106 protein-coding genes, 1 tRNA gene and 9 pseudogenes (1 of these 116 cut by a window edge) are annotated in these 112,076 nt (G+C 60.4%); 57 read left to right on the top strand and 59 right to left on the bottom strand.

Annotation, left to right across the window (positions count from 1 at the left end):
* Together BN32_RS15330 and BN32_RS15325 are read left to right on the top strand one after the other, a co-directional pair.
* On the top strand, positions 1–920 hold the 3' portion of the coding sequence (locus tag BN32_RS15330) for an alpha,alpha-trehalose-phosphate synthase (UDP-forming) (RefSeq protein ID WP_040426578.1). It extends 577 nt beyond the left edge of the window; only the last 920 of its 1,497 coding nucleotides appear in the window; the start codon falls outside the window, past its left edge; its stop codon occupies positions 918–920.
* Positions 921–1,009: 89 nt separating this feature from the next.
* Positions 1,010–1,099, top strand: a tRNA-Ser gene (locus tag BN32_RS15325).
* Here the strand turns inward: BN32_RS15325 and BN32_RS28230 are convergent.
* The 6 genes and pseudogenes from BN32_RS28230 to traA all read right to left on the bottom strand — a co-directional run.
* Positions 1,070–2,689, bottom strand: a pseudogene (locus BN32_RS28230) (recombinase family protein); the annotation flags it as partial. The gene BN32_RS15325 and the pseudogene BN32_RS28230 overlap by 30 nt on opposite strands.
* A 55-nt stretch (positions 2,690–2,744) precedes the next feature.
* Complete coding sequence (locus BN32_RS15310) at positions 2,745–3,053, bottom strand: HigA family addiction module antitoxin (RefSeq protein WP_006023186.1); 309 nt, start codon at positions 3,051–3,053, stop codon at positions 2,745–2,747.
* 13 nt (positions 3,054–3,066) lie between these two features.
* On the bottom strand, positions 3,067–3,363 hold the full coding sequence (locus BN32_RS15305) for a type II toxin-antitoxin system RelE/ParE family toxin (protein ID WP_006023185.1): 297 nt from the start codon (positions 3,361–3,363) through the stop codon (positions 3,067–3,069).
* 61 nt (positions 3,364–3,424) lie between these two features.
* On the bottom strand, positions 3,425–3,670 hold the full coding sequence (locus tag BN32_RS15300; RefSeq protein WP_006023184.1) for a hypothetical protein: 246 nt from the start codon (positions 3,668–3,670) through the stop codon (positions 3,425–3,427).
* Positions 3,663–3,878, bottom strand: a complete 216-nt coding sequence (locus BN32_RS15295) for a helix-turn-helix transcriptional regulator (protein WP_006023183.1) — start codon at positions 3,876–3,878, stop codon at positions 3,663–3,665. The genes BN32_RS15300 and BN32_RS15295 overlap by 8 nt, the downstream gene beginning before the upstream one ends.
* Positions 3,879–4,007: 129 nt before the next feature.
* Positions 4,008–6,938, bottom strand: a complete 2,931-nt coding sequence (traA, locus tag BN32_RS15290; RefSeq protein WP_006023182.1) for a Ti-type conjugative transfer relaxase TraA — start codon at positions 6,936–6,938, stop codon at positions 4,008–4,010.
* Between the two features lie 171 nt (positions 6,939–7,109).
* Between traA and BN32_RS15285 the strand changes: the two genes are divergently transcribed.
* Together BN32_RS15285 and BN32_RS15280 are read left to right on the top strand one after the other, a co-directional pair.
* On the top strand, positions 7,110–7,436 hold the full coding sequence (locus BN32_RS15285; protein ID WP_024920243.1) for a conjugal transfer protein TraD: 327 nt from the start codon (positions 7,110–7,112) through the stop codon (positions 7,434–7,436).
* Between the two features lies 1 nt (position 7,437).
* Positions 7,438–7,704, top strand: coding sequence for a conjugal transfer protein TraD (locus BN32_RS15280; RefSeq protein ID WP_011995933.1), 267 nt, complete (start codon positions 7,438–7,440; stop codon positions 7,702–7,704).
* A gap of 597 nt (positions 7,705–8,301) precedes the next feature.
* Here the strand turns inward: BN32_RS15280 and BN32_RS15275 are convergent.
* A pseudogene (locus BN32_RS15275) lies at positions 8,302–8,565 on the bottom strand (IS3 family transposase); the annotation flags it as partial.
* A 70-nt stretch (positions 8,566–8,635) separates the two neighbouring features.
* Between BN32_RS15275 and BN32_RS15270 the strand changes: the two are divergent.
* Complete coding sequence (locus BN32_RS15270; protein ID WP_006023179.1) at positions 8,636–9,688, top strand: IS110 family RNA-guided transposase; 1,053 nt, start codon at positions 8,636–8,638, stop codon at positions 9,686–9,688.
* Between the two features lie 343 nt (positions 9,689–10,031).
* On the opposite strand, the pseudogene BN32_RS27760 reads toward BN32_RS15270, so the two are convergent.
* The 6 genes and pseudogenes from BN32_RS27760 to BN32_RS15240 all read right to left on the bottom strand — a co-directional run.
* A pseudogene (locus BN32_RS27760) lies at positions 10,032–10,232 on the bottom strand (cytochrome ubiquinol oxidase subunit I); the annotation flags it as partial.
* On the bottom strand, positions 10,216–11,157 hold the full coding sequence (locus tag BN32_RS15260; RefSeq protein ID WP_006023177.1) for a LysR family transcriptional regulator: 942 nt from the start codon (positions 11,155–11,157) through the stop codon (positions 10,216–10,218). The gene BN32_RS15260 and the pseudogene BN32_RS27760, both read right to left, overlap by 17 nt.
* A gap of 10 nt (positions 11,158–11,167) precedes the next feature.
* Positions 11,168–12,250 (bottom strand): YeiH family protein, encoded by a 1,083-nt coding sequence (locus BN32_RS15255; protein ID WP_006023176.1) that lies wholly within the window; start codon positions 12,248–12,250, stop codon positions 11,168–11,170.
* Positions 12,251–12,351: 101 nt separating this feature from the next.
* On the bottom strand, positions 12,352–13,152 hold the full coding sequence (locus tag BN32_RS15250; protein WP_006023175.1) for an anti-sigma factor family protein: 801 nt from the start codon (positions 13,150–13,152) through the stop codon (positions 12,352–12,354).
* Positions 13,149–13,655, bottom strand: coding sequence for an RNA polymerase sigma factor (locus BN32_RS15245; protein WP_006023174.1), 507 nt, complete (start codon positions 13,653–13,655; stop codon positions 13,149–13,151). The genes BN32_RS15250 and BN32_RS15245 overlap by 4 nt, the downstream gene beginning before the upstream one ends.
* Positions 13,656–13,730: 75 nt before the next feature.
* Positions 13,731–14,156, bottom strand: a complete 426-nt coding sequence (locus tag BN32_RS15240) for a nuclear transport factor 2 family protein (RefSeq protein ID WP_006023173.1) — start codon at positions 14,154–14,156, stop codon at positions 13,731–13,733.
* 174 nt (positions 14,157–14,330) lie between these two features.
* Between BN32_RS15240 and copM the strand changes: the two genes are divergently transcribed.
* The 4 genes from copM (at position 14,331) to BN32_RS15220 (ending at position 17,814) form a co-directional block, all read left to right on the top strand.
* Positions 14,331–14,714 (top strand): CopM family metallochaperone, encoded by a 384-nt coding sequence (copM, locus tag BN32_RS15235; protein ID WP_006023172.1) that lies wholly within the window; start codon positions 14,331–14,333, stop codon positions 14,712–14,714.
* A gap of 44 nt (positions 14,715–14,758) precedes the next feature.
* On the top strand, positions 14,759–16,195 hold the full coding sequence (locus BN32_RS15230; RefSeq protein WP_006023171.1) for a YVTN family beta-propeller repeat protein: 1,437 nt from the start codon (positions 14,759–14,761) through the stop codon (positions 16,193–16,195).
* A gap of 135 nt (positions 16,196–16,330) precedes the next feature.
* Positions 16,331–16,798 (top strand): hypothetical protein, encoded by a 468-nt coding sequence (locus BN32_RS15225; protein WP_006023170.1) that lies wholly within the window; start codon positions 16,331–16,333, stop codon positions 16,796–16,798.
* A 32-nt stretch (positions 16,799–16,830) separates the two neighbouring features.
* Positions 16,831–17,814 (top strand): malate dehydrogenase, encoded by a 984-nt coding sequence (locus BN32_RS15220; RefSeq protein WP_006023169.1) that lies wholly within the window; start codon positions 16,831–16,833, stop codon positions 17,812–17,814.
* 96 nt (positions 17,815–17,910) lie between these two features.
* Here the strand turns inward: BN32_RS15220 and BN32_RS15215 are convergent, their stop codons facing one another.
* The 6 genes from BN32_RS15215 to BN32_RS15190 form a co-directional block, all read right to left on the bottom strand.
* Positions 17,911–18,294, bottom strand: coding sequence for a c-type cytochrome (locus BN32_RS15215; RefSeq protein WP_006023168.1), 384 nt, complete (start codon positions 18,292–18,294; stop codon positions 17,911–17,913).
* Between the two features lie 65 nt (positions 18,295–18,359).
* On the bottom strand, positions 18,360–18,674 hold the full coding sequence (gene sorB, locus BN32_RS15210) for a SorB family sulfite dehydrogenase c-type cytochrome subunit (RefSeq protein ID WP_006023167.1): 315 nt from the start codon (positions 18,672–18,674) through the stop codon (positions 18,360–18,362).
* A 10-nt stretch (positions 18,675–18,684) separates the two neighbouring features.
* Positions 18,685–19,902, bottom strand: coding sequence for a SorA family sulfite dehydrogenase catalytic subunit (gene sorA, locus BN32_RS15205; protein WP_006023166.1), 1,218 nt, complete (start codon positions 19,900–19,902; stop codon positions 18,685–18,687).
* Positions 19,903–19,988: 86 nt separating this feature from the next.
* Positions 19,989–20,132, bottom strand: coding sequence for a hypothetical protein (locus BN32_RS27755; RefSeq protein ID WP_244438184.1), 144 nt, complete (start codon positions 20,130–20,132; stop codon positions 19,989–19,991).
* A gap of 658 nt (positions 20,133–20,790) precedes the next feature.
* Complete coding sequence (locus BN32_RS15195; RefSeq protein WP_011995928.1) at positions 20,791–21,309, bottom strand: RNA polymerase sigma factor; 519 nt, start codon at positions 21,307–21,309, stop codon at positions 20,791–20,793.
* 193 nt (positions 21,310–21,502) lie between these two features.
* Complete coding sequence (locus BN32_RS15190) at positions 21,503–21,721, bottom strand: hypothetical protein (protein WP_006023163.1); 219 nt, start codon at positions 21,719–21,721, stop codon at positions 21,503–21,505.
* On the opposite strand from BN32_RS15190, the pseudogene BN32_RS15185 reads away from it, so the two are divergent.
* A pseudogene (locus tag BN32_RS15185) lies at positions 21,615–22,605 on the top strand (IS701 family transposase); the annotation flags it as partial. The gene BN32_RS15190 and the pseudogene BN32_RS15185 sit on opposite strands and share 107 nt — an antisense overlap.
* A gap of 258 nt (positions 22,606–22,863) precedes the next feature.
* On the opposite strand, the pseudogene BN32_RS26265 reads toward BN32_RS15185, so the two are convergent.
* Positions 22,864–23,666, bottom strand: a pseudogene (locus tag BN32_RS26265) (IS5 family transposase).
* A gap of 221 nt (positions 23,667–23,887) precedes the next feature.
* Entirely contained in the window at positions 23,888–24,439 is a 552-nt protein-coding gene (locus tag BN32_RS26855; RefSeq protein ID WP_156946985.1) for a hypothetical protein, read from the bottom strand.
* Positions 24,440–25,254: 815 nt separating this feature from the next.
* Here BN32_RS26855 and BN32_RS15165 point away from each other — a divergent pair.
* The 5 genes from BN32_RS15165 (at position 25,255) to BN32_RS26845 (ending at position 28,331) form a co-directional block, all read left to right on the top strand.
* Complete coding sequence (locus tag BN32_RS15165; RefSeq protein WP_019199484.1) at positions 25,255–25,944, top strand: hypothetical protein; 690 nt, start codon at positions 25,255–25,257, stop codon at positions 25,942–25,944.
* A 165-nt stretch (positions 25,945–26,109) separates the two neighbouring features.
* Complete coding sequence (locus tag BN32_RS15160; RefSeq protein ID WP_019199485.1) at positions 26,110–26,694, top strand: TIR domain-containing protein; 585 nt, start codon at positions 26,110–26,112, stop codon at positions 26,692–26,694.
* Positions 26,695–26,726: 32 nt separating this feature from the next.
* Positions 26,727–27,173 (top strand): TIR domain-containing protein, encoded by a 447-nt coding sequence (locus tag BN32_RS15155; RefSeq protein ID WP_019199486.1) that lies wholly within the window; start codon positions 26,727–26,729, stop codon positions 27,171–27,173.
* Between the two features lie 19 nt (positions 27,174–27,192).
* Entirely contained in the window at positions 27,193–27,792 is a 600-nt protein-coding gene (locus tag BN32_RS26850; protein WP_040426576.1) for an SIR2 family protein, read from the top strand.
* A 32-nt stretch (positions 27,793–27,824) separates the two neighbouring features.
* Complete coding sequence (locus BN32_RS26845; RefSeq protein ID WP_040426575.1) at positions 27,825–28,331, top strand: hypothetical protein; 507 nt, start codon at positions 27,825–27,827, stop codon at positions 28,329–28,331.
* Positions 28,332–28,447: 116 nt separating this feature from the next.
* Here the strand turns inward: BN32_RS26845 and BN32_RS26255 are convergent, their stop codons facing one another.
* Positions 28,448–28,690: a helix-turn-helix domain-containing protein gene (locus tag BN32_RS26255; protein WP_040426574.1), complete on the bottom strand. Its 243-nt coding sequence runs from the start codon at positions 28,688–28,690 to the stop codon at positions 28,448–28,450.
* A 202-nt stretch (positions 28,691–28,892) separates the two neighbouring features.
* Here BN32_RS26255 and BN32_RS15135 point away from each other — a divergent pair, with 202 nt between their 5' ends.
* From BN32_RS15135 to BN32_RS26250, 3 genes are all read left to right on the top strand, one after another.
* The gene (locus BN32_RS15135; RefSeq protein ID WP_019199487.1) at positions 28,893–29,384 is read left to right on the top strand and encodes a PH domain-containing protein; all 492 of its coding nucleotides are present in this window, start codon (positions 28,893–28,895) and stop codon (positions 29,382–29,384) included.
* Between the two features lie 201 nt (positions 29,385–29,585).
* On the top strand, positions 29,586–30,290 hold the full coding sequence (locus BN32_RS26840; protein ID WP_156946984.1) for a hypothetical protein: 705 nt from the start codon (positions 29,586–29,588) through the stop codon (positions 30,288–30,290).
* Positions 30,291–30,441: 151 nt separating this feature from the next.
* The gene (locus BN32_RS26250; RefSeq protein WP_162161317.1) at positions 30,442–31,494 is read left to right on the top strand and encodes an agmatine deiminase family protein; all 1,053 of its coding nucleotides are present in this window, start codon (positions 30,442–30,444) and stop codon (positions 31,492–31,494) included.
* Between the two features lie 16 nt (positions 31,495–31,510).
* Here the strand turns inward: BN32_RS26250 and BN32_RS25630 are convergent, their stop codons facing one another.
* Positions 31,511–31,918, bottom strand: coding sequence for a tyrosine-type recombinase/integrase (locus BN32_RS25630; RefSeq protein ID WP_179944847.1), 408 nt, complete (start codon positions 31,916–31,918; stop codon positions 31,511–31,513).
* Between BN32_RS25630 and BN32_RS15120 the strand changes: the two genes are divergently transcribed.
* Entirely contained in the window at positions 31,917–33,002 is a 1,086-nt protein-coding gene (locus BN32_RS15120; RefSeq protein ID WP_040425825.1) for an IS5 family transposase, read from the top strand. The genes BN32_RS25630 and BN32_RS15120 overlap by 2 nt on opposite strands.
* Positions 33,003–33,035: 33 nt before the next feature.
* On the opposite strand, the gene BN32_RS15115 is transcribed toward BN32_RS15120, so the two are convergent.
* Positions 33,036–33,962, bottom strand: coding sequence for a tyrosine-type recombinase/integrase (locus BN32_RS15115; RefSeq protein ID WP_244438199.1), 927 nt, complete (start codon positions 33,960–33,962; stop codon positions 33,036–33,038).
* Positions 33,963–34,337: 375 nt separating this feature from the next.
* Here BN32_RS15115 and BN32_RS15110 point away from each other — a divergent pair, with 375 nt between their 5' ends.
* Positions 34,338–34,973, top strand: coding sequence for a class I SAM-dependent methyltransferase (locus tag BN32_RS15110; protein ID WP_040426573.1), 636 nt, complete (start codon positions 34,338–34,340; stop codon positions 34,971–34,973).
* A gap of 299 nt (positions 34,974–35,272) precedes the next feature.
* Here the strand turns inward: BN32_RS15110 and BN32_RS15105 are convergent, their stop codons facing one another.
* Positions 35,273–36,295, bottom strand: a complete 1,023-nt coding sequence (locus tag BN32_RS15105) for a YheT family hydrolase (RefSeq protein ID WP_019199492.1) — start codon at positions 36,293–36,295, stop codon at positions 35,273–35,275.
* A gap of 567 nt (positions 36,296–36,862) precedes the next feature.
* On the opposite strand from BN32_RS15105, the gene BN32_RS15100 reads away from it, so the two are divergent.
* Positions 36,863–37,591, top strand: coding sequence for an outer membrane protein (locus BN32_RS15100; protein ID WP_019199493.1), 729 nt, complete (start codon positions 36,863–36,865; stop codon positions 37,589–37,591).
* Between the two features lie 111 nt (positions 37,592–37,702).
* Here the strand turns inward: BN32_RS15100 and BN32_RS15095 are convergent, their stop codons facing one another.
* Positions 37,703–38,833 carry a zinc-binding dehydrogenase gene (locus tag BN32_RS15095; RefSeq protein ID WP_019199494.1) on the bottom strand — a complete coding sequence of 377 codons (1,131 nt, stop codon included), beginning with the start codon at positions 38,831–38,833 and terminating at the stop codon, positions 37,703–37,705.
* 159 nt (positions 38,834–38,992) lie between these two features.
* Entirely contained in the window at positions 38,993–39,892 is a 900-nt protein-coding gene (locus BN32_RS15090) for a LysR family transcriptional regulator (RefSeq protein WP_019199495.1), read from the bottom strand.
* A 97-nt stretch (positions 39,893–39,989) separates the two neighbouring features.
* Here BN32_RS15090 and BN32_RS15085 point away from each other — a divergent pair, with 97 nt between their 5' ends.
* The 4 genes from BN32_RS15085 (at position 39,990) to BN32_RS15070 (ending at position 44,749) form a co-directional block, all read left to right on the top strand.
* Complete coding sequence (locus BN32_RS15085; protein WP_019199496.1) at positions 39,990–40,964, top strand: NAD(P)H-dependent flavin oxidoreductase; 975 nt, start codon at positions 39,990–39,992, stop codon at positions 40,962–40,964.
* Between the two features lie 61 nt (positions 40,965–41,025).
* Positions 41,026–42,216, top strand: coding sequence for an ABC transporter substrate-binding protein (locus BN32_RS15080; protein ID WP_019199497.1), 1,191 nt, complete (start codon positions 41,026–41,028; stop codon positions 42,214–42,216).
* Positions 42,217–42,285: 69 nt separating this feature from the next.
* Complete coding sequence (locus BN32_RS15075; protein WP_019199498.1) at positions 42,286–43,806, top strand: acyl-CoA synthetase; 1,521 nt, start codon at positions 42,286–42,288, stop codon at positions 43,804–43,806.
* Positions 43,807–43,972: 166 nt separating this feature from the next.
* Positions 43,973–44,749: a sulfite exporter TauE/SafE family protein gene (locus tag BN32_RS15070; RefSeq protein WP_019199499.1), complete on the top strand. Its 777-nt coding sequence runs from the start codon at positions 43,973–43,975 to the stop codon at positions 44,747–44,749.
* Between the two features lie 21 nt (positions 44,750–44,770).
* Here BN32_RS15070 and BN32_RS15065 read toward each other — a convergent pair whose 3' ends face one another.
* Positions 44,771–46,876, bottom strand: coding sequence for a molybdopterin-containing oxidoreductase family protein (locus BN32_RS15065; RefSeq protein ID WP_040426572.1), 2,106 nt, complete (start codon positions 46,874–46,876; stop codon positions 44,771–44,773).
* Positions 46,877–47,081: 205 nt separating this feature from the next.
* On the opposite strand from BN32_RS15065, the gene BN32_RS15060 reads away from it, so the two are divergent.
* A complete protein-coding gene (locus BN32_RS15060) occupies positions 47,082–49,412 on the top strand; it encodes a xanthine dehydrogenase family protein molybdopterin-binding subunit (protein ID WP_019199501.1) in 2,331 nt (776 codons plus the stop codon).
* A gap of 6 nt (positions 49,413–49,418) precedes the next feature.
* Here the strand turns inward: BN32_RS15060 and BN32_RS15055 are convergent, their stop codons facing one another.
* Entirely contained in the window at positions 49,419–50,294 is an 876-nt protein-coding gene (locus BN32_RS15055) for an SDR family oxidoreductase (protein ID WP_019199502.1), read from the bottom strand.
* A 78-nt stretch (positions 50,295–50,372) separates the two neighbouring features.
* On the opposite strand from BN32_RS15055, the gene BN32_RS15050 reads away from it, so the two are divergent.
* Entirely contained in the window at positions 50,373–50,642 is a 270-nt protein-coding gene (locus tag BN32_RS15050) for a DUF7662 domain-containing protein (protein ID WP_019199503.1), read from the top strand.
* A 2-nt stretch (positions 50,643–50,644) separates the two neighbouring features.
* On the opposite strand, the gene BN32_RS15045 is transcribed toward BN32_RS15050, so the two are convergent.
* Both BN32_RS15045 and BN32_RS15040 read right to left on the bottom strand, forming a co-directional pair.
* Positions 50,645–51,346: a molybdate ABC transporter substrate-binding protein gene (locus BN32_RS15045; RefSeq protein WP_019199504.1), complete on the bottom strand. Its 702-nt coding sequence runs from the start codon at positions 51,344–51,346 to the stop codon at positions 50,645–50,647.
* A gap of 5 nt (positions 51,347–51,351) precedes the next feature.
* Entirely contained in the window at positions 51,352–52,314 is a 963-nt protein-coding gene (locus BN32_RS15040; protein WP_051488535.1) for a tripartite tricarboxylate transporter substrate binding protein, read from the bottom strand.
* Between the two features lie 207 nt (positions 52,315–52,521).
* Here BN32_RS15040 and BN32_RS15035 point away from each other — a divergent pair, with 207 nt between their 5' ends.
* A complete protein-coding gene (locus BN32_RS15035) occupies positions 52,522–53,721 on the top strand; it encodes an ABC transporter substrate-binding protein (protein WP_019199506.1) in 1,200 nt (399 codons plus the stop codon).
* 145 nt (positions 53,722–53,866) lie between these two features.
* Complete coding sequence (locus tag BN32_RS15030; protein WP_019199507.1) at positions 53,867–54,286, top strand: DUF1496 domain-containing protein; 420 nt, start codon at positions 53,867–53,869, stop codon at positions 54,284–54,286.
* A gap of 55 nt (positions 54,287–54,341) precedes the next feature.
* Here the strand turns inward: BN32_RS15030 and BN32_RS15025 are convergent, their stop codons facing one another.
* A complete protein-coding gene (locus BN32_RS15025; RefSeq protein ID WP_040426571.1) occupies positions 54,342–55,787 on the bottom strand; it encodes a caspase family protein in 1,446 nt (481 codons plus the stop codon).
* Between the two features lie 165 nt (positions 55,788–55,952).
* Between BN32_RS15025 and BN32_RS15020 the strand changes: the two are divergent.
* The 3 genes and pseudogenes from BN32_RS15020 to BN32_RS15010 all read left to right on the top strand — a co-directional run.
* Positions 55,953–56,669: pseudogene (locus BN32_RS15020) on the top strand (enolase C-terminal domain-like protein); the annotation flags it as partial.
* Positions 56,670–56,738: 69 nt separating this feature from the next.
* Complete coding sequence (locus BN32_RS15015; protein ID WP_019199509.1) at positions 56,739–57,899, top strand: IS110 family RNA-guided transposase; 1,161 nt, start codon at positions 56,739–56,741, stop codon at positions 57,897–57,899.
* 286 nt (positions 57,900–58,185) lie between these two features.
* Positions 58,186–58,644 (top strand): annotated as a pseudogene (locus tag BN32_RS15010) (enolase C-terminal domain-like protein); the annotation flags it as partial.
* Positions 58,645–58,859: 215 nt separating this feature from the next.
* On the opposite strand, the pseudogene BN32_RS26245 reads toward BN32_RS15010, so the two are convergent.
* Positions 58,860–59,003: pseudogene (locus BN32_RS26245) on the bottom strand (polyhydroxyalkanoate depolymerase); the annotation flags it as partial.
* A gap of 365 nt (positions 59,004–59,368) precedes the next feature.
* Between BN32_RS26245 and BN32_RS27750 the strand changes: the two are divergent.
* From BN32_RS27750 to BN32_RS14995, 3 genes are all read left to right on the top strand, one after another.
* Complete coding sequence (locus tag BN32_RS27750) at positions 59,369–59,524, top strand: cupin domain-containing protein (protein WP_019199512.1); 156 nt, start codon at positions 59,369–59,371, stop codon at positions 59,522–59,524.
* Positions 59,525–59,702: 178 nt separating this feature from the next.
* Positions 59,703–59,867, top strand: a complete 165-nt coding sequence (locus tag BN32_RS15000) for a hypothetical protein (RefSeq protein WP_244438183.1) — start codon at positions 59,703–59,705, stop codon at positions 59,865–59,867.
* 229 nt (positions 59,868–60,096) lie between these two features.
* Positions 60,097–61,359, top strand: coding sequence for an MFS transporter (locus BN32_RS14995; protein WP_019199514.1), 1,263 nt, complete (start codon positions 60,097–60,099; stop codon positions 61,357–61,359).
* On the opposite strand, the gene BN32_RS14990 is transcribed toward BN32_RS14995, so the two are convergent.
* Together BN32_RS14990 and BN32_RS14985 are read right to left on the bottom strand one after the other, a co-directional pair.
* Positions 61,360–61,863, bottom strand: coding sequence for a VOC family protein (locus BN32_RS14990; protein WP_040426759.1), 504 nt, complete (start codon positions 61,861–61,863; stop codon positions 61,360–61,362).
* A 73-nt stretch (positions 61,864–61,936) separates the two neighbouring features.
* On the bottom strand, positions 61,937–62,485 hold the full coding sequence (locus BN32_RS14985) for a carboxymuconolactone decarboxylase family protein (RefSeq protein ID WP_019199516.1): 549 nt from the start codon (positions 62,483–62,485) through the stop codon (positions 61,937–61,939).
* Between the two features lie 198 nt (positions 62,486–62,683).
* On the opposite strand from BN32_RS14985, the gene BN32_RS14980 reads away from it, so the two are divergent.
* Positions 62,684–63,868 carry an acyl-CoA dehydrogenase family protein gene (locus tag BN32_RS14980; protein WP_019199517.1) on the top strand — a complete coding sequence of 395 codons (1,185 nt, stop codon included), beginning with the start codon at positions 62,684–62,686 and terminating at the stop codon, positions 63,866–63,868.
* A 54-nt stretch (positions 63,869–63,922) separates the two neighbouring features.
* On the top strand, positions 63,923–65,062 hold the full coding sequence (locus BN32_RS14975; RefSeq protein ID WP_040426570.1) for an acyl-CoA dehydrogenase family protein: 1,140 nt from the start codon (positions 63,923–63,925) through the stop codon (positions 65,060–65,062).
* An 83-nt stretch (positions 65,063–65,145) separates the two neighbouring features.
* On the opposite strand, the gene BN32_RS14970 is transcribed toward BN32_RS14975, so the two are convergent.
* The 6 genes from BN32_RS14970 to BN32_RS14950 form a co-directional block, all read right to left on the bottom strand.
* Positions 65,146–66,195, bottom strand: coding sequence for an amino acid ABC transporter substrate-binding protein (locus BN32_RS14970; protein ID WP_019199519.1), 1,050 nt, complete (start codon positions 66,193–66,195; stop codon positions 65,146–65,148).
* 57 nt (positions 66,196–66,252) lie between these two features.
* Positions 66,253–66,846 carry a L,D-transpeptidase gene (locus tag BN32_RS14965; RefSeq protein ID WP_051488518.1) on the bottom strand — a complete coding sequence of 198 codons (594 nt, stop codon included), beginning with the start codon at positions 66,844–66,846 and terminating at the stop codon, positions 66,253–66,255.
* A 134-nt stretch (positions 66,847–66,980) separates the two neighbouring features.
* Positions 66,981–67,112 carry a hypothetical protein gene (locus BN32_RS26835; protein WP_019199521.1) on the bottom strand — a complete coding sequence of 44 codons (132 nt, stop codon included), beginning with the start codon at positions 67,110–67,112 and terminating at the stop codon, positions 66,981–66,983.
* A 7-nt stretch (positions 67,113–67,119) separates the two neighbouring features.
* Complete coding sequence (cydB, locus tag BN32_RS14960) at positions 67,120–68,133, bottom strand: cytochrome d ubiquinol oxidase subunit II (protein WP_019199522.1); 1,014 nt, start codon at positions 68,131–68,133, stop codon at positions 67,120–67,122.
* A gap of 5 nt (positions 68,134–68,138) precedes the next feature.
* Entirely contained in the window at positions 68,139–69,542 is a 1,404-nt protein-coding gene (locus tag BN32_RS14955) for a cytochrome ubiquinol oxidase subunit I (protein ID WP_019199523.1), read from the bottom strand.
* A 162-nt stretch (positions 69,543–69,704) separates the two neighbouring features.
* Positions 69,705–72,500: a [protein-PII] uridylyltransferase gene (locus BN32_RS14950; RefSeq protein WP_040426756.1), complete on the bottom strand. Its 2,796-nt coding sequence runs from the start codon at positions 72,498–72,500 to the stop codon at positions 69,705–69,707.
* A 267-nt stretch (positions 72,501–72,767) separates the two neighbouring features.
* Here BN32_RS14950 and BN32_RS14945 point away from each other — a divergent pair, with 267 nt between their 5' ends.
* From BN32_RS14945 to BN32_RS14930, 4 genes are all read left to right on the top strand, one after another.
* A complete protein-coding gene (locus BN32_RS14945) occupies positions 72,768–73,742 on the top strand; it encodes an aliphatic sulfonate ABC transporter substrate-binding protein (protein ID WP_040426754.1) in 975 nt (324 codons plus the stop codon).
* 101 nt (positions 73,743–73,843) lie between these two features.
* A complete protein-coding gene (locus BN32_RS14940; protein ID WP_019199526.1) occupies positions 73,844–74,695 on the top strand; it encodes an ABC transporter permease in 852 nt (283 codons plus the stop codon).
* Entirely contained in the window at positions 74,695–75,477 is a 783-nt protein-coding gene (locus BN32_RS14935) for an ABC transporter ATP-binding protein (protein WP_019199527.1), read from the top strand. Before BN32_RS14940 ends, BN32_RS14935 begins: the two co-directional genes overlap by 1 nt.
* A gap of 55 nt (positions 75,478–75,532) precedes the next feature.
* Positions 75,533–76,045: an OsmC family protein gene (locus BN32_RS14930; protein ID WP_019199528.1), complete on the top strand. Its 513-nt coding sequence runs from the start codon at positions 75,533–75,535 to the stop codon at positions 76,043–76,045.
* Positions 76,046–76,050: 5 nt separating this feature from the next.
* Here the strand turns inward: BN32_RS14930 and mutS are convergent.
* Positions 76,051–78,784: pseudogene (gene mutS / locus BN32_RS14925) on the bottom strand (DNA mismatch repair protein MutS).
* 207 nt (positions 78,785–78,991) lie between these two features.
* Here mutS and pcaF point away from each other — a divergent pair.
* Positions 78,992–80,200, top strand: coding sequence for a 3-oxoadipyl-CoA thiolase (gene pcaF / locus BN32_RS14915; protein ID WP_019199531.1), 1,209 nt, complete (start codon positions 78,992–78,994; stop codon positions 80,198–80,200).
* Between the two features lie 183 nt (positions 80,201–80,383).
* On the opposite strand, the gene BN32_RS14910 is transcribed toward pcaF, so the two are convergent.
* Positions 80,384–81,490 carry a patatin-like phospholipase family protein gene (locus tag BN32_RS14910; RefSeq protein WP_019199533.1) on the bottom strand — a complete coding sequence of 369 codons (1,107 nt, stop codon included), beginning with the start codon at positions 81,488–81,490 and terminating at the stop codon, positions 80,384–80,386.
* Between the two features lie 189 nt (positions 81,491–81,679).
* Here BN32_RS14910 and BN32_RS14905 point away from each other — a divergent pair, with 189 nt between their 5' ends.
* From BN32_RS14905 to ispG, 3 genes are read left to right on the top strand one after another with little or no spacing between them, the layout of a single operon-like run.
* Positions 81,680–82,171: a Fur family transcriptional regulator gene (locus tag BN32_RS14905; protein ID WP_019199535.1), complete on the top strand. Its 492-nt coding sequence runs from the start codon at positions 81,680–81,682 to the stop codon at positions 82,169–82,171.
* Positions 82,172–82,211: 40 nt separating this feature from the next.
* Positions 82,212–83,162 (top strand): DMT family transporter, encoded by a 951-nt coding sequence (locus BN32_RS14900; protein ID WP_019199536.1) that lies wholly within the window; start codon positions 82,212–82,214, stop codon positions 83,160–83,162.
* A gap of 21 nt (positions 83,163–83,183) precedes the next feature.
* Positions 83,184–84,473, top strand: a complete 1,290-nt coding sequence (gene ispG, locus BN32_RS14895) for a flavodoxin-dependent (E)-4-hydroxy-3-methylbut-2-enyl-diphosphate synthase (protein WP_019199537.1) — start codon at positions 83,184–83,186, stop codon at positions 84,471–84,473.
* A 21-nt stretch (positions 84,474–84,494) separates the two neighbouring features.
* Here ispG and BN32_RS14890 read toward each other — a convergent pair whose 3' ends face one another.
* From BN32_RS14890 to BN32_RS14880, 3 genes are read right to left on the bottom strand one after another with little or no spacing between them, the layout of a single operon-like run.
* Positions 84,495–86,099, bottom strand: coding sequence for a Na+/H+ antiporter (locus BN32_RS14890; RefSeq protein WP_019199538.1), 1,605 nt, complete (start codon positions 86,097–86,099; stop codon positions 84,495–84,497).
* A 7-nt stretch (positions 86,100–86,106) separates the two neighbouring features.
* Positions 86,107–86,784, bottom strand: coding sequence for a DUF1345 domain-containing protein (locus BN32_RS14885; RefSeq protein ID WP_019199539.1), 678 nt, complete (start codon positions 86,782–86,784; stop codon positions 86,107–86,109).
* Between the two features lie 12 nt (positions 86,785–86,796).
* Entirely contained in the window at positions 86,797–87,723 is a 927-nt protein-coding gene (locus BN32_RS14880; protein ID WP_019199540.1) for a polyprenyl synthetase family protein, read from the bottom strand.
* Between the two features lie 161 nt (positions 87,724–87,884).
* Here BN32_RS14880 and mtgA point away from each other — a divergent pair, with 161 nt between their 5' ends.
* The 4 genes from mtgA to BN32_RS14855 all read left to right on the top strand — a co-directional run bounded on the left by mtgA (position 87,885) and on the right by BN32_RS14855 (position 92,038).
* Positions 87,885–88,559, top strand: a complete 675-nt coding sequence (gene mtgA, locus BN32_RS14875) for a monofunctional biosynthetic peptidoglycan transglycosylase (protein ID WP_040426569.1) — start codon at positions 87,885–87,887, stop codon at positions 88,557–88,559.
* A gap of 140 nt (positions 88,560–88,699) precedes the next feature.
* Positions 88,700–88,882: a 50S ribosomal protein L32 gene (gene rpmF / locus BN32_RS14870; protein WP_002713690.1), complete on the top strand. Its 183-nt coding sequence runs from the start codon at positions 88,700–88,702 to the stop codon at positions 88,880–88,882.
* Positions 88,883–89,025: 143 nt separating this feature from the next.
* Positions 89,026–89,712: a hypothetical protein gene (locus tag BN32_RS14865; RefSeq protein ID WP_019199542.1), complete on the top strand. Its 687-nt coding sequence runs from the start codon at positions 89,026–89,028 to the stop codon at positions 89,710–89,712.
* 607 nt (positions 89,713–90,319) lie between these two features.
* Entirely contained in the window at positions 90,320–92,038 is a 1,719-nt protein-coding gene (locus tag BN32_RS14855) for a bifunctional diguanylate cyclase/phosphodiesterase (protein WP_019199544.1), read from the top strand.
* Positions 92,039–92,107: 69 nt separating this feature from the next.
* Here BN32_RS14855 and phaR read toward each other — a convergent pair whose 3' ends face one another.
* The gene (gene phaR / locus BN32_RS14850) at positions 92,108–92,707 is read right to left on the bottom strand and encodes a polyhydroxyalkanoate synthesis repressor PhaR (protein WP_019199545.1); all 600 of its coding nucleotides are present in this window, start codon (positions 92,705–92,707) and stop codon (positions 92,108–92,110) included.
* A gap of 279 nt (positions 92,708–92,986) precedes the next feature.
* On the opposite strand from phaR, the gene BN32_RS14845 reads away from it, so the two are divergent.
* The 3 genes from BN32_RS14845 (at position 92,987) to yddG (ending at position 95,969) form a co-directional block, all read left to right on the top strand.
* Positions 92,987–94,162: an acetyl-CoA C-acetyltransferase gene (locus BN32_RS14845; protein ID WP_019199546.1), complete on the top strand. Its 1,176-nt coding sequence runs from the start codon at positions 92,987–92,989 to the stop codon at positions 94,160–94,162.
* 132 nt (positions 94,163–94,294) lie between these two features.
* Entirely contained in the window at positions 94,295–95,020 is a 726-nt protein-coding gene (phbB, locus tag BN32_RS14840; RefSeq protein WP_019199547.1) for an acetoacetyl-CoA reductase, read from the top strand.
* Positions 95,021–95,093: 73 nt separating this feature from the next.
* On the top strand, positions 95,094–95,969 hold the full coding sequence (gene yddG / locus BN32_RS14835; protein ID WP_019199548.1) for an aromatic amino acid exporter YddG: 876 nt from the start codon (positions 95,094–95,096) through the stop codon (positions 95,967–95,969).
* Here the strand turns inward: yddG and BN32_RS14830 are convergent.
* Both BN32_RS14830 and gloB read right to left on the bottom strand, forming a co-directional pair.
* Entirely contained in the window at positions 95,966–96,406 is a 441-nt protein-coding gene (locus tag BN32_RS14830; RefSeq protein WP_019199549.1) for a cupin domain-containing protein, read from the bottom strand. The two genes, yddG and BN32_RS14830, sit on opposite strands and share 4 nt — an antisense overlap.
* A complete protein-coding gene (gene gloB / locus BN32_RS14825) occupies positions 96,403–97,170 on the bottom strand; it encodes a hydroxyacylglutathione hydrolase (RefSeq protein WP_040426567.1) in 768 nt (255 codons plus the stop codon). Before gloB ends, BN32_RS14830 begins: the two co-directional genes overlap by 4 nt.
* A 287-nt stretch (positions 97,171–97,457) precedes the next feature.
* On the opposite strand from gloB, the gene BN32_RS14820 reads away from it, so the two are divergent.
* Positions 97,458–98,213: a methyltransferase domain-containing protein gene (locus BN32_RS14820; RefSeq protein WP_019199551.1), complete on the top strand. Its 756-nt coding sequence runs from the start codon at positions 97,458–97,460 to the stop codon at positions 98,211–98,213.
* Between the two features lie 100 nt (positions 98,214–98,313).
* Here BN32_RS14820 and BN32_RS14815 read toward each other — a convergent pair whose 3' ends face one another.
* The 5 genes from BN32_RS14815 to BN32_RS14795 all read right to left on the bottom strand — a co-directional run bounded on the left by BN32_RS14815 (position 98,314) and on the right by BN32_RS14795 (position 105,338).
* Complete coding sequence (locus BN32_RS14815) at positions 98,314–99,054, bottom strand: DUF4167 domain-containing protein (RefSeq protein WP_019199552.1); 741 nt, start codon at positions 99,052–99,054, stop codon at positions 98,314–98,316.
* A gap of 448 nt (positions 99,055–99,502) precedes the next feature.
* Positions 99,503–100,393, bottom strand: coding sequence for a peptide chain release factor N(5)-glutamine methyltransferase (gene prmC, locus BN32_RS14810; RefSeq protein ID WP_040426566.1), 891 nt, complete (start codon positions 100,391–100,393; stop codon positions 99,503–99,505).
* Positions 100,390–101,475 carry a peptide chain release factor 1 gene (gene prfA, locus BN32_RS14805; RefSeq protein ID WP_040426565.1) on the bottom strand — a complete coding sequence of 362 codons (1,086 nt, stop codon included), beginning with the start codon at positions 101,473–101,475 and terminating at the stop codon, positions 100,390–100,392. Before prfA ends, prmC begins: the two co-directional genes overlap by 4 nt.
* A gap of 59 nt (positions 101,476–101,534) precedes the next feature.
* On the bottom strand, positions 101,535–103,802 hold the full coding sequence (ptsP, locus tag BN32_RS14800; RefSeq protein WP_019199555.1) for a phosphoenolpyruvate--protein phosphotransferase: 2,268 nt from the start codon (positions 103,800–103,802) through the stop codon (positions 101,535–101,537).
* Positions 103,803–104,084: 282 nt separating this feature from the next.
* The gene (locus BN32_RS14795; protein ID WP_019199556.1) at positions 104,085–105,338 is read right to left on the bottom strand and encodes an aspartate kinase; all 1,254 of its coding nucleotides are present in this window, start codon (positions 105,336–105,338) and stop codon (positions 104,085–104,087) included.
* Positions 105,339–105,463: 125 nt separating this feature from the next.
* Here BN32_RS14795 and BN32_RS14790 point away from each other — a divergent pair, with 125 nt between their 5' ends.
* The 3 genes from BN32_RS14790 to BN32_RS14780 all read left to right on the top strand — a co-directional run bounded on the left by BN32_RS14790 (position 105,464) and on the right by BN32_RS14780 (position 107,720).
* Complete coding sequence (locus tag BN32_RS14790; RefSeq protein ID WP_019199557.1) at positions 105,464–105,919, top strand: PH domain-containing protein; 456 nt, start codon at positions 105,464–105,466, stop codon at positions 105,917–105,919.
* Positions 105,920–105,967: 48 nt separating this feature from the next.
* Complete coding sequence (ubiG, locus tag BN32_RS14785; RefSeq protein WP_019199558.1) at positions 105,968–106,717, top strand: bifunctional 2-polyprenyl-6-hydroxyphenol methylase/3-demethylubiquinol 3-O-methyltransferase UbiG; 750 nt, start codon at positions 105,968–105,970, stop codon at positions 106,715–106,717.
* 103 nt (positions 106,718–106,820) lie between these two features.
* A complete protein-coding gene (locus BN32_RS14780) occupies positions 106,821–107,720 on the top strand; it encodes a DMT family transporter (protein WP_019199559.1) in 900 nt (299 codons plus the stop codon).
* Position 107,721: 1 nt separating this feature from the next.
* Here the strand turns inward: BN32_RS14780 and BN32_RS14775 are convergent, their stop codons facing one another.
* Genes BN32_RS14775 through BN32_RS14755 form a run of 5 tightly spaced genes read right to left on the bottom strand, consistent with a single transcriptional unit; the run spans position 107,722 to position 110,671 of the window.
* Entirely contained in the window at positions 107,722–108,171 is a 450-nt protein-coding gene (locus BN32_RS14775; protein WP_019199560.1) for an EamA family transporter, read from the bottom strand.
* A 19-nt stretch (positions 108,172–108,190) separates the two neighbouring features.
* Entirely contained in the window at positions 108,191–108,658 is a 468-nt protein-coding gene (locus BN32_RS14770; protein ID WP_019199561.1) for a DUF1178 family protein, read from the bottom strand.
* A complete protein-coding gene (locus BN32_RS14765) occupies positions 108,655–109,545 on the bottom strand; it encodes a carbon-nitrogen hydrolase family protein (protein ID WP_019199562.1) in 891 nt (296 codons plus the stop codon). The genes BN32_RS14770 and BN32_RS14765 overlap by 4 nt, the downstream gene beginning before the upstream one ends.
* The gene (gene grxC, locus BN32_RS14760; protein WP_019199563.1) at positions 109,542–109,817 is read right to left on the bottom strand and encodes a glutaredoxin 3; all 276 of its coding nucleotides are present in this window, start codon (positions 109,815–109,817) and stop codon (positions 109,542–109,544) included. The genes BN32_RS14765 and grxC overlap by 4 nt, the downstream gene beginning before the upstream one ends.
* A 32-nt stretch (positions 109,818–109,849) precedes the next feature.
* Positions 109,850–110,671: a ComF family protein gene (locus BN32_RS14755; RefSeq protein ID WP_019199564.1), complete on the bottom strand. Its 822-nt coding sequence runs from the start codon at positions 110,669–110,671 to the stop codon at positions 109,850–109,852.
* 264 nt (positions 110,672–110,935) lie between these two features.
* Here BN32_RS14755 and BN32_RS14750 point away from each other — a divergent pair, with 264 nt between their 5' ends.
* Positions 110,936–111,796: a methyltransferase domain-containing protein gene (locus BN32_RS14750; protein ID WP_019199565.1), complete on the top strand. Its 861-nt coding sequence runs from the start codon at positions 110,936–110,938 to the stop codon at positions 111,794–111,796.
* Positions 111,797–112,076: the final 280 nt, after the last annotated feature.

The raw sequence follows: 112,076 nt of genomic DNA, 5'->3' as shown, positions 1-112,076 counted from the left end.
GCGAGAATTTCACGACCTATTTGCGTGCGGAACTCGGTCTTGAGGTCCAGGGCGGCATCGTCTCTTCGCGCTTTGGCACCTCGCGCATCGGGGCATTTCCTATCGGCATCGATGTCGAGGGGTTCGCGGCGCAGGCCCAGCGCGCGGCATCGCACCCGGATGTGTCGCGGCTACGCAAGAGTTTACATGGCGAACGGCTCGCGATTGGCGTCGACCGGGTGGATTATTCCAAGGGGCTGGTCAATCGTATTAGCGCTTTCGACAGGCTATTTGAAATCCAGCCGTCATTAAAGCGCTCGGTGTCGTTGTTGCAGATTGCGACGCCGTCGCGCGGGGGTATCGAGGCCTATAGCAACCTGCAGGATGAATTGTCGAAGCAGGTGACAGAGGTCAACGGCCGTCATGGCGAAGTGGATTGGACGCCGATCCGCTATCTCAGCAAGGGGTTTAGCCAGACCGTACTCGCTGGCTTCTATCGCGCTGCGCAAGTTGGCGTGGTGACGCCGCTGCATGACGGGATGAACCTTGTCGCCAAGGAGTATGTCGCTGCGCAAAATCCCATTGATCCTGGCGTTCTCGTGCTGTCAAAATTCGCCGGTGCGGCAAACGAACTCGACACCGCACTGCTGGTCAATCCGCACGATATAGACGGCATGGCGCGCACCATTGCCGCCGCGTTGTCGATGCCAGCGACCGAGCGCCGGATGCGGTGGGAGGCGATGATGGCCAAGCTGCGGGCGGGCACGATCCATAACTGGTTTGCCGAATTCATTGAGACATTGGAGACCGCGCATATGGCGATGGGACCGAGCCTGTTGCCATCGGTTGTTCGGCCGTTGCGTGTAGCCGGTGGATCGTCCCTGGGCAATGGAGGCATGCGCGATTTGTCACGTTTTGTGCCCCGTCCCGTGGCCAATTAACGCCAGAACTTCAAATATTTACGGAATATTTTCAGTCAGCGCCCGCGCTCTCTTGCAAATCGGCGCGCACCCCTTCATGACAGGCGCGTGGAGAGGTGGCCGAGTGGTTGAAGGCGCACGCCTGGAAAGTGTGTATACGGGAAACCGTATCGCGGGTTCGAATCCCGCTCTCTCCGCCACTTCAGTCCCTGAATGGGCACTGAGTTTACGCTACCGTTCGCCACAAGCGCCTGAAGCAGCCGAGACTTCGATCCCATGATGCGGACCTCGCCATCGGCGACCTCGACGCGCTGGGCGAGCGCGCGGAGATGGTCGCGGCGGTAGCCGCCGCCTTCAAGCCGGATGCGCTGGCGCGCGGCGCGGGCAAACTTGCTGAGCATCTGCGGCGTGACCGCCTTGCTCCCTGAGTTCTGGAGCATGGCCTGGGCGCGCTCGGCATCGGCCTTCGCCTGATCGCGGATGGCCTTGAGGCCGTCGATGCGGTCCTTGAGCGCCGGGTCGTCCAGGTCGGCGACGCCCGCCTCGATAGCGTCGTAGAGCCGCTTGAGGCGCGCTTCGGACTCTGCCGCTCGCTTGTTCAGTTCGGCAATGTGCTCGCGCTGACGCTCGCTGCGCTCCTGCCTCCGGTCGAGCACGGCGGCGAGGATCGTTTCCAGCCGCTCGGGCTGGAGCAGACGGTCTTCGAGATGGCTGGCGACCAGATCGTCCAGCTTGTCCATCGGCACCGCCATGCCCTCGCAAGCGGTCGGCCCCTGCCGGGCTTTCATGGAGCAGGCGTAATACCGATAGCGCCCGCCCTTGCCGGTGCGGATGGTCATGGCCCCACCGCACTTGGCGCAGTGGATCAGGCCGGTAAGAAGGGTTGGGCCGCTGATGACGGCGGATGGCGTCACTGCGGGATGGCGGGCCTTGAGCAGCGCCTGCACCGCGTCAAAGGTCTCTCGGTCGATGATTGGCGGCACCGGCACGACGACGATCTCGCTGATGGGTTTCAATTCCTTGCTCTTGGACCGTTTGTTGAACTCGTGCTCGCCCATGTAGGTGCGGCGGGTCAGGATGCGGTGGACTTGGCCGATGCCCCAGCGCCCGCCGTCGCGGGTGAAGATGCGGTTGCGGTTCAGATGGCTGACGATGTTCTTCACGCCCATCTGGCCGTGGTCGCCATCGCCGTGGAGCGCAAGCCGGTAGATAAGCCGCACCGTCTCCGCGTGGAGCGGGTCGATCTCCAGCTTCTTCTTGGTCTTCGCGCCGCGCTGCTCGGCCGCGACGACGCGGTAGCCGATGGGCGGCAGCGAACCGTTCCAGAAACCTTGCCGTGCATTCTCCTTCAAGGCGCGGATGACGTGCTTGGCGTTTTCCTTCGACTGATATTCGTCGAACAGCGCCATGATCTGCCGCATCATGACGTGCATCGGATCGTCGCCCATCTCCTGCGTGATCGAGACGAGCTTCACCCCGTTCTTCGCCAGCTTCCTGACATAGAACTCCAGCTCGAAATGGTCGCGGAAGAAACGGCTGAACGAGTGCACCACGACCACATCGAAGGGCGCGGGCTTCGACGTGCCCGCCTCGATCATACGCTGGAACTCGGGGCGACGGTCGTTGGTCGCCGATGCGCCCGGCTCCACATAGGTTTCGACGAGCTGATAGCCGCGCGAGGCGCAATAGGCTTCGCCCTGGCGCTTCTGATCGGGGATGGAGACATCATGCTCGGCCTGCCGCGCCGTCGAGACGCGCAGATAGAGAGCGGCGCGCTGCGGTACGGTCATGGGCAATGCCTCCTTCTCAACTGTTGTTCCGGCCCGAGCGGTGAGGTCGCATGACTCAGGCCGCGCTCTGCAACGGGCGTGCGCGCTTGATCCGCTCGCGCTCCTTCGGCGTGTTCATCACCTCCCAAAGATCGCTGCGCCGCTGCACGTTGAGCCAGAAGTCGGGGCTGTTGCCGAACACACGGGCCAGGATCAGGGCCGTCGCCGCCGTCACGTTTCTGCGGTTGCCGCACAGTTCGTTGACATGCTTGCGCTGAACGCCCATCGCCTCGGCGAGCGCACCCTGCGTCAACCCCATCGGCTGCATGAACTCTTCGGTGAGGATTTCGCCGACAGTCGCCGGCTTGCGCTTGGTGGTCAGCATCTTTGCCTCGCTTTCATCGGTAGCTGTGATCGTCCAGATAAATTCCGTCCGCCTCGCCGCGCACGCCATCCCAGCGGAAGATCAACCGCCATTGCTGGTTGACGCGGATCGAATGCAACCCCGCCAGATTGCCGCGCAGCTTCTCGAAGTGATTGCTGGGCGGTACGCGCAAGTCCTGATCGGTCACGGCGTCGTCGATCATCTGGAGCTTTCTGAACAACCGGGCTTCGAGATCGGCCGGGATGTTGCGGGAGCGGACATCATCCACAAAGAAGGCCCGCAACCAGTCATCCCGAAAGCCTACGATCACAGGCTCACTCCAACGATGGGAGTATGTACCACACTATAACTCATTCCGCAATAGGGGATGTTCAAGCGTCCGGCCCAAACAGTTCGTCGAACAAATCGCCGAACCATCGCTCGAAGACCTCGATCTCGGCTTCCGTCACCGGAACGGGATCGGGCCAATCGTCGGTGACGGTCCATGTGGAGAGGTCGTGTTTGGGCGGCCTGCCGGGGAACGGCCACGGATAGCCTAACAGCGCTTCAAGCTGCTCCGATGCTGTCGGCGGCTTGGCGCCTCTGCGATGCGGCGCGGTGTCTGCCCGATCAGTCATTGAAGTCAGACCCGCTTCGCGGTCGCCACGCCACGGGATCGGCGACCCAGCGGTCGATGTCGGATTCCCTCCAGCCGGCGCCGTTGATGCTGATCTTAATCCGGGGCGGGAACGTGCCCTCGGCGATCTTGCGGTAGATGGTGGACCGGGACAGGCCGGTGCGGGCGAGAATGGTTTTCATGCGGACGATACGGTCTGGTGCGGGCATGGCTTCGCTGCCTCCTGCCGGGTTTTACTGACGATTGCAGAGACCAGACAGACCAAGGATTTCTTGTTGTGCAAGAGTGATTTAGGCGTCGTAGGGCTGTGGGGTATAGGCGGCGGAAAATAGGCGGTGTTAGAGTCCGATGCCCCGGCCTATGCCGAGGTCGATGCCGTGGCTGAAGGCGAGTTCCCGACCAAGGCTGCGGCCCGAGTCGATCCCGATGCCGAGGTCTCTCTTGCGGCCTTCGAGGATGGATTCAAGCTGCGGATCGCGTTCGAGACTCTTTGCCATGTCGCCCATCGCCGACCGCGTGGCCTTGTAGCCGGACATGTCGCCCGCTTGGTACTGGTGCTGGCTGGCGCGGTCGAGGCTCCGCCAACGCTCCACGAAGCGGTCGGCGCGGCGCTGCGGATCGGTGCGCAGCTCGGTCTCGAGCTGTAGGGCGCGGATCGCGCGGGCGGTGCGTCCCGTGGCCGCTTCCGAGGCAAGTTCCGGGCTCTTCTTGTAGGCGGCCTCGGCATCGTGCGAGCCATGGGGCCGCACCTCCTCGAAGACCTTGCGGGCTTCTTGCAATTCCTTCACCTGCTCCGGGCTGGCATTGCCGCCCCGCTCCTGCACCTCGAAGATCGCATCCACGGCGCGGGCATGGCGGATGAGCGCCTTGGTCCGGGCGCGGCGCAAAGCCTTCTCCGGGTCTGCCGCATTCTCCCTTTCCAGCGCCGCCCGTTCCGGCTCCTGCCCGCCATCGGCAGGCAGGCGCAGGCCATCGAACATGCCGCGCACCTTCTTGGGAACCTGCTTGACGATCTCGACCACCCGCTCCACGCGCCCGCGGAAGGTGATGCCGCGCCGCTCGGCGTAGCTCTGTGCCGGCTCGTAATCTGACGCCATGTCCTTGGCGCGGTCGCGCGACAGGGTGCGGACAAGCCTATTCTCGTCAGCGAAGTCATCGCGGCCATAGTGCAGGTCCATGCTGTCGCGATGGCGCGACAGGGCGACATAGCTGCCGTGAGCATCCAGGCCCGGTGTCGCCAGAACATGCGTGCGGTCCACGGTCATGCCCTGCGCCTTGTGGATGGTCGCGGCATAGCCGTGGTCGATGCGGTCGTAATCCTTGAGGTCGAAGCCAACGGAACGGCCATCATCGGTGAGCACGGTTATGCTCTGCGTGCTGACCTGTTCGATGGTGCCGAGCGTGCCGTTCTTGACGCCAAGGCCGCGCTCGTTCTGAAGGAACATGACGCGATCTCCGCTGGCGAAGCCGCGCTCACCGCGTTCGACCACCAAGCGCACGTCATCGCCGAGATCGCCGGCTTCCCGCATCCGTTCGCGCGCGGCCTCGTTGAGGGCGCGAACCTCGTCGTTGGTGTGGGTGAGTATGATGCGGCTGCGGTCAGGCGACGCCTGCCGGTCGCGATCCCAGCGGTCGATCAGATCATCGCGCGCCCGTTCGCGTGACGCGGCCTCATGCAACATGCCGTGACTGTCATAGGCATGGATCGCATCGCCGGTTCGGCCGGTCGCCAGATCGCGCGTGGCGTCGCGCTGCCAGTCCTCCCGCTGGCGGCGCACCTCGCCGATCTCCGCCCCGCCGTGGCGCTCGAAGATCGAGCGGAACGCCGCGCCGGCCTCGATGGATTGCAACTGCTGGGGATCGCCGACCAGCACCACCTTGGCGCCAGCCTCGGCGGCATGGGACAGCACGCGCTCCAACTGGCGCGTGCCGACCATGCCCGCCTCGTCGATGACAAGCACATCGCGGGAAGTGAGCACGTCGCGGCCCTGTCCCCAACCATGTTCCAAGCTGGCGATGGTGCGTGATGCGATGCCCGATCCGCTTTCCAGATTCTCGGCGGCGATGCCGGACAGCGCCACGCCCCGGACTTCATAGCCAGCCGCTTCCCAGGCTTCGCGCGCCACGCCCAGCATCGCGCTCTTCCCCGTCCCGGCATAACCGACCACAACGCCCAGATCGCGCCCGTCCGTGATATGCGCCAGCGCCTCGGCCTGCTCTCCCGAAAGGACAAGGCCGCGCGCTTCCGCACGCGCCAGCGCCGTTTCGCGGTCTCTGTCGCCGACCTCATGGCGCTCCTTCTCCGCCATGACTTCGGCGGCGCGGTGCAGGCGCTGTTCGGTCTCGATCATGTCGCGGGTGGTGAAGCGGTCCTCGCCCCGTTCGTCCCTGCCAAGTTCGACCAGATCGGGAGCGCCACGCATCGCGCCCATGACCTCGTTGAACTGGTCGATCCCGTCACTGTGCCGGTGCGCGAACATCGCCATGTCGCGCCGCGTGAAGGTGGATTGCTGGTGCGTGATGGCGTCCAGCGCGATGGAAGGATCGGCGATGATGCGGGCGCCGTTGTTGTGCGCGATCTCGCGGTGCATTTCCGCGCGGTCGGCGGCCTCGATCCCTTCGCCTTCGATCCGTTGCGCGGGCGCGCCGATCTGGCTTTGCGGCTCCAGCGCGATGCCCTGCGCCTCAAGGCTGCGATGGTCGATGCGCGCGTCGATGTCGAGTTCGGCCAGCCGCTCGTTGGCCAGTTCGGCCCAGCGTTCGCGCCAACGCTCGACCATCTCGGTGCGGTTCCACTCCCGCACCTTCGGGCCGAAGCCGTCCTCGTCCACGGATCGCATGTTCAGCATGACATGGGCGTGAGGCTTGGCCGTCCCATCCTCGGCCATGTCCCAATGCACATTGAGGTCGGCGATCATGCCCTGATCGACAAATTCGGACTGCACGAAGTCGCGGGCCAGTTCGATGCCCTGTGCTTGCGTCATCTCGCGTGGCAAGGCGAACTCCACCTCGCGGGCAAGCTGGGCGTCCTTCCTGACCTCGAACGCCTCGACATCGTTCCAAAGCCGCTCGCGGTCGCGCCATTGTTCGGGCGCATCTTCCGGCAGCATGACCTCGGAATGGATGACGCCGCGCTTGTTGGAGAAGTCATGGCTTCGCTCAAGCCGGTCGTCGCGCAACCGCGAGGCCGAGCGGTAGGCGGCGGAGGCCACCGCGCTGGAGCCGGACTTGCGGCCGATGACCTTGACGTGAAGATGAAAGATCGCCATTGCGATCCGAACATCACCACGGCGAAGCGCACGTCGGAACGACGTATAAGCGCGCCCTCGAAACTAATTTCTCGGGACTGCTCGCGCCGTTCCAGCCCGTCCCGGCAACCTTACAGCATTCTGGCAGGCCCTCAACTATCATCGCTCCATCAACAGCTTATGGAGGACATGATGCGCAAGCCACGGGACTTCGACGCGGAACTGAAGTCGCTTGAAGACAAGGCGCGAGACCTGAAAGCCCGCAAGGTGCAGCAGCTTGGCGAACTGGTCATCTCGACCGGCGCCGACGCCCTCAGCGCCGACGAACTGGCGGGCGCGCTGATCGTGCTGGCCGAAACCAAAGACGCCGGAAAGAGGGAGGCATGGGCCAAGCGTGGCGCCGCGTTCTTTCAGGGCCGGTCGCGGCGAGCTGCATCAGCGTCTGACCGCGACGCGGGCAGCGCTCAACCGCAACCGGGCCGCGCGCAACCGGCATCTGGCGGCGCGGGCGCGGCATGACATGCGCGCCTGGCAGGTGGAGCGCCGAAAGCGCACGCGACATCTGATCGAACTCGGCGGCCTCGTCGTCAAGGCCGGGATCGTCGACCTGACAGGCAACGACCGCGCCATGATCTACGGCGCGCTGCTCTGGATGGCCGACAAGCTGCAAAGCGATCATGGCGAACAGGCCCGCATGCTCTGGGCCGAAAAGGGGAAAGAAGCGTTCGCAGCGCAACGGAAAGAAGAGACGCCCACCGTCGCGCAAGGGCACCATGGTCGGGCATGACCGATGGGGGGCATCAGCGCCGAACACACATCAGTCACTGTTCTCAAACCGAGATTTGGACCGAAAATTCAAATCGTAGACTGACGACGATGAGGGTGATGTTTTCAAGTCTTGTGGCGATGTGATGGACGACACAATAGCCTTTCCTTAAATCCTCTTGAGCGCTGGCGCCTTGCGTTCAAGCCAGCGCGCTTCGGCGACGCTCGGCTCGAGCGCAAGGGCTTTGCGGTATGCGACCAGCGCCGCGTCAGTTCGGCCAGTGCGGGCGAAAAGATCGGCCCGTACCGCGTGATAGGGAAGAAAGTTTTCAAGAGATTGTGACGCGAGCGATTCGACTTCGCACAGTGCGGCAGCGGCGCTTACGATCTCGGCCGGTCGACCGCTCGGTTCAGCCGCACGATCAGGTCGTCGCGCAGTTCCAGAAGCTGATCGTAGCGACAGAACGGCTGCCCAGGGCGGCGGTTCCTTCAGACCCCGCCGCGAGCACCAGGTGCGCTACAACTGGGCCGGCAAAATGCGCGAAACCGATGGGCCAAGCGTCCTCGCCTTGATCAGCGCGGCGTCCGCTTCCGCGATTAAGTCGCGGCGCCAAAGCCCACGATAGAGCCGTCTGAGCTTCTTGAGGTTCATCGAGATACCCTGGCGCTGGAGCATCACATGGATGCGCCTGTAGCCGAAGCGGCGGCGTTCCGACGCCATCATCTTCATCGCTTCCCGCAGACTGGCGTCGTCAGAGCGAACGGACCTGTAGCGCACGCTCGAGCGGTCCACCGCAAGGACTTCACACGCCCGCCGCTGGCTCACACCGTGCTCCGTGCAGGCATGCGCCACGGCCTCCCGCTTCGCGGCGGGCGTCAGCATTAATGGGATGGTCCGCCCCGTCTCCCCGCCTCATTCTGATGAGGCAGAGTCCGATAGAAGGGAGCAGCAAATGGCCATCCGCAACAAGCCACACGATGCCGCTGTGTTCGGCATCGATCTGGGCAAGAACCTCTTTCACGACTGCGGCCTCGACGCCGCCGGCACACCAGTCCAGCGAGCAACCTTCCGGCGCGAGACGCTCGTGCAATTTTTCGAGCGCGCAGCTCCAACCGTCGTCGGGATGGAGGCGTGCCCCGGTTCGCAATGGCTGGCGCGTAAGCTCCAGGCGATTGGGCACACGGTTCGCATCGTGCCGGCGAAGTTCGTGAAGCCCTACATCAAGAGCAACAAGAACGATCAGATCGATGCCGAGGCTATCGCTGAGGCGGTTTCGCGTCCGACGATGCGCTTCGTCGAGGTGAAATCACCCGAGCAGGTCGACCTCCAGGCCCTCCACCGGGTCCGTGACCGTCTTGTCGCGCAACGGACCCGCGTGATCTGCCAGATGCGGGCCTTCTGCCTCGAGTACGGGATCGCGATGCATCAGGGTGCTGGCCGGTTCAAGTCTGACTTTCCCGCCGTGCTGGCGGACGAGAGCAACGACCTGACGCCAGCGATGCGGCGTCTGCTGGCAAGCCTGTTCGAGGATGTCAGGGGGCTCGAAGCCCGCATCGCCGAGGTGACGCGTGAGATAGAGGACGTCGCGGCCACGGACGACACCGCAAGGCGCCTGATGACAATCCCGGGCATCGGCCCTCTTGCGGCCACAGGGCTTCTCGCGGCGGCCGGCAAGGGAACGCAGTTCCGCAAAGGGCGCCACATGGCCGCCTGGCTCGGGCTTGTACCTCGTGAGTACTCCACCGGCGGGAAAACGACGATGCTGGGGATCAGCAAGCGGGGCAGCTCGTATCTGCGTCGCCTCTTCGTTCATGGTGCGAGATCATGCCTGCTTCATCTCGACCGCACCCGGGACCGCCTCGGCGGCTGGCTCGACGGGTTGCAGAAGCGAATGCACAACAACAAGGCCGTCGTGGCGCTTGCCGCCAAGATGGCCCGAGTCGCCTGGGTGGTGATCACCAAGCCGGGCACAATCTACGAGCGGCGGGCGCCGGCCTCGGCCTGACGACCGTCCTCGACCAATTGCGAGGTTCGGGAAATTGATGACGAGACAGTTGATCGGCGCACCGTAAGCCCTGGGCAAAAAAACGGGCCTCCAGCCCGAAGCCAGTTATTCGGGAACGGCGTGCGCATCTCATCATGGCCTGGCCGCAACAGCGGCCCACTCGCGAGAGGCCGGATACATTTATGCAAACTGTTCGACATCGGCTTAAAGGCTCTTGCAAGGATGGGGCGGGTCATACATTTTTTGCGGCAACATCCTTCAGGATCGCGTTGTCGAGCATCGCCTCGCCCAACAGCTTCTTCAGCTTGACGTTCTCATCTTCCAGCGCCCGAAGCTTGCGGGCGCCGAACACGACCGCAAAGATCTTGATCCAGTAACGATAGAGATTGGCATATACTCCCCGTCCGGTCGTCAGCCACAAGGCTTCCAGGACCATCAGATAGCTCGCCAGGCCGATCGAAAAGGCAGGGAAGATGAAATGGAACGACACCGGAAACGCGAATTGCGCGCGAGCGAGAATTACCGGATCAAGATAGCTGGTCATTTCGCCCTCTTGACGGAACTGGCACATGACGTTGCGTCAAAGATGGCTTGGGCGCGATCAAATCCAGGAAGGCGCGCTGGGCGCGCGTCATGGAGAATTCCTTGTGGCGCAAGGCAAAGAAGCGCCGTTTGGGCAAATCGAGCTTCACCTGCACGAGGCTTCCTGCCTTCAGTGCGTTGCTGACCACCAGGCCGGACACGACGGTGACGCCAGCGCCGGCCTCGACGGCGGAGCGGACGGCTTCATTGGAGGGCAGTTCGAGAGATATCGCGAGGTCTCGTGGTGCTAGTCCGAATTGTGACAAGGTGGTTTCGAAGATGGCGCGCGTGCCGGAGCCATGCTCGCGCAGAACCCAGGGGCCGACACCGAGCTCGGCCGGCTGTCGCCGGGGATCATGGGCCCACGCGTGATCCGGCGGCACGACGAGAACCAGCTCATCCTCGGCGAATGGCGCGACCGAGACAGACGGGTCGTCGATCTCGCCCTCGACCAGCCCTAAATCAGCCAAGCCTTCATTGATCCGTCGGGCGACGCCATCGGTATTGTCGATGGTGAGAGTGATGGCCACGCCAGGAAACTGCGACCGAAAGCGTTTGATGAACGGCGGAAGCCAGTAATTCGCAATGGTCTGACTGGCTGCGATGACGAGCGAGCCGCGGGTCAGATCGGCAAGATCCGTCAGGACCTTCTCGGCAGCATGGACACGGGCGAGCACCGCCTTCGCTTCGCTGAGAAACAGTCGCCCGGCCTCGGTCAGAACGATGCGGCGTCCAACGCGATCGAAAAGCTTGGTTGCATAACGAGCCTCGAGCGCGGCGATCGCCGCGCTCGTGGCCGATTGCGTTAAGTTCAGATCGCGCGCGCCCTGCGTGACGTGCTCCCGCTCGGCGACGGCGACGAAGATCCGCAGTTGTTCGAGGGTCATCGGAAGGCTCTCAACTCGTCATCTTCACAAGCATCAAGCTGAAGCTCGCGATGAACAGGAAGGATGCAAGACCGAGCAGGAAGGGCCGAACGCCTTTAGCACGCAGCTTGCGAAGGTCAGTCTCCAAACCCATGGCGGCGAGCGCCATCGAGAGCAGGAAGGTCGTCACCATCACAATGATCGTCTTTGCCTCTACGGGAACGGTCACCACGCTATTGACACCAACGAGCGCGATGAAGCCGAGAACGAACCAGGGCATCGGCGGCTTGGCGCGCACGTAGCCATGGCCATGCTGTTCTGCCCTACGCGCCGCCAATAAACCCAAGGCGATAACCACCGGCGCCAGCATCATGACGCGCGACAATTTGGCGATCGTGCCGAAATCACCGGCCTGCTTGCCGTCCTGGAATGCCGCGGCGACGACTTGCGCGATCTCGTGTATCGACGCGCCCGCCCACAGACCGTAGCCGTGTGGGTTGAGATGGAGCAGCGCCGGCAACAGCGGATAGACAAACATCGCGATCGAACCAAAAACCGTGACGCAGGCGACGGCGTAGGCAACGTCCTCGTCATGAGCCTGAGTGACCGTATTGGTGGCAATAACCGCCGACGCGCCGCAGATAGACGTGCCGGCCGCGATCAGCTGCGCGAGCTTGCGCTCCACCCCGATTAGCCGGCCAAGCCACGTCGTGAAGACAAAGGTTGCAATCAGAGTCAGCACAATGACAGCGATGCCGGTCGAGCCGACTTCCGCCACCTGCGTTGCGGTCAACTGGAGCCCGAGCAGGATGATGGCGAGACGCAGGATCTTGCGCAGCGAGAAGGTCACTCCGCTTTTCGCGCGCACCGGCGTGCCGACGACATTGTTAAAGAAGATCCCGATCAGGATCGCCAGGATCATCGGGCTGAAAGCGGCAACGCCTGGCACCTGCCGAAGAGCGAACGCGGCTCCGGCGACCGCGGCGGTCAAGAAAAGCCCCGGCCAGACCGAGGCTGCGCGCGGCGGCTTACCTTCGATCCTGTGAGGATGAAGGCGGCCCGGTGGCAGCAGTTCCGGTTGGTCTTCATATTGCTGTCGAGCGAGTGCGGTCATTGTGTTGTCCCCTAATGGCCCGGGAGCAATCACACGAGCGGATCAATCGATCCAACGCATTGTTTTTGTCGTTTTGTTCGCCTGTGTCGAACGATTGGCCATCACCCGTCTCGCCGCGGAACAGAGACCCCACCATCGAGGGTCTTATAAACCGCCTCGGCGATCGGGAACAAACGGTCGCGATCCGAAGCTGCCGAAACCGCAAATCCGTAGCCCTGGTCAAGCCAGGCGAAGGTAGAAACGTCGCCTTCTTTCCAGAACCGGAAAGCGGTCTCCCCAGTCGCCGCGGCGCGCACATAAACGGTCAGACGCGTGCCGTTGTCATCGTCATACATCAGCATCGCCGCAGCTTCGCTCGCCGCCGGGAGGACCCGGCCGCCCATCAGACGAAAGCCGAACCTTGAAAGATCCGGAACACGAAGCGGCCGCCCCAGCCGCTTTGACAACCATTGGACGAGGTGAGCTTCGTCCGACGCACGCACCTCGACGGGATGGTTCACCTCGACGACAAAGGTGCGGTAGGCGGCAACGGCGTCGCGGGTAACGGCGACCGTCGGTGGCATCTCAACGGGCGCCGTGCCCCGCGCAATCCATCCCGCCCCGCCACCCAGGGTCAGTAAGAAGGCGGCCGCGATACCGTTTCGCAGCCAAACGCCGCGTTTGTGCCGACGCGAAAGGCGGATATTAGCGACCCTCAAGCGGGACGGGATTGGCTCGGTAAATTTGCCTGCAAGCTGACGGCGCAGCGTCTCGCGCTGATCACGGTCCTCCGCCAGCCGGGCCGCGAGTTCCGGATGATCCGCAAGGTAGGCATCGACTTCTGATCGCCGGACCTCGCTCTGGCGGTCGTCGACATAGGCCTGCAGATCGTCTTCGCCGATCGGAAGGGGCGTATTCGTCATTTGACCCTCCGAAGCGGGGTTACGCGCGAACCGCTCAGCAATGCGCGCAGTCCTTGTCGCGCACGAGACAGGCGAGACATGACGGTGCCGACCGGCACCGAAAGCACTCTCGCCGTCTCCTCATAGGACAGGTCCTCGACCCCGATCAGCAGAAGGATCGACTTATGATCCTCGGGCAGCCTTTCGAGCGCCGATAGAACGTCGTTCATCTCCAGCTGATCGGTCTGGTTTGGTGCCACGCTCGGCATTATCGACTCGTCGAGACGAACGCGAGTGCCCCGACGCTTCTGTCGATGATAGGAATTGATGTAGAGATTTCGAAGCATCGTGAACAGCCAGGCCCGCAGGTGACCGTCGTCGCGGCGCAGATACCAGCGCGACACGGCCCGCTCAAGACAGTCCTGCACCAGGTCGTCGGCGGCGTCATGGTCACGGACGAGCGCGTAGGCGTACCTGCGCAAGGCAGGAATCTGCGGTTCGATCAGCTTGGCGATCTCGTCCAACCCTTGAGCTCCTCATCCATTCGGCGAGGACGCCGGCACGGCATACCTCGCCGAACAGATCATCGTGAATCGGGGTCAGTAGCTCGCGTTCGGATTGACCTGCCAGATCTCGTCAGCGAGTTTCCCGTCCCTGTAAAGAAGAATATACCGCACCTTCACGGTATTCTTGCCCGTAAAGACCACATCGGCGGTCACGGTGGCTCCTTTGGGATTCGCCGCCTCACTGAGCGCCGCAATCGTGGTTTTCTGATCGCCCTGCGCTCCGGCAAACTTCGTCCAGACCTCCTTGAGCTTGTCGGGGCTCGCGTATGTCCCGTCGAGAGGTCCGCCGACCCAGTGAAGGGTGGCGGACGGCGCATAGGCGCCGACGACCGCCGCGACGTCGCCCTTGGCGATGCTGGCGATTCGGGCCTTGGCCATGTCTTCAGCGGGACCGGCAAAGGCCGGGGATGCGGCGATTGCCAGGGCTGCGGCCGCAACGGCGAGAGTGGGTAGGCGCATGAAGAGTTCTCCTTGAACGGGGTTGACGCTCTAGAGACAGCTCCGCCGCCGGCATATTCCATGACCGAGCAAAAAATCTCCTTCCCGCTCACGGTCTCGTGTTCACGAAGATTGCGCGCGAGGGAATAATCGCGTGCCGGCACTGTCTCCCTCTCGTTCAAAGGAGACACTGGCATGAAACCAATTCGAACATTTCTCCTCGGCCTTGTCGCGGCGAGCGCCATTGCCGGGGCTGCTGCTGCCGACTTACACCAGCATGGCGCGACCTCACATGCAGACGAAACAACCTTCAGCGCCGTAATGGATGCCGCGATGGCGAGAATGCACGACGCCATGATGGCCGTAAAACCGACGGGCAATCCGGACCGCGATTTCGCGGCGATGATGATTCCTCATCATCAGGGCGCGATCGATATGGCCGAGATCGAGCTCCGCTTCGGTACGGATGAACGGCTGCGTCGGCTGGCGCAGGGAATCATCGTCGAACAGCGTCAAGAAATTGCGGTGATGCGGAAGATCCTCAGCGAGCCGACCTCAGCATCGACCGCAAAGCCCTGATCGCACCATTCCCAAAACTCAATCCTAAAACGAAGGAAACGGTCATGAAGTCACTTCTCACACTTGCCATTCTGGCGTCGACCGCGATCCCGGCCTTTGCCGGTCAGGCGCCCGGATCCGCCGAAGCGCCCGACATCGCGGTCAGCAGCCGCGACCGGTTCTACACCTCCGACCAATTCTCCAACACCGTCTCGGTTGTCGATCCCTCCACCAACGAGGTTCTCGGTGTGATCAAGCTGGGCGAGCAGACCCCGGCCAATTTGAGCCCGCTTTATCGCGGGCAACTCCTCGTCCACGGCATGGGCTTCTCCCCCGATCACAAGACCCTCGCCGTCATCTCGATCGGCTCCAATTCGGTCAGCTTTATCGATACCGAGTCGAATGCGGTCAAACACGTGACCTATGTTGGGCGCTCGCCGCACGAAGCGTTCTTCCGCCCGGACGGCAAGGAAGTCTGGGTGAGCGTTCGCGGGGAAAACTATATCTCGGTTCTCGACGGACAGAGCTTCACCGAAACCGGCCGGATCACGGTTCCGAACGGTCCGGGCATGACGATCTTTTCTCCTGACGGACGCTATGGCTATGTCTGCTCGAGTTTCAGCCCTGAAACGGTCGTCATCGACACGGCGACCAAGGAGATCGTCGGACGGGTCAAGCAGGAAAGTCCGTTTTGCCCGGACATCGCAGCCACGCCCGACGGGCGCCAAGTTTGGCTGACCCTGAAGGATGTCGGCAAGGTCATGGTGTTTGACGCCAAGCCTCCGTTCTCCGTGTTCAAGGTCATCGATACGGGACCGATCACCAATCATGTCAACATTGTTCGCAATCCCAAGGGCCAATTCGCCTATGTCACGATTGGCGGCCTGAACGAAATCAAGGTATTCGACACCTCGGACTACAAGCAGGTTGCGACCATCCCGGTCGGGTCGCTGCCACACGGCTTGTGGCCGTCGGGGGATGGCAGCCGCGTCTATGTTGGTCTCGAGAATGCCGACGCTGCCACAGTCATCGATACGGCGACCAACAAAGTGATCGCCACGATCCCGATAGGTCAGGCGCCGCAGGGCGTCGCCTATGTTCCCAACGCGGTCGAGAAGGGCGATGGCCGCGCCAACCTCCAGCCGCTCGCCGCAGCCAACAAGCCGACGCAACTGGTCTTGACCGGGATCAATGGAAAGGGTGTGACCCAGGTTTCGCTGTTTGACCAGGGGCTCGTTCAGGTTCTCCAGGCGGCGGCGACCGGCCTGGAGCCGAAGAAGCCCTATGTTCTGGCCCTTTCGCGTGACGCCGAGGGACAGGGCGCTCTTGAGCCGCTCGCCAATTTCATGAGCAATCCCGCCGGCGCGGCGATCGTCAATGCGGTTGGCCCGCTGCGCACGTCTGTCGAGACCGGCGATGCCTCTGCGCGGCGATATCTTGTGATTGCGGAGGGCGCGGGCGCCAAGCCGGGCGCAATTGTGCAAGTTCAGAAACTCCAATAGTTGCTAATCGTTCGCTTTTGCCGAACGGAACGACGAAACTAATGCGTTGGATCGATTGATCGGACTCATCCATCTTCTCCCAAGAACGAAACGCAGCGGCTCGCGAGAGCCGCTGCCCTCGGAAGGAGACCGATCATGGCTACCATTGCACTTCGAACGACAACAACTTTCCCGGCTGAAACACCACGAACCGCATCGGTCGGGACCCCCGAATATGCAAAGACGGATCCGACCCCCTATCTGCTACCGGCGACGCGCGTCCATCCCATCGCGATCGCGATCCCGCTTCTTGCCTATGCCTGGCTGGGTGTTGCCGCGTGGCTTGCTTTTGCCGGCGGCGAGACATCCCTGATCCTCGCGGTCATTTTCGTGCTCAGCGTGATGTATTTCGGGCTGCTCGTCGGCGGCGCCGTCATGGGGCGAAACATGACCCCCGAACGCCAGCAGGATCGCAGCGTTCGAGAGTTTCTTGACGGCGAGGTTGAGATTGCCACCGGACGGATAACCGGCCGCGAGGCCATGATGCAGATCGCCATGATGCCGGTGGCGCTCGCAATCGGCGGCACTGCCATCATCCTGTGCGCCGTTTGGGCGGGAATTTGAGACCAGACCTGACCATGGGAAGGAGTAAACTGATGACCGGGCACGTAAAACAGATCGCCGTGACAGGAGCTGCGGGACAGATCTGTTATTCCCTGCTATTCCGCATTGCCAGGGGAGAGCTCTACGGCCCGCGCCAGCCCATATCTCTGCGGCTGCTCGACCTTCCCCAGGTTCAGCCGGCGCTTCGCGGCGTCGTGATGGAACTTGAGGACGGCGCGTTTCCCCTGCTTGCGGACGTCGCCGTGACCGACGATGCGAGACTTGCGTTCCGCGACATCGATGCTGCGATTCTGGTGGGTTCGCGTCCGCGGTCCAAGGGGATGGAAAGGCGCGACCTGCTTGCCACCAACGCCGAGATCTTCAGACTGCAAGGGCGGGCCCTGAACGACGTCGCCAAACTGGACGCGAAGGTGCTGGTGGTTGGCAATCCGGCAAACACCAATGCAATGATCCTGAGCGAGCACGCGCCTGAATTTCCTTCCGAGAATATCACATCGATGATCCGCCTCGATCATAACCGCGCGCTGGCCCAGCTCGCGCGAAAAGCGCTGGTCGGGCTGGAGGAGATCAAAGGACTGGTCGTATGGGGCAATCACTCACCGACCATGTTCGTGGATTGGTCTCATGCGACAGTCGCCGGCCGACCGCTTGCCGACATCGTCGCTGACCATGACTGGTATCACAAGACACTGATCCCACAGGTCGCCCGCCGTGGGACGGCCGTCATCGAAGCGCGCGGCGCCTCCTCCGCGGCGTCGGCGGCGAATGCCGCTATCGATCACATGCGCGACTGGATCAATGGCAGCGGCGGCGACTGGGTCTCGATGGGACTATGCTCGGACGGCTCTTACGGAATTCCCGAAGGTCTCTTTTGCGGCAGTCCAGCCATTTGCGCCGAGGGGCAATATGCCCGCGTGGCAGACTTGAAGATCCGTGGATATGCTCGCGTGATGCTGGATCGAACCGTTGCAGAGCTGATTGAGGAACGCGAGGCCGTCCGCGCCCTTGTGAGTTGAGACTCTTCGCATTGGATCAAGGTGGATAGAGACGCCTCGGACTTTTTTCTCTTGTTGCGGCGCCGTCGAGCCAACAAGCCCCACGCGGCGAGAGCATCAGGGCACCTTGTTGCCGTTCGCGTCGAACCGCTTCAAGTAGGCTAACAGGTCAGCCACCTTGCCAGGATCCTTCACGCCTGCAAACGCCATCTTCGTGCCAGGAACTTTTGACCTCGGGTTCATGATGTAGGTAGAGAAGCTGTCGTCGGTCCAGGTGATCCCTGAATCCTTCATAGCCTGGCTGTAGGTGTACCCTTCGTAAGTCCCCGCCTTCCGACCCATGAGGCCGTTGAGCACAGGACCGACGGCGTTCTTGGCATTCGGTCCAACTTGATGACACGCGCGGCATTGCGCGAAGACTTTCTCACCTGAGGCCGCATCCTGGGCGTAAGCATCGGACGCGACACCGGCCACAGCAAGCACGAGCAAGATCGTTTTCACAAAAGCATCCTTATTTAAGCGTCCTCGATGTTGCCTTGCGCGGCAAGCCGCGCAGGACAGCATTCTCAATATGTATTTGAGAGATATTCTATAATGGCTTTGGCGTCGTTTTCTTCGATCGGAGCCTTGTAGACCTTGATCATCTTGTGAACCTCCGCTTCCCAAAACGCTTTGCCCTTCTTCGGAGGCTGGTAATTGATGTAGTCGGCCGAATGGCAGGCTGCGCAGTTGTTCTGGGCAGCCTCGAAACCGGGGCCAGATCCGGGCCTGAACGTGGCTGTCTCGTCCGGGAGCTGATAGGTCTTCGGCGCAGCCAGCGCCGCACCGGCCAAGGCTACTGCAAGGAAGCTCACCGAAACGATTTTAACTTTGTGTCTCATGGTTTCCTCCCTATGCTGCAACGATGCGTGTGTGTTCGACGACGTTGCGCATGTAGCCTGCCGGATTCCATAGCGGCTCCATCGGTTGCGACTGGCCGATCCGGTTGACCGCGCGGACCATCAGAGTGTGAGCGCCCTTTTGGAGAGGTATCGTCATTTTCCACTCACGGAAGGAGTACTTGCCGAGGTCTTCGCCGAGCGACGCGGCCTGCCAGGATTTTCCACCGTCTGCCGAGACCTCGACGTCGCTGACGCCGTAGCCGCCATCGAAAGCGATTCCGCGCAAAGCAAGCTCGCCCGCCTTCAATTTCGCCCCGTCCTGAACGCTCGTGATGAAGCTGCGCACGTCGAAGCGATTGATCGGGACTGTCGCAGTGGGTGCCTTGCCGGGCTCCGTACAGGCGCATGCATTCGCGGGGATGCGATAGGCGGTGTCCATCCAGAAGCTTTGGAACGGCTTGTCGAGCACCGTGATTTCGTTGAGGTGCTTCACCCAGTAGGTGCCATAGAAACCGGGCACCACGAGGCGCAGGGGATAGCCGTTGAGCCAAGGCAATTCGGCGCCGTTCATCTCATAGGCGAGCATGACCTCGCCATCCCGCGCGTGGTCGATATCGAGCGCCTTCGCGAAATCCGGCGTATCCGGCACGACGGGACCATCGAGACCGCCGAACGAAACCTGAACCGCGCCCGCTTGCACGCCGGCCTTGTCCAGCACGGCCTTGAGAGGTACCCCCTTCCATCGCGCATTTCCCATCAGCCCGTTGCCGGCTTGTCCGCCGCCAACGCGGGGCTCGAAGAACCCGCGGCTGTTGCCCGAGCATTGGTGGACAGCGACCAGCTCGACCGCGTCAAAGCGGGATTTGAGGTCCATCAGCGACAAGGACAGCGGCTTATCGACCTTGCCCTTGACCTCGACACGGAAGCTCTCCGGATCGATTTCGGTCGGGATATCCGCAAGATGGTAGCGCACGAAGAAGGCATCGTTTGGCGTGATCAAGCCGTCATTGTAGACGCTGAAGGGCGTCTCGAGCTGAGGCGGCCGGGTCGTCAGCCTGATCAGAGGCCGCTTGCCCGGATAGGCGACGAGCTCACGGTCGCCGTTGGCGAAGGGCAGAGTCACGGTTTCCGCGGCGAACGCCGTGAGTCGTGCCCCCACGGCAAGCCCCGCACCGATTCCTAAGGCCGTACCGCCCGCAGATTTCAGCATCTGCCGTCTGTTCAACATCGCGCTCCTCCCTAAGAGACATTCCTTGTTTCATCAGTAGAGACGGACAGCCCCGGACTTTTATTCCCTCGCCTCGACACACCATCCTAAACCGCGCACGCCTTTCCGACGGTCTCCGTCGCGCGCAAGGCAATCTCCTGCTCGTCCGTCGTCGGACCACGCTGCCGCACCAGTTCAGCGACAATCAGCGCCAGGCGGTCGAGCCTGTCCGGATCCATGCTGTGGCTCATGATCGCGTACTCCGCCCCGTCAGACCGCCAGGCGCGAATGAGCATGCCGCCCGGCTCCCGGCCCTCCCGGATAGTCGTGTCGCCCCCGCGCGACGGCGTGATCGATAGACCGAGCCGGCATCCGTGAGGGCCAACGTAACCGCCAAAGACCCCATGGCCCTCCACCACTGGTTCCGCCGACAAAAACACCAATCTGAGGTTCGCGGCGGACAAGTCGGGCAATGTTCCCATAAATCGCGAAGCCAAAGCGAACTCGATAGGAGCGTCTTTCGGAGGGAGGGACTGATCGGAAAGCCATTCGAGATGGATAGCATCGGCCGCGTCTCTGGATGCATTTTCCCCCGCAGGCCCACGCCAAAGGAGAGTGCTGCCAAGGACGACGGCGAGCAGAATAGACGCTGCTACAGCCATGACGCGCAGGGACCAAAATCCGGCAAATGTCCGGAGCGCAAGCGGCGGTGGCGCATGCGATGCAGGGGGCATTTCTCTCGCCGTCGCCCTGAGCTTGCTCAATGTGGCGACGCGCGCCGCCAGGCCATGATCGCGGGCCACAGCGTCAGCGACGAGGGCCGCTCGTCGGGGATCAAGCTCCTGATCGACATAAGCGTTCAGAATCTCCCAGGTCATGGTGTCTGGGAGACTCTCGGATATCGGCTTTTCATCTGGCATGGCGTCTGTCTGTCGCAATGGGGCGAATGTTGTCGGCCGTAATCCGGTCGAGCAGCGCCGCCCGCGCACGGCTCAAGCGGCTCATCACAGTCCCGAGGGGAATATCGAGTATTTCCGCGGCCTCCACATAGCGGAAGCCGGCAAGATCAACGATCTCGATGATTTCGCGATAGACCGGCTCGATCTGTGCAACAGCCTGCCGCACGGTAATTTCAGCGATCAACCTGTCATCGTAATTCCAAACGGTTCCGTCCAATGGTTTGACTGCAGAATCGTCACACCGCACTTTGGCGCGGCGGAAATCATCAATCCAGGCGTTTCGAATAACCTTGAACAGATATATACGGGCGGCAATTTCGTCGCAGGGGGGCGAGGCGCTTGCAAGCGCTTTCACTGCACACGTCTGCACCAAATCTGAAGCGGATTCCCGGTCGCCCGTCAGGCGCAGGGCATAGCCCCAAAGGAGGCTCCAATTCTTCAACAGGTGCTGTTCAATGCGTCGAAGCAATCGCTGTTCACCATGTCGTCTCTGCGCCGATAAAGCCGGACTGAACCCGTGAACGGTTCTCAATCATAGCAGCCTGCAGAGGTTACTTCCATCGCCGAGCTTCTGACAGGGCCAGTGGATCAGCGGCCGATGTCGAAACAGCCGCATCGACCGCAGATGCGAAGCCGCGCCGGTATTGATCGAACGAGTGAGGTCACGAGTGACGCCGACGTCTTGCCTCGCGCGCTACTGCCTCGACCAGGGTCGCGAGGCAGCCACGGAGAAGCACGCCCTCACCCAGCAATGGCTCGACGCGCAGCGTAAGGAAGAGGCCGGCTACGATTGCGACAAGCACCAGAGTCGTCGTGGTCAGGCTGGCATCGGCGAGAAACATCCCGAGCAGTTCCTTAGCGACTTCGGAAATGATGCTCATCGTGCGATTTCCACCGTTTATGGAGCATGCCGGCGTGCCGGAGATCTGGCGCAAGGCACGCACGAAGCCTGAGATGGCGCTCGAAGAGATCGATCGGCTGACGGCAGTGGGCGTGCGGTTTGGAACCGTGCTTGCCGATGCCGGCTATGGCCTCTCTGCGCCGTTCCGTCAGGGGCTCAGCGCACGCAAACTTCTCTGGACCGTCGGCATTCCCAGGCACCAGAAGGTCTATCCGATCGATGTCTCTCTGATCTTTCCGGTAGCCGGCCATGGTCGCCCGCGCAAAAACCCGATCCCCGACACGCTGTCGATCCCAGCCGAGACAATGTTGGCCGATGCGTCCTGGACGAGCTTGAGTTGGCGCATCGGGACGAAGGGGCCGCTGGAGGCCGCCTTTGCCGCCACGCGCATCCGGGTCGCCGACGGCGAGCCGCAGCGCATCCTCGTCAAGGGGCAGCAGCACATGCCCGGCGAGGAAGCGTGGCTGATCGGTGAGTTGAGATCGTCCGGCGAGCGCAAGTACTATCTGTCCAACCTGCCAGGCGACACCGAGCTGAAGACGCTTGCGGCCTCCATCAAGGCGCGTTGGGTGTGCGAGCAGGCACATCAGCAAATGAAGGAGGAACTCGGTCTCGACCACATCGAGGGCGGCAAGGGCTCCACCGACATGCGCTGATGACCATGATCGCCTATGCCTTCTTCCAGCACCGGCGCCTGGCCCAAGCCAGGCGGGAAAAAAGAGTCCATCGCGGACCGCCTCAACCGAGCCTGCCGGCCGTCAGACGCGCCGTCATCGCGGCTCTCCTACCAAAGCCGCCGCCAGAGCGATGTCCGCACTGCCGCATAAGGTTTCGAGGGAGCCATCGATGAAACTGCCAAAGTAGTGCTTGGTCGCATGGCGCAGCGATGCAGAGCCGAACATATGCCTTATGCCTTGCACGAAGTCTCGTCGTTCGTGGCGCCGGGAGCGGCGGTATTTTCCAAAGTGTCGGTCCGTCCCACAGGCCAAATACACTGGGTCGCCCCGCCGGGGCCGATCATCCCGCCTCCACCAGGCGGATCACCTGCGCCAGATGATGATCGTTGATATCTCCATGACAGGGAACCTCGCGCCAGATGGGGGGCTGGGTACCTGGGGCGCGCTAGGTCACCGACTCATTATGTCGCAACCAGATGCGGATTGAGGCGAGTTTGACGAGAGCGAGGTAGTTGTCGTCGTGCTTTTCGAAGCGTGTGGCGACGGCCCTGAAATGCTTGAGCTTGTTGAAGAAGCGTTCGACCAGGTTGCGGTAGCGGTAGAGCCAGGGGCTGAAGGCCGGGATGTTTACCCGGTTCGGCATGGGTTTGATGTTGGCCCAGGCGCCGCGCTCGGCCATTTCCACTCGCAGGGCATCACTGTCATAGCCTCGGTCGGCGAGCAGGATCTGGTTTGCGCCGAGGCTGTCCAGCAGATCAGCAGCACTGCGACCATCATGCGCCTGGCCTTCAGTCAGCTTGAGCGCGATGGGGTTGCCGTTGGCGTCCACCACGGCGTGGATCTTGGTGGTCAGTCCGCCGCGCGAGCGCCCCATGCATCGGGCAGGAGTGACGTCCCCAGCGACGGCTTCCGCCGCACCCCCTTTTTGACGTTGGCCGCGTGCTGATGAACGCGGATCGACGAACTGTCGATCATCTGCAGGTCGCCATCATAGGCCCGCGAGACAGCCGCGAACAGCCGATCCCAGACACCGGCCTTCCGCCAGCGCACAAAGCGGTTGTAGCAGGTCGTACACGGCCCGTAGCGCTCAGGGATGTCGGCCCAGGGAGAGCCGGTGCGCAGCCGCCAGAAAATCCCATTGAGCACCCTGCGGTCATCGACACGCGCCACACCCCGCGGCTTGTTCGGCAACAGCGGCGCGATGATCGACCACTCGAAGTCCGTGATCTCGTAGCGACGTGGCTTCATGGCAGCACCTCCGGCTACCTTGAATCAGCCAACGCCGCGTCGGCGCTACAGTTTTATGGGTTGATGACCTAAAGAGTACCTTGGGTGGAGATAGCGCAAACGTAGTGATCATCACTATCGGTCGCGGCCCGCCAGTGCTCTCAATAGACCCTTCTGACATCGGCCCTATTCAGATAGCGCCTGTGCCGTCCCACAAGTTGCCCCACAACTAACCGCCGCCCTTACCGGGGGAACAGCTGCCACAGGTCTTCCTTTTGATAATGGGAAGATTGTGCGTGGCGGTAGCCTTTCATCGAATAGGAAATCAAATTCCCCAGCGATCCCTTTAAGTGATCGAATGCGCTTATTTCGATACTTCTAAGCGGTATTAGAAATTGTACGTTCGATACTGCAAATGCTTCCTCGAACTGCTGGCGATGTTGAGGTTGGATCAAAATGATCGCGTGCACATGGGGCATCTCACAATTGAAGATATCAGACACTCCAACTCTAGAGCCTTCTGCATCAAGAAAGGCATAGCAAAGCGGAAGCTTTCTTCGCTTTCTTCCCAAATTGTTTCCAAATAATTTGCGAGCCAATCGAAAGTAAAGTCTCCCAAATTCGTCCAATTGATTGCGAGCCAGATTTCCGTGGCCAGGTAGGTCAAATCGGGCAGTGACAAAATATAAATGTTGGGCGAATTCTTCTTTTGGAATTGCCTTCTGAACTTCAAAAAAGTGATTCTCAAAGTGCTCTGCAATTGCAGTAGTAGTAATTAATTTTTGTATTTTCATTTTTTCCTTAAAGGCGTTGTTGACAACAGAATCTGTCCCTCGTCGGAGACGAAGGTTAAATCGATTGATATGGATGGTGGTTGGTCAATCGATCGTGTCGATGAATAATCGAATCCAAGATCGAACATAATGTAAGTTGCCAACGAGCAACTATTGATGCGAATTGTCTCACATCAAAGTTGCTGTGCAAGTAATTCGTCGGGAAATCTTCCAATCACTCAGTTTAGGTCTGTGATCGACTGAGAACCGGTAAAGCATTTAGCCATGCTCGTTCGTCCTCTAATGTGATGATGGTTCTAGCACCACATTTGCGAGCGTTCAGGCGGCCCACCTTGATCTCGCTGTACGTTTTGGTGACCCCAATTCCGTTGCGTTTAGCGAATTCCCTTGGGGAATAACTGGTTTGCTTAATTTCTCTCATTGAATACTCCTGTTGATGTGGCGACTTGATTGCCGCCAATCTCTAGGAGCCATTTTTGAGTTTACTTGTCGCGATTTTCTAAGAAGAATCTCGCGCCGATCAAACTGTTGAATTCACTTGCTAATGCATCTGCCTGTTGCAGGCAGAGCAACGGTTATGGTGCGTTACATCCGATATAATAATACTGAAGTTATTTTGCAATTTTCGTCGCTAAACGCCGATCGAGAAATGAAAATTACTCAACTCGGGCAGGATGGATACGACGGTCTCTTCAAGCGAGCGCACTCAGTCGTCAAACGGTCAGATGCTAGGGTTCATAAGTTCCTACGAGTAGGCGCATTGGCGGGAGGGTGTGGTAGTTACCTCCATTTGGTAAGAATAATGGGTTTGCAGAATGATTGAGCCAATGCACGGCGACATAGGAGTTACGCTCTCTCTTGATGCCGTATATTTTCATCAGGCAAAGGAGCGAATCGCGGTCGCTGAGAAGGCGGATAAAGAGTTCGATAAATGGGCGAAGATTTTATCCGATGCGAACGACAAGGCGTCAGAGATGGATGGTGACCCGTCACGAGAGGGAGAGCTTCATGACTTATGCGTCACCATCGACCGACATTGGCAATCAGTAGACTGTGCCGCTACCGATCTGATTAGAGAGGTGGCTGTCATTCACATGCTTTGCGCAGCCTCGGTCGAGGCACACATCAATATGCGCGCAGAACAAGCTCTCGTCGGAAGGAAATTTGAAGAGTTCGATAAGCTGGCAATTACTGGCAAGTGGCTCTTCTATCCCTCGCTCGTTTCAAAGCCAACATTTGATCCGGGTCAACAACCGTTTCAGGGACTCCAGACTCTAGTGAAGCGCCGAAACGCGCTCATGCACTACAAGGTCAAGCGGGCTAAGGTCAGTCACGGTTATATCCTGCCGCCCTTAATCGATCAGCTCGGTCTACGGGCGCGTGATGCGAAGGAATCAATTGAGACAGTCAAAAAGCTTGTCGTCGCATTGGCAAACTTTGAACAGTTCGAAGAGCCTGAGTGGGTGACCAGCCGTAGTTGGTCTGCTCTAGATATTCAGATGTGACCGCGATGCTATAGTTAGTTCTACTAGGTTTTATGGCAGGCGACACATCAAGACAGGATGGGACTAAGAGCGTTGGCTAATTTTGGGAGAGGCGCTGCTCTTGACTCCATGACGATTCGGTCTGTGAACTAAGAGATAGATCAAACGAATTACAAAGCACCTTCCATGGCAAAGCGAGTTTTCTTCAGTTTCCATTATCAGGACGTAGTTGATTTCCGAGCCAACGTGGTTCGCCAACACTGGATGACGAAACCCGATAGAGGGGCGTCGGGATTTTTCGATGCTTCGATCTGGGAAGACGCAAAGAAAACAGGAACGGTAGCGCTTAAGCGGCTCATCAACGGTGGATTGGAGGGAACGTCCACTACTTGCGTGCTCGTTGGCTCAGCGACCTATCTTCGACCTTGGGTCCGGTACGAAATTCTCAAGAGCTTTCGAAAAGGGAACAGCATACTTGCCGTGGGGATTAATTCGATCAAGGGGCGAGATCAGAAGACAAAGCTACCTGGGCCCAATCCACTGGACTACTTAGGAGTGAGATACTCGGAAAGCGGGGATACGGGCACGTTGCTGCAGTACAACAATAACGCATGGATTGAATACGCTGAAATTGATGGAAGCGCCTCCTATCGCACTGGCGGCGTTCCCATCCAATACAGAGGTAAGGGCTTCAAGCTCTCCCAAATGTACTCACACTACGATTGGATAGCGAACGACGGCTATAATAATTTCAGCAAATGGATCGGCTAAGATTCTCCGCGGATTTATTGAGGACTGATTAAATGGCCCGAACTGTATTTTTTAGTTTCCACTACCAGAACGATGTTTGGCGGGTGAACCAGATTCGAAATCTACCGAATATTATAGGCACCGCGGCTGCGGGATTTAAAGATGCCTCGCTTTGGGAAGAATCAAAACGCAAAGGTGACGCAGCAATCCAAGGCATGATTGACAAGGCGCTGCATGGCACAAGCGTAACTGTCGTTTTTATCGGTTCTGACACCGCTGGTCGTAAGTTTATCAATTACGAAATCCAGAAATCCATTGATCGCGGAAATGGGTTAGTGGGAATCCAAATCAATCAACTAAAAGGGCAAGACGGGCAAACGGATTTCCTTGGGAAAACGCCTGCGAAGCTGATCGCCGCCGGAGCTCTGGTTTACAAATATGTTGATGCCAGAACGCTTGCCCAAAGAATAGAAGAGGCTGCTAAAGCAGCCGGAAAATAGCCAAAAGGTTTAATGCCCAATGGCAACGGTCGAAGAGTTTCTCAAGGTTTACTCTCAGGCATTGGCAGATCGCAACGCCGCAGTCCTTGCCGGTGCAGGCCTTTCTATTCCTGCAGGATTGGTCAACTGGAAGCAGCTTTTACGTTCCATTGCGAGGGAAATTGGACTGGACGTCGAGCGTGAGACGGATTTGGTCGCTGTCGCTCAGTATTACTACAATGAGCAGGGCGGGCGTCAGCGTATAAATCAACTACTAGTCAATGAGTTTTCGGAGCGTGCGAAGATAACGGAGAATCATCGAATACTTGCACGCCTGCCGATCGATACATTCTGGACAACGAATTATGATGTCTTAATCGAAACGGCCCTTCGTGAAGCGGGTAAGAAAGTTGACGTGAATATTACTCCTGAGAACCTCGCTACTACCACTCCCAGGAGAGATGCTCTCCTGTACAAAATGCACGGTGATGTATCAAACCCCGCTAGCGCAGTTCTAACGAAAGACGATTATGAGTCTTACAGCTCTAGCCGTCGAGGCCAGCTCTTCTCTACAGCGTTACGCGGCGATCTTGTGTCAAAGACATTTCTGTTTTTGGGATTTAGCTTCACGAGTTCCTGAATTTGCTGGGTGCACGACTTACTAAAGCAGGAATGAATGTCATCACGGGCTTTGGACTAGGTGTGGGCCACCATATCGTGAACGGTGTCTTAGAACAATTGGATAAAGAGGGAACGCAAACCATCAGTGACCGCTTGATCCTTAGACCGTTCCCATACGCGATAGCCGATGCTGGAACTCGGAAGAAGCGATGGCGAAGTTATCGGAGGGACATCTTATCAAAGGCTGGTGTTGCTGTATTTTTGTTCGGCAATAAGAAGGGAAATAACGGCGACATTCTTCCATCTGACGGAATGCTTGAAGAGTTCAAGATTGCCACTGAGATGGGTTTGCTTGTTGTACCGGTTGGAGCAACCGGCTACGTCGCACGAGAAATCTATAGGATTATGTTTTCGATTAGGGCGGATCACTATCCAAAGATAACCGGATTAGTCACTGCTCTGCAGGCATTGTCAAAAGCTGGAACTCCAAACCAAATTGTTTCGCGTGTTATCCGCTTTATTGAATTGGTTTCAGAAGGAATGAGTAGCTCGGATTAGTATTTAGCTTCGACACTATTGTTCGAATTAAGTCGAGATCTCATCAAAGCGGGATCAGCGTAGTGAGTATATTGATTCTGTTTCCTGAGAAAGTTCGGACTACCTGCGGCCCGACGCTATTTTAACGGCTCTTTCCTTGCGGCTCGTTTCGTGAGTGGTCTTAAGAATGAGTCAGGCGGCTCTTGGAGCGCGACCGCTAATTTTTCGATTACTTCAAGACCTGCGTAGGCCTTACTCCGCTCGAGCTTGCTAATATGCGCTCGATCGATATCTGCATCATGCGCAAGATTTTCCTGCGAGAATCCCTGCTCTTGTCGAATCCGACGGAGGTTGAGCGCAAAGAGTTGGCGAATATCCATCCCACGAGAAGAGCGTCAAGCGGGGTTTAGGCCCACGGTTTTAAAGCCGCAAAATGCGTAACGTCAGAAATTCTAATTACTTAGAGTCGATCTAAAATGTGGGTTTAAAGCCGACGGCTTGCAAGCAACAGTTAAGATGCTACCGTTAGTGCTGTGAACCACTAGAAAATTGTTCATCTATGTAAAAAATGAGGTTTTGAAGATGAGCTCAGAGACCTTTGAAATTCTCATGAGTGGAAATTCTGGTGAAGCCGAACTGCTTAAATTTCATCCGTCTACCGGTCGCTACCTCATTGGCACGATTACTGGATGGTTGATTGTCGCCGGTTGCCTTTTTTACGGGATCGGGTTGCCAATATTACTCTTCGTCTGGATACAAAATAGATGCACGAAGTACACGATCACAAATCAACGGATAAAAATTCAGGAAGGTATCATTTTTAGAACATCAGACGAGATTGAACTTTACAGAATTAAAGACGTAAAAGTTCACTACTCTATTCTCAACCAATTATTTGATATCGGCATTGTCACACTATTGTCGAGCGATCCCACCACCAAACACCAGTCTTTACGTATGTTTTACGTTCAGAAGGCTCGTGATATTCGCGAAACTGTCAGGAATTTGGTTGAACAAAGCCGCCGCCGCAGGGGCGTACGAGAAGTCGACGTCGACCCAATGCCGTATCAATAGCTTGCTTGTCTCAGTAACGAGACCTCTCCTAGTTGGATGGTCATGCTGTCTCCAAACCAAAATTCCACTCGAATCACTCACCGGAGCCGGGTCACAATTCTCATGGGCGTACAGGGAGAATTGTGGCGTCGCAGACCCCGTGCAAACTAATGCAAAATTTCTATTGTCATATTCTAGGAGGATGAATTGTCGTTACGATGGATGTTGATCGCAATTGGGTTGGTTGTACTGCCTGTTGAAGCCCAGACAGAGATTTTGGGGAGATATTATGATCCGCAGTACACCTCAAACCCCAATACATCCTGCGCTTTGCCATCCGATTCGGTTGTCTCTTTCTCAAAGGGGAAGATCGATTTTCATGAACTGGCCTGCAAAATCCGAAAGATTGATCAGTGGCCGAACGGACAAGATCAATACGACTACTTCGTGAACTGTGAAGACGGAAAGAAGTATCGCTTGATTATCGAGCGAACCAAAGACAGCCTATGGATTCAGTGGGCGGAGGGTCGACGATCGAACACTGCTGGAGTAATTTATAAGAAGTGTCCGACGCAAATAACGGAACAAAATTTACAAAGTAACGCATTGCCAGCCAAGATTGGCCAGTGTGTTGAAACTCGGATTACAAAGATCAGCGATCGGTTTGGAAAAGAAATTCAATCTTCGTCAGGTGATTGGAGTGGGACCGCCGTGCAATTCAGTAACGGTGGGTATCAAGTCTCTTATGAAAAAGAGACATCGATAATTCGATCAAAGATCGGGGATACCGTCAAGATGTGTCTGAAAGCGGTACCCAGCGATTGTCCTAAAGGGGATGAGCGCGGAAAGCTTTACAACACCCAAAACATGAGAACGGGTGAGGCTTGGACTCTTCCCGATTCACAGCATCGTTGTGGGGGTGCTTAACCGCTTACATTCCAGGTGCCCGGTGATCTGAGAAACGCGGAGAGCGAGTCGTTCGACGGCATACTTTATCTCAGCTTCGAGAGGCGGGGAAACGCGTTGATTGACGCACTTTCCTATCATGTTATGCGCCCTCAAACTTGGAGCGCAAGAAATGTGGAAAATTCCGCCTGAATATGAATATCACCGCCGCACATGGCTGGCTTGGCCGTGGGACCACGATATCTGGAATGGAATTCAGGGGACCAATCTGAAGCTTTGTCAGGACAGTATCGATAGATTAGTCCGTGTCATTGCCAATTATGAAGATGTATCAATTGTCGCGATGGAATGCGATCTTTCGAAGCTAGAGAAGCGGTTTAAACGTCGCTCCAGTGATCGCTATTCAGTTGAAGTAGTGCCAGCGAAGTATAACGATGTATGGGTGCGGGATACATTTCCAACCTTCGGAGTAGAGTCCAATTCGCTAGTTGCCATTTGTTGGAATTTCAATGGTTGGGGGCGCAGAATTCGACATTTCGGTTCGTATGGAGACGATGCTCGTCTATGCTCGAAAATCTCCAAACTATCCAATGCTCGCCAAGTTGATAGCTTGATAACCGCCGAAGGTGGTGCATTTGCATTTGATGAAAGTTCTTCGGTATTTACGACCAGAAGTGTTCTGCTGGATAGATCTAGAAATCCACACGATACGAAGTTGGAACTAGAGGAAAAAATTCGACAGGCGACTGGCAGATCGCAGGTGTGCTGGCTTCCCGGAGATCGGAGCGAGCCGATTACATCGGGGCACATCGACTCGGTAATTGCCTTCGCCAAAAACGCTGTTCTAATTAGTTGGGTAGAGGACGAAAGTAACCCGGAGTTTGACGTCTGCGATTATAACGCTCGGACTTTAATGAGTTGGTTTCGCGAACAGAGTCTCAGCCGCGAAATAGTGAAAATCTCTCGGTCTAGCCAATCAAACGACATCGATCATTGCTTAAGTTACACTAACTTCGCGTGCGTGAATGGCGGGCTGATCATTCCCCGATTTGGAAACAATGCAGAAGACAATTATGCGAAGGCAAGCATTGAAGAAGCTTTTGAGAACCAAGTGAGGGCGGAGTCTGTTGACCTGACGCCAATTGCGATCGCCGGCGGAGGTATTCATTGCGTTACTCAACAAGAGCCGTTTGTGGGTACAAGATTCGAGCAAAGTAGTTTGTAAGTGGCTTGGCGAATGCTTAGCCGCAAACGATCGACCAATCTTCCATCATTGCTCGGCGTTTTTCGAACATATCGCCTCTTCGATATGCGGCTTCTACTTTGTCTGAGATCGCGTGAGCGAGTGCCAGTTCGGCCACTTCATTGGGGTAAGTCGTGTGTTCTGCAACCCAGTCCCTGAATGTGGAACGGAACCCGTGAGCTGTAATGTCTTTGCGCTTCATACGGCGCAGCAGCATTAAAAGTGACATATTCGATAATGGTTGATGTTCTGTCTTCCCCGGAAAAACGAATTCGGATGGAGATTGCTCGCGATTGAGTTGCTGCAAGATCGCAATTGATCTAGCAGTCTGCTGAAGAACCCCCTCGCCACGGAGGAGGCTTGATGATTCACTTTTATCATCTCGAATCGGCGGAGAGATGATCATGCGGGGCAGGTTTACGGATCAGGGCGGCCTATTTTCGTACATCGCGCCGGATAAGCGTGTGCCGGCGAACCATCCGCTGCGGAAGGTGCGGGAACTTGTCCGGGATGTTTTGAGTGATTTGAACCGCAGCCTTGGGAGGCTCTACGCCAGCGAGGGACGTCCTTCGATCCCTCCGGAGCAATTGCTGAGCGCCTTGCTGCTGCAGGTGTTCTACGGCATCCGCTCGGAACGCCAGTTGATGGAGCAACTGGACTACAATCTTTTGTACCGCTGGTTCGTGGGACTGTCGCCGGACGATCCGGTCTGGGACCCGACCACCTTCACCAAGAACCGGGAGCGGCTGCAGAACGGCGATGTGTTCACGAAGTTCATGACCAGGCTTCTGAACCATCCGCAGGTCAAGCCGCTGCTGTCGGACGAGCATTTTTCGGTGGACGGAACGCTGATCGAAGCCTGGGCTTCGCAGAAAAGCTTTCGCCCCAAGGACGGTAGCGGCGACGATGATGATGGCGCCAACTTCCACGGCCAGAAGCGCAAGAACGACACCCATGCGAGCACCAGCGACCCGGACAGCAGGCTTTATCGCAAGGCAGCCGGACGGGAGGCCAAGCTTTGCTATATGGGCCACGCCACCATGGAGAACCGGCATGGGCTGGCGGTGGCCGGCAGGGTCACGCATGCCAATGGCACCGCCGAACGCCGGGCTTCGGAGACCATGCTGAAGGCGAGACGCAAAGCCGCAGGCCGCCGCATCACGGCCGGTGAGGACAAGGCGTACGATACGGCCGATCATGTCGCCAATCTTCGCGCCATCGGCGTGACGCCGCATGTGACACAGAACCAGGCCGTCACCAAAACCGGCAAGAACCGCAACAGCGCCATCGACGAACGAACCACGCGGCATCCAGGATATGGCATGTCGCAATCACGCCGGGCGATGGTCGAGTGCATCTTCGGATGGGGCAAGCAGCATGGGACCATGCGCAAGACCAAACATCGTGGCATCGCTCGCGTCGCCGCCGACTTCCTGCTCAATCTGATCGCCTATAACCTGATCCGCATTCCCAAACTGCTTGCCGCTTAGCCACCCCGCGTCAGGGTACACCCCAACACCAGACTAGAAAATTACATCCAACTCCACCCGCGCCGCCCCAACAACGACCGAACGACCGGCGAGAATACGAAAACTCTCTATTTCGAGGTTTTTCAGCAGACTGCTAGTCGAAAGTGGCGCTCGATGCTCTCGGCCCGCTTTCATCCTCTCCGCTGGCACGGTCCAAACGCCACCAGCAAGATTGATCTCAGACCATCGAGCACCCAACACCTCTCCGGTTCGTGCTGCCGTCAAAATGGCAAATTCGAACGCCAATGCCGAGGTCCCGTCATGAGACCTCAAATTTTGCATAAAAGTCTGCAATTCAGAAAACGGCAAAGCAGAGTGATGTTTCACTCGCATAATTTTGGATCTCTGGGGCAGAATTTTATCGAGGTGCCCACGCCAGCGGGCAGGGTTTTCGCCGACGCGAAAGCCTCTAGCCTTTGCCCAATCTAAAATCGCTTCGATTCTGCCACGAACACGACTGGCCGTCTCAGGCTTGGACATCCAAATCGGCTCTATTGCCTTTAACACCATGGCAACATCAATTTCTTGGACTGAAACCTTCCCCATGGTGGGTAACACGTAAGTTTCTATTGTAGCTCGCCACTGCGCAGCATGCTTTGCATTTTTCCAGCCCTGTCGGTTGCTCTCGATGTAGGAGTGAGCGGCCGCCTCAAACGTCACGGCTTTCGCCGCTTCGGTTGCTCTGCGCAGCTTTTCAGAAAGTCTTTCGTCAATTGGATCTCGTCCCTGAGCTCTGAGCTTCCGAGCTTCGGAAGCACGTTCCCTTGCATCTGCAAGCGTGACATCGGGATATTTTCCAAGTCCCATTTCCCGAGCTCGCTTGTTCATCATGTACCGATAAACCCAAGAGCAAGCAGTCGGCGAAGATACTCTCAGACAAAGGCCCCCGCCGTCGGCGTGCAGGCCAGGCTTAACGGTCAAACGGCTAACGGTCAGCGCTTTCAATCTTTCTCTTGAATATCCCAATTTAAGTTTCTCCTCGTCCCACAAACTGTCCCCGTAGAGCTTTGCGCATTGGGTTGAACAGTAAGGAACAGAGGCGAAAAGAATGCAAATAACTCATATAAATCAAATATATAACTATTATCTGCGAACGTCGACAACCGCGGCCGAACATCTATCAGCGGACGCTCTCTCCGCCAGCCTGCGGATTGCCCGATATTCTGCGAGACAACGCCCAATCACCGCCGATAACCGCACGAGCTTCTGCGGGGCCTGACCTGAGCGGACACGGCTTCGCCTGCGACCTTATTGATGCCGAATAAGGCAAGGTCGCGATCTGAGGAAGCAACCAACATGAGCATAGCAAGCGACGCCCGTTTTTGGGACCGGACTTCACGGAAGTACGCCATGGGTGCGATTGCGGATAAGGCCGGATATGAGCGCACGCTGGATCGGACCCGCGCTCTGTTGGGATCGAGCGACAGGGTGTTGGAACTGGGCTGCGGAACAGGAACAACGGCGCTCGGGCTCGCGGGCTATGTTCAAGGCTATCTTGCGACGGATATTTCCGCTGGAATGATCGCAATTGCCAATGAGAAATACGCCGCTAGCCCCGTTCCAGCCCTTGTCTTCCGGACCGCGAGCGCAGAAGCGCTTACGCCTGACGCGGCACAGTTTAACGCGGTTCTGGGATTCAACTATCTCCATCTCGTCCGCGATCTGCCTGGCACACTGCGCCGCATCCACGCCTTACTTGCAGCGAAAGGCTTGTTCATCTCCAAGACACCCTGTGTCGGGGATATGAACCCACTCATCCGGGTTGCCTTGCCCGCGATGCGCGTGATCGGCAAGGCACCCTATGCAGCCGTCTTTCGGGCGGCGGACCTGAGCCAGCATATATGTGCCGCAGGCTTCGACATTCTGGCCACTGAAAGCCACGCAACGAAGGGCAACGACAACCGTCCTTACATCGTGGCCCGCAAGAGGTGACGTGAACGGCCGAGGCTGTGGAAACCCGTCCTATTCTGCTTTTCGACGTAAGTCCGAGTGCTGTTCGACGTCTAGAGAAATCCGATACTGCCGCCGGCAGGCATCGCATTAACGGCGTATCCAAGGACCACTTCGTGATTTGCATGGCTGGTCCTTTGTCCGCACGAGCGAACGGAAGCAAACTGGCCGTCGATGCTGCGGAGGGTCATTTAGGCGAGCTTTGGAGGACTATAGCGTAGAGGTAGTTCTCATCCGGCTCCCGCACGGCCCGCCAGTAATCCTGCCGTCAAGCATCCCGCCTAGAACTGTTCGATGTTCTTCAGAAATCGGGCGGCACATACATCATGCCAGTAGACACGGCGATCGGCTCCCCGAAATCCGCAGTGGCCTCCGGATTGCGAAAGCAACCGGGTTAGTTTCGGATTTCTGTCCCACCTGTACTGAAGATAGGCGTCGTTCGGGACTATCGGATCATCTGATGCATAGATCATCAGAACAGGCACGGTTATGTGCTCGAGAAATGGACCGCAGGACGAGCGTGTATAATAGTCCTCCGCACCACCAAAACCGTTGCGGGGTGCGGTAAAAGTCTGGTCGAAATCCCAAACAGTGCGAGTCCTGAGAACCGCATCCCTTTCCGGCTCTGAAAGCTCCGCGGCGGGCTTGACGCTTTCCTTTCTCAGTTGGGAAAGGATCGCGAATTGAAACAGCGCGTTATCCCACCGCATGAGCCGACGAGACACTGTCGATAGATCAAGGGGAGAGGACACTGCAACAGCGGCTCCTATAGGCGATGAAGAGCCGCGCTCGCCCAGAAACTTCATCAGCACATTCGCGCCCAAGGAGTAGCCCATCGCTACGACTCCGTTGGACCGCAAATCCGCTGGCACCATGGACACCAGATGAACCAGATCGTCAGTTGTGCCCGCGTTGTATTGAAGCTTGCAGAGCGGCCGGGACGGACCGGCGCCCCGCAGGTTGGCTCGCAAAACGGGATAGCCGAGATTCAGGAAGTAAGCCGCTGACCGCAGAATGTAGCTGCTATCTTCGCTGCCGCTGACTCCATGGATTAGCAACACCACGCATCGGTTGATGTCCGAGTGGATCGGACGATGGAGCGTTGCAACCATGCTGTCGCCCGTGCCATCGGGAACGGCGGCGAACAATCGCTCGGCAGGGTACTGGTCAAGATCACGCGTACTTGTTGTGGGGAATGCACCGACGATGGTTTGAAGGTGGCCGCCCCACCAAGGGGCGCCCGCTTCAAACCTTGGGAAATCGACTTGCGTTGAAGTCTCGCGGGTTATTGAACCGAGCGTCATTTGATGCACTCCCGGATGCGGTCTGTGCTGTCGCGGGCAACCCGTTGGTTATCGCGCGCGCTTAAACCTTGCGCAACAAAGTTTCTCGACGGATGATCTGCGGGATCAGATCCGTGGGAGCGGGCCCTTCTGATCCGGGCCAGAATTTCCAAAGCTCTCGGCTGGCCGGTTGCGACAAGCCACCGACTCCCTGAAAGCATCCTGACTCAAGCTTAGCCAAAATCGCTTTATCCGAAACGGTCAGGCCGCGGGCTTGTTTCCTCGTCCCAGCCACAAGGGAGTCCAAGCCATGTGGGGACGGAACACAGAGCCGCGACGACAACTAAACGCTGCGGCCTAGACTACGCAGGACGGGGATTTCGCCGCCAGGAAATGCAAGGTGGAGGGGTGCACCACGTTATGCTTAACGGTTCCTTTCGGAATCGGCCGCCGGAGTCTCTTTTTTGTCACGCTGGAAGAGAATGCATCCCGCGAGGCCCCTAGAAGGAAACCATCCGGCCCGTCGTCCATTTCTCGTTAACTGGGAGGCCGATAGGGTCCGCCCAACTCAACATGGGGAGAAAAGAGATGGGTTATCGTTCCGCACTGCTGGCTTTCTCGGCTGCCGTTCTGGCTTCCACCGCTTCGGTCGCTGCCGACTTGCCGGCTCGCACCTACACCAAGGCGCCCGTTTACGCGCCTGCGCCAATTTACAACTGGACCGGCTTCTACGCCGGTGTGCACATCGGCGCCGCTTTCGGTGGTGACAACGGCTTCACCACTACCGACCCGACCCTCGTCGGCACCAACCGTGACGCAGCGTTCCTCGGCGGTGGCCAGATCGGCGCTGACTACCAGTTCGCTCCGAACTGGCTGGTTGGTATCGAAGGCCAGATTTCCGGCCTGTCGAACAGCGACCGCACCTTCACCAGCGGCGTGAACTCGCTCCGTGATCGTTCCGACTGGCTCGCTTCGGTCACCGGTCGCCTCGGTTACACTTGGGGTCCGGGCCTGATCTACGCCAAGGGCGGTGTCGCGTTCCGTGACAACAACGGTCTTGCTGCAACCGCTGGCTTCCTGCCGGCCGTCGCCAGCCGCGAATCGACCGGCTACACCGTCGGTGGCGGTCTGGAGTACATGTTCGCTCCCGCATGGTCGGCGAAGGTTGAGTACCAGTACTACAACTTCGACACCACCAACGTCGCCTACACCAATGTTGGCGCTCGGGCGCTGTCCTACAAGGACGACCTCCACACTGTGAAGGTTGGCGTCAACTATCGCTTCAACTGGGGTGGCCCGGTCGTCGCGAAGTACTAATAAGTTTTCTCCAGACAAACTTAAGGCCCCGGATAACCGGGGCCTTTTTTGTTGAGCTTCTCACGTCGGCGCATATCGACGCAGTCCGTCTTCGGCGGGCTGCGCAACCCATCAAGCCTTGTTCGGATTGATAAGAAATTTCTCGCCCGTTGCGCGCTTGCCGTAGGCAGCGATGTTTGAGAGCTGCAGCGCTTCCTGCAGCGACACGACCTGAGTGTAATGGCTGGCGAAGGTGGTCTTGAGTTCCGCGGCTACGCGTTCGCGCAACTTCTGCGCTTCCGCCGGTCCTATTTTCTGCAGGAACGGGAACAGCAGCCAGCCGCCGATGCCCCAAGCCATCCCGAAGCTGCGGTTGATTTCTGTCGGGCGTGTATCGAGGCCGCCGTAAATGTAGACCTGCTTGTGAACGGTCGAGCCATATCGGCTGTAGACCTTGGCGGTCTTGTTGGCGGCCGCTTCCATGCAGGTCAGGATCTGGCCCGCCAGCTTGCCGCCGCCGATGGCGTCGAATGCCAGCGTCGCGCCTGTCGCCACCAATGCTTGCGTCAGGTCTTCCATGAAAGTTGCGCTGGTAGAATTGCAGACGTAGGTCGCGCCGATCTTGCGGAGGATTGCTTCCTGCTCGGCATTGCGCACGATGTTGACGAGGCCGATGCCGTCCGTGAGGCAAATCTTGTTCAGCATCTGACCGAGATTTGACGCCGCTGCCGTGTGCACGAGCGCCTTGTGTCCCTCACGCCGCATGGTCTCTGTCATCCCCAGGGATGTCAGTGGATTGACGAAGCACGAAGCGCCTTCCGCGGCTGTCGTTCCATCGGGAAGCACAAGGCAGTCAGCGGCCTTGATACAGCGGTACTGCGCGTACATGGCGCCGCCGATCATGGCGACCATTTTGCCGATCATTGACTGCGCTCTGCTGGAGCTTCCGGCCGCGACGACAACACCGGCGCCTTCATTTCCGACCGGCATCGATTCATCGAGGCGACCCGCCATCGCCCGCATCAACGACTCCGGGACGGTTGCCGTCACGACCGGATTATCATTGGTGCCGGACGATTTGGCGGTCGTCATATCGGCCGCGCCCACAAGCAGGCCCAGATCGGAAGGGTTGATTGGAGAGCCCTCGACCCGGACGATGACTTCGTCGGCGGCCGGCTCGGGAATTTTGACCTTGGCGAGCGATAGTTCGAGTTCACCGCTCTTCCTGATCAAGGAGCGAAGCTGAAGTCCCTCGAAACCCATTGTGATCTCCCGTGATAATTGATTCTTGCTTGTGAACGCGTGCTGTAGCCGCGCCGTTGGCGGCAGGGGGCATACCTTGCGCTGGATTGAAGCTCGCAGGCAATGCGGCGGTTCAAATAAAAGACAATTGATTTACAGGGTTTTTATCCATCACGCGTTTCATGCCTTTGCGGCGCCGCTGAGAATTTCGCGGTCGGCGCGGGAGCGTTGCGTGACAAAATTGATAATGGCGCGGACCGGTGGCAGATCGATCAGGTCGGGATGCGCCAGCAGCCAGATGTCCGAAATGCCAGCCAGCTTTTGCGGCGCTACGCGGATCAGGTCGTCATGCGCATCGCCGACGATGCAGGACATCGCACAGATGCCGATCCCGGCACGGACGGCGGCCAGCATGTCAGCCTGCGATGAGCACCGCATCACCACAGATGCCTGCCGCGCGACATGATCGCTCCAGCGTCCGAGTTCGGCGTTCGAGGCCCGGTCCGCGAAGCCGACGACACTGTGGTGCTTCCAGTCGTCGCGGTGCGCGGGCAGCGGGCGGCGAGCGGCGTAATCGCGCGACGCATAGAAGCCGACACCGAGGCGCGCGATCTTGCGGCCGACCAGATTCTCGTCGCCGCTTTGATAGATGCGCAACACGATGTCTGCCTCGCGCTTGCGCACGCTCACCGGGAACGGGTGGGTGACGAACTCGATCTGGACGTCGGGATGGGTCTCGATGAATGACGCCATGTGCGGCATCAGCCAGTAGGCCGCCAGCGTCGGACCGATCGAGAACTTGACCTGCCCTCTCGCCTTCGTGCCCGTGGCGGACACTGCGGCTTCGGCCCGCAGCGCAGCCGCCTCCATCGCCCCTGTATGCTCGCGGAATCGGCGCCCCTGCGCCGTCAGCACCAGGCCGTCATTGGAGCGGACAAACAGTTTGGTCCCGAGTTGAGCTTCCAGCGCCGCGATTTCGCGACCAACCGTTGGATGACTCGAGCGTAATCGGCGGGCGGCGCCAAGATAGCTGCCGGAGTCGGCGACGGCGATGAAGGTCCGGCAAAGATCCCAATCCATCACTGTTCAATCCTGATATCGCAACTGTTCAATATTGGAGATTTGGGGGGCAGGTCAAGATGTTATCGTCGCTCACATTCAACGCAGGAAAAATCCGATGCCGCTTCCAGCTTCGCTCACCGGTACGCTCGAACTTCCCGTTCTTGGATCGCCGCTCTTTATCGTGTCGGGTCCCGAACTCGTGATCGCGCAATGCAAGGCTGGCATCGTCGGTTCGTTCCCGGCGCTGAATGCGCGGCCGGTCGAGAAGCTCGGCGAGTGGCTGACGCAGATCGAGGATGAACTCGGCGAATATCAAGCGCAGAATTCGGACAAGAAAGTTGCCCCTTACGCGGTCAACCAGATCTGCCACGCCTCCAACGACCGGTTGATGAAGGACATGGAAACCTGCGTGAAGCATAAGGTTCCGATCATCATCACCTCGTTGCGTCCGCCGTCCGAGATCGTCGATGCGGCGCATTCCTATGGCGGCGTGGTGTTTCACGACGTCATCAACGTGAAGCACGCGCGCAAGGCGGCGGAGCAGGGTGTCGACGGCCTCATTCTGGTCTGCGCCGGCGCGGGTGGCCATGCCGGAACGTTGTCGCCCTTCGCGCTGGTGCGTGAAGTGAAGCAGTGGTTCAAGGGTACCATTCTGCTGTCGGGTGCGATCTCCGACGGCTGGGGCATTGCGTCCGCGCTCGCGCTCGGTGCCGACATGGCCTACATGGGCACGCGTTTCATCGCCACCGTCGAGGCCAATGCCGATCCCGCTTACAAGAAGGCGCTGACCGACTACGCTGCCCATGACACGGTCTATACCAACCTGTTCACCGGCGTTCACGGCAACTATCTCGGCCCCTCGATCGCGGCTGCGGGTCTCGATCCGAATAATCTGCCCGTCGCCGACAAGACGAAGATGAACTTCGGTTCCGGCGGCAATATGAAGGTCAAGGCCTGGCGGGATATCTGGGGCTCGGGGCAGGGCATCGGCCAGATCACCGACGTGCCGCCGGTGGCGGAACTGGTCGAGCGCCTGAAGGCGGAGTTTGCCGAAGCCAGTGGCGATTTCACGCGGCGCGCAAGCGCCTGAACTACATGGGGGCACGCGCATAAGCGCGGTCCGATGACAACAATCAAATAGGGAGAGAACCATGAAAGCCGGATCACTGCACACGATTGCGTTGCTGACGCTCACCGCTTGCGGACTGACGCAAGCGCTGGCGGACAAGAAGGGCGAAATCCGCATCGGACAGACATTGCCTTACAGCGGGCCGCTGTCTGGCTTCGGCACGATTGGCCGTGTGCAGGAAGCGTATTTCGAGAAGGTCAATGCCGAGGGGGGCATCAACGGGCGCAAGGTGAAGTTCATCAGCATGGATGACGCCTATTCGCCGCCGAAGACCGTCGAGCATACGCGTAAACTCGTCGAGCAGGACGAGGTACAGGTGATGTTCGGCTCGCTCGGCACCGCGACCAATAACGCCGTGCATCGCTATCTCAACGGCAAGAAGATCCCCCAGCTCTTCGTTCTCAGCGGCGCGACCAAATGGGCCGATCCGAAGGGCTTCCCGTATACGATGCCCGGCATGGCGGCTTACGAGTCCGAGGGTGTGATTTACGCCAAGTACATCCTGCAAACCAAGCCGAACGCCAAGATTGCAATCCTGGCGCAGAACGACGATTTCGGCCGCGACTATGTCAACGGCTTCAAACGCGCGCTCGGCGCCAAAGCTGCCACGATGATTGTCTCTGAGGTCAGCTATGAAACCAGTGCGCCGACCATCAGCTCGCAGCTTGCGACCTTGAAGGCTTCCGGCGCTGACGTGCTGTTCGGCGTGGTGCTTGGGAAATTCACGTCGCAATTGATCAAAGGTATTGCCGAATTGGGCTGGAAGCCCGAGCTGACATTCCTGCCAACCTCAGCGGCGTCAATCTCGTTTCTGGCGCCGGCCGGTCTGGAGAATGCCGTCGGCATGATTTCGTCCAGCAACCAGAAGGACGTCAATGATGTCCAGTGGGCAAACGATCCGGGCGTGAAGGACTACTTCGCGTTCATGAAGCAATACATGCCGAATGCGGATCTCAACAATTCCAACTATGCCGCCGGATATCACTACGCCCAACTGATGGTCGCCGTTCTCAAGGCGTGCAAGGACGACATTAGCGCCGAGAATATCAAGCGCCAGGCCGCCTCATTGAAGGACGTTCAGTTGCCGTTGTTGTTGCCTGGCATCACGGTGACCACAGGAGCGGATGACTATCTGCCGTTCCAGCAACTTCTACTGCGCCGCTTCGACGGCAAGAGCTGGGTTGGGTTCGGCAAGGTTCTCGACGATCAGTAAATTTACAGCGGGCGTGCTGCGGATGCAGCGGCGCGCCCGTTCTCGTCCTCTTCCAGCTGGAACGACACCATGATCATCAGCGGCGATCGCCAGATCAGCACTCCCGAGATTCAAGAGCGCATCGCGCGCGCGGCGAACGGCTTCAAGGCGCTCGGCGTTCGCGACGGCGCGCCCGTCGGGATGATGTTGCGCAACGATTTCGCCTTCTTCGAAGCTTCATCGGCCGCCGCGATGCTTGGTTCGCCGGTGGTGCCGATCAATTGGCACCTGAAGGCCGAGGAGGTTGCCTACATCCTGGCCGACAGCGGCGCTCAGGCGCTGGTCTGCCACGCCGACTTGCTGCCCCAGATCAAGGATGGCTTGCCGAAGCGGCTGCCGCTGCTGGTGGTGACGACTCCGCCGGAAATCGGCGATGCTTTCAGTGTTTCGCCTGAGCTTGCGCGCGTGCCCGATGGCCTTGTGGATTGGGACACCTGGCGCGATGGCCACGCGCCATTAAGGGACGTGCCCGGCCGTGCATCGCCGATGTTCTACACCTCCGGCACCACAGGCCGGCCGAAGGGGGTTCGGCGTCTGCCGATGCAGCCCGAGAAAATGGTTGCCGTAGAACGTGTCAGCGCGATTACCTATGGCGTGAAACCGAACGAGGATCAGGTCGTTCTGATGAATGGCCCGATGTATCATTCGGCGCCCAATTCTTATGGCATGCTGGCATTTCGCCACGACTGCACCATCGTGCTCGAGCCGCGCTTCGATCCCGAAGATCTGTTGCAGTTGATCGAGCGACACAAGGTCACGCACATGCACATGGTCCCGACCATGTTCGTGCGTCTGCTACGGCTGCCTGACGAGGTAAAGGCGCGCTACGATCTGTCGTCGCTGCGTTTCGTCGTGCATGGCGCGGCTTCCTGTCCCATCGCGGTGAAGCAGGCGATGATTGCGTGGTGGGGGCCGGTGGTTCACGAGTATTTCGGCTCGACCGAAACCGGAATTCCAATCTGGCATTCGGCGCAGGAGGCGTTGGCGAAACCCGGCACGGTCGGGCGCGTCATCGAAGGCGGTATCGTCAAGATCTTTGGGCCGAACGGCGAGCCCTGCGGTTTGAACGAGATCGGCGAGATTTTCATGAGGCAGACCGCGATCCCGGATTTCGATTATCACCGCAAGGCCGGTGCGCGCGAGGAAGCTGGCCGTGAGGGTCTGATCAGCGTCGGCGATGTTGGTTACCTCGACGAGGACGGCTATCTGTTCCTGTGTGACCGCAAGCGTGACATGGTGATTTCGGGTGGCGTCAACATCTATCCCGCGGAAATCGAGAACACCTTGATCGGCATGGACGGCGTGCGCGACTGTGCGGTGTTCGGCATCCCGGATGAAGAGTTCGGCGAGCGGCTGTGCGCCTGCATCGAGCCGGATACCGGTGCCGCGCTGACGCCGAAGGATGTGCAGGATTATCTGCGCAAACGGCTGGCGAACTTCAAAGTGCCGAAAGACATTAACTTCCTTGAGGCACTGCCGCGCGAGGCCAGCGGCAAGATCTTCAAGCGCAAGCTGCGTGATCCCTATTGGGAAAATCGGCCTTCCGCGTAGCGCGGTTGTGCATCCCTGGCATTAACGCAATCTCGCAGACCTGTTGAAAGCTGCCGAATCCTGCCGTTGCCGGTGGTCCTGCGCTGAAATCATGTCATGCTGTCCCGAACGCAACAGCACGGCTGGATGAACCGCTGGCGGGGGCACGCAGTATGATGTTCTTTGCATGATCTCCTTGGCGCAAGGCTTGCTCGGAGCAGCATCGGGCTCGCTTGTCGGCTTTTCGCTGGGTCTGGTCGGTGGCGGCGGTTCGATTCTCGCGGTTCCCTTGATGGTTTATCTGGTCGGAGTGCCGAACGCGCATGTAGCGATCGGCACCAGTGCGTTCGCCGTTGCGGCGAGTGCCGCATTCAACCTCATTATCCACGCACGCTCGGGTATGGTGAAGTGGGGATGCGCATCAGTGCTCGCGGGAGCCGGCGTCGTCGGAGCATTTCTTGGGTCTCTGGTCGGCAAGATGGTCGACGGCCAGCGTCTGCTGGTGATGTTTGCGCTCTTGATGCTGGTGATCGCTGCGCTGATGCGGCGTCGCCGCGATCACGGCGGCAACCAGCTTGTGCAATTGAGCAAGACCAACGCGCCGGTGCTCTCTGGTCTCGGGCTCGCGACCGGAATTCTGTCCGGTTTCTTCGGCATCGGCGGCGGATTCCTGATCGTGCCGGCGCTCGTCTTTGCGACCGACATGCCGCTGGTTTACGCGGTAAGCTCGTCGTTGGTGGCCGTGCTGGCTTTTGGGCTGACCACCGCAGCGAGCTACGCTTTTTCCGGCCTGATCGATTGGCCGCTGACCGCAGTCTTTATCGTCGGTGGCCTGGCTGGCGGATATATCGGCGTGAAATCGGCGCATCTGCTCGCAGACAGGCGTTCCTTGCTGAACGATATCTTCGTGGGTGTGATTTCCTGCGTCGCGATCTATATGCTGATCCGAAGCTGGATGGGATGATGGGCCGGGAGCGGCGGCAGGTTACGCTGCGGGCTTGATCCAGACGCGGTTGTCATGGAACGCCGCGCCGCCATAGGGTGCAATCGGGTCTGCACCCGTGAGCGTGTTGATGCCGCGGTCGTCTTCATACGCTTCGTTCGGCCAGATCGACTCCGCGATCAGCACGCCACGCCGGACGCCTTCGAAGGTCTTGGCGTGAATGCGTACTTCGCCGCGCTGATTGCCGAGGATCACCTTGTCGCCATCCGCGATCGATAGCGCTGCCGCATCGTCGGGATGGATCATCACCGTCGGCCGCTGTTCGCGGCCGAGCGAAGTCGGTGTCTCGGTGAACGTCGAGTTGAGGAAATTGCGCGCCGGAGACGTGGCGAGACGAAATTCATGATCTTCGTCGGCCTCCTCGATCACCGTCCAATGATCCGGCAATTGCGGCAAGCCATCGACGGGACCGGAAAGTCCCGGGCTGCGGAATGGCACCGTCGGCCAGTCGGGCTTGAAGCGGAATTTGCCGTCGGGCCACGCAAAGCCGTTGGCGTAATGCGCAGTCTCAAAGTCAGGCTGACAGTCGATCCAGCGTTCGCGCTCGAGGTTTTCCAGCGTGCCCCAGCCGGATTCCCGCAGCGTCCAGTCGATGATCTCACGCGGCGTCATGTCGAAGCCGCGATGCTCGGCGCCAAGCCGCTTCGCAAGATCCACGATGACATCGTGATTCGAGCGGCATTCGCCCGGCGGCTCGATCAGTTTGGGGCCTGCAAGAATGTATTGATGTCCGCCACCTTGATAAACGTCGTCATGCTCCATGAACATCGTGGCGGGCAGCACGAGATCGGCGACCTTCGCCGTCTCGGTCATGAACTGCTCATGTACGCACACGAACAGATCCTCGCGCGCGAAGCCCTGTTTGACGCGAGTCTGGTCCGGCGCGACTGATACCGGGTTGGTGTTCTGGATCAGCATCGCCGTCACCGGCGGTCCGCCGAACAGCGCATCCGCGTCGCCGCACAGGATCGCGCCGATCTGGGATTGGTCGAGCATGCGGATCGATGGATCGACCACATCGAGTCCTTCGATCAGCAAGCGGTCCCAGTGATAGATCGCGCCGTTGTTGTGGAATGCGCCTCCCCCTTCATGGCGCCACGCGCCGGTCACGGCCGCAATGCAGCTTGCGGCGTGCATATTGGCTGCGCCGTTGCGTGAGCGGGAAAAGCCATAGCCGAGCCGAAAATATGTGCGCGGGGTGTTTCCCACCAGCGCAGCAAATTCCTCGATGGTTTTGACCGGGCAGCCGGTAATTTTTGAAGCCCATTCCGGACCGCGGCTTTGCAGATGCTGCTCAAGCTCGCGCGGTGCATCGGTATGCTGCGCAAGAAAATCGCGGTCCGCTTTGCCGTCGCGAAACAGGCAATGCATCACCGCGCAGGCAAGCGCGCCGTCGGTGCCCGGCCGCACCAGCACCGCGAGATCGGCCTGCTCCATGGTGCCGTTCATGTAGACATCGACGGCGACGATCTTCGCGCCGCGTTCCTTTCGCGCCCGCGTCGCGTGGGTCATGACGTTGACCTGGGTGCTCACCGCATTGGTGCCCCAGATCACGACGCAGTCAGACTTTGCGATCTCACGCGGATCGGGACCGGCGAGCTTGCCGGTGCCGGCGACGAATCCGGTCCATGCCGGATTGACGCAGATCGTGGAATGGAAGCCGGAATATCGTTTCGCGTGGCGCAGGCGATGGATGCCGTCGCGCATCACCAGACCCATGGTCCCGGCATATTGATAGGGCCACACCGCCTCGCTGCCATAGCGCGCCTCGGCCTCGCGGAATTTCTCTGCGACCAGGTCGAGCGCCAAGTCCCATGAGATCGGCGCAAAGGTCCCGGAGCCTTTGGATCCGGTGCGGAGCAGCGGCTTTGTCAGGCGGTCGGGGTGATGGATGCGTTCAGCGTAACGGGCGACCTTGGCGCAGATCACGCCGGCGGTATAGCCGTTGTCCCGCGCACCGCGCACCCGGCCGATGGTGCGCTCATCAAGCACCTCGACTTCCAGAGCGCAGGTCGAGGGGCAATCGTGCGGGCACGCCGTCGGGGCGACCCGGAGCGGGGCGGACTTGGGGTGGCGCATTTCGTTCATTGCAGTGACCTTAAGCGGCGCAGCCAGACATGCAAGGTTGGGACAAGGGCGCTGGGGCTTGGAAGGCCCGATTCCAGCGCATGGCGGAAAACCAGTTCTCGGACTCAACTCCCGGTGCATGGTTGTGCTATGCGAAACCCGATATTCGGAAGCGGCGGTGACTACGTCGGCTCCGGTGTCAGGTCACCATCTCGAAGGAATCCCTATGAATATTCTGCCCTCCAACCTGCGCTTCGGCGCGGGCCAGTCCGTCAAGCGTCTTGAGGATCAGCGGCTTCTCACTGGGCAAGGGCATTTCATCGACGACAAGGCGCAGGACGGCGCGCTGTGGCTTTACGTGCTGCGCTCTCCGCACGCCCACGCCAAGATCACGGCTGTCGACACCAGCGCCGCGTTGGCCATGCCGGGCGTCGCAGCAGTCTACACAGGGGCGGATCTGGTTGCGGACGATATCGGCACGATCCCAACCCTGCCGATCTTCAAGCGGCCCGACGGTTCGCCAATGGCTGCGCCGCCGCGGCGTTTGCTGGCCCATGATGTTGTCCGCTTTGCCGGCGAGCCGGTCGCGGTCGTACTCGCCCCATCGCGGGCCGATGCGCAGACGGCAGCCGAGGCCATCATCATTGACTACGAGGTTCTGCCCGCGGCTGTTAGTCCAACCGATGCTCTGGCGTCCGGTGCGCCTGTGGTCTGGCCGGATGCGCCGGACAATATCGCCGCCGCCATGAGTTATGGCGATGCGGCCGCAACGGAAGCGGCTTTCGCGAAGGCCAGGCACGTGGTCTCGCTCGACATTACCAGCCAGCGGCTGGTGCCGTCCGCGATGGAGCCGCGCAGCACCATGGCGGAGGTCGACAAGAAAACCGGCCGCCTTACACTGCATGTCCAGAGCCAGACGCCGACCGCGACGCGCGACATTCTTACGGATGTTGTGCTCAAACGCCCGAAAGACAGCGTTCAGGTACTGGTCGGCGACATCGGCGGCGGCTTCGGTCACAAGGTCAATCTCTATCCCGAAGACGGCATCGTCGCTTACGCGGCTACGAAACTGAAGCGCACGGTGCGCTGGCGCGGCGATCGCATCGACGACTTCATTGGCGGTTCGCACGGCCGCGATCTCACATCGACCGGCGAATTCGCGCTCGACGAGAAAGGCCGCGTGCTGGCATTTCGCGTTCGCTCGCTTGGCGGCACCGGTGCGTATCTCACCGGTGCGGGCGTGATCATTCCGCTGGTGCTCGGGCCGTTCGTGGCGACCGGCGTCTATGATCTTCCGCTGATTCACTTCGACATCAAGGCTGTCCTGACCCACACCGCACCGACTGGGCCGTATCGCGGCGCAGGGCGACCGGAAGCGGTCTTTATCGTTGAGCGGCTGATGGATGCCGCCGCGCGGCAGATCGGTATGGATCCGCGCCAGATCCGCAAGGTCAATTACATCAAGCCGTCGCAACTGCCTTACAAGAATGCGGTCGGCGAAGTTTACGACAGCGGCGCTTTCGCGCACATGCTCGAACGCGCCTCAAAACTCGCGGATTGGGATGGATTCAACTCGCGCAAGAAAGCAGCGAAGAAGAAGGGCCTGCTCTATGGGCGCGGCCTCACCAGCTACATCGAATGGACCGGCGGCCGTGTACACAGCGAGAAGGTTACACTGTCGGCGACAGCCGAGGGCCGCGTCGTGCTGCAGTCGGGCACCCAGGCGATGGGGCAGGGCCTTCAGACCAGCTACTCGCAGATGGTGGCTGGTGCGCTCGACATTCCGCTCGACCGGATCGATGTGATTCAGGGCGACACCGACAAGGCGACGGGTGGCGGCAGCGTCGGTTCGCGTTCGTTGTTCGTGGGCGGTACTGCAACCGTTGTGTCGGTTGGCGATCTGATTCAGAAGGCGCGCGAGAAAGCCTCGCATGTACTCGAGGCCTCAGTCGGCGATATCGAATATGGCGACGGCGTTCTGACGGTGGTTGGCACTGACCGGCGTGTCAGCCTGTTCGATCTGGCCAAGGACGAGAAGGACTCGCGCCTCAGCGTCGAGAGCAAAGGCGAGGTGGATGGGCCGACCTGGCCGAACGGGACGCATATCTGCGAGGTCGAGATCGATCCGGAAACTGGTGTGACTCGCGTGGTGCGTTACACCACAGTGGATGACGTCGGCGTTGCGATCAATCCGATGCTAGTCACCGGCCAGGTGCACGGCGGAGTCGCACAGGGCATCGGACAGGCGCTCTATGAAGGCGTGGTGTACGATTCTTCGGGCCAGTTGCTGACCGCGAGCTATCAGGATTATTGCATCCCCCGCGCCAGCGACATGCCGCACATTGATGTCACGCTCGACGATTCCGCACCGTGCAAGACCAATCCGCTCGGCGCTAAAGGCTGCGGCGAATCCGGCGCGATCGGCGGCCCGCCTTGTATCGTCAACGGCGTGATGGATGCGCTCAGTGACCTTGGCATCACATCGCTGCAAACGCCGCTGACGCCGGTGAAAATCTGGGATGCGATCCGCGCCGCGAAGAGCGACAGGGCGGCGTAATCACGTTCAGCGCGGCCCTTCGCCGGATGCGCGCAGGGCCGTCAGGCCCTCGCGATAGGTGGGATAGGCCAGCGTGACGCCGAGTTCGTTGCGGAGCAGGTCGTTCCGCACGCGTTTGCTCTCGGCATAGAACGAGCGGCCCATCTCGGTGAGACCTGCGTCGTCAAGGCTGATTTCAGGCGGCGGTGCAACACCGCAGAGCGAGGCGGCGAAAGTCACCACGTCCTGCGGCGGTGCGGGCTCGTTGTCGGTGACATTGTAGATCGCACCCGAACGAGGCCGATCGAGCGACGCGTCCACCGTGCGTGCGATGTCTTCAACATGGATGCGGTTGAACACCTGGCCTGGTTTGACGATGCGGCGGGCCGTTCCGCGTGCCAGCTGCACGAGCTGGCTCTGACCGGGACCGTAGATGCCCGCGAGCCGAAAAATGTGAACGGCGATGTTGTTCGCGGCACCGAAGGTAAGCCACGCCTGTTCGGCATCAGCGCGTTCGCGCGAACGAGCATTGGTCGGCGCCGCCGGTGTTCGTTCATCGACCCACGCGCCGCCGTGATCGCCATAAACGCCGATAGTCGAGAGATAGCCGATCCATCGCAGCTTCGGCGCGGCCGCAATCTGGTGGGCGTAAGCCGCAAGCACTGGATCGCCGCCGGTCCCGGGCGGCACCGAGATCAGCAAGGCATCGCTTTCGGCAATGTCGGTGTCGATAGCGCTGTCGCACCCATCCGGCCCGAACACGTGCACCGACAAGCCTGCAGCGGCCAAGGCCTGCGCCTTGTGTCGCGTCCGTACGGTTCCAGTGACGCGGTCGCCACGGGCCGTGCGGCGCTCAGCAATGGTTCTGCCGCTGAAGCCGAGACCGAAAATAAACAGATTCACGGAAAACTCTGTTCAAGAGGGACGATGCCACGTACCTATCGGCTCGCATGCAGGTTTACAACACAATGGAGCGCCGGATTGAGCGATTACGATCCGCTTCGTGAGCATCTCTCACACCAGACCAAGGTTGAATTCGTCCTGAGCTTTGAGGAGATAGAGGACATTCTCGGCTTTGCGCTGCCGCGCGCGTCGCAACGGGCATCGTGGTGGGAGAAGGAGCGCAATCCCGAGAACGCGCGGCCGCAGCGCGATGCCATACGCGACGGCGGTTACGAGGCCACGCGCCTCGCCGATGGAAAAGGTGTCCGGTTTCGAAGACTTTCCGCGGGCCGATACCGTCCGCGGTAGTTCTATGAGTCCTGAAATCCGGCTTTCCGCCTGAGCGCACGATGGTCATCGCCGGTGAGCAGGTCGATGAAAGCCTGCCCGATCGCAGCATGCTCTGTCGTTGCCGTCAGCGCTGCCGCGTACATCGTTGTCAGTTCGTAACCGTGCGGCAGTGGTCCGATCAACGTCAGTCCCGGCGTATTGAGAATTTCCGTCGTCTGCGTGCAGCCGATAGGGCGGCTGGCTTTCGACGCCGCGAGATGTCGCATCGCGGTTGCGCCATTGGGGAACTCACACAGCCGCGCCGCAATTTGGTCTGCGAGTCCCAGACCTTTGAGTATTTTCGCGACATGTACTCCCGCAGTCGAGGATTTGGTGTCGGGCACGAAGATGGCGTCTGACGCAAGCAATGCCTCACGCAAGGCCTCGGCACTGTCGATTTCGAAATGAGGGTCATCGCTGCGCACCGCAACCGCGGTTTCAACAAGCCCCACGTTCCGTATCGTGGTAGGATAGATAAGGTTTTGCCCGGCCAGCGCTTTGAGCACCGCCGTTGTGAGCACCACGGCATCGGCGGGTATGCCCGCACGCAGTCTGTCGGCCATGATGCCGACCGCACCGAATTCGCCTTCGATTGCCCATCCGGTGATTGTCTTGAATTCGGGCGTGAGCGCATCGGCGAGTCCTTGCGCAGCGCCGCCACTGAGAATTTTCAGGGTGTTCATGATTCTTATTGCACCTTGCCGTCGATCGCTTTGACGACGGCGGCCCACTTTAGAATGTCATCGCGCAGGAATGCACCGAATTGCGCCGGGGTCATTGACATCGGCGCGGCGCCCTGGCTGGCCCAGAGCGCGACAATCTCCGGCCGCTTCACGGCGTCGTTGATTTCGGTATTCAGCGTTGCGATCATCGCGGCGGGCGTGCCCGCTGGGGCCATCAGGCCAAGCCAGATGGTTGCTTCGTAGCCAGGAACGCCAGCTTCCGCCACGGTCGGAACATCGGGGAGGACGCTTGAGCGGGCCTTCCCAGTAGTTGCGAGGGCGCGCACCTGTCCCGCGGCAATGTTTGGCATCATGGTCGTCATGGCGTCGATCATCATCTCGATTTGTCCGCCGATGATATTGTTGCGGGCTTCGCTGCTTCCCCGATGCGGGACATGGACGATGTTGGTGCTCGTCATCGACTTGAAAAGCTCGCCAGCCATGTGATACGGCGTGCCCTGTCTGGAGGACGCGTAGTTGAGCTTCCCCGGCTGTGCGCGGGCCAATGCGATGAATTCCGCAAGGGTCTTTGCCGGAACCGAGGGATGCACGACGATGACGAGATCGGATGTGTTGACCGGCGCAATGGCGGTGAAGTCGCGCATCAGGTCGTAGTTTCGATTGGGCAGCAGCGACTCGTTTGCCGTCTGCGCGTTCGACATCATCAGCAGCGTGTAGCCGTCAGGAGCGGCTTTCGCCGCTTCGGCCGTGCCGATGACGGCGCCAGCTCCCGGCCGGTTCTCCACCACGAAGGGTTGTCCGAAGCGTTCCTGAAGAACCCTTCCGATCAGCCGCGCGGTGACATCCGCCGGGCCGCCCGCCCCGAATGGCACGATGATCCTGACAAGATGGGACGGAAAGGTCTGCGCCAGCGCCTGCGTCGCCACGAAAAGCACTCCAATGGCGATGGCAAATCCCGAGCATTTCATGAAATGGGCCTTATGCGCGGCGGCTAATCCGCCGCGCATTAAAGGCTCAAACCGAAGCAGTTGCCAACGGCCTACACCCGGAAGTCGTTGGTGCGCTGCAATATGAACTTGCGAAAACCGCTTTGCTTCAATGCGAAAGTTCAATGCCCCGCCCAAGCGTGATCCCGCTATAAAGGCGTCTCAAGCAAGAATAACTGGGAGCGCAATATGACATCGAAGTTTCTGGCCGCAACGGTCGCGGCGTTCAGCCTGACCGCAGCACTGCCGGTCTCCGCTCAGCAAGGCGTCAAGATTGGAATTCTCAACGATCAGTCCGGCGTCTATGCCGACTACGGCGGCAAGTGGTCTTTCGAAGCGGCCAAGATGGCTGTCGAGGATTTTGGCGGCTCGGTTCTCGGCCAGAAGATCGAAGTAATCTCCGCCGATCACCAGAACAAGCCTGACCTCGGCGTCAGCATCGCGCGCCGCTGGTACGAGGTTGAGAATGTCGACATGATCACCGAGCTGACCACGTCATCGGTCGCGCTCGCGGTTCACGATCTCTCCAAGCAGATGAAGAAGATCGACATTGTGGTTGGCGCTGCCACGTCGCGCCTGAGCGGCGATGCGTGTCAGCCTTACGGTTTCCACTGGGCCTATGACACCCGTGCGCTTGCGTACGGCACTGGCGGAGCTCTGGTGAAGGCCGGTGGCGATTCCTGGTTCTTCATGACGGCTGACTATGCGTTCGGCCATGCACTTGAAAAGGATACCGGCGACTTCGTTACGCAACAGGGTGGCAAGGTGTTGGGTGCGGTTCGCATTCCGCTGAACACCGCGGATTTCTCCTCGTTCCTGCTGCAGGCCCAAAGTTCGAAGGCGAAGATCATCGGTCTCGCCAACGCAGGCCTCGACACCACGAACTCGATCAAGCAGGCGGCGGAATTCGGCATCGTCAAGGGCGGCCAGAAACTCGCCGGCCTCCTTCTGACGGCGGCCGAGGTTCATGGCCTCGGCCTTGAGGCTGCACAGGGCCTCGTGCTGACCGAAGGTTATTACTGGGACGTCAATGACCGGTCGCGCAATCTCGGTGAGCGCTTCTTCAAGCGCACCGGCCGGATGCCGAACATGATTCAGGCTGGCACTTATTCGGCGACCTTGTCGTATCTGAAGGCCGTCAAGGCCGCTGGGACCAAGGATACCGAAGCGGTGGCCAAGAAGCTGAAGGAGCTGCCGGTCGATGACGACTTCGCGCAGGGCGGCAAGGTTCTCGAAAACGGCCGTATGGTTCACGACCTCTATCTGTTCGAGGTCAAGAAGCCGTCCGAGTCGAAGAAGCCCTGGGACTATTACAAGCAGCTTGCAGTGGTGCCGGGCGACAAGGCTTTCCCGACCGCCAAGGAAAGCGGCTGTCCGCTGACCAAGTAACACTGAACCTCGGCATCCGGTCCGGCGTCTTGCCGGGCCGGATATCGCGGTGACCTCTCAACTGATAGTATTTGAAGCCGCTATTTCTTAAACATTTTTGCGCCGCCGCCTTCTTGAAGGTCTCGGGCCGCGCTAAAGATAGACAATGATCCGCATTCTCGCGCCGTGTCTGCTTCTGCTGCTTGGTCTGCCCGCGGCCGCGCAAGCGCCGTCGGAGCAGAAGCCTGCGGCTGAGCAAGGGACTTCAGCCGAGCAAAAGGCCTCGATCGAGCCCAAGCCAGCTGCGGTTCTGTGCGTTTACAACAGCAAGAATTACAGCGAAGGCGCGACCGTTTGCGTGCAGAAGGCTATGATGCAGACATGTATGTTGGATGGAATCCGGGCCATCTGGGTCGCGGTCACGGACGAAAAACTCAGCAGTCGCTGTACAGCGCCCGCGCCGCGCCTCTCAAAGTATCAGCGGGCGGCGATCTGGAATCGCCGGAGCATCGCTAGGGAAATCGCGCCTGCGATAGACAGCGCGCCGTTCTGTTATTACACGAACGGCAAACGGTTCTGCGAATAACGCCGTCGGTTCTCCACGGCAGCGGCAATCAGCAAGGCCGCACTAGCTCAGCCCATCAGTTGGTTTTGTAAATCGCATTGGCCCAGGTGCCGCCGCATGTTTCGTCGCGGTTGCCGGTGCACTTGGCGTTGCAGTTGTCAGCTGGGCCGAATTTGCCGAACTTGTTGCCGCAGAAACAGTGCCCACCATATTGCGTGCCGGCATGACTGAAGCCCTTGTCGCGGCATGTTGAGACGCACAGTTGTGTGGTCATTTTGCTGTCGTAGAAGGTGTGGCCGTCAAGGTCGCGCTTGCTGTCGTCCTTGAAGCATCCGAGATAGCCGTTCGCCGCCGAGGTCGTCGCGGCGCTGGTCGCCGGGGTCACCGCAGCGGTGGCGGAGGAAGTTTCGGGTGCGGTGGCCTTCGACGCGGGATGCAGCGAGCGCTCGTCAGATTTCGCCGTCGCGACTTTCGTGTCCTGCGCTTTCAGGTCCTGCAAACGCGCGCGGGCGAGGTCGCCATAGATGCTGTCGCCGAAGCGGCGCACGAAGGCATCGAGTACGGTCGGGCTTGTCGTTGCGGAAACCGCGCGCCATGCTTCCGCGATCTCGTTAGCCGATGGCGACGGTGCAGGTGAGACCGCCGGAGCCCGTGCCGTTACCGACGAGCCCGGATCGGCCGATGCGACCTGCGCCGCGGCCGGCTTGGTCTCGGTTTTTGTATCGGCCTTGGCCGCTACCGGCGTGTCGACGATCGCAACCGTGTTGCCGCCAAGCGAGCCATAGACATAGGGCTCCTGCTTGCGGGCGGTGGCGGACAGCACCGAATCCCGCACCCGGCCGAACGCAATGCGCAGATCGACGCCCGGTGTCGCGATGTGCTCAAGCAGGGCGGTGGTGAAGGGACTATTGCTGTTGTCGCCGTCAAGCGCGACCGACCCCGCCTTTGCGGCGAATGCAATCAGCGTGTCCGAGACCGTCGGCTCGATCTTGGCGAGGCCCCGACCGACCGACCGCGACGCCACGGTGCGCTTCATGGTCTTGGCGAAGGGATTATCACGGCAGGCATCCAGCATGACCAGCCGCAGGCGCTTGGCGGGTTCGATCGCCTTCAGCAATCGATCAAGCGAGAGTGCCTCGTCCTCGATATCGAAATCGCGCGCCAGCTTCGCATCCGCCGGCACCAGATAATTGGTGCCGTCGACCTCGATGCCATGGCCGGCGAAAAACACCACGGCGACATCGGCGTCCTGCGCCTTGTCCGAGAAGTCGCCGACCGCACGGCGCAGATCAGCGATGCCGACGTCGCGTTTTGTTTCAACGACATCGAAACCAGCTTTCCGGAACAGCGCCGCCATTGCATCCGCATCGTTCGATGGGTTCGGCAGCTTGGCGACATGCTGATATGCGGAGATGCCGAGCACCAGCGCGACGCGCTTGTCAGCCCGCGCGGCAGTCGCGGCGAATTGCGTTGTGGTCAGCATCGCAAAAAAGATCAGCAAGGAACGCAGCAGGGCGTGCACGATATGCCTCCGAGACTTTCAGCCCGCTATCTACCACATGCGTCGATGTGCGGAAAAGAGCCGGAGTATGGCAAAAAATCGCTGTTTTGCTTGAACTTTCCGGGCCGTGGCGTAGACATCGCGCGCAGGAGCGTGAAGGCAACAGATCCAGGAGACAGCCGTCCCATGTCCGTTCGCATCGTCGGTGTCCGTGAGATCACCAAGCCGATTTCGTCCCCGATCCGCAACGCCTATATCGATTTCACCAAGATGACGACGAGCCTCGTCGCCGTCGTTACCGATGCGGTTCGCGACGGCAAACGCGTCGTTGGTTATGGGTTTAATTCCAACGGCCGCTACGGGCAGGGCGGATTGATCCGCGAGCGCTTCGTGCCGCGGCTGCTGGAAGCTGATCCGAAGTCGTTGCTGGATTCGGCAGGCACCAACATCGACCCGGACAAGGCGTGGGCAACGCTGATGTCAAATGAAAAGCCCGGCGGCCACGGCGAGCGCTCGGTTGCCGTTGGCACCATCGATATGGCGATCTGGGACGCGGTAGCGAAGATCGCAGGCAAGCCGCTGTTTCGGCTGCTGGCAGAGCGCCACAAGCGCGAAGCCAATCCGCGCGTGTTCGTGTATGCGGCGGGTGGTTATTATTATCCCGGCAAGGATCTGTCGGCATTGCGCAGTGAGATGCGCGGCTATCTCGATCGCGGGTACAATGTCGTCAAGATGAAGATAGGTGGTGCGTCCATTGCGCAAGACCAGGAGCGCATCGAGGCGGCGCTGAAGGAAATCGGCAACCAGGCGCAGCTTGCGGTGGACGCCAATGGACGTTTCGATCTGGAAACCGGGATCGCCTATGCCAAGATGCTGCGGGAGTATCCGTTGTTCTGGTACGAGTCCCATGATTGACGTCGGCGCCGGCCGGCGAAAGGCTGGGCAAGTCGTAATCATGGGGAGCGAGTACAGATGAAAGTGATGTCTCAGCAAGCAGCGGAAACCCGGATGGATGTAGCCAAGGCAATTTACGTCTCGGTGGAGCTGAGCCAGTCAACTTGGCTGGTGACTTCATTCGTGCCGGCCATCGATACCAAAATGGCGCGGAAGGGTCTCCCAGCCGGCCAGATCGGACGGCTGCTCAGCTTGCTTACCGAGCTCCGCGCCAGGGCGCACCGTAAGACCGATTCTTGGCTCCCCGTGATCGTTATCCAGGAGGCAGGCCTTGATGGGTTCTGGGTCCATCGCGTCTTGGCCGACGAAGGTGTTGAGAGCCATGTGGTGGATGCGACATCGATAGCGGTGCCCAGAAAAGCGCGCCGAGCTAAAACCGATCGTATCGACGGAGAAACACTCGTCCGCGCACTTATGTCGTTCAAACGGGGTGAGCCACGAGCATGTGCGATGGTTCGGATTCCATCCCATGACGAGGAAGACCGGCGTCGGCTCGTCCGGGAAAGGAAAGCCCTGGTTGTCGAGCGACTGACGCACGTCAACCGAATTGAGGGACTTCTGTTCGCACAAGGAATTTCGGGCTACCGACCTCTGAATCGCGATCGACGATCTCGCCTCGAAGAGCTTCGCACTGGCGATGGTCGGCCGCTCGCACCTTTCTTGAAAGCCCAGATATCGCGAGAACTTGACCGTCTTGAATTGGTGATCGAGCAGATCAAAGTGATCGAGGCGGAGCGCGATAAGCTTCTGGCGTCCGAACGGAAAGAGGCAAATAGCGCCATTTCCATGCTCGAGAACCTGCGTTGTATCGGACCTGAGTTCGCATCTCTGCTTTGGACGGAAGGCTTTTACAGGCACTTTGACAATCGCCGACAAATCGCGGCTTACGCGGGATTAGCACCAACACCGTGGCAGAGCGGATCCGTTGATCGTGATCAAGGAGTGTCGAAAGCCGGCAACCCGCGGTTACGCACCACGATGATACAGCTGGCCTGGCTCTGGCTGCGCCATCAGCCTGATTCTGCGCTAACCCGCTGGTTCCGGCAGCGAGCAGCATCGAGTGGTTCTGCCCAGCGCAAGAAAATCGTTGTCGCACTCGCCCGCAAACTACTCGTTGCTTTGTGGAAATATGTGACGGTTGGCGTCGTGATTGACGGGGCGAAGCTGAAGAATGCGTAGAAACTGCTCCACATCGTCATCTACTGAAGCCTGATCAGCTTCAGCAGATCCAGGCGGGCGAACCGGAAGTCTTCTTTGGCTTAAACAGCCGAGTATGAGGATGGTCGCGCCTTCCTGAGCCCAGCCCATCGAATGCGGGAATGTGGTGCCGCTGCTTGGCGCAGCGACCGGATATAAGGTTGTCCCGGCTGTTTTCCGGCCGAGGAAAGACATGGGTTCACCTGGATACTGGAGGCCAAACTAATGGAGCAGAACAATGGAGAGCCGATGGCTTGACCAATCATCATATAAGGAAGTCGGCGATCCGCTCGACTTCCAGTTGCAGGCAGCGCTCGCGGAATACTATCCGGGTCCGATGGCCACCGGCGAAAACCTGTTCAGCCATCAGGATGCGCGGAATCTCATTCGCTACGGCGGCATGCGGCCGGACCGTGACTGGCTGCAGTTCGACTGTGCATTGTCGTATGGTCTCTGCGAGTATCTCCGAACACTCGACGTTCTGAAGACACACGGTTGGTCGCCGTCGCGCTGCATCCCGCACGGCGGGCACCAGATGTCGCTGAACATCGCGGCAGGCTTGGGTCTTGGCGGCAATGAAAGCTATCCGGATCTGTTCCAGCCGTATGGCGGCTTTCCAGATGGCGTGCGCGTCGAGAACGGCCACATCACCATGCCGGACTTGCCGGGAATCGGCTTCGAGGGCAAATCCGATCTTTACAGGGAAATGAAGGCGCTGGCGGACTGACCACTGATTTTCATATCGATAGATCAGATTTCAGCATGCAGAACTACTCGTTTGCCAAAACCATTGTTACGCCTAGATTTGAGGACGTCGCTGGTTCTTTCGTTGTGAATTGAGTCGTCTGAGAGTGGTCTGTCCGCATTTTTGCGGTCAGCCATTCTTCCTCAAACTGGCCGTCTGCTTGCAGGCGGCCTCTTTTCCACCTGGTTCGCGCGCTGTCACGAATTGACGTGAATGAAGTCCCGCAGCGGATAGATTTCGGTGTTCCACTTCCGGCCGCTGAAGACACCGTAATGGCCGACGCCGGCCTGCATGTGGTGCACCTTGCGGTAGGCGCGAACGCCGGTGCAGAGGTCGCTGGCGAGCTATGAAGAGCGGGTGATCGCCCTTCCTGAAGTGCAGGAGTGGATCAAAGCTGCACGGCAGGAGCCGGCGGAAAGAGCTCGAGGTGAATATTAGGCAATGGCCTCGCGCAACTGTCTTTCCGCTGGGCCATCGTTGGCGGGCGCATGCATGAAACGACACTGCTCGGGGGCGCATCTCGCGCGCCTTGCACGAGATGCACGGCGATGTCCGCACATTCCCGTCGTTTTAGAATCCCTGCCATCTGGTGAAGGCCAACATGCAGCCGTCGGAGGGCATCGGCTGGTATAGGCACGATTGCGACTTCCAGATCATCGTCATGACCAAGGGGTGAGCAAAGTTCATATACGAGGAGCCGACGCTGGTGAAGGCCGGCGACGTGGTGCATCAGCGGTCCGGCATCGTGCACTTGTTCGATTACTCGCCGGACATGGAATATCTGGAGATCGTCAGTCCGGCGGATTTCAAGACGGTGGACATGCCTGCGCCGACCGACAAGGTGCCGCCGACGACGCCCTAGACGTGATTGCTCTGACAAAACGGCACGCACTGCTGTCATTGCGAGGAGCATGGCGACGAAGCATTCAGTTCTTCGCCTATCACTCTGGATTGCTTCGCTTTGCTCGCAGTGACGAGCAGCCGCTTTGCTATGCCACCGTTTTGTGTTTTCCTTTCGGCTAAACCTATGGGAAACACAGATGCCGATACGTGCACGCGTTAACAAATTCATTGCAGTGGTTGAGAGCGGCGGTCACGCTGGCGCTATCGAACGATACTACACCGAAGATGCCAGCATGCAGGAGAACACCGCGCCGCCACGCGTTGGCCGCGACGGCTGGTGGCGCATGAGCGCGGCATTCTAGCGCAAATGAAAGAGGTCCATTCCAAGGCGCTGGGCGACAAGATTATCGTGAGCGGTTCTTCTACAACGCGGCGAAGACGTAACGCCTTCGCGCCTCTCAAGACCTGCCGTCATGCGGGCGATGACAATGTCTCGCTTGACGCCGCGATCCGCATCCTGACAGATGGCGGAACTGCCGCTGGAATCGGCAGAGAAGAAGAGCGAAAGCTCCTTTGGGGAAACGCCGGAATATGAATTCGCCTGACACCGGCCCCGTCGTGGATGAGAAAATCATCGACGAGACATCGATCCGCTATGAAGGCTGGCCGATCGTCGGGGTCTGCTTTCTGGTTGCGACGTTTGCCTGGGGCGCTGGCTTTTACGGTCAGGGTGTCTATCTTGCCGAGCTGCAGCGTCTTCACGGCTGGCCGGCCTCGCTGATCTCGACTGCCACCACTGGTTACTATCTGTTCAGCGCGGCTCTGGTGGTGTTTGTCAGCGAAGCGATCCGCACGCTGGGGCCACGCCGCCTTCTCATCGGCGGCATTCTCGCTGTTGCCGCAGGCACCGCCTTGGTTGGCCAAGTGACGTCTCCGTGGCATTTGTACGTCGCCTATGCGCTGATCGCCTTTGGCTGGGCGGGCACCAGCCTTGCCGCGATCAACAACACGCTGGGGCTGTGGTTCAACAAGCGGCGTGGCATGGCGATTAGTCTTGCCTTGAACGGCGCAAGCTGCGGCGGTGTGCTCGGCGTACCGCTTTTAGTTGCCGCCATTGGCAAATTTGGCTTTCCAGCGACATCGATCGGCGCGGCGCTGGTCATCGTCCTGCTGGCAATACCGGCGATTCTGATCTGGGTTGGCCAGCCACCGAAGCGTTTACTACCGCCGGTCGATGCGTTCGCTGTCACGCCCGCGCCTGCCGTCCAATCAATTGCACAGATGCGCCGCGGAGCGTTCGGCAGCCTTTCGTTCTGGACGATCACCGTGCCGTTCGCGATGCTTATGATCGCGCAGGTGGGCTTCATCGTGCACCAGATTTCGTTTCTTGATCCGATCATGGGCCGCGAGCGCGCCGGCATCGCAGTGGCGCTGATGACCGCGATGGCGGTGGTGGGACGCGTGCTGTTCGGTTTCGTCGTTGATCGGATGGATCAGCGTAAGGCGGCGGCGTTATCGGCGATCAGTCAGGCAGCTGCGCTAATCGTCATGATCAACACCCGAAACGAGGTCACATTGTTCACTGCCAGCGCGGTGTTCGGTTTTTCGGTCGGAAACATGATCACGCTGCCGACGCTGATCGTGCAACGGGAGTTCAGCGCGGCGGCGTTCGGCGTGCTGGTTAGCCTCGTGACGGCGATCTGTCAGTTCACCTACGCGTTCGGGCCGGGGATCGTCGGCTTGCTGCGTGATATCTTCGGCAGCTACGCCGTGCCGTTCTATGCGTGCGCCGCACTCCAGATGATTGCAGCCGCCATTGTGCTGGTGCGGGGAAAAGCTCTGCGGGCCAACTGATCAGGTCTTGCGCTCTCGCAGCAGCGCATCTACATCGAGCCTGCGTGTAAACATCGCCAGCGTTCCATCGGCGGCACGAGGCCATTCTGCCTCGGGCCGATCCCAATAGAGTTCGACGCCGTTTTCGTCAGGGTCGTGCAAGTAAAGCGCTTCGCTGACACCATGGTCGCTTGCGCCGTCGAGTTGTATTCCAGCCTCAAGCACCCGATGCAATGCATCGGCCAGCGCAGCCCGTGTCGGATAGAGGATCGCAGTGTGAAACAGGCCGGTGGCGCCTTCCGGCGGAGGCTTGCCGCCCTTGCTCTGCCAGGTATTCAGGCCGATGTGATGATGATAGCCGCCCGCTGAAATAAAGGCCGCTTGATCACCGTAGCGCTGCATCAACTCGAATCCGAGCACGCCTTGATAGAAGCCGAGCGCGCGGTCAAGGTCAGCCACCTTGAGATGGACGTGGCCGATCCGCGTTCCCGCGATCACAGGCCTAAATGCGTCTGTGGCTGCCATGCTAGCTTCTCCGGGATGCGAGGTCTTGCGATGCAGGCGATGCATCGGTCTCACGGATGTATGAGCGGGTCCATCACGGCACAAGGTCGGACGTTTCGCCCTCGGGCAATTCGACTTCGAAGGTGTTGAGTGTCATCGACACCAATGCGTAGTAGCCGAGCAGGCCAACCAGTTCGACCACGCCGGTTTCGCCCAGCATCTCGACGGCCTTGTCGTAAAGCAGCTTCGGGACCTTGCAATTTTCGTGCAGCGACTCGCTGAACTCGTAGACTAGTTGCGCTTTCCGGTCGTTGAAATCAGGAACGTGGCGATGATTGATGGCGGCGATGATATTCGGGTCGAGCCCTGCCGCGAGCGCCATCTTCTTGTGTGCATACCATTCGTACTGCGCGTTCCAGTGCCGTGCGGTGACAAGGATGGCAAGTTCCGACAGGCGCGGCCCGAGCGTGGTATCGTAACGCAGGAACGCGCCGAGCCGGCTGGCGTGCCGCGCGACTTCAGGCGCATAAATCCATGCTCGCAACGGCGGTGTGACAGTGCCGCGTTTGCTTGAAACCGATTCCTCAAAGATGCTCTTCTGATCGGCGGTCATTTCGCTAGGCGAAAGCGTTTTCAGGCGCATGGCGGTTCCTCTGTTTTAAACGCGGTGGCTGTGCCGGGAATACTGCCAAGGTTGCCGCGCATGGCTACCATATCGCACCCGATGAGGCTTTCGCGTCAGCGAGATATTGAAATCCGCCAAGCGGACAGTACAGTCCGGCCCAGAAACTGATCAAAGCCGCGCATCGCGTCGCGGTCCATCAGCCCGAGGGACGATCGAATGGCCGATATGGAAAAATTCCGCAGCGAAACGCGCGCCTGGCTGGCGGCGAATTGTCCGCCCGAAATGCGCAAGCCGGTGGCGAACGAGACCGATGTGTTCTGGGGCGGCCGCAACACCACGTTCTCGTCAGAGCCGCAGCGCCTCTGGTTCGAGCGCATGCGCAACAAAGGCTGGACCGTTCCCGAGTGGCCGAAGGAATATGGCGGCGGCGGCCTTGATGCAGAGGAAACAAAAATCCTGCGTCAGGAAATGGCTGCGATCTCCGCGCGGCTTCCGCTGTCGAGCTTCGGCATCTGGATGTTGGGGCCGGCACTGCTGAAGTACGGCACCGAGGCGCAGAAGCGTGAGCATCTGCCGAAGATCGCTGCCGGACTGATCCGCTGGTGTCAGGGCTATTCGGAGCCGAACGCAGGTTCGGATCTGGCCTCGCTGCAAACGCGTGCGGATATCGATGGCGACGATTACATCATCAACGGCCAGAAGATCTGGACCTCGATGGCGAATTTCGCCGACTGGATCTTTTGTCTGGTGCGAACCGACTTTAGCGCCAAGAAGCATGACGGCATCAGCTTCATTTTGTTCGATATGGCCTCGAAGGGCGTCTCCACCAAGCCGATCCTCCTGATCTCCGGCAAGTCGCCGTTTTGCGAAACCTTCTTTGACAACGTCCGCGTCCCGCGTTCGCATGTGGTCGGCACCGTCAATCGTGGTTGGGATGTCGCGAAGTATCTTCTGCAGCACGAGCGCTCGATGATCAGCGGTCTGGGAGAGCGCGGTGGCGGGCGCCCGCTCGGCCAGATCGCGGCAAATTCCATCGGCGCGGACGAACGTGGCCGGCTGGACGATGCAGTGTTGCGCGGACAGATCGCAGCCTTCGATGTAGATGAAGCCGCGCTGGCCTGTGCTTCCGAGCGAGCGGTCGATCTGGCGAAGGCAGGACAGGGACATCCGGCTTATTCGTCGGCGCTGAAGTATTACGGCACCGAGCTGAACAAGCGCCGGTATGAGCTCCTGATGTCGGCCGGCGGCGTCGATGCGCTGGAATGGGAAAGCGCTCGCTCGCAGGAAGGAGCGTTGGCTCGCTCATGGCTGCGCACCAAGGCGAATTCGATCGAAGGCGGCACCAGCGAGGTGATGCTCGGCATTGTCGCCAAGCGCATCCTCGACCTGCCCGGCGCGTAAGCCATTCAGTCGCGCACCGCTCTCCTTAACCGATAACTCGTACCGGATACCCAAATGGCTCTCGTCCTTAACGAAGAACAGTCAATGCTGCGCGACAGCGCGCGTGGTCTCATCAGCGACAAGGCTCCGGTCGCGCATCTGCGCAAGCTGCGAGATGCGAAGGATGCTACCGGCTTTTCGCGGGATCTCTGGAAAACCTTCGCTGAGATGGGCTTCTCTGGCTTGCTGGTGCCGGAAGAGTTCGGAGGTAGCGGGCTTGGCTGCGTCGAGGCCGGCGTGGTGATGGAGGAAATCGGCCGCACACTGATGCCGTCACCGTTCCTGTTGACCGGCGTGGTGGCTGCGACCGCGTTGGCGCGTGGCGGCAATGCCGCGCAGAAATCAGAACATCTGACGAAGATTGCCAAAGGCGATCTGATCGCATCACTCGCGGTGGACGAAGGCGCCAAGCATCGCCCCCTGAAGACGGCGATGCAGGCTGTGCGTTCCGGCAACGGTTTCAAGCTCAAGGGCACGAAGGCGTTCGTCGTCGATGGTCACGCCTCGGATTTGCTGATCGTCGCGGCCCGCACCGCAGGTGAGAGCGGTGATCGCGAGGGGCTGACGCTGTTTCTGGTCAATCCCAAGAGTAGGAGCATCGAGATCGAGCGCACCGCGATGGTTGATGCGCACAACGCCGCGCGTATCGTGTTCAATGATGCCGAGGTAACGGCGGACGGCGTGCTCGGAGAGGTCGATCAGGGTGGAGCCTTGCTCGAGGGCATTCTCAATGTCGGCCGTGCGGCCGTGGCGTCCGAAATGGTCGGCGTCAGTGAAGAGGCCTTCATGCGCACGGTGACCTATCTGAAAGAACGCAAGCAGTTCGGCAAGCCGATCGGTGAGTTCCAGGCACTGCAGCACCGCGCCGCGCATCTTTACACCGAGATCGAGATTACCAAGGCGGCCGTGATGAAGGCTCTGCAGGCGCTGGACTCGGATGTCGACAAGGCAGGCGCTGCGGTGGCCGTTGCCAAGGCGAAAGCCGGATCGACGGCGACGCTGGCCGTGCAGGAGGCTGTGCAGATGCATGGCGGTGTCGGCATGACCGATGCGTTCGACATCGGATTCTTCATGAAGCGCGCGCGGGTATGTCAGGAATTGTTCGGTGATGCCGCATATCACGCTGACCAGCTGGCGCGGCTGAAGAATTACTGAGCGCTAGCCGGAGCTTTTGCCGAGGAAGCAAATGGCCGGGACAAGCCCGGCCATCACAATCCCGATTAAATAGATAACGCGTATTACCGGATCGGCGGTGCGTACTGGATGCCGCCGGCGTTCCAGAGCTGGTTGAGACCGCGTGGAATTGCCAGCTTGGAGCCGGTGCCGACGTTGCGTTCATAGACTTCGCCATAGTTGCCGACATGGCGGATGATGCGCGCCGCCCAGTCCCGGGTCAGGTCAATTTCCTCGCCATAGGCGCCTTCGGTGCCGACCAACCGCATGATATCCGGCTTCTTCGACTTCAGCGCTTCGTCGATATTCTTCGATGTCACGCCGAGTTCTTCCGCGTTGAGCATGGCGTAGATCGTCCATTTTACAATCAGTAGCCATTCGTCGTCGCGCTGTCGAACTACCGGTGCCAGCGGTTCCTTCGAAATCACATCCGGCAGGATGACATGTTCGCCGGGTTTGGTCAGCCGCAGCCGCAGCGCATAGAGTTGCGATACGTCGGTGGTCAGTACATCGCACTGGCCTGAATCATAGGCCTTGATGACATCTTCGAGCTTCGGGAGGTTCAATTCCTGATACTTGATGTTGTTGGCGCGGAAATAGTCTGCAAGATTCAGCTGCGTCGTGGTGCCAGCCTGAACGCAGACCTTGCTGCCGTCGAGTTCAAGGGCGGAATCGATATTGCGCGACTGACGCACCATAAAACCTTCGCCGTCGTAGTAGGCGACGGCTGCGAAGTTCAGGCCGTATTCGGTCTCGCGTGACATGCTCCAGGTGGAGTTGCGCGACAGGATATCGACCTTGCGGTTGCGCAGTTCCTTGAAGCGCTCGCTGGCATCGAGCGGAATGAATTTCACCTTGTTCGGGTCGTTGAAGATCGCGGCGGCAACAGCCCGGCAGATATCCACGTCGAAGCCGGACCAGTTGCCCTTGTCGTCGGGAATCGAGAAGCCCGGCAGGCCAGAATTGACACCGCAAAGGACAGCATCTCGTTTCACGGTGCGTTTCAGGGTTCGCGTGTCGTACCGCTCGTAGGCGATTGCCGCTGCCGCAACCGCGACAGCAATAGTGGCGCCGATGAGGAGACCAGTGCCGAAGGTGCGCGAAAAAATGGCCATGAATGAATCTCGCTTCTGAAGTATGCGTACGGAAAACGAAAGATCTGTGCCGGAAAACTAGATTTCGGGCCGCTGGCGGATGATGACCTTGGTGCCGACGGGGACGCGATCGAAGAGATCGGTCACGTCGGCATTGACCAGACGGAAGCACCCGGACGACACGGCGCTGCCGATGGTCTGCGGCTGGTTGGTGCCGTGAATGCGATAGACCGTGGCGCCGAGATACAGCGCCCGCGCGCCCATCGGATTGCCGGGGCCGCCCGCCATGAAGCGTGGCAGGTAGGGCTGGCGCGCGATCATTTCCGGCGGCGGTGTCCAGTCCGGCCATTCCTGCTTGCGGGAAATCTTCTGCAGCCCCTGCCATTGGAAGCCCTCGCGGCCGACACCGATGCCGTAACGCAGTGCGCGACCGTTGCCCTGCACGAGATAGAGAAAGCGCTCAGAGGTGCTGATGACGATGGTGCCGGGCGCTTCGGTCGTGCGGAAGAAAACCGCAGTGCGCTTGAATTCCGGTGCAATTTCCTCGTCCTCCGGAATGTATCCCGGCTGGTCACCGATGTTCATCTCGCGGCCCTGCGCGAATGCATGAGGTGCTGCGAACAACAGGCTGGCCGCGATCGCCGCCAAAGCGAGAGAGCGAATGATGTTCATGTCGAGAATCCCGCGTTTAGTCGTGCCCTCGCGCATCAAACCTTAGCCGTGCGCGGCTGGCAAGTGATACCCGCCCCAAGGCCACCATGTGTCGTAAATCCTTAAAATATATTCGAAATCGGTGATCATCCGGATCAGTGCGGGGCGATCCAGAGCCGCAGGATATAGGCGAAAACGGCAACGGTGCCGGTCCCGAGCAGCCACAAGGCGACGAACCACAACAGCTTTCGCGACAGCGGCCCGGGCGGTTCGGATGGCGAGGTCATGCTCACTCTAGTGGTAGCCGCTCGAGGGATCGACCTTGCCGCGGAACACCCAGTATGACCATGCAGTATAGGCGAGGATGAGAGGCACAAGAATTGCGACTCCAACCAGCATGAAGCTGAGGCTGTTGGCGGGGGCTGCGGCCTGCCAGATCGTGATGCTTTGCGGCACGATGTAGGGATATATGCTGACGCCGAGCCCCGCATAGGACAGCGCGAACAGCGACAGCGTCAACACGAACGGCCGATAGTCTTGCTTGTTGGCGAGACTCTTCAGCAGCAGCAGCGTGATAGCCGCCACAGCGATGGGAATCGGCGCGGTGAAGACGATATTCGGCCACTCGAACCAGCGTCGCCAGTAATCCGCCTGCAGAAACGGCGTTGCGAGACTAACGGCGCAAATGGCGATGAGCGTTGCGACCAGAAGCCACCAGCTCATGCGATAAGCGTGCTCGCGCAGTTCGCCCGTGGTCTTCATGATCAGCCAAGTTGCGCCGAGCAGACCATAGCCGGCGACGACCGCGCAGCCGGTCAGAATGCTGAACGGCGTCAGCCAGTCCCACCAGCCGCCTGCATAGTGCCGTCCCTCGACATGAACGCCTTGCAGGATCGCGCCGAGCGCGATGCCTTGCGACAGCGCCGCGACCAAGGATCCGCCTGCGAAGGCGATATCCCAGAGGTTGCGCTCCTTCTGGCTGCGCCAGCGGAATTCGAAGGCGACGCCGCGAAACACCAGTCCGATCAGCATGGCGATGATCGGCGTATAGATCGCCGGCATCAGGACTGCGAAGGCCAGTGGAAATGCCGCCATCAACCCGCCGCCGCCGAGCACCAGCCAGGTCTCGTTGCCGTCCCACACCGGGGCAACCGTATTCATGATGACGTTGCGGTCTTCCTTCTTCGGAAAGAAAGGAAACAGCATGCCGAGGCCGAGATCGAAACCGTCCATGACGATGTACATGAAGACGGCGAAGGCAATGATGAAGGCCCACAGCGTTGCGATGTCGAGAGGGATTCCAGCCATCGTGCTTACCCCTGTCCTGGTACGGCGTGAATGGCCTGCGCGGGCGTGATGCCCGCAGCGCGGGCCGGCGTGTCGGGGCCTTCTTCGCCATGATGCGGAGGCTCATACATCAGCTTCAGAATATAGAAAACGCCCATGCCGAACACGATGAAGTAGACGACGACGAAGGCGAGCAGGGACGAGGCGACCGCAGGCGCAGCCAGCGGCGACGCGGAATCGGCGGTGCGCAGCAGTCCATAAACTGTGAAGGGCTGCCGTCCGACTTCGGTGGTCACCCATCCGGCAAGAACGGCGACGAACCCGGCGGGGCCCATCACCAGCGCATAGCGATGCAGCCAATGCGCCTGATAAAGCGTGCCGCGCCAGCGCGCCCACAAGCTGAACAGGCCAACGCCGAGCATCAGGAATCCAATGCCGACCATGACGCGGAACGACCAGAACACGATCGCCACCGGCGGCCAGTTTTCGCGTGGCACGGTGTCGAGGCCCTTCAGCGGCGCATCAAGCGAGTGCTTGAGGATCAGTGATGATGCTTTCGGAATCTCGATCGAATATTTTACCGCACCCGCGGCCTGGTCAGGCAGGCCGAACAGAATGAGAGGCGCGCCATTCGGATGACTCTGGAAGTGGCCTTCCATCGCCATCACCTTCACAGGCTGATGCTCCAGCGTATTGAGGCCGTGCAGGTCGCCGGCGAAAATCTGGATCGGGGCAACGATAGCCGCCATCCACATCGCCATCGAGAACATCACCCGCGGGCCTTCCAGCCGGGAATCCTTGAGAAGGTGATAGGCGCCGACGGCGCCCACAACAAACGCGGTGGTGAGATACGCTGCCAGCACCATGTGTACGAGGCGATAAGGGAAGGACGGATTGAAGATAACCTTCCACCAGTCTGCGGCGACGAACTGCCCTGCCGGGTTCATTGCGAAGCCAGTGGGCGTCTGCATCCAGGAATTTGCCGAGAGAATCCAGAAGGCGGAGATCAGCGTGCCCACCGCGACCATCAACGTCGCGAAGAAATGCAGTTTGTGGCCGACACGCTTCAGCCCGAACAGCATGACGCCCAAAAAGCCGGCTTCGAGGAAAAAGGCCGTCAGCACCTCGTAAGCCATCAGCGGGCCTATGATCGGGCCGGCCTTGTCGGAGAACACCGCCCAGTTGGTGCCGAACTGATAGGCCATTACGATGCCGGACACGACGCCCATGCCGAAGGCAACTGCGAAAATTTTAAGCCAATAATTGAAAAGATTGATGAAGACCTCGCGGCCGGTCCACAGCCACAGAGCTTCGAGAACAGCCAGATAGCTTGCGAGGCCGATGGAGAAGGCCGGAAACACGATGTGGAAAGACACCGTGAATGCGAACTGCATGCGCGCCAGGGTGATGGCGTCAAAACCTTCGAACATCGCGGACCTCCGGTATGTCCAATCCGGCGACGTTATAGCACGCAAACTGCAGCGATGATATTCGCCGCGAGGCACAATGCTGCATAGCACGATCGCAATCGCGCCTGCGGCAAAAGGCCGTGATTCAAAGTGCAGCCCGTCTTCAGGCAGTGGAAAGATAAATCAGGCCGCAGGCTTTTCCGCAGCATCGCCGTTGGCGAGCAGGTGGATCAGGGCCCGCTTGATGGCGGCCTGCCGGGTTGGCGCGGTGATCTGCGCGCCGAGCAGGTCGGTCACATAGAACACGTCGCGGGCGCGTTCGCCGAAGGTCGCGACATGCGCGGACGCGATATTGAGATTGAGTTTCGAGATCGCGGTGGTGAGCTGAAACAACAAACCCGGACGATCGAGGCCGGAGACCTCGATCACGGTGTAACGATCCGACCACTGGTTGTTGATGCTGACTTCCGGCTCCACGACGAATGGCTTCAAGCGTGCTTTCGACGCGGTGCGCCGCGCCATCACGTCGGGCAGCCGCAGCTTGCCTTCCAGGACCTGTTCGATGGTGTCGCCGATGCGGGTCGCGCGGCGGCCTTCGTCATCGTCGCGGTCGTACTCGCGGGTGATCGCGATGGTGTCGAGCGCAATACCGTCGGTGGTGGTGTAGATCTGCGCATCGACGATGTTAGCACCTGCTGAAGCGCAGGCGCCCGCGATGATCGACAGTAGCCAGGGATGATCGGGCGCCATAATCGTCAGTTCGGTGACGCCGCGCCCCTCATCGAAGCCGACATTGACCGCGAGCTTATGACCGCCCGCTTCGCTGGCTTTGACGAAGCGCGCGTGGCGAATCTTGCGCGGCAGCTCGACCTTCAGCCAGTACGCGGGATAGTGCCGCGCGATGTAGGTCTCGAGTTCGCTCTCAGGCCATTCAGTGAAGTTTGCGCGGAATTCGGCTTGCGCGACCGCGATGCGCTGGGCGCGATTGACCTCGGAGAAGCCGCCGGTCAGAACCGGTTCAGTTTCGTAGTAAAGCGTACGGATCAGCTGCGCCTTCCAGCCGTTCCAGACCCCCGGGCCAACGCCGCGAATGTCCGCCGTGGTCAGAATGGTCAGCAGCTTCATCTGCTCGACCGACTGCACGACGGCAGCGAAATTCTCGATGGTCTTGCGGTCCGACAGGTCGCGCGACTGCGCCACCGTGGACATGGTGAGATGTTCCTCTATCAGCCAGGCGATCAGCTCGGTATCGGCCGCGTTGAATCCGAAGCGTGGGCAAAGCCGCCGCGCGACCTTGGCTCCCGCGATGGAGTGGTCCTCGGGGCGGCCCTTGGCGATGTCGTGCAACAGCACCGTCATATAGATGACGGCCCGATGCTCGGGATGGATTTTCCGCATCAGATCGCTAGCGACCACGAACTCGTCGTTCCCGCCGCGCTCGATATCCTGAAGGATGCCGATGCATCGCAGCAGATGCTCGTCGACCGTGTAGTGATGATACATGTTGAACTGCATCATCGACACGATCCGTCCGAACGCGCGGATGAAGCGACCGAGCACGCCGGCCTCGTTCATCCGTCGCAGCACCGTTTCGGCGTCGTTCGACGTCAGAATTTCCATGAACAGCTTGTTGGCTTCGGGGTTCTCGCGAAGCTTCGGCGTGATCAGGCCGAGCGAGCGCGTCGCCGCGCGCATGGCGTCGGGGTGAAATGCGAGATTGTTTTTCTGCGCGAGGCGGAAGATGCGGATCAGATTGACCGGATCGGTCTTGAACACGTCGGGCGCGGCAAGGTTGATGCGGTTGTTGTCGATGACAAAATCTTCGCCGCCGGGAACGCGACCACGTTTGCGGCCCGGGCGAAGCTTTGCCATCATCCGGCTCAGCACGGGCGCAGGCTTGGCTTCCTGGTCTTCAAGCTTGGAGCACAGGATCGCGGTGAGATCTCCGACCTCCTTTGCGATCAGAAAGTAGTGCTTCATGAAGCGTTCGACATCCTGCATGCCGGGATGTGAGGTGTAGCCGAGCCGCTGCGCGATCTCGCGCTGCATTTCGAACGACAGCCGTTCTTCGGGGCGGCCGGTGTAGAAGTGCATGTTGCAGCGGACAGACCACAGGAAATCCTCGCAGCGGCGGAACGTGCGATACTCCTGCGGGTCGAACACGCCGCGCTGTACGAGGTCTTCGCTGTTGCTGGCCCGGTAAACGTACTTGGCGATCCAGAACAGCGTATGCAGGTCGCGCAGTCCGCCCTTGCCGTCCTTCACGTTGGGTTCGACCAGATAGCGTGACTGGCCTGCGCGGCGGTGCCGCTCCTCGCGCTCCGCCAGCTTCGCGGTCACGAACTCAGCGGCGGTGCCCTGCACGACCTCCTTGTCGAAGCGCATGACGAGTTCGTCGTAGAGCGCCTGGTCGCCGGTCAGAAACCTGGTTTCCAGCACCGATGTGCGGATAGTCATATCGCCGCGCGCCTGGCGGATCGATTCATCGATCGAGCGGGTGGCGTGGCCGACTTTCAGCCCCATGTCCCACAGGCAATAGAGAATTGCCTCCGCCACCTGCTCGCCCCATGCGGTTTGCTTGTAGGGCAGGATGAACAGCAGATCGATGTCGGACTCGGGCGCCATCAAGCCGCGTCCGTAACCGCCGGTGGCGATCACGGCCATGCGTTCGGAGTCCGACGGGGTCGGTGAGTGATAGAGGTGCCGGGTCGCGGCATTGAACAGAATGCGAATGATCTCGTCCTGCACAAAGCAAAGCCGCTCGGCGCATCGCCGTCCGTGACGGTCCTTCAGCAATTGTGCCTGCGCGGCCTCGCGCGCCAGCGCCAACTCACCCTTGAGCAATTGTGTGATAGCGGCGCGAAGCAGGTCGTCTTTGCCGCCATGCTTTTGCGCAAGCGTGTCGATCTCGCCGGCGATACGCACGGTATCGAATTGCACTTCCGGATCTGGGAGGATCTTGGCCGTCACGCTGTCCATTCTATTCGGATAACGGACGGCAGCAGCGGTGTCATCAGCGGAATACGGCGGAAAGAGCCGTCCCTTCTGTTTTTCGCGCAATTTTTGAAAGCCGGTTCTCTCACGGGTCTTGTTCGGGTGGTTTTTTTCTCGTTGACGACATCAAATAAGTAATTGAAAAACATAGTGATTTTTAGCAATCGGGACGACAGGGGACGCCCGCCTGTTGCATCGAAATGCACCCGTCCTGACCGCAACTCCGTTCCGGTCATCCACATGGAGATGACGATGTTGAACCTATCACGACGCGCCCTCGCTGCCCTTGTCATGGGAACAGTGCTTGCCACCGGCGGTGCGTTTGCCGCCGATGCGCCGAAGCAGATCGCCATCGATTGGGCGACCTACAATCCAGTCTCCATCATCCTGAAAGAGAAGGGGCTGCTGGAAAAGGAATTCGAGAAGGACGGGATCAAGATCGTCTGGGTGCAGTCGGCAGGTTCCAACAAGGCGCTCGAGTTTCTCAACGCCGGCTCAATCGATTTCGGATCGACGGCAGGTTCGGCCGCACTGGTTGCGAAGATCAACGGCAACCCGATCAAGTCGGTCTATGTCTACTCGCGTCCCGAATGGACCGCGCTGGTGACGGCAAAGGAGTCCAAGATCGCGAAGGTCGCCGATCTGAAAGGCAAGCGTGTTGCCGTCACACGTGGCACCGACCCGCACATCTTCCTGGTCCGTGCATTGCTTGAGGCAGGCCTGACCGACAAGGACATCACCCCGGTTCTGCTGCAGCATGCAGACGGCAAGGCCGCGCTGATCCGCGGCGACGTCGATGCGTGGGCCGGGCTCGATCCGATGATGGCGCAGGCCGAGATCGAGGACGGTGCGAAACTGTTCTTCCGCAAGCCTGAAGCCAACACCTGGGGCATTCTCAATGTCCGTGAACAGTTTCTGAAGGACAATCCGAAAATCGTTCAGCGTGTGCTCGCGGTCTACGAGGAAGCGCGCAAGTACTCGCTGGCCAATTACGACGAGCTCAAGCGCGGCTTCATCGCTGTGACCAAGCTGCCGGAGACCGTGGTCGACAAGCAGCTCAAGGAGCGCACCGAACTCACGCACAACCGGATCGGCGCGCCGCAGCGCGAGTCGATCCTCGCTGCGGGTCTTGCACTTCAGCAAGCCGGCGTGATCCAGCCTGGTGTGGACGTGAAGGCCACGGTGGATGCGCTGATTGACGATCAGGTGCCATTGCCGACGAACTAACGATATGCCGCAGACGGCACGTTCAAAGGGCCGCATGCGCCAAGCTTGTTGGCCTTCGCTTTGAGCACCCTTGCAAATCGTTGCGATAAGCAGTTTCCGCTATGGCCATGACACTCGACACGCCTGCGCCAGAAGTCATCGGGGAAGAGCCCGGATCGCGGCCTGCCGAACGCCTGCGCCGTATCGCGCGTCCTGCTATTGGCTTGCTGTTGCCGCTCGGGCTTGCGCTGGCATGGGAACTGGCCGTGCGTTCCGGTTACTCCAATGGACGGCTGGTGCCCCCGCCGAGCCGCATCTGGCAGACGCTGGTGGAACTGGCCGCGAGTGGTGAACTGAGCCGGCACATTGTCGCAACGCTGAGCCGCGTCAGCGCGGGCTTTGGTCTCGGGGTTCTGGCCGGAACGCTCTTCGGCGCGATCTGCGGATACTGGACGCTTGCGCGGCGCTTGCTCGATCCGACCTTGCAGGCGTTGCGTGCGATCCCTTCGATCGCATGGGTGCCGTTGTTCATCCTGTGGCTGGGAATTTTCGAGACATCAAAGGTGGCGCTAATCGCCGTCGGCGTATTTTTCCCGATCTATCTCGGCGTCACCGGCGCGATCCTGAGCGTGGATCGGAAGATCGTTGAAGTCGGCCGCATCTTTCGCCTCAACGGATTTGCAATGATCCGGCGGATTCTTCTTCCCGCCGTATTGCCTGCCTATGTGATTTCACTGCGCTCGGGTTTGGGTCTGGGGTGGATGTTCGTTGTCGCCGCCGAATTCATGGGTGCATCCGAGGGGCTCGGCTATCTGCTGACCGACGGTCAGCAACTCGGCAAGCCCGCGCAGATCGTCGCCGCGATTATCGTCTTTGCGATTCTCGGCAAGGTCACCGACTGGCTGATCCAGTTGATTGCAGCGCCCTTCCTGCGCTGGCAGGATTCGTTTAGCGCGCATGCGGGGGGCATCTGATGCTCGTTTTCGATCATGTCGGCAAGACCTATCCGAATGGCGTCCATGCGCTGGAGAATTTCTCCGCGCGCGTCAAGCCCGGTGAGATCGTCGCCATCATCGGTGGTTCGGGCTGCGGTAAATCCACGCTATTGCGTGCGATCTCCGGGCTTGATCGAGCGACGACAGGCTCTGTCACGCTCGACACCATCTCGATCACTGCGCCCAACGAAAAGGTCGGTATCATCTTTCAGGAACCTCGATTGCTGCCCTGGCTCAGCGTCGCCGACAACATCGGCTTCGGCCTCGGTCATCTGCCGTCGGCGGAGCGGCAACGGCGGATTACGCGCGCACTCTCGCGGGTCGGCCTTTCCGATAAGGCCAGTGCATGGCCACGCGAACTGTCCGGCGGGCAGGCGCAGCGGGTCGCGATTGCTCGGGCGCTGGTTCCGTCTCCGGAAGTGCTGCTGCTCGATGAGCCGTTCTCCGCGCTTGATGCATTCACGCGCGCCGATCTGCAGGATCATCTGCTTGATCTGTGGGCCGATACCAAGCCAACGCTTGTTCTGGTCACCCACGATGTTGATGAGGCGGTGGTGCTGGCGGATCGCGTCGTCGTGATGCGCCCGCGGCCGGGACGATTGTTCGAGGAGGTCAAGGTTGACCTGACGCGGCCGCGCGACAGGGCTTCGCCTGCGTTCGAGGCGGTTAAGCATCAGGTGCTCGCCTCGCTGGATCGTTCGCTCGACCGCGGACTTCGCCGGCCGGTTGATGATTTTCTGACGGCTGGTGAGGGTATATAACCCGGAATAACTTGAGGCCGGCATTGTTGGTGCTGAGGAAACGGAGAACAAGAACATGGATTCGACTGCACTCCGCGCCATGCAGGCGCCGATCAAGGATCGCTACAAGTCCGACCCCAAGGCCGCGTTCATCACATTGAAGGCGAAGGGCTCGCTCGATAGCGAAGGGCTGTCCTGCAAGGTCGAAACCGGCAAGGCGGCTACTGCTATCGCCGGACTCCATCCGGCAACCGGCGGCTCCGGGCTGGAACTGTGCTCGGGCGATATGCTGCTCGAAGCACTGGTGGCCTGCGCCGGTGTCACGCTGAAATCGGTCGCGACCGCCATCGACGCGCCGCTGAAGTCCGGCAACATCAGCGCCGAAGGCGATCTCGATTTTCGCGGCACCCTCGGCGTCGACAAGGAAGCGGCGGTTGGTTTTGCAGAAATTCGCCTTCGATTTGATGTCGACACCGACGCGCCGCAGGACAAGCTCGATCAATTGCTAAAGCTGACCGAGCGCTATTGTGTGGTCTATCAGACCATCAAGAACGGCCCGAAGACGAGCGTGTCGATCAATCGGATCTGACGCCGCTATTTCGGCAGCTTCGCCTTCAGCGCATAGAGCGCGTCCAGCGCCTCGCGCGGCGACATCTCATCGGGATGCAGCGCATTGAGCGCCTCGGCAACCTGATCGGCTGCGCTCGGCGGCTGCGGTTCGGCGGCTGCGCGTGATGGCACCGCGAACAGCGGCAGGTCGTCCATCAGTGCGCGCGCCGTGGTGCTGCGGTCCTGCGCTTCGAGCTTCGCCAATACCGATTTTGCGCGCGCCACCACGGCTGCCGGAAGCCCTGCGAGCTTCGCGACCTGAATACCGTAGGAGCGATCCGCCGAACCCGGCAGAACTTCGTGCAGGAAGACCACGTCGCCTTGCCATTCCTTGACGCGCACTGTGGCGTTGAACAGGCGCGGCAGGTTTGCCGACAGCGCGGTCAGTTCATGATAATGCGTTGCGAACAGCGCGCGGCATCGGTTGCTTTCGTGCAGATGCTCGATCGAGGCCCATGCGATCGACAATCCGTCAAACGTCGAAGTGCCGCGGCCGATCTCATCCAGAATCACCAGCGCACGCTCCCCGGCCTGATTGAGGATCGCCGCCGTCTCCACCATTTCGACCATGAAGGTCGAACGTCCGCGCGCGAGATCATCGGCGGCGCCGACGCGGGAGAACAGCCGGTCGACGATGCCGATATGCGCGAGCTTCGCAGGCACGAAGCTGCCGATCTGCGCCATCAGCGCGATCAGCGCGTTCTGTCGCAGGAACGTCGACTTGCCGGCCATGTTCGGACCGGTCAGCAGCCAGATCTGTCCGGACGCCTGCGCTGGTCCGGGCGACAGATCGCAGGCATTGGCGATGAAGGGTTGACCCTCACGCTTCAGCGATTGTTCGACCACCGGATGGCGTCCGCCTTCGATGGAGAATTTCAGCGAATTGTCGACCACAGGCCGTGTGTAATTCTCGTCGACCGCAAGTTTCGCAAGCGCGGCTGTGACATCGAGCAGCGCAAAGGCATGCGCCGCGGCGCGCAAATCGTCGCCTGCGGCCACGGCCTGCGCACACAGTCTGTCGAAGATTTCGAGTTCAAGGCCGAGGGCGCGGTCGCCAGCATTGGCGATCTTCGCCTCGATTTCGCCCAGTTCAGTCGTGGTGAAGCGCACCTGCCCCGCAAGTGTCTGGCGATGAATGAAGGTCGCGTTCAGCGGCGCAGTCATCAGCTTGTCGCCATGCTGCGCGGTGACTTCGACAAAATAACCCAGCACGTTGTTATGGCGGATCTTGAGACCTTTGATCCCGGTGTCGTCGGCGTAGCGCGCCTGCATCGCGGCGACCACCAGCCGCGAGGCATCGCGAAGGTTGCGGGTCTCGTCCAGCGCGGCTTCATAACCGGCGCGCACGAAGCCGCCGTCGCGCTTGAACAGCGGCAATTCATCCGCCAGGCCGCGTGAAAATTCCTGCGCGAGGTCGCGGGACGGACGGCGCAATGCTTCAGTCGCCAGTGAAATGTCACGCGGGAGTTTCTCGATTCGCGACAGCCGGTCCAGAATCTTGTCGGCAGCGACAATGCCGTCGCGCAGGGCAGCGAGATCGCGCGGACCGCCACGTCCGACCGATAGCCGCGCCAGCGCGCGTGAAATGTCTGGCGCGGCACGCAAGATGCCGCGCAAATCGTCCCGTGCGGCGCTATCGTTCGCAAACATTGTCGTGGCGTCGAGCCGATGGGAAATAGTCGCGCTGTCGGTTAGCGGTGCGGAAAGACGTTGTGCGAGCAGCCGCGACCCGGCAGCGGTTACCGTGCAGTCAATGGCGTCGAGCAGTGATCCGCGCCGCTCGCCCGCCAGCGTGCGGGTCAGTTCGAGATTGGCGCGGGTGGCGGGATCGATCGCCATGGTGGTGCCGGCGGCCTCGCGGGCCGGCGGCGACAGCGGCAGATGCTTGCCGACCTGCGTGCGATCCACGTAAGTCACGGCGGCGGCGGCGGCGGCGGCTTCCAGCCGCGACATCGCGCCGAAACCATCCATGGTCGCCACGGCGAAAATAGTCGCACAGGCGACGTTCGGCGGTGGCGGCATCGAAGATGTCCCGCGTCACCGGTGTCACGGCGGCGAGCGTGCGAAACAGCGACGACAATTCCGGATCGGAATAGAGCGCGTCGGTGACGATCACTTCATTCGGATTGATGCGCGCCAGCGTCGCGCCGAGTTCAGCAGCACCGCATTCGGTGACGCTGAACTCTGCCGTTGAAATATCGATCCAGGCCAGCCCGATCCGATCACCGGCCGCCGATGACGCACGGGCGCGCGCAATCGCAAGCAGGTAGTTGTTGGCCTTGGCGTCAAGTAGCGTGTCTTCTGTGAGCGTGCCCGGTGTCACCAGTCGCACCACGTCGCGCCGCACCACGCTCTTGTTGCCGCGTTTGCGCGCCTCGGCAGGATTCTCGGTCTGCTCACAGACCGCGACGCGATGACCCAGTGCGATCAACCGGTGCAGGTAATCGTCGGAGCGCTCCACCGGCACGCCGCACATCGGGATATCCTCGCCCATGTGCTTGCCACGCTTGGTCAAGGTGATGCCGAGCGCCCGCGATGCAGTTTCCGCATCCTCGAAGAACAGCTCGTAGAAATCGCCCATCCGGTAGAACAGCAACAGCCCCGGATTGGCCGCCTTGATCTCCAGGTACTGTTCCATCATCGGCGTGACGCGTCCGACGGCCTCCGGGGAGGCGATTTCGGCGTTTGACGATGCGGGTGGCGTGGAATGGATGGTCATGGCGGCGGACACTAGCAAAGTTCTTTCGCCAGGTGGAATTGCATGGTGCGTTTTCCACGCCTTGAAAGGGCAAGTGCATGGCCGCCCTGCCGGGTGGCGAGGCTGTTCCGGCCATCGATCATTTGACGTTCCGCGCAGTGCTTCCTAAAACTCGCGGCAGCCGAGGCGGACGCCATCAAGTCCGAGTGAATTTCAGGGAGAACGACCATGCGTGATGTTTTCATTTGTGATGCAGTGCGGACGCCAATTGGCCGTTTCGGTGGGTCGCTGGCCAAGGTGCGCGCGGACGATCTGGCCGCGGTGCCGATCAAGGCTTTGATGGCGCGCAATACGAAGGCCGACTGGTCTGCGCTCGAAGAAGTGTCTTACGGTTGCGCCAATCAGGCCGGGGAAGACAACCGCAACGTGGCGCGCATGGCGCTGTTGCTGGCCGGGTTGCCGGACACGGTGCCTGGCATGACGGTCAATCGGCTCTGCGCATCGGGTCTGGATGCGGTGGGTGGCGTTGCGCGCGCGATCCGCGCCGGCGAGATGGATTTCGCCCTGGCGGGCGGCGTCGAATCCATGACGCGCGCGCCGTTTGTCACCGGCAAGGCAACGGAAGCCTTTCAGCGCACGGTGGAAACTTACGACACGACGATCGGCTGGCGTTTTGTCAATCCGCTCATGAAGCAGCAGTACGGCGTCGATGCGATGCCTGAGACCGGCGAGAACGTCGCCGAAGATTATCAGATCTCGCGTGCGGATCAGGACGCCTTCGCGATCCGCTCGCAGCAGCGCGCAGGCAAAGCTATTGAAGCCGGATACTTCGCCGAGGAAATCACCCCGGTCACGGTGCCCGGCGGCAGGGCTGGTCCCACCATCGTGGACAAAGATGAGCATCCGCGCCCGGAAACCACGCTTGAAGGACTGGCCAAGCTCAAGCCGATCGTGCGCAATCCCGGCACGGTGACGGCGGGCAATGCGTCCGGCGTCAACGATGGCGCGGCCGCGTTGATTCTCGCATCGGAAGAAGCCGTGAAGAAGCACGGACTAACGCCACGCGCAAAGATCCTCGGGTTTGCGTCCGCAGGCGTCGCGCCGCGCGTCATGGGCATCGGGCCGGTGCCGGCGGTGCGCAAGCTGCTGGAGCGCCTCGGCCTCAAGATCACCGACATCGATCTGATCGAGCTTAATGAGGCGTTCGCCTCGCAGGGTATTGCGGTGCTGCGTCAGCTCGGCGTCAAGGAAGATGCCGATTTCGTCAATCCGCATGGCGGCGCTATCGCGCTCGGCCATCCGCTCGGCATGAGTGGCGCGCGCCTTGCACTGACCGCGGTTCATGGCATGGAAAAGCGGGGCGGCAAGCTTGCCATCGCGACCATGTGCGTCGGCGTCGGGCAGGGCGCCGCGATGGTGATCGAGAAGCTGAACTGAGTTCTCGTTAGTTCTGCGAACGAGAATGGGAGGCTTCGGCCTCCCATTCTTTTGGGCGCGTCAGTCCATCACTGCAGAATGACCGGCGTTCTGCGACTGCTGGCGCAGCGCCGCCTTGGTCGATCCGATCATCATCGCCAGCGGGATCGCACAGAGCGTCACGATTATCGGTACGTTAGATCGTCATGCCCATTCCACTCCGGATTCCGCGGCGAGATCGATCGTGCTGCGGTGGCCGATGTCGTCAAAATGGATGTCGAGGAACTTCTTGGCTGCCCGCTTGCCGGCCCGGTGCAGCACTTCGAAAAACTCGTAGTCTGTCTTCATCTTGCTGGAGGCGGCGAGGCGAGTGCCGAGGCCGCCGAGATCGATGCGGTGGATGTTGAGCCTGCGGTACTGATCCTTGCCTGTACCGCGCGGCAATCGTCCATCGTCGATCAACTGATTGACGAAATCCATCGTGCGCAATTCGGAAATCAGTGCCGAATTGAAGGTGATTTCATTGAGCCGGTTGATGATCTCCCCGGAGGTTTTCGGCGTGGTGGTGCGCGACACAGGATTGATCTGCACAACCACGACGTCCTCCGCCTCAGTCGCCTGCAGGAATGGGAAGATCGCGGGGTTGCCCATGTAGCCGCCGTCCCAGTAAGGCACGCCGTCGATTTCGACGGCGCGAAACATGAACGGTAGCGCGGCCGACGCCATCACCACGTCGGCGGTGATTTTTTCATTCGCGAAAATGCGCAGCCGCCCTGTGTGGACGTTGGTGGCCGAGATATAAAGCGCGAGATCGGTGTTGGCGCGTAGCGCATTGAAATCGACGAAGCGTTCTATGAGCTGGTTCAGCGGATTGATATTGAGGGGATTGAGCTCGTAGGGCGAAAAATAATGCGCCATCGTCTCGAACCAGTTCTGTATCGGCGAGGCCGCAAACGGCATCATCGAAAACATCCGGTCGGTCATCGCGCGCTGGATCGGCGGCAGATCCCCGCCGGTGCTGGTTGCGCGCCAGAATGCCGCCAGCCGTTTGCGCGCCTCCTCAGGGCCGCCGCGGGTGAGCCCGTCGGCGAGCATCACGGCATTCATGGCGCCGGCGGACGCGCCGGAAATGCCGGTGATCTCCAGCCGCCCGTCGGCAAGGAAATGATCAAGGACCCCCCAGGTGAAGGCCCCGTGCGATCCCCCACCCTGAAGCGCCAGATTGATCTTCCTGGCCGCACTCGGCTTGCGTGTGCCGGAAAAACTCCATGGCGTCAGATTGTCGAGATAGGTTTTGAGAGTGGTCGCCATGAGCTTCTTCCTCTCTGAAATGAGGCAACAATTCGGTCGCCTGAGGATCGGTTCGATCCGTTGTAGACAGGTGATTTGGGACTTTTATGATGCGATGCAATAGAAAGTATTGCATCGCAAAATACTCTGACGGCCTACGCCGCTGAAATTATGAGCGGAATCACGATAACCGCACTACATGTTGATCGAATGAAACAAGCGAAGCCAATTTTCCCTGCCCCAGATCATGACCACGGCCGCTGCGCCGAGGACGCCTTTTTGCATGCCGAAAAGGTCTGCAAGGGCAGGGGTCAAAAGTTCACGCCGATCCGGCGGCAGGTTTTGAGTGCGTTGCTGTCGAGCCATCGGCCGCTCGGTGCCTATGAAGTGATCGACGAACTTGCCAAGACAATGCCGCGTCCGGCGCCGATTACCGTCTACCGCGCGCTGGATTTTCTGATGGACAACGGTCTGGTCCACCGCATCGAAAGCCGTAACGCGTTTCTGGCCTGCGCTCATAATCACGATGAGACGGCGGTTGTGGCGTTTCTGATTTGCGAGACCTGCGGATCGGTGGGCGAAATTCCGGCTGCACCTCTGGCGCAGAGTTTCAACGAGGCTGCGCGCGGAACGGGGTTCGCGCCGAAATTGTCGGTGGTGGAAATCACTGGCACCTGCGCACACTGTCAGCGCGCCGCATAGGCCGAACAACAACACGGCGGAAAGCCGGGCACGGGGGGCCATGTCGTCAGACAGCTTGAAGATTGCGGCAGCGGGGCGACCGCTGAACGCGACGGCGATCGTCCTGATGGTGATGTTGTGCCTGAGCTGGGGCTTCAATCAGATTGCGGTCAAACTGGCTCTTCCCGATATTCCGCCGCTGTTGCAGGCCACGATCCGTTCGAGCGGTGGATTAATCATCATCATGACGGTGGCGTGGCTGCGCGGCGTGACGCTGTTCCGGCGTGACGGCACACTGGGCGCGGGCTTGGTCGCCGGGCTTTTCTTCGGGGTCGAATTCATCCTGATCTATCGCGGGCTGCTCTACACCACGGCCTCCCGCGCGGTGGTGTTTCTCTACGTCGCGCCGTTTGTCGTTGCGCTCGGCTCGAAGCGATTTCTCGGCGAGGAGTTGAGCCGGCTGCAATGGGGCGGTCTTGCGCTGTCGTTCGCAGGCGTGGCTCTGGCCATCGGCGTGCCGCAGCCGTCCGTGGATGCCAAGGTCATTCTGGGTGACATCCTGGTGATGGGTGGCGGCATTCTGTGGGCTGTGACCACGCTGGTGGTAAAGGCGACCCGGCTTCTGCAGGCGCCTGCCGAAAAGACGCTGGCCTATCAGGTAGCTGTTTCAATCCCGATTCTGGCGCTTGGGGCGATTGTCTCCGGCGAGAGCATCACCCATATGCCGGGACCGGCTGCCTGGGCGCTGATGGCCTACCAAACGGTCTGGATTGTTGGGACGACATTCCTGATCTGGGTCTTTCTCATAAAGACCTATTCAGCCAGCAAACTATCGTCATTTACCTTTATGACGCCCCTGTTTGGCGTCATTGGGGGCTATTTCGTGATGCATGACACCCTGACATTGGCCTTTGCGGGGGCTGCCCTTCTGGTCATGGCGGGCCTATATCTGGTAAACCGCTCCGGCGAGCCGGCAGGGAATCCCCTGCTTCCGGCGAAACCTGATACTTGAACGCAAAAAAGAGATTCTGACGTGAGCGATCTGAAAGAGCGGACCAAGGAAATCCAGGCCGGCCCCAAGGGGCGCCATCGGACGGTTCAGGTAACGGTCGGCAACGTCAAGGTCGGAGGCGGTGCACCGATTGTGGTGCAGTCGATGACCAATACCGATACCGCGGACATCGAAGGCACCGTCACGCAGGTTGCAGCGCTTGCGCGCGCGGGCTCCGAGATGGTCCGCATCACCGTGGACCGCGACGAAGCCGCTGCTGCCGTTCCCCATATCCGGGAGAAGCTCGACAAACTCGGCATCGACGTGCCGCTGATCGGCGACTTTCACTACATCGGCCACAAACTGCTCGCCGATCATCCGGCCTGCGCCGCAGCACTGTCGAAGTACCGCATCAATCCTGGCAATGTCGGTTTCAAGAACAAGCGTGACACGCAGTTCACTGACATCGTCGAAATGGCTCTCAAGCACGGCAAGACCATCCGCATCGGTGCGAACTGGGGTTCACTCGATCAGGAATTGCTGACGAAGCTGATGGAAGAGAATGCGAAGTCGCCAGATCCGATCGACGCCCGCGCGGTAACGCGCGAAGCCATGGTTCAGTCGGCGCTGTTGTCGGCGGCGCGCGCCGAGGAAATCGGTCTGCCGAAAAATCGCATGATTCTTTCGGCGAAAGTGTCGAACGTGCAGGATCTGATCGCGGTCTATCGCGAACTCGCTGCGCGCTCCGATTACGCGATCCATCTTGGTCTCACCGAAGCCGGCATGGGCTCGAAGGGCATCGTCGCCTCAAGCGCGGCGCTCGGTATTCTCCTGCAGGACGGCATCGGCGACACCATCCGTGTCTCGCTGACACCGGAGCCCGGTGGCGACCGCACCGTCGAAGTGAAGGTCGGTCAGGAAATTCTCCAGACTATGGGCTTCCGCACCTTCGTGCCGTTGGTGGCGGCATGCCCCGGCTGCGGCCGCACGACATCGACAGTGTTCCAGGAACTGGCGCGCGACATCCAGAGCTTCATCCGCGATGAAATGCCGAGCTGGAAGACGCGCTATCCCGGTGTCGAGCAGCTCAACGTCGCGGTGATGGGTTGCATCGTCAACGGACCCGGCGAGTCCAAGCATGCCGACATCGGCATCTCGCTGCCGGGAACGGGCGAAACACCTGCAGCGCCGGTGTTCGTCGACGGCCAGAAATTTCGCACGCTGCGCGGACCGACCATCGCGACTGACTTCAAGGCGCTGGTGATCGACTATATCGAACAGCGTTACGGCAGTGCTGGAGCCAAAGCTCCGGCGGTGACTGCAGCGGAATAATGCGCACAAGACTGTCCGCAATTACAGCGGGCCGTTCTTCTCCCGGTTGTCGACAACAGCTTCCTCAAGATCGAGATCGCGCTCGATGCGCCGACGCGTTTCGTCGGTGATCTTTCCCTCGCGCAACAGCCTGTGAAGACACGTCCGCTCGATTGTGATGATCTCACGCACCAGCGAAGCGCCCTGCGTCGCGGGCGTGAACTGACCTTCTTCCCTCGGTGGTTCGGGCAGCGCGCGCATGCGCGTTTCGTGGCGAGCTTCGAGAAATCTGGCAAGCCCTTCGGGCAGGTTGCGATCCTTGATAATCTGGTCCAGCGAACCGCGCGCCGATTCGAGAATTTCTCGCCGCGCTGAAATCTCGGCTTCCCGTTCGCGAATGGCCTCAAGATGCCCATGATCGGACAGGCCAAGCAGCCTCACCAGTAACGGAAGCGTCAACCCAATGCCGATCAGCGTGACGATGATCACGCCGAAGGTCACGAGCAGGATGAGGTCGCGGTGAGGGAAGTCCTGTCCGTTCGGCAATGTCAGCGGCAACGCCAGCGCGACGGCGAGCGACACCACGCCGCGGATTCCGGTGAAGCCGATGACCGCGACGTATCGCCATGGCGGCTTTGCGTCACGCGCTGCGATTCTTTTGCTGAGGAGGCGCGGCAGATAGGTGCCGGGAAAGACCCACAGGAATCGTGCCACGATGACGATCGCGGAGACGATCGCGACGGCGGTGAGGATTTCAATCGGAAGCGCCTTCGATTTTTCCATCAGGAGCCGGAGCTGGAATCCGATCATCAGGAACAGTACGCCCTCGATCAGCCAGATCACGAAGTCCCAGAAAAAGATGCCCTGCAACCTGGTTTTCGATGAAATCAGCAGCGGGCCATTCCAGCTCACATAGAGGCCGGTCACGACGGTAGCGATCACGCCCGATCCGTGAAAATGCTCCGGGACCCAGAATGCAAGGTATGGTGTCAGCAGCGATAGTGAAATCTCGACGCGCGGATCGTGTGCCCATTGCCGCAATCGCAGGCTGAGCCAGCCAACCACGATGCCGAAGGCGATCTCGCACACGATAATGGCGATGAAGGTTCCCGTTGCGGGAGCCAGCGAGAATGTCCCGGTCGAGACGGCAAGCACCGCGAAGCGGTACAGGATCAGCGCGGTAGCGTCGTTCGCCAGTCCTTCGCCTTCGAGAATGACGAGAATTCGATGTGGCAGCTTCAACCGCCTGGCGATGGCGAGCGGCGCCACCACATCCGGCGGCGACACGATCGCACCAAGTACGAACCCGACGCCCCAGGGTAACCCGAGCGCATAGTGCGCAGCCGCAGCGACCATCACGGTCGTAAAAATCACGCAGCCGATCGCCAGCAGGCTGATAGGACGAAGGTTGGCTTTGAATTCACGCCAGCTCATCGATACGCCGGCGGAATAGATCAGCGGCGGAAGCACTAGCAGCAGAACGCCTTCCGGCTTCATCTCGATGCGCGGAAATCCCGGCAGAAATGCCAGGATGATTCCGACGATCAGGAACACGATGGCCGGCGCGACCGAGAGACGTTTTGCGACGGTCGCAGAAGCTCCCAGCGCAGTGAGCACAAGAAGGAAGGTCAGGAACGTCGCTACCATGACGGGATCATATCGCGCTGGCCGCGATATTGACCATCAGGGCCACCAGCGCGGTATTGAAGATGAAGGAGATCACGCCGTGGGCGGTGGCGGTCCGGCGGATGATTTTGTCGGTGACGCCGACATCAGACACCTGTGCCGTCATGCCGATCACGAACGAGAAGTAGATGAAGTCCCAATAATCCGGTTCACCGCCGCCGGGGAAAGAAAGCCCGCTGGCCTTGGCGCCGCGATAGTAATCGTGCGCATAGTGCAGGGCGAACGTCGTGTGAATCGCCGCCCATGACAGCATGATAGTCACGACTGCGAGCGCAAGCTGAGGGGCTTGCTGGGGCTTGATGGCAAGTTCCATGACGATGGCTGCGATGCTCGCGAACGCGCCGAGGCCGGTCATGACAAGAATGAAGAAGCGCCCGTCGTCCTGCCGTGCGGCCTGGCGGCGAATGTCGTCTGTGCCGCATGAGAACACTGTCACATAGGCCAGCGTCATGTAGATCGCGATGAAGATATCCCATGCCACAAGCAGGCGCGTCGCGAGACGCCATGAGGACGGCAGAAACAGCAACGAGGCCAGCCCGATTGCGAATGCAATAAAAGTGCGCGGCCGGGACAGCACGATACGCAGCGGCTTCGGCATGCCTTTCAGGCGAAGAAGATACGGATCGCCGTCCTTCTTGCCCGGCATTCTGGTGCCTCTCTAGCTTTGCCGCTCGGCGACGAAACGTGAGGTCGCGCGCAGCACATCGCCCTTCGCACCGAATGGCGCGAGCGCAGCATCTGCGTGCTTCAGGAGATCGCGCACGCGAGCCTTGGCACCGTCAATCCCCAGGAGCGTGACGAACGTGGTTTTGCCCGCAGCCGCATCCTGTCCGGCAGGCTTGCCAAGCGCCGCAGCGTCGCCTTCGACGTCCAGAAGATCATCGGCGATCTGGAAGGCTTCTCCGAGCGCGTGACCATAGGCATCGAGCGCGGCGTACTGATCCTGCGGCGCTTGGCCGAGGAGCGCGCCCGCGATGCAGCCGTACTTGAGCAGTGCACCGGTCTTCATCTGCTGCAGCTTGGCGACATCGGGCGGCTCGGGATCGCCGAAACGGCCTTCGCCGGCGAGATCCATGATTTGCCCGCCTACCATGCCGCCGACACCGGCGGCGCGTACAAGCGCCCGGGTCAGCAACAGGCGCACTGTCGGGTCCTTGTGAACATCGTCGCGGGTGATGATGTCGAAGGCGATGGTGAGAAGTCCGTCGCCCGCGAGGATCGCGGTGGCGTCGTCGAACTTCTTGTGCGAGGTCGGCCGTCCGCGCCGCAGATCGCTGTTGTCCATCGACGGGAGGTCGTCATGGATCAGCGAATAGCAATGGATGCATTCCAATGCGGCGCCGGCCATCAGTGCGGCATCGCGCGGAACGCCGAACACGGCAGCACTTTCCACCACCAGAAACGGACGTAGCCGCTTGCCGCCATTGAGGCTCGAATAGCGCATCGCCTCCATCAGCCGGTGCGGGCGCACGATCTCGCCGTCCAGTGGTTTGTCAGACAAGAGGCGCGTCAACAGCGCCTCGGTATCGGCCGCCGTGGCGTCGAGCCGTTTCATGAAATCCTGTGGTGAAGTGCCGGTGGTCATCAAAAGCTCCAAACGAACGCAAATTTCGGCGGACAATCGGTCATGGCATCGCCCGCGTCAATTCCGCAAAGCCGGGCTTTGCCAGGGTTTGGAAAAAACGGAAAGGCATGGTTTCTGCTGGCTGGGGACCGCTGGAATAATCCCTCCGGGCACGAGGTGTAATGCGACGATTGATCCGAACGGTGGTGTTGGTGGTCTTGGGGCTTCTGCTGCTGCCCTACGTATTGACGCCGCTCTACAGTACTGGGCATCCCATCTCGACCTTGATGATCGGACGATATCTCTCGGGCGAGACCGTCACCCGCAAATGGGTGGATCTTGATGACATGTCCGAGGCCCTTCCGCGCTCTGTGGTGGCCGCCGAGGATGCAAAATTCTGCTTCCATCACGGCATCGACTGGGATTCGCTCCGGAACATCATTGAGGATGCACAGGACGGCGAGGTCGCGCGCGGAGGATCAACCATTACGCAGCAGGTGGCGAAAAACCTGTTCCTCTGGCCGGGCCGGAGTGTGGTGCGCAAGGTGATCGAGTTCCCGCTGGCGATGTGGGTTGATCTGGTACTGTCGAAAAAGCGTATTCTGGAGCTTTACCTGAACGTGGCGGAGCTCGGACCCAACGGCCAGTTCGGAGCGGAAGCCGGTGCAAATTATGCCTTTGGCCGCCCGGCAGCGGCGCTTTCGGCTCGCGAGGCGGCTCTTTTGGTCACGATTCTGCCCAATCCGGTCACCCGGAGCGCCCGGAATCCAGGGCCGGGGGTCCGGCGGATGGCGGGGACCTACGTGGTCCGGGCCCAGTCGGCTGAAATCTCCGACTGCTGGGAGCGAAATCGCTGATTTTGGGCCTCTTAGGCCCATTTTCTCGACCCCTGCGGTCTAGCTTTCGCGGCAACCTTCATCTATAAGCGCGGCCTCAATCCGAATTCTGGAGAGCCCCCGCCCGGCGGGTGAGCCTTGATTTAGAGGACGACGATCCCATGGCCGTTCCACGCAGGAAAACCTCGCCGTCACGCCGCGGCATGCGCCGCTCGGCGGACGCACTCAAGAAGCCGACTTATGTCGAGGACAAGGACTCGGGCGAATTGCGCCGTCCGCATCACCTCGACCTCAAGACCGGCATGTACAAGGGCCGCCAGGTCCTGAAGGTCAAGAAGGACTAAGGTCCGGATCGTGGCGCGCTGCTGTCAGGCAGCGCAGCCGCCGCGATGCTGGCGGAAGCGCGCTAACGTGCCTTCATAAGAACGCCACAGACGCATGTGATGACGCATCACAAGGATACATTTTCAGAGAGAGCCTGCCGACGATGATCGGTTTCCCGCTGCTTCTGATTCCGTTCGCGATCTACAACATCTTCGTGTTCCTGATGCCGGGCGTGGCGTTCACCGCGCCGGTCGCCAGCGTGACTCTGATGTCGGGCGTGCAGTGGGTGCCGACATTCGGCGATGCGCTGCTGGCGCTTGCCGCACTTCTCCTAATGTTCGAAGTCATCAAGGCCGCGCGTCCCGGCGCGCGATACTTGACCGATCATCTGCTGTCGCTGATCGTCTCCGGCGCTGCGGTAGCGGAGTTTCTGTTGCTCGCGCCGTTCGGCACATCGACTTTCTTTCTGCTGACAGTGCTGATGATCGTGGAGTTTCTTGCGGGGGTCTCGATCGGCTTCCGCAATCGGCACCGCCGCGCACCAGCCGTGGTGTCTGCCGGCGTCGAGCGCGAACCTGCACCAGCACCCGTTCCAGCCAGCCCGGCACCGGTCGAGCCATCCTTCGATCGTCAGCATCGGGACGTGAAGTCGGCCGAGCCGGTGTTTACATCGCCGCAGCCTGCGTCCGAGCCTGAAGTTGTGCCGAAGCCGGTGCCGACGCTTGCCGTGATCCGCAATTCTGAGGGGGTTACGCCTGCTCCGGAGCGGAAGATTTCCGACTGGAATGTCAGTGATCTTGTGTCGGATAATACCGCAGAAGGCGCGGTCAAAACGCCCCCGAAGCCCTGAGCCCGCTTCAGGCGGTCTGCGACAACACCCGGCCGTAACGCGCCGCACCTCGCATTGCAGAGCTGTCATAAGCAGTGCGCGCGACGTTCGGCGCCTCCCGCCGCAGGCTCCTCGTCTGCGGGTCCTGCTCAACCATCGCAATCAGATGCGCCAAGAACGATGCATCCGGGCGAGCCATCCGTACCGCTGAAGCCCGCAGAGGGCGTTCGACGGGCACCAGGGCGCGGCTCGCGGCCGCCTCTGTCTGCGAGGCTGCTGCTGCGGGTGGCCTCGTAGGCAGATGAGGCCCGGTCTTCGATGTGAGGCCTGAGATGATCATTGCTTATGGTCGCCTGTCTCATTTTGGGACGCAATGCGCCCTCTCCGTATGACATCGCAAGGGTCGTGCCGGACGCGGTGGGCAAGTTGATATCGCCTTCCGAACATTGAAAACAAAGCGCTTTGTCGGATCGTTCAGGAAGTTGGCCTAGGCTGACGGGCGTCTGACGATTTACTCTTGGGTGTCGAATCACCCAATCCGTCCCGGAACGAGGCATCTTTGACAATCAAACCGGTTCAAGCCTCGCTCCCTTCCGGGTCTGCCGCTGCGCCCGGAGACGCTCCCCTTATGCGCCGCACTGAGCCGGCGGCTGGAATGGATCTTCTCGCCACCCTCGGGCAAGTCAGTTTTTCGTGGGACATCGCCAGCGACACCCTGCACTGGAGTGACAATGTCGCGGCCGTGCTTGGCGATATTCCGCAACCGGCCTTATTGAAAGCAGGCGAATTCTCGAAACTGATCGAGCCGATGCGCGGTATCCGCATCGATGCCGTGCTGAACTCGACGGCGACCGACGGCGGCGAGGGCGTGCCTTACCAGATCGAATACGGGCTGCGCGCCAGCACATCGTCGCCGGTGCTCTGGATCGATGAATGCGGCCGCTGGTTTGCCGGCGCGGACGGAAAGCCGTCCTGCGCACACGGCATCATCCGCATCAACAACGAACGCCATGCCCGGGACGAGCAGCTCTTGAAGCTGTCGCAGGACGATCCGCTCACCGGCGAATTTAACCGCACCCGCCTGGCGGCAGCGCTGGCCGAGGCCATCGAAGAGGCGGGCCGCTTCCGTTCCTCCTTCGCCTTCATGCTGGTCGGTATCGATCATCTTGCGCAAATCAACGACGCCTTCGGATACGAGATCGCCGATCAGGTCATTCTTGAAGTCGCCAAGCGCATTCGTGCGCGGTTGCGTGGCGGTGATGTGCTCGGGCGGTTTTCCGGCAATAAATTCGGACTGATCCTCAAGAATTGTTCGGTCGACGACATGCATGTCGCCGCTGAGCGCTTTCTTGCGGGAATCCGCGATGAGGTCGTGCCGACGCAATCCGGACCTGTTGCACTGACCGCGTCGATCGGTGCGATCAATGCGCTGCGGCACGCCAGCACGGTCGAGGAGGCGATGAGCCGGACCCAGGAAGCGCTGGATCTTGCCAAGGCGCGCCGCCGGGGCTCGCTGATGGTCTGGCGTCCGAATGTCGAGCGTGAGGCCCAGCGCCGGGTCAACATCCGCGTCACCGATGAAATCGTCACAGCGCTGAACGAGCGCCGCATTGTGATGGCCTATGAGCCGGTTGTGGCGACCGTTTCGCGGCAGCCGGCCTTCCACGAATGCCTGGTGCGGATGCGGCAGGAGGACGGCGCGTATTCGCTGTCACCGGATATCGTTCCGGTCGCCGAAAAACTCGGCCTGATCCGGCTCGTCGATCACCGGGTGCTCGAACTCGTCGTCGCTGAGCTCGCGGACGCGCCGCATGCACAGCTCAGTCTGAATATTTCGCCCGACACAACGATGGATCCGGACTGGTGGGCCAGTATCGAATCGCTGATGCGGGCCCATCCCGGCGTCGCTGAGCGGCTGATCGTTGAGATCACGGAAACCGTCGCCATTCAGGATCTGGATGACGTTCGCGGGTTTGTCACGCGGCTAAAGAATTTCGGAAGCCGCATCGCCATCGACGATTTCGGCGCCGGCTACACGTCATTCCGCAATCTGCGAAAGCTCGGCGTGGATATCGTGAAGATTGACGGAGCGTTCGTGCAGAATATCGCGCGGTCGTCGGACGATCGTGCGTTCGTTCAAACGCTGATCGATCTTGCGCACCGGCTCGGCATCAAGACGGTTGCCGAATGGGTGCAGGACGAAGAGTCGGCCAAGCTGTTGCAGGGCTGGGGCTGCGATTACATTCAGGGCCGGCTGACGGGGCTCGCGTCCCTGACCAAGCCGTGGGCGACCGCTGTAAAAGCGCCGCAGGGCGCAACGCCTGCGGCGGCGATAGCGGCAAGCTGACGTCGCAAACTGAAGTCAGGGATGGCGGCAGACCCTGTCGCCACATCGCGCTGGCAGGAGAGGGTTCGTTCAGCCCTTGTTTTCCGATTCCCTCGACATCCGTTCGAGACGGTCCTGCATCTCTTTCATCTGACGCTTGAGATCGTCAATGTCGGCCTCGGCCGGCTCATTGGCAGTCGGCGGCGATTCAGCGGACGGGGTTTCCTTCCGCAATGGTGCGCCGAACGGCTTGAACATCGCGAACGTACGCTCGAACATTTCCATGTTGCGGCGGACATGTTCTTCCAGCGGTGCGAACGGCGTGTTGCTGAACGTGTTCGTCATCTGCTTGCGGAACTTTTCCTGTTCGCGAGTCAGCGTGTCGATGGATTGTTCGAGATACTTCGGCACCACCATCTGCATGCTGTCGCCGTAGAAGCGGATCAACTGGCGCAGGAAGGTGGTCGGCAGCAGGTTCTGGCCGGCCTTGTTCTCCTGCTCGAAGATGATCTGGGCCAGGACCGAGCGCGTAATGTCGTCGCCGGTCTTCGCATCATAAACGAGGAAGTCTTCGCCTTCCTTCACCATCGCGGCGAGATCCTCAAGCGTCACATACGTGCTGGTGCCGGTGTTGTAGAGGCGCCGATTGGCGTACTTTTTAATCGTAATTGGCTGGTCGGATTTTGCCATGGACTCACACATACCTAGCGAAAAGAGGAACCGGAGGACGTTGTCGAGGGCAGTGCAAACAATGCATCGCAATAAACTAAGCACTTTCAGAAAGGTACGGCTACCGTTTTGTGCAGGACGGTTAATGTCCGGGCAGGCCCCCGATCCGGGAACCCCTCCCGAACCGCAGAATGCCTTTGGCCGATTGACACCAGAAGGTTAGGTTAAGAGGATAAGAACGAGAGCCCAGTCCGCCAGTCCGGCTGGCTTCCCTCGCGACCTCAAGCCCAGGAGATACCCATGACCGACGATGTCGTCATCGTCAGCGCCGCCCGCACTGCCGTTGGCAGTTTCAATGGTGCGTTCGCTAACACCCCCGCTCACGATCTCGGCGCCGTTGCTATCAAGGCCGCCCTGGAGCGTGCGGGCATCGAGCCGGGCCGTGTGTCCGAAACCATCATGGGGCAGATTTTGACCGCTGCGCAGGGCCAGAATCCCGCACGGCAGGCTTCTATCGGGGCGGGCATCCCGGCGGCGAGCCCTGCCTGGGGCGTCAACATGCTGTGCGGCTCGGGCCTGCGCTCGGTGGCGCTGGGCTATCAGGCGATCACCAACGGCGATTCCGAGATCGTTGTCGCCGGTGGTCAGGAATCCATGAGCATGGCGCCCCACGCGCAGTATCTGCGCGGCGGGGTGAAAATGGGGTCGCTCGAATTCGTCGATACGATGATCAAGGATGGCCTGTGGGACGCTTTCAACGGGTACCACATGGGCAATACTGCGGAGAACGTGGCGAAGCAGTACCAGATCACCCGCCAGCAGCAGGACGAGTTCGCCGTCGCTTCGCAGAACAAGGCGGAAGCCGCGCAGAAGGCCGGCAAGTTCAAGGATGAAATTGTCCCCTTCACGATCAAGACGCGCAAGGGCGACGTTGTTGTTGAGGCCGATGAATATCCGCGCCATGGTGCGTCGATGGATGCGATGGGCAAATTGAAGCCCGCCTTCGAGAAGGACGGCTCGGTCACTGCGGGCAACGCATCCGGCATCAACGACGGCGCCGCCGCTCTCGTGCTGATGAGCGCCAAGCAGGCTGCCAAGGAAGGCCGCACGCCTATCGCCCGCATTGTGTCGTGGGGTCAGGCCGGCGTCGATCCTGCGATCATGGGAACGGGGCCGATCCCGGCGTCGCGCGCGGCATTGCGGAAGGCTGGCTGGAAGGCTGATGATCTGGATCTGATCGAGGCGAACGAGGCATTTGCCGCGCAGGCCTGTGCAGTCAACAAGGACCTCGGCTGGGATCCTGCGAAGGTCAACGTCAATGGCGGTGCGATTGCTATCGGTCATCCGATCGGTGCATCGGGTGCGCGCGTGCTGGTGACGCTGCTGCATGAAATGCAGAAGCGCGATGCCAAGAAGGGCCTCGCCACGCTCTGCATCGGCGGTGGTATGGGCATCGCATTGTGTGTTGAGCGATAAAATTCTCTGAACGCAGTGCACAAATCAAAATGCCCGGCGATTTGCCGGGCATTTTTTCTTGCTGTTATCGCAATTGACCTGAATACTTATTTTCCAAAAACACTTCAGTGAACTGCGGAGGGGATACCTGACATGGCACGCGTGGCATTGGTAACAGGCGGAACACGCGGCATCGGCGCTGCGATCAGCAAGGCGTTGAAGGCTGCGGGCTACAAGGTTGCGGCGAGTTACGCCGGCAACGATGAGGCCGCTGCAAAATTCAAGGCCGAGACGGGAATTCCCGTTTTCAAGTGGGACGTCGCCGCCTTCGATGCATGCGCGGAGGGTGTGAAGAAAGTCGAGGCCGAACTCGGGCCGATCGATGTGCTGGTCAACAATGCCGGCATCACCCGCGACGTGCCGTTCCACAAGATGTCGCTCGACCAGTGGAATGCGGTCATCAACACCAATCTCGGCTCGCTGTTCAACATGACACGGCCGGTCATTGAGGGCATGCGCGGCCGCAAGTTCGGACGCATCATCAGCATTTCATCGATCAACGGTCAGAAGGGCCAGTTCGGGCAGGTCAATTATTCGGCGGCGAAGGCCGGCGATATCGGATTTACCAAAGCGCTCGCGCTTGAAAACGCGCGCGGTGGAATCACGGTGAATGCGATCTGTCCCGGTTATATCAACACCGAGATGGTGCAGGCCGTGCCGAAGGACGTCCTCGAGAAGAACGTGATCCCGCAAATTCCGGTGAGCCGCCTCGGTGAGCCGGAAGAAATCGCGCGCGCGGTGGTATTTCTTGCCTCTGACGAGTCGGGCTTCATCACGGGCTCGACGATGACCATCAACGGCGGACAGTACCTGCAATAAGCTCCGATCCCGGAAGTGCGGCAATCGGCCGATGGATATGGTGTTGTCGCGGATTGAATGGCATTGATCCGCGATGACGTCCTCAACCGCCACTCTTGTCGGCCTTGCCGCCATCATCATGTGGTCGCTGCTTGCCGCGCTCACTGTTGCGACGGGCCGCGTTCCGCCGTTTCAACTACTCGCAATGACATTCGCCATCGGCGCCTGCGTCGGTCCCTTGACCTGGCTGTGGCGGCCGTCGGCCATTCGCGCCTTGCGGCAACCGCTTGCAGTATGGCTGATCGGCATCGGCGGCTTGTTCGGCTATCACGCGCTGTATTTTCTCGCCCTGCGCCTCGCACCGCCGGCTGAAGCCGGGTTGCTGAACTATCTGTGGCCGCTGCTGATCGTGTTGCTCTCGTCGCTGCTGCCGGGCGAACGGCTGGCACCGCATCATATCGTCGGCGCGGTTCTGGGCTGCGCCGGAACAATCTTGCTGTTCGCAGGCAATGGCGGATCGTCACCAGATCCGGCGCATATACCGGGCTTTGTCGCGGCCTTTGTCGCAGCGTTCGTCTGGGCAGGCTATTCGGTGATGTCGCGCAAACTCGCGGCGGTGCCGACCGATGCGGTTGCCGGATTTTGCCTTGCGACCGCGCTGCTGGCCGCGATGTGCCATTTCGCTCTCGAGACGACGGTCTGGCCGGAGACGACGGTGCAATGGCTTGCCATCGTGGCGCTTGGCATCGGGCCGGTGGGGATCGCGTTTTTCGTGTGGGATATCGGCATGAAGCGCGGCGACATCCGCGTGCTGGGTGCTGCGTCCTATGCCACGCCACTGCTGTCGACCGCGTTTCTGATTCTAGCGGGCTTTGCCAAGCCGACCGCGACGCTGGCTATCGCAGCCGCGCTGATTGCGGGCGGCGGGTTGATCGCCGCGAAGGACATGATCGCTAAACGGTCTGCCTAGACGGGCGACCATCCCGGCGGCGCAAGCTCGAATGTTGCAAAATCGAATCCGGGCGCGACGGTGCAGCCGACCAGAGTCCAGTCGCCCGTGCTCTCGGCGGCCTGCCATGCATGGGCGGGGACGACGGCCTGCGGCTCCTCGCCGCCAGCGAGATCGGCGCCAAGCCGGATCACCCGCTCGCCGTTGTCACCGGCGACCCGCAGCGTCAACGCGCTGCCGGCGTGATAATGCCAGACCTCGGCTGCATCGACGCGATGCCAATGGGATCTTTCACCGCGCGCGAGCAGAAAGTAGATCGCAGTGGATGCAGCCCGCCCGCCGTTGACGCTGCGGGAATCGCGAAAGGTCTCGCGATAGTGCCCGCCTTCAGGATGCGGCTTCAGGCTGAGCCGCGCGATGACGTCGCGCGAGGTCAACCCGGCTTTGATGGTTGTCATGCCTTGTTCTTGCGCTCGCGCAGTTCGCCAAAAACCTCTGCCGGGCTTTTGCCCGCGAGGCCGACGGCGGCTGCGACGGCGGGAACATCCGCGCGCAGGAACGTGTTGGCTTCCTTCTCGTCGCGAATCAGGGTCGGAATCGTCGGCTGGTTCTCCGCGCGCAGCTTCGCCACTTCCTCCGCGCGGGCTTTCAGCGCCGGATTGTTCGGCTCGATGCCGAGCGCGAACTTGACGTTGGAGGCGGTGTATTCGTGGCCGCAATAAACGCGCATGTCGTTCGGGAGCGCGCGCAACTTCAGCAGCGACTCCCACATCATCGGATAAGTGCCCTCGAAGACACGGCCGCAGCCAATTGAGAACAGCGTATCGGCGCAGAAGAGCGCGCGGTCCTCGTCGAACACGTAGCTGATGTGATCGAGGGTGTGGCCCGGGGTTTCCAGCACGCGTGCGCTCAGGTTGCCGACCTTCACGGTGGCGCCTTCCTTGACGCGCTCATCGACAAGCGGAATCGCGGCGGCCTTGTCGTGTGGCGCGACCACCCGGCAATTGTATTTTGTCTTGAGTTCGGCGATCCCCCCGACATGATCCATATGATGGTGGGTGACGAGAATGTCGGTCAGCGTCCAGCCTTCGCGCTGCAAAGCCTTGATGATGGGGCCTGCTTCCGGCGCGTCGATCGAGGCGGTGGCCTTGGTGACCGGATCGTGAATGAGGTAGCCGAAATTATCGGACAGGCAGGGGAACAGGCGAATCTCGGCAGCCATGACGTCTCCATTCATCGAGGATGGCGCAGGCTAACACGCCCTTATTCGCGAGTGAAATGCGTTAACGTCGTTCCGGAGATCGCCTCGCGGCCGCTGCATGGCGCTGTTCCCCGTGATAGGCTAGTGTGGCGGCTCGCAAGTCCGCATCATTTCTACGGCTGTATTTTGCGGACTTGCGAGCTAAAGCCACACTAGAACTATATTTTTCTAGTGTCCTTTCAAATCCGAAGTTCGCTTGGGAGCGTGCTGCGAAATGAAACGAACTTCGGATTTGGGACACTAGCGTCATGACAATCGACGTGATCGATCTTCGCAATTTCTATTCGCAGCGCCTCGGTGCGGTGGCGCGGCGGCTGATCAATCGCGGCATTCAGCGATACTGGCCGAACGCGGACGGCCTGCGCGTCGCAGGGCTCGGTTATCCGACGCCTTATCTCGGCCTGTTTCGCGAGGACGCCGAACGGTGCTTCGCGCTGATGCCGGCCGCGCAGGGCGTTTTAAAATGGCCGACGTCGCGCCCGACCCTGTCGACTCTGGTTGATGAATTTTCACTGCCTCTGGCTGATGCTGCGGTCGATCGCATCCTGCTGGTTCACGCGCTGGAAATATCGGATGACCCGGAAGGGCTTCTGCGTGAAGTGTGGCGTGTGCTCGCGCCGTCTGGGCGGATGATGGCGATCATTCCCAACCGGCGCGGGGTGTGGACGCGCACCGACAACACGCCGTTCGGGCACGGCCGGCCTTATTCCAGGTCGCAGATTACCCAGCTGTTGCGGCAGACATGGTTCACGCCGACGGCATGGGGCGAAGCGTTGTTCGTGCCGCCGTTCCAGAGTGGATGGGTATTGCGTTCGGCGGTGGCCTGGGAGCGGATGAGCGCTGCGGTGTCATCGCCGTTCGCGGGTGTTCATATTGTTGAAGCGTCGAAGCAGGTCTATCGCGCGATCCCGGCGCATCGCGAACGCACGCGGCTGATTCCGTCGATGCCGCCGGTTCTCCTGCCAACGCCGACACGGCGCGATGATCGGCCCGCAACCCGCTGAACGGCCGCCTGAATAACAATGGCCCGCCTGAGGAATGCTCGGGCGGGCCATTGTATTGCTCAGGTCATGCCGTCCCGGGCACGAGGTCAGATCGCGCGGCTTAATCGCTGGCCGATTCCACCGGAGGCTGAGCGGCCCCTTCGGGACGCGGGCCTGGCGGACGACGCCGGCGGCGGTGACCGAAACGCTCGCCGTTGCCGGGATTGACGTTGCCTTCGGCGCTGGGCGCGTTGGGCAGCGGCTGAGCGCCGCCTGTAATGAAAGACGGAAGGCGGTCAACCTGATCCCCTTCGACAGGCTGTGGGGAAGGTTGCGGCTGTGATCGATTGTCGCGGTCTCGGTCGCGATCGCGGAAATTCTGCTCACGCGGCTGATGCTGTTCACGCGGATACGGCTGTTGTTCGCGGGGCTGAAACTGCGGCTGCGGTTGTGGCTGATGCCCTGGCGCGAAGCCGGGTTCGGCGCCGAAGTTGGAGTAGCTGTCGCTGTCATCGCCGTTGTCGTCGAGCGCATCGCCATCGGCGCGCGGCATCGGCTGCTGTTGCTGCGGCTGGTTCTGGCGGAATTGCTCCTGCGCCGCGGCGATCAGCCGGAAATAGTGTTCCGCATGCTGGTAGTAGTTCTCGGCGGCAACCGGATCGCCGGACGAGCGGGCGTCGCGTGCGAGCTGGACATATTTCTCTGCAACGTGAGAAGCGGTTCCGCGAATCTTGATGTCCGGTCCGTTGGACTCGAACACCCGGGTCATCGGGTTTTGGCCGCGCCGGTTATTGTTATTGTTATTATTATTATTGTTGTTCCGGCTGCGCATGCGCTTGTTGTTATTCGGGCCGTTTCTCATGTGGTGCCTTTTACCGATTCTGGATCGTGGTGATTGATGTGCGGACACGGCCCAGTGCATTCGCGCAGGCGGCGATACCGTAAATATTCAGACCGTGGTTGTCGTACGTCGCGTTCAACAAGGACGCGTTCTCCAAATGCCCGAAGGCAATGAGCCATCTGGGCCGGATCAGCCTGAGCTAACAGGCGCTATGTTTTGCAGTTGAATGTACAAGCGCAATATCAGGCTTTCGTTCGCTTCGCGGTCCCAAGCAGCGCAGCTCTTTCAGCCTTCGCGCTCGTCATGACCTGCCTTTTTGGAACCCTTCACTCGGCGGGCATCCCTTGCGGGATTTCTGGCTTCAACCCGTCATTCCTGACCGGGGCCACGACCCTGAACCGATGTTGTGGCCGGAACGTAGTCGCTCCGGGCCAATATTCCAAGAGGTTTTTTCTGGTCCGAACCCTCTTTAAAACGCCGTTTTTCGGCCCAAGACGGCGCGATGAATACCGCCCAGATCGGCCTTGGGCGAGGATGACAGGGTTAATCCCGCCGCGCGCATCAGCGCGCTCACCTGCGCGCACTGATCGTGTCCGACCTCGAAGATCAGAACCCCGTCTGGAGCGAGCAGAGCCGCCGCCTGAGGCGTGATCGCGCGATAAGCGTCGAGGCCATCCGCGCCGCCGTCGAGCGCCAGATGCGGGTCATGGCCGCGGACATCGCCGTCGAGAAAGGCGATTTCTGCGGAGCGGATGTAGGGCGGATTGGACACGATCAGATCAAACGGGCCGGACAGTGCTGCGGCATAGTTGCACTGCACGAACGAGGCCCGGCCAGCGAGGCCGAGCCGGTTCGCGTTCAGTTCCGCGGTCGCCAGCGCGGTGATGCTGATATCGGTGCCAACGCCTGTGGCATCCGCAAGCTCCGACAGCAGCGCAAGCAGGATCGCGCCGGACCCGGTGCCGATATCGGCAATGCGAAGCGCCTTGGTCGCGCCGGCATTGCCCGCAAAAACGTCAAGCGCTGCGGCAACGATGGTTTCGGTATCGGGACGCGGCACCAGCGTGGCGTCAGAAAGCTGAAGATCGAGGCCCCAGAATTCCTTGTGGCCGAGAATGCGGGCGACCGGCTCGTGCGTCATCCGGCGCTGCGCGAAAGAAACGATGGTTGTTTCCTCGCGGTCGGTAATCAGACGCGAAGCCTGCGTTGCAAGCCCGGTATGATCGAGACCGAGCGCCGCGCCGATCAGCAGCCGCGCGTCGAGGTCAGGCGATTCGATGCCCTTTGCCCTGAGTTGTGCTGCCAATGCGCGCCGCGCCGCCTCGACGGTCAATCCGGCGAACGGCCCGCTGGCGTTCACGACACGCCGCCCTGTTCCGCAAGCTGCGCCGCCTGATGCTCGGTCGTTAGCGCGTCGATCAGTTCGCCGAGAGCGTCGCCCGCAATCACCTGCGGCAATTTGTAAAGCGTGAGGTTGATGCGGTGGTCGGTGACGCGGCCCTGCGGAAAATTGTAGGTCCGGATGCGCTCAGAACGGTCGCCGGAGCCGACCTGGCCCTTGCGCTCGGCGGAGCGTTCGGAATCGAGACGCTGTCTTTCGGCGTCATAAATGCGCGATCGCAAGATGTTCATCGCGCTGGCGCGGTTTTTATGCTGCGAGCGGCTGTCCTGCATCATTACGACGATGCCGGTCGGGATGTGCGTGATGCGGATCGCGGACTCGGTCTTGTTGACGTGCTGGCCGCCCGCGCCCTGCGCGCGCATGGTCTCGATCCGCAGGTCGTCGTTCTTGATGGCGACATCTACATCTTCGGCCTCGGGAAGCACTGCGACCGTCGCCGCGGAAGTGTGGATGCGGCCCTGTGTTTCAGTGTCAGGCACACGCTGCACGCGATGCACGCCGGACTCAAACTTCAGTCGGGCGTACGCGCCGCGGCCCTGCACCTCGGCGATGATTTCCTTGTAGCCGCCCATGGTGCCCTCAGACGCGGAGATCAGGTCGACCTTCCAGCCCTGCAACGAGGCGAAGCGCTCGTACATGCGGAACAGGTCGCCGGCGAACAGCGAGGCCTCGTCGCCGCCGGTGCCGGCGCGAATTTCCAGCACCACGTTGCGATCGTCCATTGCGTCCTTGGGCAATAGGGCGATGCGGATATCCTGCGCGAGTTCGTCGCGGCGCGCTTCAAGCAGCGGCCGCTCGCTTTCCGCCATCGCCCGCATGTCGGGTTCGGTGGCTGCATCCGCGATCAGCGCATCGATGCCGGTGATCTCGTCGTCCGCCGAGCGATACGCCTTCACGGCATCGACCACCGGCGTCAGTTCGCTCAGCTCGCGCGTGATGCGGACATAGGTTTCCGAATTCACTTGGCCGAGCAGTTCGGCTTCAAGCGAAGCATGACGCGCCAGCAACGCGTCGAGTTTGATTTCGGGCAGTGTGGTCATAGGTCTCGGTCGATCAAGGGTGAATTCAGCGGCTGCTTCGGAACGGTCCGGAAGCGTCGCTACAACGAAAGCCCTTCGGCTTCGGCGAATTCCATCAGCTTGCTGCGGATCGAGACGCTTCCGGCCGGCGCATCCAGCAGCGGCGTGATCATGGCTTCGGCCTTCTTGGCGTCGAGGTCAAGAATCAGCGCCTTCACCGGACCGTGCGCTGTTGCCGACAGCGACAGCGAGCGATAGCCGAGTGCGATCAGCGCCAGCGCGCCGAGCGGTTGCGAGGCCATTTCACCGCAAAGCGAAACGGACTTGCCTGCCGCGGTGGCTTTTGTCGCGATGTCGCGAAGGGCGCGCAGGATCGGCGCCGACAGCGTATCGAAGCGGTCGGTCACCCGCGAATTGCCGCGATCGACCGCGAACAGAAACTGGAACAGGTCGTTGGAGCCGACCGACACGAAGTCGACCCGCTTGAGCAGTTCGTCCATCTGATAGAGCAGCGCCGGAACTTCGACCATGGTGCCGACATCGACGCGTTCGGGCAGGGTATGTCCGTGCTGGCGCAGATAGGTCAGTTCGCGTTCGATCACGAGTTTTGCCTGATCGAATTCGTCGACCTGCGAGATCATCGGGAACATTACGCGCAGGTAGCGCCCGGAGGCGGCGCGTAGCAGCGCGCGGATCTGTCCGCGCAGCAGGCCCGGCCGGTCCAATCCCAGGCGGATTGCACGCCAGCCCAGCGCCGGATTTTCCTCGACGATGGTGTCCATGTACGGCAGCGCCTTGTCACCGCCGATGTCGAGCGTGCGGAAGGTGACCGGCTTGTCACCGGCGGCGTCGAGCACTGCGCGATAGAGCGACAGTTGTTCGCTGGTGCGGGGCAGGCTCTGCCCGACCATGAACTGCAACTCGGTGCGGAACAGTCCGATGCCGGACGAGCCCGTGTCATCGATGTGGGGCAGGTCGATGATGAGACCGGCATTGATCATCAGGTCGACGGGCTGGCCGTCTTTCGTGACACAGGGCTTGTCCCGCAGTTCGCGGTACTGCTCCTGACGGCGGGCGCGAAAGCGGACGCGCTCGGCGTAGGCCGACTGGATTTCGTTCGACGGGCGGATGTAGATCGAACCGGAGGTGCCATCGACGATGATCGCGTCGCCGGGATCGGCGATGCCTGCGGCGTTCGGTACCTCCCCGACCGCCGGAATGCCGAGCGCCCGCGCCACGATCGAAACGTGTGAATTGGCGGTGCCTTCTTCCAGCACGAGACCGCGCAGCCGCTTGCGGTCGTAATCGAGCAATGCGGCCGGACCCATCGAGCGCGCGATCAGAATCGCATTGTCGGGCAACTGCTCGCGTGACGGCGCGTGATCCTGTCCGACGAGCTGGCGCATCAAACGGTGGCCGAGATCTTCCAGATCGTGCAGGCGGTCGCGCAGATAGGGATCGGTCGAGCGCAACATGCGGGCGCGTGTGTCGGACTGCACGCGCTCGACGGCGGCTTCGGCGGTGAGACCCGTCGCGACGGCTTCATGCAGCTTGTGCTGCCAGCCCTGGTCGTTGGCGAACATGCGATAGGCTTCAAGCACGTCGCGGTGTTCGCCGCCCTCTGCGACATCGCCGCGCTCCAGCATGCGGTCGAGATCGGCGCGCAGCTTGAGGATTGCGGTATCCAGCCGCTTGAGCTCTTTCGGTAGGTCCTCGGCGATGTAGTTGGTGATGACGACCCGCGGCTCGTGCAGCACGACATGACCAAGCGCGATGCCGTCCGACAGGATCGCACCGGTCTTGTGCAGCGAATGGCGCGCGGCGGGTTCAGCGCCGGGCTTGGCAATGGCGGACAGTTCGCCCGAGGCGATCATTTCCGCGACCACCATGGCGGTGGTCTGCAGTGCCTCGACTTCTTCCTCGACGTAGGTGCGGTGGGCGCGGTTCTGCACCACGAGCACGCCGAGCGTATTGCCTGACCGCAGAATCGGCACGCCGAGGAACGAATGATAGATTTCTTCGCCGGTTTCCGGGCGATACGAGAACGCTGGGTGCGATTGAGCGTTCGACAGGTTTAGCGGCGTCGCCTCGGACGCAACGAGACCTACGAGGCCCTCATGGGCGTTCAGCACCGTCTGGTGGACCGCGTCCCGGTTCAAACCCTCGGTGGCATAGAGCTCAAGGGTGTTGTCGACGCGCAGCACGTAGGTCGAACAGACCTCCGCCACCATATTGGCGGCGATCAGCACCACGATCTTGTCGAGCCGTTCCTGAGCGCTGACCTGTTCGGCCATCACTTCGCGGAGCCGTCTCAACAAGACGCGGGGGCCTCCCAGCGCGCTCCGCATCCGTTGACATCCTTACCCGCAATTTCAGCACGGCCCGCAACCGGCTGTGATAGCGTTAACTAGCAGTAAAATAACGACTTTTCAGGTCTCGCGTGGGCCGCTTGGCCGATTTTGGGACGTAGCAGACGGTCCAGAACCAGAGGCGCGGGCGCGGGTGCCTTATCCTGAGGCTATATCGAATCGAGGCGCGTTTTGCCAAGCAAAACACCTGCCAAAGATGAGAGGCAGTCCAGCAAAATGACCTCGGCAGGATGCCGCGGCAGCGGACTGCCAAAATAAGATTTAGGCCTGATCGAGCCCGTAAAGCGTGTGCAGCGTCCGGACAGCCAGCTCGGTATAGGCCGCGTCAATCAGCAGCGAGAACTTGATCTCGGACGTGGTGATGGCGCGGATATTGATGTTGCGCTCCGACAGCGCCTTGAAGGCCTGCGCAGCGACGCCGGCATGGCTCCGCATGCCGATTCCGATCACCGAAACCTTGGCGACGTCGGTGGCCGAGTCCATCGCCTTGTAGCCGATCTTGTCCCTCGCCTTGGCGATGGTGTCCTTGGCGCGGGTATACTCCGAGGCGGGAACGGTGAAGGTGAGGTCGGTGGTTTTGCCGTCCTCGGACACGTTCTGCACGATCATGTCGACGTTGATGCTGGCGTCGGCCAGCGGGCCGAAGATGGCTGCAGCCACGCCGGGTTTGTCGTCGATCTGGCGCACGGAGATCTGGGCTTCGTCCTTCGAAAAGGCGATACCGGTGACGACTTGGCTCTCCATGATTTCCTCCTCGCTGCAAATCAGCGTTCCCGGCGGCGTGCCGTGGGGGTCGATGTCTTCCGGCTTGTCGAAGCTCGAGCGCACGAACACCGGTACGTTGTGAACCATGCCCAGTTCCACGGAGCGGACCTGAAGCACCTTGGCGCCTTGCGACGCCATTTCCAGCATTTCTTCGAACGCGACCTTCTCAAGCCGCCGCGCCTTCGGCACCACGCGCGGGTCGGTCGTATAGACGCCGTCGACATCGGTGTAGATGTCGCAGCGCTCGGCCTGGATCGCAGCCGCGATTGCAACTGCAGACGTGTCGGAGCCGCCGCGCCCCAGCGTGGTCACGCGTCCCGTCGGCTCGTGAATGCCCTGGAAGCCGGCGACGACGGCGACTTCCTTGCGTTCCTTGAATCGCTTGATCAGTTCGCGGCCGTCGATTCCTGTGATGCGCGCGGATGCATGCGCGTCGCTGGTCAGGATCGGAATCTGCCAGCCCTGCCAGGAGCGGGCCTGGATGCCGAGCGATTGCAGCACAATGGCGAGCAGTCCCGCGGTGATCAATTCACCCGAGGCAACGATAGCATCGTATTCGCGCGCGTCGTGCAGCGATGAGGCTTCGCTCGCCCAGGCCACCAGTTCATTGGTTTTTCCGGACATGGCCGATACCACCACGGCGACGTCATGGCCGGCATCGACCTCGCGCTTCACATGCTGCGCGACGTTGCGAATGCGGTCGATGTTGGCGACGGACGTGCCGCCGAATTTCATCACAAGGCGACCCATGGTGGATGGCGCTGTCCCGGTTCGGTTGTTGTCAGTAAGGAGCCAGTTCCGCGCAAAACGGCAGCACGGCCCCGAAAAGGCGGCTATACATACCCATCAGGTCGCGAGCAAGCAACAGGACGGGAATGGGCCGCTATATCGACGATATCCTGCAGCCAGGGGAGAAGATTCTGTATTCCACTACAATTCACGGGATCATCTATGTCCCGGGTCTGGCTTGCCTGGCGGTCGCCGGGGCCTGTCTGGTCGGTTCGGGCGGCGGAGTCATCCTGCCGCTGTTGGCATTGAGCGCCCTGCTGGCGCTTGTAGGGGGCTTCCTGCTGTTTCGGGCCTGGTTCCAGCGCTGGACGATGGAAACCGACGTGACCTCGCTGCGGCTGGTTCACAAGGAAGGATTCATCAAGCGCGAGACCTTCGAGATGAGTTTGGATAAAATCGAAAGCGTCGATGTCAGCCAGAGCATTGCGGGCCGAATTTTTGGATGGGGAGATGTCACCGTTAATGGTGTCGGGGAGGGCACCAAGACGATAAAGATGATTGGCGCGCCGGTCGAATTCCGCAACCATATCACGGCTCGCTAGCGCGCAAGTTCTTCGGCTCGACAGGCGCCAACCGGACAAGACCTCGGTATGACTACAAATTCTTCATCTGCGTCCACGGTCGATCCCGGCGAAGTCGCGCGGTTCTCACAGCTGTCCGAACAGTGGTGGGATCCCAAGGGCAAGATGGCGCCGCTGCACAAGATCAATCCGCTGCGGCTGGCCTATATCCGTGACACCGCGTGCCGCAAGTTCGACCGCAATCCGAAGAGCCTGAATTGTCTGTCCGGATTGCGCATTCTCGATATTGGCTGCGGCGCGGGACTGCTGTGCGAACCGCTGACACGTCTCGGCGCGCAGGTGATCGGCGTCGATCCGTCGGCCACCAATATCGCGGTCGCCAAGCTTCATGCCGAGCGGGGACACCTTTCCATCGACTATCGCTGCACCACGATCGAAGAGATGGACCCGCGCGAGCGTTTCGACATCGTGCTGGCGATGGAGGTCGTCGAACACGTCGCCAATGTCGGGATGTTTCTCGATCGCTGCGCCGCGCTGCTCAAGCCGACCAGCATGATGGTCGCGTCGACCATCAACAGGACATGGAAGAGCTTTGCGCTGGCGATCGTGGGAGCGGAATATGTTCTGCGTTGGCTGCCACGCGGCACCCATCAGTGGGACAAGTTCGTGACGCCGGCGGAACTCACGCATCATCTGGAGCGCAACAAGCTCGCCATCAGCGATCAGGCGGGGGTGGTCTACAATCCGCTCGCGGACCGCTGGAGTCTCTCCTCCGACATGGATGTGAACTACATGCTGGTCGCGGAAGCGGCGATCTAAGTAAGCATGCAACGCCGGCATGATATCGTGCCGGTTGACCGCAGGCTGCTGACAGGGCCTGTGGGATCATGATGCTCCCGCCGCTCTGGTCTCGTCCTTCATCATGACCCAGCTCATATGGCTCTGGATCCCCTTCACGCTGCTGGCGGCGGCAGGCCAGGTCGTGCGCAACGCCATGCAACGCGGGCTGACGGCCCAACTCGGCACGCTCGGGGCGACCCATATCCGCTTCCTGTTCGGATTTCCGTTTTCACTTGTCTTTCTCGGACTGATTCTGGCCGTTACCGGCGACCGGCTGTCATGGCCCGAAACCGGCTTCTGGGCTTGGCTGGTGGTCGGCGGCATGGCGCAGATCCTCGCCACCGCACTGATGCTGATGGCCATGAACGAGCGCTCGTTCGTGGTCACGACGGCTTACCTCAAGACCGAAGCGATTCAGGCGGCGATCTTCGGCTTCGTGTTTCTGTCGGATCATCTCACCGCCCTGAAGGTCGCAGCGATCTTGATCGCCACCGTTGGCGTGGTGATCACGGCCTTGCGGCCCGGCGGCATGAAGGGGTTCGGCAATCTGAAGCCCACGGTGCTTGGTCTTGTGGCGGCGGCTTTCTTCGCACTGTCGGCGGTCGGCTATCGCGGCGCCATCCTCAATGTCACGAGCGTGAGTTTCGTAACCGCGGCCAGCCTGACGCTGGTGGCGACATTGCTGATGCAAACCCTTGTGCTGTCGGGTTGGCTCATCGTGCGTGCGCCGGGAACGATGACCGCGATCTTTCGCCTGTGGAAGCCGTCGATGTTCGCAGGTTTCATGGGATCGTTCGCCTCACTGTTCTGGTTTCTCGCCTTCGCTCTCACCGCCGCGGCGAATGTCCGAACCCTGGCGCTGATCGAGGTGCTATTCGCGCAAGGCGTGGCCTACTACTCGATGAAGCAACCGATCTCGGCGCGGGAAATTGCCGGAATTGCGCTGATATTAGCCGGCGTTGCGATGCTGGTGGCGGGCTGAGCTACTTTTTCAGCGCGAGAAGCACCGCGCCTGTGGCGATCAGCGCGATCCCGAGCCAGCCAGTCGCGGAGGGGCGTTCGCCGAGGAACACGAAGGCGAACAACGCGACCAGCACCACGCTGAGTTTGTCGATCGGAGCCACGAGTGTCGCGGGGCCGAGTTTGAGCGCGCGAAAATAGCAGAGCCAGGATGCGCCGGTTGCGAGTCCCGACAGGACGAGGAATGTCCATGTCCTTGTCGAAATCGGGCCGGGCGCGCCGAACTGGCCGGTGGCAAAGAGGATCACCGCAAAACTCGCCAGCACGATCACGGTGCGAATGAAGGTCGCGAGATCCGGATTGATGTCCTCGACGCCGACTTTCGCGAAGATCGCAGTGAGGGCTGCAAACACCGCCGACAGCACGGCCCACATCTGCCACGAGCCGGACCAGGACATCGCATCGGGGTTCATGGGTGATCCGCGGTTTGTTCTAGTTCCTGTCGCCGGGCAGGACCGGCAGAGGTGCGACTTCAACGCCCTCGTCGATCAGCGCGCGAGCCTCCTCGGCGGTTGCCTCGCCGTAGATTGCGCGATGCTCGATATCGCCGTAGTGCATCTTGCGGGCTTCATCGGGAAACTTGTTGCCGACATTGTCCGCGTTCCTGAGAACGTGGTCGCGCAGTTCCTTCAGCTTTGACAGGAGCTCGCGCTCCTGCGGCGCCATCACCAGCGATGTCGATGCTGTGTCCTCGGCGGGGGCTGCTACGGGCTCCGGCGCCGATTTGGATTTTCCCTTGCGCGCGATGCGCGGCGCCATGATCGCTTTTTCGACCTTGGTGGAGTCGCATACAGGGCACGCGACGAGCCCGCGCTTGTGCTGGCTGTCGTAAGCCGAAGAGCTCTGAAACCAGCTGTCGAATTCGTGGCCGCGCTCACAGCGCAGCGCATAACGGATCATGCCGATCCTCGCACGAGATGCAGATGCTCCGGTCCGGCTTTCGGATCGGCGAGGCCGAAGCGGCGGCCATGCTGCAGGGAGGGAATGCTCTTGCGGACCGATTGAACTTTCGCCGGATCGATTTTCGCCAGCACCACGCCGGGCTCGACGCCGCCTTCCGCCAGGATTTCACCCCAAGGGTCGACAATCAGCGAATGGCCGTAGGTCTCGCGGCCGCTTTCATGTTTGCCGGCCTGCGCGGCCGCGAAGATGAAGCAGCCGTTCTCGATGGCCCGGGCGCGCAACAGGGTGCTCCAGTGGGCCTCGCCGGTCCTCACCGTGAACGCGGACGGCACCGTGATGAAGGAGGCGCCCGCTTCGGCGAGCGCGCGGTACAGCGCGGGAAAGCGGACGTCGTAGCAGATCGTCAGTCCGATGCGGCCCCACGGCAGGTCCGAGATCACCGCGGTTTCGCCCGGCTGATAGTTGGCGGACTCGCGGTAGCTCTCACCGCCATCGAGCTCGATATCGAACATGTGGATCTTGTCGTAGCTGGCAAGGATGTTGCCGTCCGGCGCGATCAGGAACGAGCGATTTGCCGCGCGCTCGGGATTGGCGCGCACCGCCAGCGAACCGATGTGCAGGTAAATCTTCAGCTCGCGCGCCAGTTCACGATAAGCCTTGAGCGAACGGTCATCTTCCTCGCTCGCGAGCAGTTCGAACAGCGCCTTGCGGTTCTGCTGAATGATGTTGGAAACTTCGGGTGTCTGGACATAGTCCGCGCCCTTGTCCTTCGCTTCGCGGATCAGCGCGATCCCCTGGGCAAGGCTCGTTTCCGGCCGCAGCGCCGTGCGCATCTGTACCATGGCTGCAGTGAACGGAGCGCCGGTTTCAGTGCTGGCCGTCATGACGATACCTTCTGACCGGCGAGCAGGCCATCGAGTTTGCCTTCGCGGTCGAGCGCGTAAAGATCGTCGCAGCCGCCGACATGCATCCTGTCGATGAAAATTTGCGGAAACGTAGCGCCGCCCTTGGCGCGCTCGACCATCTCCGCGCGCCAGGTCGGATCGATCGCGACGTCGAACTCAGTAAAGGCAGCGCTTTTGCGCGCGAGCAGCGATTTCGCAGCGCTGCAATAGCCGCATCCGGGACGCGTGTAGATCTCGATCAGTGCAGCCATGGTTTGCCTTTACGGAACGGGAAGGACTCAAATTATATGGGGGTCTGGAGCATGTCCACAACCCGCGAGAACACCAGCACATCCACCGATGCAGCCCTGGACCGCAATAACGCACGCGCGCAGGCGTCAACTGTTGCGCCGGAGGTCAAAACGTCGTCAATCAGCACGATCCGGCGGCCCTGCACGATGGATTTGTTCTCCGGCGGGACTTTGAACGCGCCCTGCACGTTGAGCGCGCGATCCGATCTGGAGAGACCGACCTGCTGCAGCGTCGGCCGCACGCGATGAAGGGCGTTGCCGATCACGGGCAGGTTGGCGGATCTGCCGATCACCCTCGCCAGTGCGCCGGACTGATTGTAACGGCGGGTCCAGCCGCGCCGCCAGTGCAGCGGCACCGGAATGAGCGCATCGGCATCGCTGAGAAGTTCCTGACCGGCCCGCGCCATCCAGCGGCCCATGGTCGGCGCCAAATCAGTGCGGTCCTGATACTTCAGGGCATGGACCATGGTCCGCGCCACCTCGTCGTAACGAACCGCGGCGCGTGCGCGCTGATAGGCCGGCGGATCGGCGATGGCCTGCATCGACAAGAGACCCGGTCCCGGATCGTAGACAAACGGAATGCCGAGCCGCGTACAGAATGGCGGCGCGATGAACGACAGTTTCGCCCAGCATGTGGCGCAGAGGCCTTCGCCGGCGACCGGCTCGCGGCAGGAGACACACAGCGTCGGCAGAGCGATGTCGAGGGCGGCGCGCGGCAGCGAAGCGAGGGTCGCTCCGCAGGCTCTGAGCGTGCCGAAAACCCGGCTGCGCAACCGGCCTGAAGGATGTGACGATGCCTGATCGAGCCCCGACATGATCTTCCCCGCTGTCGGAGGCTAGTTCCGGCGGCTATCAGAGACAAGCACGCCAGTGGTCCGATTCTAACATTCGTATCCCGTCTCGGCGGCTATCGTTTGCGAATGTTAGAATCAAAGGACCACTGGCAACACCAAGTTTCGAGTGGAGTTTTGGATTTGACATTCGCGGTACGCGATATCCGGTAAGATGGGTCGCGAATGTCAAATCCACTCCACTCATTGGGAATTGCCAGAATAGTCTTTGAGGGCGTACCTACGGCCATGACCTCGTCCCCGACCGATACGCCGCCCCGCCTGTTCGATCGCGCTGTGTTGCGCGTCCGGCAGAATCGTGCCGCACGGCAGGGTGGCGCGTCATTCCTGCTCGATCGCGTGGCGGAGGATATGGCGGAACGGCAGCAGGCCGTTCTCCGCGAGTTTTCCGACGGCATCGATCTCGGCACGCCCGGTGATCAGGTGCGCGCCGCGCTGACGGACAGCGTCCGGAAACTGCAAGCGGTGGAGCTGCCGCTCTCCGATAACGAACCGCTGGCGCTGGTGCCGGTGTCCATCGATCTTTTGATCTCTGCGCTGGCGCTGCAGTTTGTCAATGATTTGCCGGGTGTGCTGGCGCAAATCCGCCGCGCGCTGAAGCCGGACGGATTGTTTCTCGCGGCGATGATCGGTGGTGAGACGCTGACCGAATTGCGGCAGTCTTTCGCTGCGGCAGAATCCGAGGTGGAAGGCGGCGTGTCGCCGCGCGTAGCGCCGTTCGCCGACTTGCGCGATCTGGGTGCGCTGCTGCAACGCGCGGGCTTCGCGCTGCCGGTGACGGATGTGGATCGCATCGTCGTGCGCTACGACAATGCGTTTGCGCTGATGCAGGATTTGCGGCGGATGGGCGCGACCAACATTTTGAACGAGCGCCGCCGCACGCCGTCCCGCCGCGCCACGTTTCTCAAGATGGCGCAGATTTATGCCGAGCGGTTTTCTGATCCCGACGGACGTATCCGCGCCACCTTCGACATCGTCTGGCTGTCGGGCTGGGCGCCGCACGAAAGCCAGCAGAAACCGCTCAAGCCCGGTTCGGCGAAAATGTCGCTGGCGGATGCGGTGAACAAGGCGCGTGAGCCGAAAGGTTAGCGCTTGGTCAAGCATCGTGCGCGAACTCTCTATGCCGTCCGCACGTTAGCGACGGCGGCCGGAAGCCGCCTATGCCTCCCCACAAGGGGGAGGGAGATGTCAGGCATCGTGCACTCCATTCAGATTCAGTTTTCAAACAGCCACTTCCATAGACGCGCGTGATTACTCTCGCGCATCGCGCGAGTTGATCCCTTAGTCTCGCCCCTAAAACGAGGGGCATGGAGCGCCGCGAGGCGCAAATGTGTTGTTTCGCTTCCTCTGCGAGGAGGAAGCGCGTCGC

Origin of the sequence: Afipia birgiae 34632, from assembly GCF_000308295.2 — a bacterium.
Classification (GTDB): domain Bacteria; phylum Pseudomonadota; class Alphaproteobacteria; order Rhizobiales; family Xanthobacteraceae; genus Afipia; species Afipia birgiae.
Note: the sequence above shows the minus strand (reverse complement) of the source record. Positions and strands in the feature narration are given on the sequence as shown.

What these genes read in the sequence shown, in the direction of transcription:
- BN32_RS15310 (WP_006023186.1), bottom strand. Translation starts at nt 3,053, where the DNA reads ATGCTGACCACCAAGCGCAAGCCGGCGACTGTCGGCGAAATCCTCACC.
- BN32_RS15300 (WP_006023184.1), bottom strand. Translation starts at nt 3,670, where the DNA reads ATGACTGATCGGGCAGACACCGCGCCGCATCGCAGAGGCGCCAAGCCG.
- BN32_RS15295 (WP_006023183.1), bottom strand. Translation starts at nt 3,878, where the DNA reads ATGCCCGCACCAGACCGTATCGTCCGCATGAAAACCATTCTCGCCCGC.
- traA (WP_006023182.1), bottom strand. Translation starts at nt 6,938, where the DNA reads ATGGCGATCTTTCATCTTCACGTCAAGGTCATCGGCCGCAAGTCCGGC.
- BN32_RS15285 (WP_024920243.1), top strand. Translation starts at nt 7,110, where the DNA reads ATGCGCAAGCCACGGGACTTCGACGCGGAACTGAAGTCGCTTGAAGAC.
- BN32_RS15280 (WP_011995933.1), top strand. Translation starts at nt 7,438, where the DNA reads ATGCGCGCCTGGCAGGTGGAGCGCCGAAAGCGCACGCGACATCTGATC.
- BN32_RS15270 (WP_006023179.1), top strand. Translation starts at nt 8,636, where the DNA reads ATGGCCATCCGCAACAAGCCACACGATGCCGCTGTGTTCGGCATCGAT.
- BN32_RS15260 (WP_006023177.1), bottom strand. Translation starts at nt 11,157, where the DNA reads ATGACCCTCGAACAACTGCGGATCTTCGTCGCCGTCGCCGAGCGGGAG.
- BN32_RS15255 (WP_006023176.1), bottom strand. Translation starts at nt 12,250, where the DNA reads ATGACCGCACTCGCTCGACAGCAATATGAAGACCAACCGGAACTGCTG.
- BN32_RS15250 (WP_006023175.1), bottom strand. Translation starts at nt 13,152, where the DNA reads ATGACGAATACGCCCCTTCCGATCGGCGAAGACGATCTGCAGGCCTAT.
- BN32_RS15240 (WP_006023173.1), bottom strand. Translation starts at nt 14,156, where the DNA reads ATGCGCCTACCCACTCTCGCCGTTGCGGCCGCAGCCCTGGCAATCGCC.
- copM (WP_006023172.1), top strand. Translation starts at nt 14,331, where the DNA reads ATGAAACCAATTCGAACATTTCTCCTCGGCCTTGTCGCGGCGAGCGCC.
- BN32_RS15230 (WP_006023171.1), top strand. Translation starts at nt 14,759, where the DNA reads ATGAAGTCACTTCTCACACTTGCCATTCTGGCGTCGACCGCGATCCCG.
- BN32_RS15225 (WP_006023170.1), top strand. Translation starts at nt 16,331, where the DNA reads ATGGCTACCATTGCACTTCGAACGACAACAACTTTCCCGGCTGAAACA.
- BN32_RS15220 (WP_006023169.1), top strand. Translation starts at nt 16,831, where the DNA reads ATGACCGGGCACGTAAAACAGATCGCCGTGACAGGAGCTGCGGGACAG.
- sorB (WP_006023167.1), bottom strand. Translation starts at nt 18,674, where the DNA reads ATGAGACACAAAGTTAAAATCGTTTCGGTGAGCTTCCTTGCAGTAGCC.
- sorA (WP_006023166.1), bottom strand. Translation starts at nt 19,902, where the DNA reads ATGTTGAACAGACGGCAGATGCTGAAATCTGCGGGCGGTACGGCCTTA.
- BN32_RS27755 (WP_244438184.1), bottom strand. Translation starts at nt 20,132, where the DNA reads ATGAGCCACAGCATGGATCCGGACAGGCTCGACCGCCTGGCGCTGATT.
- BN32_RS15190 (WP_006023163.1), bottom strand. Translation starts at nt 21,721, where the DNA reads ATGAGCATCATTTCCGAAGTCGCTAAGGAACTGCTCGGGATGTTTCTC.
- BN32_RS26855 (WP_156946985.1), bottom strand. Translation starts at nt 24,439, where the DNA reads ATGAAAATACAAAAATTAATTACTACTACTGCAATTGCAGAGCACTTT.
- BN32_RS15165 (WP_019199484.1), top strand. Translation starts at nt 25,255, where the DNA reads ATGATTGAGCCAATGCACGGCGACATAGGAGTTACGCTCTCTCTTGAT.
- BN32_RS15160 (WP_019199485.1), top strand. Translation starts at nt 26,110, where the DNA reads ATGGCAAAGCGAGTTTTCTTCAGTTTCCATTATCAGGACGTAGTTGAT.
- BN32_RS15155 (WP_019199486.1), top strand. Translation starts at nt 26,727, where the DNA reads ATGGCCCGAACTGTATTTTTTAGTTTCCACTACCAGAACGATGTTTGG.
- BN32_RS26850 (WP_040426576.1), top strand. Translation starts at nt 27,193, where the DNA reads ATGGCAACGGTCGAAGAGTTTCTCAAGGTTTACTCTCAGGCATTGGCA.
- BN32_RS26845 (WP_040426575.1), top strand. Translation starts at nt 27,825, where the DNA reads ATGAATGTCATCACGGGCTTTGGACTAGGTGTGGGCCACCATATCGTG.
- BN32_RS26255 (WP_040426574.1), bottom strand. Translation starts at nt 28,690, where the DNA reads ATGGATATTCGCCAACTCTTTGCGCTCAACCTCCGTCGGATTCGACAA.
- BN32_RS15135 (WP_019199487.1), top strand. Translation starts at nt 28,893, where the DNA reads ATGAGCTCAGAGACCTTTGAAATTCTCATGAGTGGAAATTCTGGTGAA.
- BN32_RS26840 (WP_156946984.1), top strand. Translation starts at nt 29,586, where the DNA reads ATGTTGATCGCAATTGGGTTGGTTGTACTGCCTGTTGAAGCCCAGACA.
- BN32_RS26250 (WP_162161317.1), top strand. Translation starts at nt 30,442, where the DNA reads ATGTGGAAAATTCCGCCTGAATATGAATATCACCGCCGCACATGGCTG.
- BN32_RS15120 (WP_040425825.1), top strand. Translation starts at nt 31,917, where the DNA reads ATGCGGGGCAGGTTTACGGATCAGGGCGGCCTATTTTCGTACATCGCG.
- BN32_RS25630 (WP_179944847.1), bottom strand. Translation starts at nt 31,918, where the DNA reads ATGATCATCTCTCCGCCGATTCGAGATGATAAAAGTGAATCATCAAGC.
- BN32_RS15110 (WP_040426573.1), top strand. Translation starts at nt 34,338, where the DNA reads ATGAGCATAGCAAGCGACGCCCGTTTTTGGGACCGGACTTCACGGAAG.
- BN32_RS15105 (WP_019199492.1), bottom strand. Translation starts at nt 36,295, where the DNA reads ATGACGCTCGGTTCAATAACCCGCGAGACTTCAACGCAAGTCGATTTC.
- BN32_RS15100 (WP_019199493.1), top strand. Translation starts at nt 36,863, where the DNA reads ATGGGTTATCGTTCCGCACTGCTGGCTTTCTCGGCTGCCGTTCTGGCT.
- BN32_RS15095 (WP_019199494.1), bottom strand. Translation starts at nt 38,833, where the DNA reads ATGGGTTTCGAGGGACTTCAGCTTCGCTCCTTGATCAGGAAGAGCGGT.
- BN32_RS15090 (WP_019199495.1), bottom strand. Translation starts at nt 39,892, where the DNA reads ATGGATTGGGATCTTTGCCGGACCTTCATCGCCGTCGCCGACTCCGGC.
- BN32_RS15085 (WP_019199496.1), top strand. Translation starts at nt 39,990, where the DNA reads ATGCCGCTTCCAGCTTCGCTCACCGGTACGCTCGAACTTCCCGTTCTT.
- BN32_RS15080 (WP_019199497.1), top strand. Translation starts at nt 41,026, where the DNA reads ATGAAAGCCGGATCACTGCACACGATTGCGTTGCTGACGCTCACCGCT.
- BN32_RS15075 (WP_019199498.1), top strand. Translation starts at nt 42,286, where the DNA reads ATGATCATCAGCGGCGATCGCCAGATCAGCACTCCCGAGATTCAAGAG.
- BN32_RS15070 (WP_019199499.1), top strand. Translation starts at nt 43,973, where the DNA reads ATGATCTCCTTGGCGCAAGGCTTGCTCGGAGCAGCATCGGGCTCGCTT.
- BN32_RS15065 (WP_040426572.1), bottom strand. Translation starts at nt 46,876, where the DNA reads ATGAACGAAATGCGCCACCCCAAGTCCGCCCCGCTCCGGGTCGCCCCG.
- BN32_RS15060 (WP_019199501.1), top strand. Translation starts at nt 47,082, where the DNA reads ATGAATATTCTGCCCTCCAACCTGCGCTTCGGCGCGGGCCAGTCCGTC.
- BN32_RS15045 (WP_019199504.1), bottom strand. Translation starts at nt 51,346, where the DNA reads ATGAACACCCTGAAAATTCTCAGTGGCGGCGCTGCGCAAGGACTCGCC.
- BN32_RS15040 (WP_051488535.1), bottom strand. Translation starts at nt 52,314, where the DNA reads ATGAAATGCTCGGGATTTGCCATCGCCATTGGAGTGCTTTTCGTGGCG.
- BN32_RS15035 (WP_019199506.1), top strand. Translation starts at nt 52,522, where the DNA reads ATGACATCGAAGTTTCTGGCCGCAACGGTCGCGGCGTTCAGCCTGACC.
- BN32_RS15030 (WP_019199507.1), top strand. Translation starts at nt 53,867, where the DNA reads ATGATCCGCATTCTCGCGCCGTGTCTGCTTCTGCTGCTTGGTCTGCCC.
- BN32_RS15015 (WP_019199509.1), top strand. Translation starts at nt 56,739, where the DNA reads ATGAAAGTGATGTCTCAGCAAGCAGCGGAAACCCGGATGGATGTAGCC.
- BN32_RS15000 (WP_244438183.1), top strand. Translation starts at nt 59,703, where the DNA reads ATGCCGATACGTGCACGCGTTAACAAATTCATTGCAGTGGTTGAGAGC.
- BN32_RS14995 (WP_019199514.1), top strand. Translation starts at nt 60,097, where the DNA reads ATGAATTCGCCTGACACCGGCCCCGTCGTGGATGAGAAAATCATCGAC.
- BN32_RS14990 (WP_040426759.1), bottom strand. Translation starts at nt 61,863, where the DNA reads ATGGCAGCCACAGACGCATTTAGGCCTGTGATCGCGGGAACGCGGATC.
- BN32_RS14985 (WP_019199516.1), bottom strand. Translation starts at nt 62,485, where the DNA reads ATGCGCCTGAAAACGCTTTCGCCTAGCGAAATGACCGCCGATCAGAAG.
- BN32_RS14980 (WP_019199517.1), top strand. Translation starts at nt 62,684, where the DNA reads ATGGCCGATATGGAAAAATTCCGCAGCGAAACGCGCGCCTGGCTGGCG.
- BN32_RS14975 (WP_040426570.1), top strand. Translation starts at nt 63,923, where the DNA reads ATGGCTCTCGTCCTTAACGAAGAACAGTCAATGCTGCGCGACAGCGCG.
- BN32_RS14970 (WP_019199519.1), bottom strand. Translation starts at nt 66,195, where the DNA reads ATGGCCATTTTTTCGCGCACCTTCGGCACTGGTCTCCTCATCGGCGCC.
- BN32_RS14965 (WP_051488518.1), bottom strand. Translation starts at nt 66,846, where the DNA reads ATGAACATCATTCGCTCTCTCGCTTTGGCGGCGATCGCGGCCAGCCTG.
- BN32_RS26835 (WP_019199521.1), bottom strand. Translation starts at nt 67,112, where the DNA reads ATGACCTCGCCATCCGAACCGCCCGGGCCGCTGTCGCGAAAGCTGTTG.
- cydB (WP_019199522.1), bottom strand. Translation starts at nt 68,133, where the DNA reads ATGGCTGGAATCCCTCTCGACATCGCAACGCTGTGGGCCTTCATCATT.
- BN32_RS14955 (WP_019199523.1), bottom strand. Translation starts at nt 69,542, where the DNA reads ATGTTCGAAGGTTTTGACGCCATCACCCTGGCGCGCATGCAGTTCGCA.
- BN32_RS14950 (WP_040426756.1), bottom strand. Translation starts at nt 72,500, where the DNA reads ATGGACAGCGTGACGGCCAAGATCCTCCCAGATCCGGAAGTGCAATTC.
- BN32_RS14945 (WP_040426754.1), top strand. Translation starts at nt 72,768, where the DNA reads ATGTTGAACCTATCACGACGCGCCCTCGCTGCCCTTGTCATGGGAACA.
- BN32_RS14940 (WP_019199526.1), top strand. Translation starts at nt 73,844, where the DNA reads ATGGCCATGACACTCGACACGCCTGCGCCAGAAGTCATCGGGGAAGAG.
- BN32_RS14935 (WP_019199527.1), top strand. Translation starts at nt 74,695, where the DNA reads ATGCTCGTTTTCGATCATGTCGGCAAGACCTATCCGAATGGCGTCCAT.
- BN32_RS14930 (WP_019199528.1), top strand. Translation starts at nt 75,533, where the DNA reads ATGGATTCGACTGCACTCCGCGCCATGCAGGCGCCGATCAAGGATCGC.
- pcaF (WP_019199531.1), top strand. Translation starts at nt 78,992, where the DNA reads ATGCGTGATGTTTTCATTTGTGATGCAGTGCGGACGCCAATTGGCCGT.
- BN32_RS14910 (WP_019199533.1), bottom strand. Translation starts at nt 81,490, where the DNA reads ATGGCGACCACTCTCAAAACCTATCTCGACAATCTGACGCCATGGAGT.
- BN32_RS14905 (WP_019199535.1), top strand. Translation starts at nt 81,680, where the DNA reads ATGAAACAAGCGAAGCCAATTTTCCCTGCCCCAGATCATGACCACGGC.
- BN32_RS14900 (WP_019199536.1), top strand. Translation starts at nt 82,212, where the DNA reads ATGTCGTCAGACAGCTTGAAGATTGCGGCAGCGGGGCGACCGCTGAAC.
- BN32_RS14890 (WP_019199538.1), bottom strand. Translation starts at nt 86,099, where the DNA reads ATGGTAGCGACGTTCCTGACCTTCCTTCTTGTGCTCACTGCGCTGGGA.
- BN32_RS14885 (WP_019199539.1), bottom strand. Translation starts at nt 86,784, where the DNA reads ATGCCGGGCAAGAAGGACGGCGATCCGTATCTTCTTCGCCTGAAAGGC.
- BN32_RS14880 (WP_019199540.1), bottom strand. Translation starts at nt 87,723, where the DNA reads ATGACCACCGGCACTTCACCACAGGATTTCATGAAACGGCTCGACGCC.
- mtgA (WP_040426569.1), top strand. Translation starts at nt 87,885, where the DNA reads ATGCGACGATTGATCCGAACGGTGGTGTTGGTGGTCTTGGGGCTTCTG.
- rpmF (WP_002713690.1), top strand. Translation starts at nt 88,700, where the DNA reads ATGGCCGTTCCACGCAGGAAAACCTCGCCGTCACGCCGCGGCATGCGC.
- BN32_RS14865 (WP_019199542.1), top strand. Translation starts at nt 89,026, where the DNA reads ATGATCGGTTTCCCGCTGCTTCTGATTCCGTTCGCGATCTACAACATC.
- BN32_RS14855 (WP_019199544.1), top strand. Translation starts at nt 90,320, where the DNA reads ATGCGCCGCACTGAGCCGGCGGCTGGAATGGATCTTCTCGCCACCCTC.
- phaR (WP_019199545.1), bottom strand. Translation starts at nt 92,707, where the DNA reads ATGGCAAAATCCGACCAGCCAATTACGATTAAAAAGTACGCCAATCGG.
- BN32_RS14845 (WP_019199546.1), top strand. Translation starts at nt 92,987, where the DNA reads ATGACCGACGATGTCGTCATCGTCAGCGCCGCCCGCACTGCCGTTGGC.
- phbB (WP_019199547.1), top strand. Translation starts at nt 94,295, where the DNA reads ATGGCACGCGTGGCATTGGTAACAGGCGGAACACGCGGCATCGGCGCT.
- yddG (WP_019199548.1), top strand. Translation starts at nt 95,094, where the DNA reads ATGACGTCCTCAACCGCCACTCTTGTCGGCCTTGCCGCCATCATCATG.
- BN32_RS14830 (WP_019199549.1), bottom strand. Translation starts at nt 96,406, where the DNA reads ATGACAACCATCAAAGCCGGGTTGACCTCGCGCGACGTCATCGCGCGG.
- gloB (WP_040426567.1), bottom strand. Translation starts at nt 97,170, where the DNA reads ATGGCTGCCGAGATTCGCCTGTTCCCCTGCCTGTCCGATAATTTCGGC.
- BN32_RS14820 (WP_019199551.1), top strand. Translation starts at nt 97,458, where the DNA reads ATGACAATCGACGTGATCGATCTTCGCAATTTCTATTCGCAGCGCCTC.
- BN32_RS14815 (WP_019199552.1), bottom strand. Translation starts at nt 99,054, where the DNA reads ATGAGAAACGGCCCGAATAACAACAAGCGCATGCGCAGCCGGAACAAC.
- prfA (WP_040426565.1), bottom strand. Translation starts at nt 101,475, where the DNA reads ATGACCACACTGCCCGAAATCAAACTCGACGCGTTGCTGGCGCGTCAT.
- ptsP (WP_019199555.1), bottom strand. Translation starts at nt 103,802, where the DNA reads ATGCGGAGCGCGCTGGGAGGCCCCCGCGTCTTGTTGAGACGGCTCCGC.
- BN32_RS14795 (WP_019199556.1), bottom strand. Translation starts at nt 105,338, where the DNA reads ATGGGTCGCCTTGTGATGAAATTCGGCGGCACGTCCGTCGCCAACATC.
- BN32_RS14790 (WP_019199557.1), top strand. Translation starts at nt 105,464, where the DNA reads ATGGGCCGCTATATCGACGATATCCTGCAGCCAGGGGAGAAGATTCTG.
- ubiG (WP_019199558.1), top strand. Translation starts at nt 105,968, where the DNA reads ATGACTACAAATTCTTCATCTGCGTCCACGGTCGATCCCGGCGAAGTC.
- BN32_RS14780 (WP_019199559.1), top strand. Translation starts at nt 106,821, where the DNA reads ATGACCCAGCTCATATGGCTCTGGATCCCCTTCACGCTGCTGGCGGCG.
- BN32_RS14775 (WP_019199560.1), bottom strand. Translation starts at nt 108,171, where the DNA reads ATGAACCCCGATGCGATGTCCTGGTCCGGCTCGTGGCAGATGTGGGCC.
- BN32_RS14770 (WP_019199561.1), bottom strand. Translation starts at nt 108,658, where the DNA reads ATGATCCGTTATGCGCTGCGCTGTGAGCGCGGCCACGAATTCGACAGC.
- BN32_RS14765 (WP_019199562.1), bottom strand. Translation starts at nt 109,545, where the DNA reads ATGACGGCCAGCACTGAAACCGGCGCTCCGTTCACTGCAGCCATGGTA.
- grxC (WP_019199563.1), bottom strand. Translation starts at nt 109,817, where the DNA reads ATGGCTGCACTGATCGAGATCTACACGCGTCCCGGATGCGGCTATTGC.
- BN32_RS14755 (WP_019199564.1), bottom strand. Translation starts at nt 110,671, where the DNA reads ATGTCGGGGCTCGATCAGGCATCGTCACATCCTTCAGGCCGGTTGCGC.
- BN32_RS14750 (WP_019199565.1), top strand. Translation starts at nt 110,936, where the DNA reads ATGACCTCGTCCCCGACCGATACGCCGCCCCGCCTGTTCGATCGCGCT.